Raw genomic sequence first — 99,451 nt, 5'->3', positions numbered from 1 at the left:
GCTTAATTATAAGCTATAAATCTCTACAGTTTTATTAGACCACTACAGCTACGGTGTATTTGCAACCTACCTTGATGCATACGATAGATAAAGAAATCAGAAGTCTCATCTTTTGCTTTTTCCCATTTGCCATCTAAATTGTAATCGTAAATAAGATGAATGCAGGAATGCTCTGCCTCCCCTTCTTTTTCACTAATTTTCAACGCCACTCCAACACAATCGCCAAAACAATAACCTGAACGTCGAGCATCCTTTCCCAACATTAATAAAAATTGTCTCGCCATCATATCAAGATGGTAAGTTTGATATAATCGATTAATTTGCTGCGTTAATAATGGGTATAGCGTTATAATAGCGAGAAAAACAATACTACTTATTATTAAGCTGATTAGGACTTCAATTAGTGAAAAACCTTGTTGCTTTAGACTAAAAGAAATTGGTTTATTTAGCACCTGGCTATTCCTCCCAGCCTTTGATGACTACATAAACGCACTCGTCCCAAACCAGAAATAATGATCAAAATATCTTCTGAGTGATTGCTAAAACGTAAAGTTGTCGGTAATGCTGTTCCTCTTTTCCCTAGCAACAAGGTCGATATTCGGCTGTAACTTTTTAACAGAATTTCATCATGCCTGTTAATCCATTTCATCTCTGCACTTTGCTGGCTATCCTTTTTACCCTTAATTGTCACTATTAACATCCAATTTGACGTTTTATCCGTTTTAATTATCAATTGCCTCTCCTGATTCAAATAAGCTGCCTGCATTTGGTGACGGGCAATAAAAGCAGCCACTTTTTGCGTAACAACAATTAAATGTATTTTATGTTGATAATTCCGCCATCCCTTAATACTAACAACAGCAATCAACGCGATTATTGCAATCGCAATGATCATTTCAAGCACTGTGAACCCTTGTTGGCGCATCTGTTTTTGCCATATATAGCCCAATTAACACAGACTATTGTTATGTATTTAGGATAAAAAAATAAATCGTCAAATGAGATAGAAGGGAAACAAATCTATTAAAAATTTTGTATTACAAAAAATTGGCAAAAAAAATAGAAACGCCTCCCAAATTTTAATGTTTTCAGAAGCGATTTATTTACTAATGCAACCATAATATTAATTAGAAATAGTCATGAGAGGATCGTTACTGATTTCCTATTGGATGATTACAGTAACCGATAAAAGTCGTCATACCGTAAATGGATATTTAATTGCATCATGATATTGATAACCAATGACCTGAAAATCATGGCTACTTACCCAGGTTTCAATATCTTTTAATGTCTTAATGTCAGGATTAATCTGCAGTTGCGGCAAAGAATAAGGAGCACGCTTTAACTGGATATCACGCATGATTGAAAGTTGATTTTCATAAATGTGAGCATTCACTATCTTATGATAAACCTTACCTGGTTTATGACCCGTGATCTGAGCAATGAGTGCCAATAATACAAAACATTGAATTTGATTAAAGTTCAACCCCAAAGGAACATCACAACTACGTTGGTATGAAGTTAAATAAAGTGTGCCAGCTAACAGAGAAAAAGTGTGAGTATGCATACAAGGGCGTAAACAACCTAATTCAAACTCACCCGGATTGTAAAAAGTGATTATTTCCGCCCGATCATCTATCCCAACCGAAAGGTTACTAATGACTTTTTGTAGCTGATCTAAATAAGTGCCATCAGGCCGTTGCCATGAGCGCCCCTGAACACCATAAACTCGCCCCATGTCATCTTCACCTTTACGGTTCGGATTATTAAGCCATGCCTGATTTTCATTCGCATTGGCATTCCATGTATTACAGCCAATATCTCGAAATTGCGCAGCGCTTGAATAACCTCGTAGGTAACCTAATAATTCAGCAATAGCCGCTTTATAAAAACTTTTACGAGTTGTAATTAAAGGAAACTGGTTATTTGCGACATCGTATTCAAGATCAGCATTAATAATTGTTAAACAACGAACACCTGTGCGTTTATTTTCTATCCACTGACCTTCATCAATAATACGCTGACATAAATCCAGATATTGTTTCATTATTATTACTCGCTAAAAATTTATTATTTAATACTATAAATAAAAAAAAATGTATTAACATCTTCTGCTACTTACTTTTTTCTACTTTGCTAGTAATAGAATAATTTGTACAATGGCTATCTTTCTTATATGCCCAGATCATCATAAAGATACCAATAATGATCATAGGAATAGATAGAATCTGTCCCATACTTATACCACCAAATAGCCCCAACTGCGCATCTGGTTGCCGGAAAAATTCAATAAAAATACGGAAAGCACCATAACCAATCAAAAACAATCCTGAAACACTCCCCATTGGACGGGGCTTACGAATAAACAGATTTAAAATAATAAATAAAACGATCCCTTCAAAAAACATCTCATAAAGTTGGGAAGGATGTCGTGGTAATACACCATACTGTTCTAAAATGGGTAATAAAGAAGGGTCCTGACTGACAATCTGAATGTCTTCTCCCCGTGAGCCAGGGAATAACATTGCCCATGGCGTGTCTAATGTTACACGTCCCCAAAGCTCACCATTAATAAAATTACCAATACGTCCCATGCCTAATCCAAAGGGAATTAATGGCGCAACAAAATCGGCAACTTGAAAAAAATGGCGGCGAGTCCTACGAGCATACCACCACATAGCGCATATCACACCAATTAACCCACCATGAAAAGACATCCCTCCGTCCCAGACTTTAAATAGATACAGAGGATTGCTCAGGAAAATAGGCAAATTATAAAATAAAACATAGCCAAGACGCCCGCCAATAAAGACACCTAAAAAACCAATATAGAGCAGATTTTCAACTTCATTTTTCGTCCAACCGCTATTCGCTTTGCCTGCCCTTCGCTTTGCCAACCATAGAGCAAAAACAAATCCCACCAAATACATCAAACCATACCAATGAAGGGTTACTGGACCAATCGAGAATATAACAGGATCAATATTAGGAAACACAATATAACTATTATTCATCTTCTCCACTCTTTAGTTTTATAGAGTTTGATAGAATTGCATGACTGCATGCTGTTTAAAAAAATCTAATGGCTTTTTATTGATTAAATTTATTAACCAATTTATTCAATGCCTATTTTGCCAAAAAATAAACCAGCGTAGCTTTTACTATTCTCACTTCGCTTTATAAACGACAAAAATCGGCTATTAAAATATTAACCTACTTTTATTAAATTTATTTAGCCACGTTTACGCCTATAGGTATGACTCTTATATGATGTCACTGCACTAGTTTGCAGTGACATAACGATCGGAGCAAATTCTTTCATAACACGTCGATAAACATCGCGTTTAAAAGAAACAACCTGACGAACAGGATACCAATAACTCACCCAACGCCAACTATCAAATTCAGGCGTTTTACTTGTTTGCACATTAATATTATGTTCATTACAAACCAATTGTAACAAAAACCAACGTTGCTTTTGCCCAATACAAACTGGCTTTGTGTCCCAGCGCACCAAACGTTTAGGTAATTTGTAACGTAACCAGTTCCGGGTAGATGCCAATATTTTAACATCTTTACGATCCAACCCAACCTCTTCGAATAATTCCCGATACATTGCCTGTTCTGGCGATTCGTCAGGATTAATGCCCCCTTGAGGGAACTGCCATGAATGTTGCCCATAGCGACGAGCCCATAATACCTGGCCTTGTCGATTACAAATTACAATTCCTACATTCGGGCGGTAGCCATCATTGTCAACCATCTGACTACCTCGTTAAAAATTTAAAAGATAGCTTATTGTTTCATACTACTCTATATGGTAAGCCTTTATCAAATATAGTATTTGCAATTATAAGATAACATCTTACAATAAGGCCATCTCAACGGGGTGCTAGCTCTGTTCAATGTTGTTATTCGCTGGCTGAGAAAAACCCGTCGAACCTGATCCGATCAACATCGGCGTAGGGATTTGAGCCACTCTAATGATTTATTCATCAATAAATAGCTTCATTACTGTCTATTCCTCAGATCCTATAGCATCACTGTTTTTTAATTATATAGGAGAACTGAGTATTGAAGAATGTACTGCTAAAAATAGTTAGTGCTAGCTTAATTTGCTGTTCAGCTTTCACGCTCCAAGCAAAACCGATATTAACCGTATACACTTATGATTCTTTTATCGCAGATTGGGGGCCAGGGCCTACAATCAAGCCTGCCTTCGAACAAATCTGTAACTGTGAGCTCAAACTAATAGGCCTAAATGATGGAGTAGCGTTATTAAATCGGCTTAGAATGGAAGGAAAAAATAGCCCTGCCGATATTGTCCTCGGACTTGATAATAACTTAATTGATCTGGCAAAAAAAACGGGCTTATTTACTGAGAGTCGAATAGACAGGAGTCAACTAAAATTACCCATAAAATGGGATAACAATATTTTTATCCCTTACGATTATGGTTATTTTGCTTTTATTTATGATAAAACGCGGGTCACTCATGTACCGAAAAGTCTTGATGAACTGATTAATAGTTCCCAACCATGGAAAATTATTTACCAAGATCCTCGTACCAGCACACCAGGCTTAGGGTTATTACTTTGGATACAAAAAATTTATGGAAAAAATAGTGCCCAAGCTTGGCAAAAAATGGCTGCAAAAACCGTAACCGTTACCAAAGGTTGGAGCGAATCATATGGGTTGTTCTTAAAAGGTGAAAGTGACTTTGTCCTCAGCTATAGCTCTTCACCCGGTTTTCATCTGTTAAATGATAAAAAAAATAATTATGCCGCAGCAATATTTAGTGAGGGACACTATCTGCAAATTGAAGTAGCTGCCCAATTAGCAACGAGCAAACAACCTAAACTCGCACAACAATTCATACAATTTATGCTATCGCCAACCGTGCAAAAAACGTTGCCGACAACCAATTGGATGTATCCAATCATTGATATCCCCTTACCTAAGGTTTATCAACAATTAGCCGTGCCAAAAAAATCATTACAATTTAATGCGGAAGACATTACTCAACATCGCAATCATTGGATCTATTTATGGCAAAATGCCGTCAGCCACCAATAGGCAGTTCACTTTGGCCTGGCATAGTCGTGTCCGGCCTATTAATTACTATTGCTGTAGTCACGTTCAGCACTTTATGGTTACATGCCCCTCAAATAAGTTGGCAAGGATTTATTGATGATAGCTATTTATGGCATGTCATTGGTTTTACATTTTGGCAAGCATTACTATCAACCTTATTGTCGGTTATCCCGGCGATATTTTTAGCCAAAGCCCTTTTTCGACGGCATTTTCCAGGTCGGATACTATTTTTACGCTTATGCTCGATGACACTGGTATTGCCAGTTCTCGTGGCTATTTTTGGTTTATTAACCGTTTACGGTCGGATGGGATGGATCGCTCAATTTTGTCAATGGTTAGGAATTAATTACCAATTTACGCCTTATGGTCTGAAAGGTATTTTATTAGCACATATCTTTTTTAATTTACCATTAGCTAGCCGAATGTTATTGCTCGCACTAGAAAGTATTGCTGTTGAGCAACGCCAGCTTGCCGCGCAACTAGGCATGAACCAATGGCAAAATTTTCGTATTGTTGAATGGCCTTACCTTAGACGACAAATTTTACCAACATCCAGCCTAATTTTTATGCTGTGCTTCGCTAGTTTTGCTACTGTACTGACGCTTGGTGGGGGACCTGCTGCAACCACTATTGAATTGGCTCTCTATCAATCGTTAAGTTATGATTTTGATCTAAATAAAGCCGCTTTGCTGGCTCTAATCCAACTTTTTTGTTGTTTAAGCTTAGTATTATTAAGCCAAAAATTAAATATTGTCTTTTCCGTCGGTGTTAGTCGACAATTACAGTGGAAAAACCCAGCGGATAATCGATGGCAAAAATGGTGGGACACGCTACTGATTAGTATTGCAATATTTTTCCTACTTCCACCTTTATTGGCAATTATCAATGATGGTTTAAATTTAACACTATTACACGTGTTACAACAACCAGGCTTATGGCAAGCATTTATTAATTCGGTTTTTATCGCGATTAGTGCTGGCCTACTTTGTATTATTTTTACTTTGATGCTGCTTTGGAGTAGTCGGGAATTACGTCGTCGCCGCTCGATACTATCCTATCGAACCCTGGAATTAAGTGGATTATTAATACTTGCAATGCCAGGCATCGTTTTAGCAACCGGCTTCTTTTTATTGCTCAATAATACCCTTAGTTTAACTTATTCACCTTATAGTTTAATCATTTTAACGAATGCTTTAATGGCTATTCCCTATGCCTTAAAAATATTAGAAAATCCTATGTATGACTTAGCTGAGCGCTATAATTTATTATGCCTTTCATTACAGATTAAAGGCATAAATCGACTAGTTTTAATTGAATTAAAAGCATTAAAACGTACAATAGGACAAGCCTTCGCTTTTGCCTGTATACTCTCAATAGGTGATTTCGGTATTATTGCACTGTTTGGTAATGAAAACTTTCGTACCCTACCTTATTATCTCTATCAACAATTAGGCTCTTACCATAATAGTGATGCGGCCGTTACCGCATTGTTAATGCTATTACTTTGTTTCAGCTTATTTAGTTTATTAGAATATTTATCAGGAAAAGAGCATGATTAAATTAGATCATCTTGTTTATTGTTATGAAAATCTAACCATGCAGTTTGATTTTCAAGTAAATAAAGCTGAAAGGGTAGCAATATTGGGCCCTAGCGGCGCAGGAAAAAGTACGCTACTGGATTTAATTGCCGGATTTCAATATCCAAAGCAGGGTGAAATCTGGCTAGATAGACAAAATCATACAGCTACCCCACCCGCCAAGCGGCCAGTTTCCATCCTTTTCCAAGAAAATAATCTCTTTTCTCATTTAACTGTTTGGCAAAATATTGCGTTAGGTATTTCAGCAAATTTACATTTGGATCAAGCTCAACATCGCGCAGTAAAGCAGATCATAGAACAAGTTTCACTTAATAATTGTATGACTCGTTTACCTGCTCAAATATCAGGTGGACAACGCCAACGTACTGCATTAGCGCGTTGTTTGATCCGCCAAAAACCGATTTTATTGTTAGATGAACCTTTTTCTGCTCTTGACCCGGCATTACGTAATGAAATGTTAAAATTACTTAAACAGGTGTGTGATGAACGCCAATTGACCTTGTTAATGGTTTCCCATAATTTGGAAGATACTAGCCAAATAGCCACACGCGCTATTGTCATTACAGAAGGGAAAATCGCCTATGATGGTCAACCTGACTATCTAATTAATGGGTTAACTCCAGCAAGTATACTGTTAGGTATATCTCATTCCTGACATTACTTATAAAATTAATTAATCATCAATTCACACTTTATCAAATAATTGGAGGATATTTTTTACATTTAGATGCGGTGCCTTATATTAACAAAAAGCAATATCATTTTTCGTTAAAATAAAGAGAGATGTTGCCACAATTTTGTTAGGGACATACCTGCTTATTTTTTATTTAAATAAAATCGGTTTTAAATATTAAAAAATATCAAGCACCAAAAAATTTTATTTTCCATAAATTAAAAAAAACAAATACATCATAAATTTCACCAATATTTAATAATTATCTTTTTTAATAAGATAGAATAATCAATCATTCTGTAAATAAAACTGACAGTAACTTATCGCATCATTTTCTTATCTTAATATTCATTATCCTATCCAGCTTTCAACAAAATAAACTTGAAAAAAGCGATTAAGCACAATATTTACTTAATGAAAAATCAAATCAAATGTTATATGGCGTTGATAAAAATAAATATTATGTTAAATAGAATATTTAAAATAGTGTGAAATTTTATGAAATATAACGGCCAAATACTATGAGGCATTTTATTACACATTACACTTTTGCCAAAAGGTAAGATTGTTACTCACCAATTACAATATTCAAGAAGTTAAATTATCATTTTTAGTGATGACTAAGATACAAATAATTAGTATGTGAAAGTAATTAAACAAGCTAATTTTGGCTTACTAAACAACTCAAATATTATCAATAAGTGATGATAAATACTTGGTTAAATTGATTATTAATTATATCAATACAATTTTCATATTTTTAAAAAAATAATAATTATAAATTTAAAATATTATAATAACTTCATTAATTGTATGATCATTTTAATTATGCTTTTATATCTCTATCTTTATTTTCACATGAATAAAATTTATTTTTATACGTTATATAAGAATCCATTTTTTCTATAAAAATAAAAAAAAACAATAACAAAATTTAATAATGAAAATGCTAAATTTTGAATTTGATTTTATATATCACTTAAAGCAATGTAGCTCATGTGTTATATGAAATATAAATACGCATTTTATTAGTCAAATTTTAATATACCAAACAATAAATGAGGTTATATATGTCAAATAATCAAGAATAATTAGCCATTCGTTTTTTAAACAAAACTGGTGATGGTTTTCCTTACCGTGCGTTTATCCGCGTACACGGAATTGATGAAGCAGCTTATATCGATTCAGACAAAGATTTTGTAACAGTAGGTAAAATTCTTGATGATAATATGCAACATGTTGCTCATCTCGTCATTTATGATAGATATAATTTAGTTAAATTTAATACTGCTACATACTTTGAATATAATGCTACTGAAAATCAAATTGAAGTCAATTCAGATACCCTGCCTCTTGAATTAGAATTTGAAAGAGTCGATGGTTTCCGCTTTAATTTACTTTTAAAGAATGACGATTAATTATATTTTTCCACCAATCATGGAAAAAAGCTAATTAACCACCCAACCTTAATCTAATATTGATGTATTATTTATACTAAGATTTATTAGATTAAGTTGGGTTTTAAGGCTCATGTCAATAATTTTATTAAATACGATAAAAATATTTTACCACAGCATAGACTTCCTCATAATATAGCATTTTTATTTTTTATACTATGTTTTATCAATATTTAATTAGCCATAACATCTATATAATTTGCTTTATATACCAGTTAATTATAAATTAATGGGCAAAACAGTAGGATGCAGAATAATAAAAATAGTGATTTGTTCTTTTTTTCATCTACTTAATACGTTAACATTCTCTGATACAGCACAAATAAATGATAATATCTTATCAAAAAGCATTTTTATAGGTGACTATTGGCACCGCATTTATTAATATACAGTCCTTTCAAAAAGAGAGTAAGATATTATTTTATGATTAATATAATTTACTCTCTTCAAAACGAACAACCCATAATTTTCTCAAACATACGGATAAACTGAGTTAAAATTTATGCCATTTATTCTTGGTCAACGCTGGATAAGCGATACAGAAAGTGAACTTGGATTAGGTACCGTGGTGGCTATTGATAACCGCATGGTTACATTACTTTTCCCCGCAAGCGGAGAAAATCGCCTTTATTCCATAAATGATGCACCAATTACACGCGTTATGTTTAATGAAGGCGATCTGATCACCAGCCATGAAGGCTGGCAGCTGAGAGTTGACAATGTACAACAAGACGAGGGAGTACTTGTCTATACAGGAACTCGTATTGATTCCGATGAAAAAAATGTCAGTCTGCGCGAAGTGTTTCTTGATAGCAAATTAACATTTAATAAACCACAAGATCGCTTGTTTGCCGGTCAACTTGATCGAATGGATCGTTTTGCCTTACGCTATCGCGCTTTGCGTTTCCAATACCAACAATTTGGTCACCAAACCGGTGGACTAAGAGGTATTCGTGCCAATTTGATCCCCCACCAACTTTATATTGCTCATGAAGTGGGTAAACGTCATCATCCGCGCGTTTTATTAGCGGACGAAGTTGGGTTAGGCAAAACCATTGAAGCAGGAATGATCATCCATCAACAATTACTTGCTGGACGTATTGAACGGGTCTTGATTATTGTACCTGAAAGTTTACAACACCAATGGTTAGTCGAAATGCTGCGCCGTTTTAATTTGCATTTTTCACTATTTGATGACAGCCGTTATACCGAATCATTACATGATAGTGAAAATCCTTTTGAAACAGAGCAGTTGGTTATTTGTTCTCTTGATTTCGTTCGCCGCAATAAAAAACGTTTTGATCATCTGCTTGAAGCCAGTTGGGATATGATGGTTGTTGATGAAGCCCATCATCTGGTATGGAGTGAAGAGTCGCCTAGCCGTGAGTACCAAGCTATCGATACACTCGCTCAACAAATTCCTTCAGTGCTGTTATTAACCGCAACTCCAGAACAACTGGGGCAAGAGAGCCATTTTGCTCGTCTGAGATTACTGGATCCTAATCGCTTTCATAGCTATCAACACTTTATTGAAGAACAACAAAATTATAGTCCTGTTGCCGAAGCCGTTAGTTTGTTGCTTTCTGGTGAAAAATTAAATAATAAGCAGCAAAATTTACTGACAGAATTAATTAAAGAGCAAGATATTGAGCCTCTGCTTAAAGTCTGTAACAGCGATAATGAAGAAAGTGAAAAGGCACGTCAGGAATTGATTAGCATGTTGATGGATCGTCATGGAACGAGTCGTTTACTATTTCGCAATACTCGTAATGGTGTTAAAGGCTTTCCGCGACGTGAATTACATGCGATTAAGTTACCGTTACCCCCACAGTACCAAACTGCAATTAAAGTTGCTGGTATAATGAATGCGAAGAAATCCGTTGATATCACTGCGCGGGAGATGCTCTACCCTGAACAAATTTACCAGACCTTAGAAGGTGAAAATGCAACTTGGTGGAATTTTGATCCCCGCGTTGAATGGCTTAAGCAGTTCTTAACAACTCATCGGCAAGAAAAAGTTTTAGTTATCTGCTCTCAAGCCACGACAGCCATACAATTGGAACAGGTATTAAGAGAAAAAGAAGCGATCAGAGCGGCTGTTTTTCATGAAAATCTGACATTATTGGAACGGGATCGGGCGGCAGCCTATTTTGCCTCCCAGGAACAAGGCGCTCAGGTATTACTCTGCTCTGAAATTGGTTCTGAAGGACGTAATTTCCAATTCGCCAACCAGTTAGTTATGTTTGACTTACCTTTTAATCCTGATTTGCTTGAGCAAAGAATTGGTCGTCTGGATCGTATCGGTCAAAATCGGGATATCCAAATTAGTGTAACTTACCTTGAAAATACGGCCCAAGCTATTTTGCTACGTTGGTATCATGAAGGGCTTGATGCCTTTGAGTATACTTGTCCAACCGGACGCGCTATTTATGATAAATATTATCCGCAACTGATTGAGTATTTGGCTAATCCTACTCTCCTTGATAACTTTGAGGATTTTATTAAGTCTTGCCGAGCAAAACATAACCAACTGAAAACCCAATTAGAGCAAGGACGTGATCGCTTATTAGAAATGAATTCTAATGGCGGCGAAGCTGGTCAAATTTTAGCTGATCAAATTGCAAAACAAGATAATAGTATCGATTTAATTAATTTTTCATTAAATTTGTTCGATATCATTGGTATTAACCAAGAAGATCGTAGCGATAATCTGATCATTCTTACGCCTGCTGAACACATGTTGATACCTGATTTTCCTGGCTTGCCTCAAGATGGCTGTACTATTACCTTCGATCGTACTCAAGCACTCTCGAGAGAAGATACCCAATTTATTAGCTGGGAACACCCTATTATTCGTAATGGGATGGATTTGATCCTTTCAGGCGAAATTGGCAGTTGTGCAGTGTCACTATTGAAAAATAAAACCTTACCGGTCGGAACACTGCTTACTGAATTAATTTATGTTGTTGAGGCACAAGCACCGAAAAATCTACAAGTCACTCGCTTTTTACCCCCAACACCAATTCGTATCCTAATGGATTTAAAAGGCAATGATCTGGCTAAACAAGTTGAATTTGAAAGTTTTAACCGTCAGCTAAATACCGTCAATCGCCATACGGGTAGTAAGTTAGTCAATGCCGTACAAAAAGAGGTGCATAATATACTCCAACTTTCTAAAACCATGATAGAAAAAGAAGCCAGTATATTGATTGCCGAAGCAAAAGCGCAAGCGGATAAAACATTATCAGTGGAGTATTCGCGATTAGAGGCGTTAAAATCCGTTAATCCAAATATTCGCCCTGATGAATTAAGCGCTATTGAAGATGAACGCCAACAACTATTGCTTAATATTGAGCAAGCTAATTGGCGATTAGATGCTATACGCCTGGTGATTATTACCCATCAGTAATTATTTATTGCCAAAAACAATAAAGTTTCTGGCCACGTTGGAGAAACTGATATGTTTTACAATCCGCCTACCGATCCCTGGCTGCATGTTCTTTATCAAGATCAGCATATTATTGTGGTTAACAAACCTAGTGGTTTGCTATCAGTACCAGGTAAAGCTGTCGAACATAAAGATAGTATAATGACGCGAGTTCAGGCGGATTTCCCAACCGCAGAATCTGTTCATCGCCTTGATATGGCAACCAGCGGAATTATGGTCGTCGCATTGAATAAAACCGCAGAAAAAGAGTTAAAACGTCAATTCCGCGAAAGAGAACCAGAAAAAATCTATCAGGCAAGGGTTTGGGGTCACATTACCAATAAAAAAGGACTTATCGATCTGCCACTGATCTGCGATTGGCCAAATCGACCGAAACAAAAAGTGTGCTTTACAACCGGTAAACCAGCACAAACTAAATACAAGGTGTTAGCTTATGAAGAACAAACAACGCTGGTTAAACTTATTCCGATTACAGGTCGTTCCCACCAATTACGTGTTCATTTACTTTCACTCGGCCATCCTATTATTGGCGATCAATTTTATGCCCATCAAGCGGCGCTAATACTCTCCTCACGTCTGCAATTACACGCAGAAGAGCTTTACATTACTCACCCCATTTATGGATCACCTATCCACTTCACTTGTAAAGCAGATTTTTAACAGCTGGAAAACTTATTCAACTCACGTTTAACACTATAAATTATTTGAAGTGACGTTCTTTCTTGATTAAATCATAAGCCGATTGAATTGATTGTGTTTTTTGTTTAGCAATTTCCATCATTTCCGGTGGTAAGCCTTTCGCAACTAATTTATCTGGATGATGTTCAGCCATTAATTTGCGATAGGCACGTTTGATTTTGGTTTGTTCATCATTAGGTTGCACACCTAAAACTTTACAAGCATCCGCTAATGTTGGTCCTTGAGCTGTATGTCGATAGCGATTGGAACCATAAGAAGAGTTACTACTATGCTCAAACCTTCGGCCGCCTTCCATCATATGTAAGAACTGTTCAAACTGATTATGTGAAATGCCTAACTCTTCGGCAATAATAAACAACACTTTTCGCTCATTAGGATGTAAAGCGCCATCAGCAAAAGCAGCTTGTATTTGAATTTCCAGAAACATCTGAATAAGATCAAATCGCCCAAAACAAGCTCGACGTAATTTCTTCAGTGTATCCCTTAGAGGAAAACTTTGCTCTTTACCTTCTCTAAAAGCATTTTGTGCTGAAATTCTGGCATCACCATGCAACTGCATTCTGTCCATCAGGTTTGTTGCTAGTTTAATATCAACTTCAGTAACTCGGCCTTTTGCTTTAGTCAAATGGCCTAAAATTTGAAATGTGCTGACGAAAAAAAGTGCCTGACGGTTCTGTTTAGCGCCTGTTTTCTCTAAATTTTGCTGTTCTGATGCTTTATCATAGGCATGACCGATAATGAAACCGATGATAACACCCCAAATATGAGTGCCAGACATGATCCCCAACATTACACCAATAATTTTTCCCCAATACCGCATAAACTTCTCAATTCCCCAATGCCCTGAGTATAATTTTGCATTATCATACTACTCATTCTACTCTGTGCCTAATAACCTGAATATATAGCTGATGGTTTTATACAGACAAGAACCGTTAAGTACGTTAATTGTTGAACTTTTGCCTACACGATAATATCGATGAAGGAACTACATACAGAATGATGAAAAAAAGTCACCCGACACTACTTGCTACCATGATTTGGATAGCTGTTCATAGCCAACAGGCCCATGCTGATCTAACAGAACAATGCATGCTAGGGGTACCGGTATATACTAAACCCATCGTGAAAGGTAATCCCAATGATCTACCAATCCATATCACCGCAAAAGATGTGGCTGGTGATTATCCTCATTTCATCGAGTATAAAGGTAATGTAGATATTCAACAAGGTAACCAGACCCTCACCGCCGATGAAGTTAAATTGACCCAAACAGAAACAACCAGCCAAAACCCATTGCGTACGGTAGTCGCAACCGGAAATGTCCATTATGATGATCCACAAATCATCCTGAAAGGGCCAAAAGCATGGTCAAATCTGAATAATAAAGATACCGATGTTGAAAAAGGTGACTATTTAATGGTAGGCCGTCAGGGTCGCGGCTACGCAAATAAAATGAAATTGCGAGGTGAAAATCGCTATACCATTTTAGAGAAAGGCATGTTTACTGCCTGCCTCCCCGGTAATGATAGCTGGAGTGTTGTTGGCTCAGAAGTTATTTTAGATCGCGAAGAACAGGTGGCCGAAATATGGAATGCTCGCTTTCGCATTGCTAATGTGCCGGTTTTTTATAGCCCTTATTTACAATTACCCATTGGCAATAAGCGCCGTTCCGGTTTTTTACTACCTAATGGTAGTTATTCTAAAGGTTCTGGCTTAGACTTCGCGCTACCCTTTTACTGGAATATTGCGCCTAATTATGATGCAACCATTACACCACAATTTATGACCTTTCGTGGCGTAAAACTGAATAATGAATTTCGTTATCTGACTATTGCTGGAGCAGGTACCCTTGCCGTTGATTGGCTAAAGCATGATCGCAGCTATATTAAAGATAAAAATAGTCGTAAATATCCCGCTCGTGATAATGATGATCGCTGGTTGTTATATTGGAACCATTCTGGCGTACTCGATCAGGTATGGCGTTTTAATATTGATTATACAAAAGTCAGTGATTCAAAATATTTTACTGATTTTACCTCTAAATATGGTAAGAGTACTGACGGTTATGCCACCCAAAAATTCAGTGTCGGTTACGCACAACCAAACTGGAATGCAACCTTAACCCATAAACAATTTCAGGTTTTTGTTGATTCCCCTAATAGTAAAGCCTATAAAACGGAACCTCAATTAGATCTTAATTATTATAAGAATGATCTGGGGCCATTTGATCTAAAAACTTATGCTCAGGCAGCACGTATTACCAGTGTTGGCGCCAATAATCCTGATGCTACACGGTTACATATTGAACCAGAACTGAATCTGCCATTATCAAATGATTGGGCAAGTATTAATAATACTGTGAAGGTGATGGCGACCTATTATGATCAAGATATCCCTGCCAACCTGGCTAATAGCACACTGAAAAAACAGGTTACTCGTATCTTACCCTCGCTCACTTCTGATGCAAAACTGGTTTTTGAACGCGACCTATTGATAAATAACAATTATGTACAAACGTTAGAACCTCGGGTTCAATATCTTTATGTGCCTTATCGCGATCAAAGTGATATTAATAACTATGATTCATCTTTACTACAGGCTGACTATAACGGTTTATTCCGTAACCGTATCTATAGTGGACTCGATCGTATTGCTTCAGCTAACCAATTGACAACCGGTATTACTACGCGTATTTATGATGAAGAATTAACTGAACGATTTAATTTTTCTGTCGGCCAAATATACTATTTTGAGCGTCCAAGAACTGAAGATTCCGATTTGCCTATTGAAGATAAAAGTAATACTGGCTCACTATTATGGGCAGGAGATGCTTATTTACGACTAACTGATAACTGGGGATTACGTGGCGGACTCCAGTATGATAGACGTCTCGGTGATATTACTATGGGTAATGTGATAACAGAATATCGTTTAGATTCAGATCGCTTAGTACAACTAAATTATCGTTTCGTCGATCGCGATTATATTCAAGCAACTGTCAAAAATGCACCAGCCTTTCAAAAAGGAATTTCTCAAATAGGAGCAGTAGTGAGTTGGCCTTTAGGCGATCAGTGGGGCTTTGTCGGCTCATACTATCATGATTTGAAAGAAAACCAACCTGCGAGTCGATTAATCGGTTTACAATATAGTACTTGCTGCTGGTCAATTAATATGGGCTATGAGCGTAAAATCGTCGGTTGGCAACAACAAAACTTCAGTAGTGACTATGATAATCGATGGTCAATCAATGTGGAACTAAAAGGCCTAAATAATAATCATAATTTGGGAAGTCAGGATATGCTTGCTAGTGGTATTTTACCTTATCAACGAGCCTTCTAAAAAAAATTGATATTTTCAGCTATTAAATAGAAGAAACCTGAAATAGGATTAAACCGTAATATAATCGAACAAAATGAGAATTTTATGAATTATTGGAGAAAACTGATTATTGGCTTGTTGTTCACAGTCAGTACCACCACACTAGCAGCGCCACAACAATTGGATAAAGTGACTGCTATCGTGAACGATGGCGTTGTGCTACAAAGTGACGTAGATGGTATGTTAGATATAGTAAGAATAAACGCCAGAAATGCAGGGCAACAAATTCCCGACGAAAATGCATTACGTCATCAGATATTAGAACGTTTGATCATAGACAAAATTATTATGCAAATAGCCGAAAAAATGCAGATTCAAATCCCTGATCAAGCCATAGATGCTACTATAGCCAATATTGCAGCACAAAATGGATTGACTATTGGCCAATTACAGCAACGATTGTCGATGGATGGCATCAATTTACAAAATTACCGTAGCGATGTTCGTAGAGAAATGATGATCGCAGAAGTACGTAATAATGAAGTTCGTCGGCGGATCACTATTCTGCCGCAAGAAGTTGATTCATTAGCGGCCCAATTGAATTCACAAGCTGGCCAGGATGCTAATGTAAACTTAAGCCATATTTTGATTCCATTACCAGAAAATCCAACCAATACACAAAGTCAATTAGCAATGGATACGGTAAATAAAATTATTGCCCAATTAAAACAAGGCGCTGATTTTGGTAAACTTGCCATTACTTACTCTGCCGACCCTAATGCCTTAAAAGGTGGACAAATGGGCTGGAGTAAGGTTGAAGAATTGCCAACTGTTTTTGCTCAACAAATTCAGCATGCGAAAAAAGGTGATATTATTGGGCCTATACGTTCTAGTGTCGGATTTCATATCTTAAAACTTAATGATATCCAACGTGGCAATATGCCCATTTCGGTCACCGAAGTAAAAGCTCGCCATATTCTTATTAAGCTCTCACCTATTATGAATAACGAACAAGCACACGCAAAAATACAACAAATTGCGCAGCAAATTAAAACGGGTCAAATAACTTTTGCTGAAGCAGCTAAAAAATACTCACAAGATCCTGGTTCTGCATTACGTGGTGGTGAACTTGGTTGGAATATGCCCAATATTTACGATCCCGCATTTCGTGATGGTTTAATGCGCTTAAGTAAAGGGGAAACAAGTCAACCAATCCACTCTTCTTTTGGTTGGCATCTTATTCAGTTAGAAGATACCCGCCAAGTTGATAAAACTGATGTCGCACAGAAAGATCATGCCTATCGTCTGTTATTCAATCGTAAATTTAACGAAGAAGCACAAATTTGGATGCAAGAGCTACGCGCATCTGCCTATGTAAAAATTCTTAATGATAGTGATGCACAGTAATCTTTATGGGAAAAACAACTAATACTATCGTTCTCACCCCCGGTGAACCAGCCGGGGTAGGTCCTGATCTTTTGATCCAACTCGCTCAACAAAATTGGCCGGTTAGATTAGTTGCTTGTGCTGATCCTGATCTGCTAATAACCCGAGCGAATCAACTGGGTTTAGAATTAGAATTAACTATCTATTCGCCTGCATCACCAAATAACGGCCAAGCTGCCAAGTCATTGACGGTTTTACCAATAAAATTATCCACACCGGTCAAAGCAGGCCAACTAAATAAACAAAATAGTACTTATGTTATAGAAACACTCAGCCGCGCATGTGATGGCTGTCTGACTGGCGAATTTTCAGCATTAGTTACCGGCCCTGTCCATAAAGGAATTATCAATGATGCAGGCATTTCTTTTACCGGTCATACCGAATTTTTTGCTGACAGAAGTAAAACCCCAAAAGTGGTCATGATGTTAGCGACAGAAACATTGCGTGTTGCGCTTGCAACAACCCATTTACCGCTTAAACAGGTTGCAAATGCCATTACTTACGAGAGCCTACAACAAGTTATTTATATTTTAAATAACGAGTTAAAATCTAAATTTGGCATTAAAACACCCGCTATTTATATCTGTGGATTAAATCCTCATGCCGGCGAAGGCGGACATATGGGACATGAGGAAATCGACACTATTATTCCAGTTATCAAGAAATTGCGCCATGAAGGATTGCCACTTTATGGTCCTTTCCCGGCGGATACCCTATTTCAACCAAAATATCTGAACCAAGCTGATGCAGTCTTAGCGATGTACCACGATCAAGGTCTACCTGTGCTAAAATATCAAGGTTTTGGTCAAGCAGTAAACATTACTTTAGGCCTACCCTTTATCCGTACATCGGTTGACCATGGTACAGCGATCGAGCTGGCAGGAAGTGGGCAAGCAAATGCAAACAGTTTTATAACTGCCTTAAAATTAGCTATTAGCATGATACAAAATAACAATGAATAAACGAATCCATCAAGGGCATTTTGCCCGTAAGCGCTTTGGGCAAAATTTTTTAACTGACCCATTTATTATTGACAATATGGTTACGGCTTTTAACCCAAAACCTGATCAAGCTATTGTTGAAATTGGTCCTGGTTTAGGCGCTCTGACATTACCTGTCAGTGAGCATATAGAGAATATGACCGTAGTAGAATTAGATCGTGATCTTGCTGCCCGTTTAGCCGCCCATCCTGCTCTTAGCGCTAAACTAACAATTATACAAAACGATGCAATGACGATCGATTTTGGCGCAATTGCGAAAGAAAAAGGTCAACCCCTTAGAGCGTTTGGTAACCTTCCTTACAATATTTCAACCCCTTTAATGTTCCATCTTTTTACTTATACTAATGCTATTGCTGACATGAACTTTATGCTACAGAAAGAGGTTGTCAATCGCTTAGTCGCAGGACCCAATACTAAAGCATATGGTCGTCTTAGCGTTATGGCGCAATATTATTGTCAGATAATACCTATTTTAGCCGTACCACCTTCGGCTTTTACACCAGCACCAAAAGTGGATTCGGCTGTTGTGCGTTTAATTCCTCATCAACGAAACCCTTACCCTATTTGTGATGTCAAATTATTAAGCCGTATTACTACCCAGGCATTTAATCAACGACGTAAGACTATTCGTAATAGTTTAAGTGATTTATTTAGCGTGCAGGATTTTGAACAATTAGGTATTGATCCAAACTGTCGCGCTGAAAATATCTCAGTAGAAAATTATTGTAAGTTAGCCTGCAGATTGGCTAAAACCACGATCTGATAGTGATAAACTTGGGGGCACTATGCTAAATGAACCAAACATCTGCATACAAGTTCAAAGTGTCTATATTGAAAATCAATCTTTACCAGAAGAAGCCCGGTTTGTTTTTGCCTATACAATTTCTATTAGCAATCTTGGCCGTACACCGGTACAACTAATAAGTCGCTATTGGTTAATTACCAATAGTGATGGTAAACGTACCGAAGTACAAGGCCAGGGTGTCGTAGGAGAACAACCTATCATTCAACCCGGCGCCGAATATCGTTATACCAGTGGCGCTATTATAGAAACGCCAATGGGAACTATGGAAGGCCATTATGTAATGTTAGATAATGATGGTAAAAATTTTTATGTTGATATCCCAGTTTTTCGTCTTGCTATTCCAACACTTATAAACTAATTATGGCTACTTATCTTATCGGAGATATTCACGGTTGTTATCGTGAGCTTAGAGCACTTCTTAAACAAGTAAAATTTGAGCCACAAAAAGATGTTTTATGGCTCACAGGTGATCTAGTTGCCCGCGGTCCGGATTCTCTCAAAGTTTTACGTTATATTAAAACATTAGGCGCATCCGTCAGAATGGTTCTAGGTAATCATGATCTGCACCTTATCGGTGTATACGCCAACATTAGCCATAATAAACCCAAAGATAAACTGAAAAAATTACTGACAGCCCCTGATGCTAATGAATTAGTTAATTGGTTACGACGTCAACCGTTATTACAAGTAGACAATAAGAAAAAAATCATCATGGCACATGCTGGGATAACACCGCAATGGGACTTAGCAACCGCTCAGATGTGCGCTAGAGAAGTAGAGGCTATTCTTAGTAGTGATACCTATCCTTTGTTTATCGACTCTATGTATGGCGATATGCCGAACAACTGGTCACCCAACCTTACAGGATTATCCCGTTTACGTTTTAGTACCAATGTCCTAACCCGCATGCGCTATTGTTTTCCTGACGGTCTGTTAAATATGTCCTGGAAAAATAAACCTGAAAACACGCCTCCACCTTTAAAGCCTTGGTTTGATCTGCCGCGAAAAATACCGCCAGAATATGCCATTATTTTTGGTCATTGGGCTTCCCTAGAAGGGAAAGGAACGCCTAAGGGAATTTATGGACTTGATACCGGTTGTTGCTGGGGAGGTAAACTGACTTTACTACGCTGGGAAGACAAAAAGTATTTTAGCCTGCCCGCATTTACAAAAAAATAACTAACACTATACTTGCTGCTAAACAGCAGAAAATAGAATAGTAAGTAATAAACTTAATTAATTTTGTTTTAATATTACTAAAATAATAGTTATAAACCTATTTAAATAAACCAGCATTTTAGATATTTGACTTAAATTATTTAATTAATAATATAAATCTAATTTTTATTTATATATTTAACATTACCTAATTCAAATTAATAATAAAAAACCGAAGTATTAGCCTTCGATTTTTTATTACCAATAGTAGTCTCACTTAGCTCTATGGGCGACGTTCTAATATCTCAAAACAATAATTATGAGAATTTTTTTCATCTGCTTCATGATATTCAGTAAATACAGAATCCCACTCATCAGGCTCATAAGCAGGAAAATAGGTATCACCAATCACTTCCGCATCTACATGCGTTAAATAAAGACGATTTGCCTGAGGTAAGAATAATTCATAAATTTTTCCCCCGCCTATAATCATTATTTCTTCTACTTCCCCAGCTGCGGCTAGTGCCTCATCAACTGAGTTAACCCAAACAACGCCTTTATCATTACTCGAATGTGTTTGGCTAAGAATAATATTCAAACGTTGAGGTAAAGGTTTACCTATCGCTTCGTAAGTTATACGCCCCATTATAACTGGCTTATTTAACGTATTACGCTTAAACCAGGCTAAATCACCAGATAACACCCATGGCATGTTATTTTCCAAACCAATCACCTGATCCGCAGCCATTGCTGCGATTAGACTAATATTCATTGGGTCACCATATTGGCATAATAGAAAATTGGATTTTACATTTAATAAATCCAATCACTCTTCGATAAATCTACATTTTTATAAAAATTATCAAATCATTAATTACTATTGTATAGATAATTTTAAATAATAAATAACAATCGAAATACTATAAACATAAAATAATACAATTACTTTTTTATTAATCAGCTACAAAAATATTCCATATTAAGGGAATAAATTAAGCTGATGGGTTGATCACCATCTGTGCAATTGAGCCTTTATCCGCTTTCTCAAAATTTTGACTAAAATACAAAAAAGGAAAATGATCATAAGACGGTTGTAGCATATTAACTAATAATTCACTGTAACCATTTATCCATACTGTATCTTTCCAGCCATAATCCTCTGGGCCTGGTACAACACCATTATGATTAATAACTTTGAAACGAACGCCTTCAATATGAAATGCTTGAGGCTCATGCGCTTTGACTATCCAGCGTTCCCATGCTCCCTGCTGAGTGATTAAGTCAATACGATTTACATCCCGCATCATACCATTAATGCCAAAAGGTTTGCTAAGGGTCACTTCACGATTACGGATAGTCGATGTTATTTGGCTAGTATCATTAACCAGTGTCTCTGGTAAATTATCGGTTACTAATGATAATAACCCTGAAGAACAGATGGTTAGAACTTTGGTCGAATTTAATAAATTTGACGGTTCAAATAGTCCTTTAATACGATCGATAATACCTGCCGCTCTTCCAGCCGTTATTGTTAATAACTCTGTTTTAGACATATCAATTAACACTTCTCTACGCTCGCCAGGCGCCATGGGTAATCTTTCGATACTCATAGGGGCAGGTAGTAGCCCTTGATCACTGCCTATTAGATAAAATGGTCTCTTATCACTGATTTCTAATATATAGCGCCTTGAATTTGATGCGTTAAGTAACCGTAAGCGGATCCAGCAGCGAGCAACTTTAATATACGGTTCCTGCACACCATTAACTAATAAGGTATCACCTAAAAAACCTTCCGCTGTCGCTTTATAGTGTGGCGTTCCAAAACTATCTAACCGTTTATCTTGTATAATAATAGGAAAATCATCAACGCCGTAATGATTAGGAATATTTAAATTCTTACTGGTTTTATCTGACACAATCCACATACCAACCAAGCCATCATGAATTTGTCTTGCCATCTTGCCAGGGGTATTAGCATGATACCAACAGGTCGCTGCCGGTTGACGGATTGGTAGTACCGGTGACCAATCAACATTGGGTGACATTAATCGGGCTGCTCCACCAATTTGAGTGCCTGGAACTTGTAACCCACTGACTGTCATAGCAACTTCTTCAGAAAGTCGATTACTATATACCAATTTCAAATCACTACCCGTTTCTACTCGAATGGTTGGCCCCAAATAATAACCATTGCAACCAATCGTCATAGTGCGATGGCTACCATCAAATGACCAATAAGATTTTTTCAACGTTAGAAACAGCGGTTGACCAAAATGAGATTCTAATAAAGGCGGGATTGGTAATAATGGGTATCCTGCATTTTTTTCTGCTCTAACCGCAGCAGGATGCATAGAAATACTCATCGCTATACTTGATAGCTTAAGAAATTGACGCCGACTTAGTGACATAGCCTCTCCACAAAATCATTAATAAGCTAGCGCCATTTATTGTTCATTAAGGAAAGATCCTTATTTTACTATCCGCTTGTAATTGTGTTATCACAATTATTTGATAACTATATTCAATTAAGACGATAGATTGCTACAACGCCAAATATTAATATATTGTTAAATATGACAATTTAGAAACTAATTTAATTGAAAAATGAACTTTAATTTTATTTCATTTTTTGCTCTATTTCTGTTACTTCTTGATTTAATTCTGCAATTTTAGCTTTGAATAAATTATGGCAATACTCTGCCAATTCACGCACGTTTTCCCGATTATACTTTGTTGTGTCAATAGGCGGTAGCATTTCGACGATCACGACGCCATTATTCCAACGATTGAGTTTAATACGCCCCTCTGTTTCAGATAAACAGACTGGTACTATCGGAACACCCGCTGCAATTGCAGCATAAAATGCACCGGTTTTAAATGGCAGTAACCCTCGACCACGACTACGCGTTCCTTCAGGAAACATCCAAACTGAAATTTTTCTTTTTTTGATCTGTTGAACAACCTGCGAAATAGTATTGTGCGCTTTAGTTCGGTTAGCCCTATCAATGAGAATATTACCAGCTAACCAATATAGCGGACCGAAAAAAGGGATTAATACTAAGCTCTTTTTTCCAATAGTAACGGTATTTGGTTGTACCGCATTTGACATAGTCACCATATCATAGTTATTTTGATGATTGCCGATATAAATACTTGGACCGTAATCTTTAGCTTTAGCTTTAGCTTTAGCTTTAGCTTTAGCTTTAGCTTTAGCTTTAGCTTTAGCAGGCACTCGACTAATAATAGTAATACCAAAAACATAGGATAATTTACCAAACAGCCGGCCAAAGCGCATAACATGGCTTGGATTTCTTGGAGTTAATAAGCAATAAAAACAACCTAACACACAAACCAATATCGTAAAAAGGATCACAATAATAATACGAACAATAGCTAACATATTTACCTCAAGTAATCAGTTACTTCACACACCTATAAAAACAATCGAAGATTAGCCATTACTAGGAGGAGTTACTTCTATACGCTCAATACTCTGTAATCCACGAGGTAATGAAGAACCTTTACGACCTCGTTCAGCACGATATTTTTGCAAATCTTCTGGATTTAATTTCAGTTTTCGTTTGCCAAAATAGAGCGTAATTGAAGACTGAGGCTGCAAAAACATTAACCAAACTAGCAAATCATCTCTACTGGCTGATTGAGCTGCTGAAATATTAATAATTTTATTGCCTTTTCCTTTAGAAAGCTGAGGGAGCTCACTCACAGGAAATATCAGCATTCTGCCTGCTTTAGTAATTGCCAATAATAAATCTTGCTGTTCATTATTGACTTCTAATGGTGCCAATACCTTAGCATTACTCGGCAAGGTAATTAATGCTTTACCTGCTTTATTTTTTGCCACTAAATCACTGAAGGTGCAGATAAATCCATAACCCGCATCCGATGCCAACAAATATTTCTGCTCTTCAGCGGCGGTCAATACATGTTCAATCGTTGCACCAGGCGGTAACGCCAATTTGCCTGTAAGCGGTTCTCCCTGCCCTCGCGCAGAAGGAAGATCAAGCGGATCGAGTGAATAACTACGCCCCGTGCTATCAAGAAAAACAACCGGTTGATTAGTTTTACCTCTTGCGGCACTACAGAAACCATCCCCCGCTTTATAATTAAGATTAGTCGGATCAATATCATGACCTTTTGCGCTTCTCACCCATCCCATAACAGAAAGGATAATCGTAACAGGCTCTGAAGGCAAAATGTCATGTTCATTCATGGCTTTTGCTTCAATACGCTCCTTAAGCGGTGAGCGCCTGTCATCACCATAAGTCTGTGCATCCGTTTCAATTTCTTTCTTGATTAAGGTATTTAGACGACGCTCAGAACCCAAAATAGCTTGTAGTTGATCACGTTCTTTCGCTAAATCATCTTGCTCGCCACGTAATTTAAACTCCTCTAGTTTAGCCAAATGACGCAATTTCAATTCCAGGATAGATTCCGCCTGAGTCTCTGAAAGAGCAAAACGGGCCACCAATACAGCTTTAGGCTCATCTTCATTACGGATAATATGAATAACCTCATCTATGTTCAGATAAGCTATTAATAAACCGTCAAGGATATGTAAGCGTTTTAATACTTTTTCTAAACGATGATTTAAGCGATTACGTACGGTTTCTCGTCGAAATAATAACCATTCATTTAAAATTTCAACCAGTCCTTTAACTGCTGGACGATTATCTAAGCCAATCATATTCAAATTGACCCGATAGCTTCTTTCTAGATCCGTCGTAGCAAATAGATGCGTCATCACTTGTTCTAAATCAATCCGATTACTTCTCGGTACAATCACTAAACGTGTCGGATTTTCATGATCTGACTCATCACGAAGATCTTCTACCATCGGTAATTTTTTGGCGCGCATTTGTGAGGCAATCTGCTCTAACACTTTAGCGCCTGAAACCTGATGAGGCAGGGCAGTAATAACAGCATGACCATCATCTATTTCCCAAACAGCGCGTAACCTAATAGACCCACGGCCGGTTTGGTAAATTTTTTGAATATCTTCTTTTGATGAGATAATTTCTGCTTCTGTTGGGTAATCAGGAGCAGGAATAAAATCCATCAACATGTTAAGATCGGCTTTTGGATTTTCCAGTAAAGCAACTAATGCGCTTGCTACCTCACGCGCATTATGCGGTGGAATATCGGTCGCCATACCAACCGCAATCCCTGTTGTACCATTCAACAGAATATTGGGTAATCTTGCCGGTAGTGTTTTGGGTTCAGTTAATGTTCCATCAAAGTTAGGCGTCCAGGCTACCGTTCCTAATCCTAATTCACTAAGTAACGTTTCAGCATATTTTGACAATCTTGATTCAGTGTAACGCATAGCAGCAAACGATTTAGGATCATCGGGAGCTCCCCAGTTACCCTGTCCATCAACTAATGGATAACGATAGGAAAACGGTTGTGCCATCAATACCATAGCTTCATAACAAGCGCTATCACCATGTGGATGATATTTCCCCAATACATCACCGACGGTACGTGCTGATTTTTTGTATTTAGCCGCATTGCTCAAACCAAGCTCAGACATGGCATAAACAATACGGCGTTGAACAGGTTTTAACCCATCACCAATAAATGGCAATGCTCTGTCCATGATGACGTACATGGAATAATTGAGATAGGCATTTTCGGTAAAGGTATAAAGTGGTTGCTGCTCTACACCATCGTGAGTTATCTCACTCATTCATTTGATTCCTTAGTCTTTGGTTAACTGTGTCGATTACACTTCAATTTCTATCGCATCGCCTTTATTTTGTAACCAATTTCGACGATCTTCTGCCCGTTTTTTCGCCAATAGCATATCCATCATCGCGAGTGTTTCTTGATAATTATCATCATTAATAATGAGTTGAACTAAGCGTCGTGTATTAGGATCTAATGTGGTTTCACGTAATTGAGTAGGATTCATTTCGCCTAACCCTTTAAAGCGCTGGACATTCGGTTTACCGCGCTTATAGCTGAGCCGATCGAGAACAGCAGCTTTTTCGCCTTCATCAAGGGCATAATAGACTTCTTTACCTAAATCAATACGGTATAAAGGTGGCATAGCAATATAAATATGGCCTGCTTTAACTAAAGTGGGAAAGTGACGAACAAAAAGTGCGCAGAGTAATGTTGCAATATGCAACCCATCGGAATCTGCATCGGCAAGAACACAAATTTTACCGTAACGTAGCTGGCTCAGATCATTGCTGTCTGGATCAATACCAATAGCCACTGAGATATCATGAACTTCCTGTGAAGCTAAAACCTCATCGGAAGAAACTTCCCAAGTATTCAGTATTTTCCCTCTTAACGGCATAATCGCCTGATATTCACGATCACGGGCTTGCTTAGCCGATCCACCGGCTGAATCACCCTCAACTAAAAATAGCTCAGTGAAATTAAGATCTTGAGAAGTACAATCTGCTAATTTACCGGGTAACGCAGGCCCACTGGTCAGTTTCTTGCGCACAACTTTTTTCGCTGCGCGTAGACGCCTTTGCGCACTAGAGATAGTAAGCTCCGCTAATTGCTCTGCTTCTTGAACATTTTGGTTTAACCACAAACTAAAAGCATCTTTTACTACGCCGGAAACAAAGGCAGCGCTCTGGCGAGAAGAAAGACGTTCTTTAGTCTGGCCGGCAAATTGTGGATCTTGCATTTTAACTGAAAGGACATAAGCACAGCGCTCCCAAATATCATCACCCGTCAATTTCACACCGCGAGGAAGTAAATTACGGTATTCACAAAACTCCCTCATCGCATCCAGTAAACCTTGACGTAATCCATTAACATGGGTACCACCCTGTGCAGTTGGAATAAGGTTAACATAACTCTCGGTTAGTAGTTCCCCACCTTCTGGTAACCAAAGCAAAGCCCAATCTACCATTTCTAATTGGCCAGCAAAATTACCAACAAACGCTTTTTCCGGTAAAGTCACTAAACCGTTCACTGCCTCCATTAGGTAGTCAGTTAAGCCATCGTTATAACGCCATGTCTGCTCAGTATTATTTATTTTATCCTTAAAGATGATTTCAACCCCAGGACATAGCACAGCTTTAGCTTTTAATACGTGCACTAAACGCGAAATAGAAAAACGTGGGTTGTCAAAAAAGTGGCTATCTGGCCAAAAACGCACTCCAGTACCGGTTGTCCGTTTAGCACAACTCCCAATTACCTCAAGTTCCTGGACTTTTTCACCATTTTCAAACGCAATTCGGTATATTTGGCTATCACGACTGACGGTTACTTCAATACGTTTTGATAAGGCATTCACTACGGAAATCCCAACACCATGTAGTCCGCCAGAAAATTGATAATTTTTATTAGAAAATTTTCCCCCGGCATGTAACTGCCCCAAAATCAGCTCTACCGCCGGTACTTTCTTTTCGGGATGAATATCAACAGGCATACCTCGGCCATCATCAATCACTTCCAGCGACTGATCTTCGTACAGGATGACATCGATACGTTTAGCATAACCGGCAAGCGCCTCATCGACACTATTATCAATGACTTCCTGAGCCAGGTGATTAGGTCGAGAGGTATCAGTGTACATTCCTGGGCGACGACGTACAGGTTCTAAACCACTGAGGACCTCGATTGCCTCTGCATTATAATTAGATTGAGTCATATTATTTTCTGCGGTAATTGACGATTAATTAGGCAAATAAATGCTGAGATACTGATGATAATAACAGTCATTCAGCTCTTTTGGATAATTTTTTACTTATTTTGTCTTTGCCAAAGCTAAAAAACGCATAATTTGTGGAAAATAGTAGTCAAATCCAACAAAAGCATGGTTACCTCCTGACTCTATTGTTTGCTTACACTCCATAAGATAGGTAACAGCTTGACGATAGTCCAATATTTCATCACCTGTTTGTTGTAATAACCAAATTAAATCAGGCGCCGCTAATGCCTTAATTTGTATCTTTTGTAGTTCATTTAAATGATGGGGTTGCAAGATGTAGCGTTCCTTTGTGTAAGGATTGACTTGCTCACCTAAATACTGTTGAAACAAATCAAAGGGACGTACTGCTGGATTGACAATAACAGCGGGTAAATTAAATTTCTGTGATAACCAAATAGCAAAATAACCACCTAACGAAGAACCTAACAACCCAATCGGCTCTCCCGCATGGGCTGTTACGAGATTATTTAAAAATTCAATCGCTTCAGCTGGATAACAAGGAAGCTGAGGTATCAGCATATTCACTTCTGAGTGTTGTCGCTGTAACCAAGTTTTTAAGCTATTTGCTTTCTCTGATAAAGGGGAACTATTGAAGCCATGAATATAAATTAATATTGACATTAATAACCGCCTGAATCCAAATCTGGGCAAAATTTATCACTATCCAATCTGCAAACTTGGGTATTCAACACATCTTCACCGGCATCATTGATAGAAAGATCAAGATAACGCCAACCCGGTGTCATGGTATCTAATGTAAAATTAGTACAATGAGGTTTAAATTGGATACAGGTTGATGGTGTTGCCATCATGCGAACTCCTTGCCAATATTCATCTATTTCCTGATGAATATGGCCACATAAGATCGCTTTAATTTTTTGATATTGCTTTAAATAGTCAGCCAAAATATGAGAATTACGCAAGCGATGTTGATCAAGCCAGGTACAACCCGATGGTAAAGGATGATGATGTAACATCAGTAAATGACTACGCTCCGTGTAGGCATCAAAACAGCTTTTCATCCATAACAGCTGTTGTTTGGATAATTTTCCATGTACAGCCCCCTGAATTTGGCTGTCCAACATAAGGATTTGCCAATTATCATTAATTAGCAGCTGTTTGGAGGGTAAAATTCCTGCTTTCGCTAAAGTAGCTACCATTGCCGGTTGATAATCATGATTGCCCGGTAACCAAACACAAGGAGCAGACAACCGTTTGATCCCTTCTGCAAAATGCTGATAGGCTTGTGCGGATTGATCTTGGGCCAAATCACCGGTAGCGACAACCAGGTCCACATTTTCATTGCGGACTAAAATTGCATCAATCACTGCATGAAAACTAGCAAAAGTATTGACGCCAAGTAGAGTATCATCAGCATTAGCAAAAAGATGAGTATCGGTAATTTGCAAGATCCTCACCAGACTTTTTTGCTTTGTTGTTAATTTGAACAGACTATCCAAGCAATTTCCTTAGTTTCTACCTACTTTATACATTATTTTAACATTAATACTTTATCAATAACTGTCGGCTGATACACACTTCTTTTTTATATTATGATTAAGTAGTTATTTTAAGTTATTCAACCAATTATTTTTCAACCTAAGGTAATTTAATTGTAACCACTGTATTGCAATTACAGTAGCCGCATTATCAATTACCCCTAATTCTACCCATTGATAAGCTTGTTCGCGACTAACAACATGAACACGAATATCTTCATTTTCACTGTTCAATCCATGTACACTTCCCGGTTTGATTGCAGATGCATTAATTTCACCGATATGAACATAAATGCGCTCAGTTGTGCCTCCTGGGCTGGTAAGATAACTTAGTGCATAGTGACAACGCAAAATGGTAATACCCGCTTCTTCTTTGGCTTCACGACGAACTAGCTGTTCTAAGCTTTCATTTTGTTCTACCATGCCAGCAATCGCTTCTAACAACCACGGTGTTTTGCTAGTTTCAATCGCCGGGAGTCGTATTTGTTCAACTAACACGACCTTATCAAGATAAGGATCATAAGGTAAAATAACGCCCGCATTACCCCGTTCCAAAACTTCACGTCGGATTTCCTTGCTCCAACCCCCGTTAAACAACCTATGCCGAAAACGGTATTCTACAAAACGAAAAAAACCATTATAAAGATCGAACTTAGCCGTAATTTCCACATCATTTTGGCTAAACTTGAAGGGTAAATTTTTTTTATCATTCATAGAAACTCTCTGAATTTATATGCATTAACTGACAAAAAAGTGAGACTTATATAACGTTTTTTAAGGAAATTAACTTATAAATAATGTAACATCGACCAGATTTAACATGCTAGATGGCACAAACAGCTACCATGGAATAATGACATATTCTGCTAAAATTAGCGGTATTGATGTTTTTCTGAGATAACTAAAGCAAAAAATTGCATAATAAATTGCATAATCAAGGAATAAGAATGAAAAAATTTATCTCTCTTTTTATCACCATTAGCCTAATGGGACTAAGTGCCACAGGGCAAGCTGAAAATTTATTGCAAGTCTATCAGAAAGCAAAAGAAAGTAATCCAGATTTACGTAAATCACTAGCAGAACGTGACCAAGCATTTGAAAAAATTAATGAAGCCCGCAGTCCTTTACTGCCGCAATTAGGGTTAGGTGCAAATTTCACCTATAACAGCGGTTATCGTGATAACCGTGACACGGAAAACAACCAACTTGGTGCCAATCTTAAACTCACCCAAACCATCTTTGATATGTCAAAATGGCAACAGTTAGACATACAAGAAAAAACCGCCGGTATTGCTGATGTTACTTATCAAACTAATCAACAAAAATTAATTCTTGATACCGCCACAGCTTATTTTGACGTGTTACGTGCGATTGACTTATTAGACTATATTGAAGCTCAGAAAAAAGCCGTTTATCGCCAGTTAGATCAAACAACACAACGCTTTAACGTAGGATTAGTCGCTATTACTGATGTACAAAATGCTCGTGCTAATTATGATAGCGTATTGGCACAAGAAGTATCGAGCCGTAATCAATTAGAAAATGCGCTGGAAAAGTTACGCCAGGTTAGCGGCATCTATTATAGCCAATTAGCCGTGTTAAATATTGATCGCTTCAGCACGCAAACACCTGCTCGAGTGGAAAAACTATTAAAAGATGCTGAAACGCGCAACTTGAGTTTACTTAGCGCACGTTTGTCACAAGATCTGGCGCGAGAAAATATTCGCTATGAACAGTCAGGACATTTACCTACCCTTGGTTTAGAAGCGTCAACAGGCGTTAATAATACCCATTATCACGGTAGTGCTAATCATATCTGGAACCGAAATGATACTAGCTATACTGGCCAAAATAGCGTCGGACTAACGTTAAGTGTGCCGTTATATACCGGTGGCAAAACTAACTCACGCGTTGAGCAAGCTCAGTATGGTTATATTAGTGCCAGCGAACAGCTTGAAAGTACTTATCGCAATGTTATTCAGATAGTACGCTCTTCCTATAATAATGTTATTTCTTCTATTAGTAGCATCAAAGCATACCAACAATTAGTTATTTCAGCCCAAAGTTCATTAGATGCGATGGAAGCAGGCTATCAAGTCGGCACGCGAACTATCGTGGACGTGTTGAACGCAACAACAACCCTTTTTCAGGCAAAACAGAATTTAGCTAATGCACGTTATGACTATCTGATTAATGATCTGAAAATCCAGTATGCCCGCGGCACGTTAAATGAAAGCGATCTGATCCGTTTAAATAATAGCTTAGGAAAAACATTATCAACCTCACCGGATACGATTATTAATCCGATGAACGTTCCACAAATACATTAAATAAATACTTGCCTATTTGTGATACCCACATATTGTGGGTATTTTTTATTGTAACGAAAATTAATTAGAAAAGTTGTATTTTTACCACTTAACATAAATAATCAGGTTGATAGCTATATTTCTGCCAGCTTTATGCTTTAATTTCCACTGTAATTACCCTATTCTATCCTAGTTTGACGATTTTTATTTCGACCTTCAGGATAGGTAAATGATGATGAAAATAAAGCGCACGAAGAATATTAATCAAGATGCTTTTCGTAAAAACTGGCGCGCCTACCGCCTAGCACCAGTTGCCTTAGCAATTAGTACGGTATTTATGTTGTCCGCTTGTGAACAAAGCGACGAAAGCGTCTCTTTATATACTAATGCGGAAGATTGTGCTCAGAAAAACCCCGCGCAAAGTGAACAATGTTCGCTTGCTTATAAAAATGCATTGCAGGAAGCAGCGAAAACTGCGCCTAAATATGCGACACGTGAAGATTGTGTGGCTGAATTTGGTGAAGAAAAATGTACTCAGGCTTCCAACCAGACCGCAACGCAAACGACAACTCAAAATCAAACTGCATCGCAAACTCCAACTGCAACGCAAACGCCAACTCAAGCTGGTTTAACAGAAAATCAAGCTAGTGGGCAAAGTAGTAGTTTCTGGATGCCATTAATGGCAGGTTATATGATGGGACGTCTAATGGGCGGTGGTGCAACTGCCCCAGCACCTGCAGCGCAGCCTCTGTTTAGCTCAAGCAATCCTGCTAGTCCTGCCAATGGAAAATTTGTTGATGCCAGCGGCAAAAACTATGGTCCGGCGGTAGCGGGAGGTCGAACAATGACTGTACCGCCATCAGCTCTTGCCCCCAAACCGGCAACGACGACCACTATCACTCGTGGTGGTTTCGGCGAATCAGTTGCTAAACAACAGGCTCACATGCAGCGTCAAAGTGCCACTTCATCTTCACAGCGTTCTATGGGAGGCTAATGGCGATGATAAGGATGCCCATCACTGAACGGCCTGATTGGAAAGAAAAGGCAACTGAATTTGGTTTTCATTTTCACACCTTATACGGTGAACCTTATTGGTGTGAAAATGCTTATTATCAATTTACTATGCAACAAGTTGAAGATCTTGAAGCAACCACCGCTGAATTACATCAAATGTGCCTGCAAGTGGTGGAAAAAGTAGTGAATAACGAGGAATTATTGTTAAAATTTCAGATCCCTAAACATTGTTGGGAATTTGTTAATCACTCATGGAAAACGAATCAACCTTCACTCTATTCCCGATTGGATTTAGCTTATGACGGTAAAAGACCAGCAAAATTATTAGAAAATAATGCAGATACACCGACATCTTTATATGAAAGCGCATTTTTTCAGTGGATCTGGTTAGAAGATCAGATCAATGCTGGCTATTTACCAGCCAATGCTGATCAATTTAATAGCATACAAGAGCAACTTATTGAACGCTTTGCGCAATTACGTGAATCATTTGACTTTAACTGGTTACATTTTGCCTGCTGCCAAGACAGTGACGAAGATCGCGGCACCATCCAATACCTACAAGACTGTGCTCACGAAGCCAATATTACAACCGAATTTCTCTATGTTGATCAAATTGGTTTAGGTGAAAAAGGACAATTTACCGATCCTAATAATCAAGTTATTAGCAATCTGTTTAAATTATATCCTTGGGAGTTTATGTTTAGAGAGATTTTTTCTACTAAGTTAGCCGATGCCGGAGTAAGGTGGTTAGAACCAGCCTGGAAAAGCATTATTTCTAACAAGGCATTATTACCTATGCTATGGGAAATGTTTCCTAATCATCCCAATCTGTTACCTGCTTATTTTGCAGAAGCTAATCCTCCAAAACTGGATCGCTATGTGATCAAACCTATTTTTTCGCGCGAAGGGGCAAATATTCGTATCATCGATAATGAACGTGAAATTGCCTCAGTAGATGGCCCATATGGCGAAGAAGGTATGATTATTCAACAATTTTATCCGCTGCCACAATTTGAAAATAACTATACCTTAATCGGTAGTTGGCTGGTAAATGATCAACCGGCAGGAATTGGTATTCGAGAAGACAACCAATTAATTACCCAAGATCTATCCCGTTTTTACCCGCATATTATTCTAAACTAACGCTTGCAATTCAGGCGCAAGATAATGATATGGTAATCATTATCTTGCTGTTGTTACTATTATGATTAACGGTTTGAAAAATAAAATTGTCACACGGGCAAATTAATTAGCAACTTTTTTATCTGAGCATTGCCCCTGAGTTCGGCGAAGCCAATTTATTCGTGTAAGCACTCGCCATATTTCCACTCTATGGCGCTAGATTTAAAATGTGATTGTTATTTGATTGAAGCATTTCAGTATGACACCACTGGTTTAACCATAAAACGCATATAGCATAAAATTTAATCCTGCAAAATAGCTTATGTAGTCTACTAACCCGCTTTTTTAGTAAATTGCTGACGATAGGTTACCAGATCCTCAATCGTAATTACCGGCATATCATGTTGCTTGGCAAAGATTAGCACTTCTGGCATACGAGCCATGGTACCATCGTCATTTGTCAACTCACACAAAACGCCTGCTGGTTTAAAACCGGCTAAAGTCACCAAATCAATGGTCGCTTCAGTATGACCACGGCGCTGCAATACCCCTCCTTCTTGGGCTTTGAGCGGAAAAACATGCCCTGGCCGATTAAGATCGGACGGTTTTGCATCATCGGCAATCGCTTTACGAATTGTCATTAAACGATCACTGGCCGAAACACCAGTTGTAACCCCTTCGGCGGCCTCAATAGTGATAGTAAATGCGGTTTGGAACTGACTAGAATTTTCTTCCACCATCATTGGTAATGCCAGTTGCATACGGCGTTCTTCGGTTATACAAAGACAAACAATTCCACTGCCATGGCGGATAGTTAATGCCATCCGTTCAACTGTCATCGTTTCAGCGGCAAAAATAATATCACCCTCGTTTTCACGGCCTTCGTCGTCAAGTACCATCACACCTTTACCTTGACGTAATGCCTTAAGAGCAAGCTCTATACGTTCAATTGGATTGCCATACGCGGAAAGTGACGTCTGATTCATGGTAAAACCTCATCAATAAATACTAAATTACCAGAACCAGGGCGAGCTTGGGAGTAAAAAAATCAAACTAGTATCTTAAAAAGCTGCGCACAGTTGGCAGAGCTCAAAACTACAGCTATCGTTATTCTCTCCCATCCGGACTATAACCGTCGGTTCCAGAATCTCACTGGATCTGCTGACTTCCATTGCACATTGCTATAATGGAACGCTCGCGGACTTGGTTATTCAATTAGCAGAATAAATATCACCGCCGGTGGGGAATTTCACCCCGCCCTGAGATAAACCGCTAAACTATATCGTGAATATAATTCTGTAGCAATCAACAATAACAAAATATATATCAGTCAGATAGCATTTTCATTTATATAATCAGCCAACTTGCTATTAAGTGGTTATTTCCGCTAATTCAGCGCCATTTTTAGCACCAAATTTATTAAAAATAATTTTGTCAAAGTAAGTTGATTATTTTAAGATCTGCTATTAAATAACCTATAAATTATAATTTGTGACCTGAAAGGATATAGTAATGCTTGACGCGAAAAAAATAGAACAAGTTGTTCGCCAGATCAAAGATACCTTACCGCAAGGGATACGTGACTTAGGTGAAGATCTTGACAAAAAGCTACGGGCAACATTACAGTCCCAATTAGGAAAACTCGATTTAGTTTCACGCGAAGAATTTGATATTCAAACACAAGTTTTACTGCGAACCCGTGAAAAAATGATCGAAATGGAAAAACGCATCGAACAATTAGAAAAAAACCGTTAGCTAACGAAAACAAATATGAATAACAAAATGCCACGATACTCCTATCGTGGCATTGCTATTTTTTACGCCAAAATATTAATCATTTTTCATAATGGTATTAATGATATTTGTTGTAGACAGCCCTTGTTCAAAATTAAGTACTTTAACTTCGCCACCTGCCGCCCAGACCTCTTGGCTACCGGCAATATCTTCCGGCTTATAATCACCACCTTTAACTAATACATCAGGTAAGATTTCACTGATCAGGCGTTGAGGCGTATCTTCTTCAAATGGGACCACCCAATCTACCGAACCTAGCGCTCCTAATACGGTCATACGTTGAGCTAATGGATTAATAGGACGCTCATCACCTTTTAGCCGTTTAGTTGAAGCATCACTATTGACAGCAACAATCAACCGATCGCCTAACTTGCGCGCATTGGCCAAATAAATAACATGCCCGGCATGTAAAATATCAAAGCAACCATTGGTCATCACGATCTTCTCGCCACGACTACGAGCGGCAGCAACCGCATGCTTTAATTGCTGCTCATTCATCACCCCAAAACCATCATCAGCGCGACCATGGATGGCATTTTCCAACTCGATAGGTGACACCGTTGAAGTACCCAGTTTTCCAACCACGACTCCAGCCGCCGCATTAGCTAATACACAAGCTTGATGGAAATCCTGTTGAGCCGCCAACGCCGTAGCCAACACAGCAATAACCGTATCGCCGGCGCCGGTAACATCATAAACTTCCTGCGCTTGAGTCGGTAAATGTAAAGGCGGCTTTTCACGTTGCAACAGTGTCATCCCTCGTTCTGAACGAGTGATCAGTAATCCTTTAAGATCAAGGGAATTAATTAACTTCATCCCTTTCTGCTCAATTTCAGCATTGCTAGCACATTTACCAACAATGGCTTCAAATTCAGACATGTTGGGGGTTAATAAAGTCGCGCCGCGATAACGTTCAAAATCATTGCCCTTCGGATCAATAAGTACGGGTACTTGAGCAACATTTGCTAATGCAATGATCTGCGAAATTTGCGCTAACGCACCTTTACCATAATCAGACAGTACTAGTGCCCCAACATGTGGCAAAGCTTGCCGAATACGCTCTAGCAGCGGATTTATATCGACACTAGCAAACCCTTCTTCAAAGTCAAGTCGAATAAGTTGTTGATTATGCGATAGAATTCTCAGCTTAGTAATAGTAGGATGCGTTGCTAACGTGACAAAATCACAACATACATTAGCTTGATTTAGTTTCTCGGTTAATACTTCGGCAGCATCATCAACGCCTGTCAGCCCTACCAGACGAACATTAGCGCCTAAAGCTGCAATATTCATAGCAACGTTAGCCGCACCACCAGGACGTTCTTCTTTCATTTCCACTTTAACGACCGGAACGGGCGCTTCTGGCGAAATTCGGTTAGTTGCTCCATACCAATAGCGATCTAACATAACATCGCCGATCACCAAAATACTAGCCTGTTTAAAATCAGGGAGAGTGATTTTCATCCATACTCCAATTACAAATAAATTACCGCGATCAAGATTGCTACCAATAGTAACATAGCCCAGCTCTATCAATCATACTAAAAAGTATGGCCAGTCAATTCTATTTCAATTTAACTAGCATAAAACCATTTTTGCCAACTAAGCAGAACTTTTTCACGTTGCTGTTCAAACTGAGAGGCTAACACTTTACTGGGCAGCGCCTGTAATGACAAATGATGCAATGTGTCTCGCATTTCAGTATAAATCTTAATTAGCTGTTCAGCTTCCTCGCTAGACATTACAGCATATTCAGCTAACAAGGTAAAAATACGCACATTATCTGACCAACGCAGTAATGCGACATTGTCTGCGCAGTAACGTAATACCAGATATTGAGCAATAAATTCAATATCAGTGATACCGCCAGGATCAGTTTTTAAATCAAAATATGCTTGCTGCCGGTTAGCCTGATGCTGATACATTTTTTTTCGCATCTCAACGACCTGCTGACGTAATGTCATTTCTTCTCTTGGTATCAGCAGAGCTTCTCGTCGAATTCGGTTAAACGCTTGTTCTAATTGCGGTTCAGCAAAAACTATTCGCGCTCGGATCAAAGCTTGATGCTCCCAAGTCCAGGCTTGCGTTTTCTGATAATCCTCGAATGATTGGAATGTACTCACCAACATGCCAGATTCACCTGATGGGCGCAAACGAGCATCTACCTGATAAAGGATACCTGAAGAAGTTCGGGTACTAAAGAGATGAAGAATTTGCTGGGCGAATAGTAAATAAAACTGGCGACCTTCAATGACGCGTTGCCCATCGGTGACAACACCTAATGGGCAATCAAATAAAAAAACTAAATCTAAATCAGAACCATACCCCAATTCAAAGCCACCCAGTTTACCATAACCTACAACGGCAAAACCGGTTACTCCAACTGGTTGTTGAGATAGATGAGCAGGTTTACCATAACGCTTAGTTAATTTATTCCACGCCAGTTGTACCACTACCTCAATAATAGCTTCGGCCAAATAGGTCAAATGATCACTCACTTTCATAACCGGAAGCACGCCAGCAATATCTTCAGCAGCAATGCGTAAAAGCTGAGCTTGTTTGAATTGCCGCAATGCTTCAAGCTGCTGTTCATCATCATTTTCATCAATACGCAATAAATATTGGCGTAATTCATCGCGATAAGCAGTAACGGGTAATGGCTGGTAAAGTGAGAAGGGATCGATTAATTCATCTAGTAATAATGGATGACGAGCTAATTGCTCAGCAATCATTGGTGATGCTGCACAAAGACGGATCACATGCGTTAATACCTGTTCAGATTCTAAGATTAATTCTAAATAAGTAGTCCTACTAACTATACTGATAAGCAAGAGAATAATTCGTTGCAAAATCCGATTAATATCATCTCTATGATAGATTTTAGCTATCAATTTTGGCATTAATTGATCAAGTACCTCGCGACCACGGGGACCAATGGTTCGCTTAGCTAAATCCTGGCGAAAAAGCCATAACTGCTTAATAATATTTTGTTTTTTTTCGTCATTAAGCTCAACTAATAGGGTTTTCAGTTCACTTTCACTCGCAATTTGTTGCCAGAAATGGACAAAAAATGTTAACGAACTATCATGGTTTTTCTCATCAGCTTGACCAATTGTTTGCACAAATATGGCGTGAACATTTTGCATTCTAGCGGTGATTTGCTGATATAATGCCGGCCAATCATCAAAGCCCATCGCCCATGCCAGGCGCGCTCGATGTAAAGCCTGTTCAGGTAACATTTGGCTTTGTTGATCATTAATAGATTGCAATATATTTTCTGTTCGTCGCAAAAACAGGTAATTATCCGTTAATTGCATTACCTGTTCTGTTGTCAGCAATGAAAGCTCATCAATTGCGATTAATGTAGGTAACAAAGCCGGCGAGCGCAAGCGAGGTTCACGCCCACCTCGAATTAACTGAAAAACTTGGCCAATAAACTCTATTTCACGGATACCACCGGCACCCAATTTAATATTATCTTGCCAACCCTGGCGACGGACTTCACGCTCAATCATGTTTTTCATATTACGCAACGATTGAATAACACCAAAATCGATATAGCGTCGAAAAACAAAGGGACGCAACATATTTTTTAACCCATCGCTATAAACTGAGTTATCATCACCTATAATGCGCATTTTGATCATCGCATAACGCTCCCAGTCTCGCCCCTGTTCCTGATAATAATCTTCCAAAGCAGCAAAACTAAAGACTAATGGCCCACTATCACCAAACGGACGAAGACGCATATCAACCCGATAGACAAAACCATCTATCGTTTTCTGCGCCAATAAGTTAATTAATTTTTGACCTAATCGGGTAAAAAAATGGCTATTTTCCATCTGACGGCGTCCCCCTTGAGTAACCCCATTTTCAGGAAAGGCAAAAATCAAATCGACATCGGACGAAAAATTTAACTCTCCACCGCCTAACTTGCCCATAGCAAGGATTAGCAGTGGTTGTGGCAGTCCCTCTGGATCACAAGGTGTTCCCCAATTTTGACAACACTCCTCATACAGCCAATCTCTCGCCGCGATGATTAACGTTTCGGCTAGCTCACTCAGATGCTGCAATATCTGCAGCTTATTATTGCTATCATCATGGAATAGTTGTAACCAGGCGATCCTAATTAGCATTTGATGACGAAATTGCCTTAGGATCCGCTGCAACTCCTCCTCACCAGTAATATTAGCCAGCTGTTTGGTTAACCATTGATGATAATGTTGCCATTCGCCTATTTGCGGTGGCTGTTGACGTATGGCCACCCACCAGGCAGGATGGTTTTTGATCTGCTGATAAGCAAAATCGCTTAAAGCAAAAAAGGTTTTTTCTTGGGGCAATAACGGTAAAAGTTCCGGCACGTGACGCTGAAAATCATCTACCACCCATTGCGCCTGCTGAACCAATATTGATGGCAGCGATTTCATAAAATGCCTTTCATTAGGGTAGTGTCAAAGCCGTAAGCCATTGGGTAAAAGCCAGTTTGCAACGCAACCAATCCGCACTATAACAGACTACTTCCGGTTGAATATCTGTAGCCGTTAATAATACCGTTATTTCTTTTAATGGTAGTACTCGAATAAAATGGGGGACGGAATGCGCATAATGAACTAAAAATTTCTGTATTAAAACCAACAAATGACTTAAATTTTGTCTCGCTTGCGTTTGATCTTCTAACCAACACTCCTCATAGTGTTGCCAATACACTAATAACTGACGTAATCCCAGTTCAATTGGCATAGTAAACCAATTATAGTGTGACAAAGAGAGTTTAGTATCAACATGATCGCTAATTTGAACCAGTGAATAACCTCGTTCAGCCTTACTTTTATTAGCCAAACGCAATCCTTCAATATTAACAAACTCTTTTGCTAACGCTAAAAGCTCGATTAATGTGCCCTTTTTCAGTTCCAGTTCAATTTCCATAATAGGTTTTTTTAGCACCAGCATAAATACTACCTTGATCCAATACAATTTCAATTTCACTACCATGATAAGTTACCATCCATTTTTCACGAGAAAAATCGGTATAAAACAAGGTTGTTAATTGAGACTGTAAACGATCAACATTGGTATCTTTAGGCCATATTTCGGCCGGGAATGCTAAAAGATTTATCTCAGGTTTATGAATTTCCACATTGTATTCAGGCCGTTGATGTAAACCACCGATAACCTTGCCCGCGGTTTTTATCGTCATTTCGAAACGACCATCACAACCGCGGATCCTTAATCCCATATCCCAGCGACGTAATTGATGATCCACGGTTTCAAAATAGATGTTTGACAACTGATGTAAGGAGAAATGCGTATAGTGAAAGGATATGATTTTTTCACGGATCCGCTCAATAGCTTCTGGGAGAACCGACAACTTTAATTCAATTTCTAGATGACTCATATTTAGTCCAGATTTTCTGACATCTTCTGTCCCTAAGAATATACGTTTCAATTTTTATTTATACTGTTTAGGCTCATACTAAAAGTAGATTATTATTTTCTATTTATTCTGTAGTTGATAAACATGGACAGTCTTATGACTAACGATTGAAAAGATCTATAAGTTTAATAGAAATAAGCCCAAAAACGGCAACCAATGCGGATTCATTTCCCTTACCGCCAGCAATATATATTTTCTAAACAAATAATTCTAATATTGATTTAAGCTATATCAATAACTAAATACTAGCAAAATAACTGATAGAGAATTTTATTCTATGTTTTTGCCTGAAAATAATAAAAAATGAAATATTATTAATAATGGCAAATCAATTAAAAGAATCATTATTTTACTTTTTTAGATTTGCATCAATACATTTAACGCATTAGTATCAGCTAATAGCACTTTTTTTCACAGTTTGAAGATAGTTGAATACAATGAGAAAATTTCCTTTATTTATCCTAGCATTGATAGGATTTAACCTCTCAATGACGACGCAAGCAGAAGAAACGCTTTATGTTTCTGATGAACTCCCGACTTTTATCCACCGAGGACCCGGAACCGATTATCGTATTATTGGTAGCCTAAAAAGCGGTGATCAAGTTCAATTATTAAGCACAGATCAAGAAACCGGCTACGCTCAAATTCGTGATTATAAAGGACGAGTCGCCTGGTTACCCAAAAATCAACTTAGCCAAACACCCAGTGTAAAAGCACGTATTCCCTTGCTCGAAAAGGAAAATCAAGAGTTACGTGAAAAATTAACTAACATTGATAGTAACTGGAATAATCAAACCAGCGAAAAGCAAAGCAAAGTTGCCGCCAGCGATCAAATTATTGCTAACCTTACTGCGGAAAATGAAAAATTAAAAAATGAATTAATTCGCTCAGGAAAAAAATTAGAAATTGCGCAAATTAATCTTGATGATAATCGCCGTGAGCTTATTTTGCAGTGGTTTATGTATGGTGGTGGTGTTGCCGGTGCAGGTTTAATTTTTGGTTTGTTATTACCTCATATTATCCCACGACGTAAAAAACGTAATGATCGCTGGATGAATTGAAGAAAATAGCATGCAGATTTATCTTGTTGGTGGCGCGGTAAGAGATCAGCTATTAGGATTGCCAGTCTCTGATCGTGACTGGGTCGTGGTCGGCGCTACCCCAGAAGATTTAATCAAATTAGGTTTCCAGCAAGTAGGTAAGGATTTTCCCGTTTTTCTCCATCCCAAAACACGTGAAGAATATGCCCTTGCCCGTACAGAACGCAAAACGGGCGTAGGCTATACCGGTTTTTCTTGCTATGCCGCACCTGATGTCACAATAGAAGAGGATTTGTTACGTCGAGATCTGACTATCAACGCCATCGCCCAAACCGAAGATGGCCAATTGATTGATCCCTTTCATGGTGAACAAGACATAAAAAACCGCTTATTACGCCATGTTTCCGCAGCTTTTGCCGAAGATCCTTTACGGATACTTAGAGTGGCGCGTTTTGCTGCTCGACTGGCTAAGCAAAAATTTACTATTGCCAATGAGACACAATCATTGATGGAAAAAATGATTTTTAATCAAGAGCTTAGTACAATTAGTGCAGAAAGAGTATGGAGCGAAACAGAAAAAGCATTACAATCATCCGCGCCGGAAACTTATTTTCATGTCTTACATGATTGTGGCGCACTAGCTATTCTTTTTCCTGAAATTAATCAATTGTTTGGCATCCCCAGCGCAGCAGAATCACATGCCGCAATGGACACCGGAATACACACGCTGTTAACCTTAAAAATGGCGGCATTATTAACTGACAATATCGAAACTCGCTTCGCTGCACTCTGCCATGACTTTGGTAAGGCATTGACCCCGCCAGAACAATGGCCTGATCATCGGGATCATGCAATCAAAGCTATTCCCTTGATTGAGGCTATGTGTAACCGGTTACGTATTCCTAATAGAATGAAAGAGTTAGCTAAATTAGTTGCCCGTTTTCATCAGCAAATCCACCAAATTAACCAGTTACAACCTGAAAGTGTGATTAACCTCTTCAATCAATTAGATAGTTGGCGGAAACCAGAGCGCATCAATCAACTGGCTATTGCCTGTGAAGCCGATGCCCGCAGCTGGATGGGGCAAGAACATATCACTTACCCACAAGCTAAGTTTGTTATTGAAGCGTTTAAAATAGTACAACAAGTATCCAGTAAAAATCTGATTGAACAGGGAATTAAAGGTATCGCGATCAGAGATGCGCTTACCCAGCAGCGTATTCAGGCATTAACTGATTGGCGGCTGCAACAAGCCATTTTACCTATTTAAGTTAGCCTAAGCCGATTTTGTTCGCTCAATAATCACACCAACCTGTTTAGCCCGAGCCACGGCACCAGGTTTACAGACTTTAACTCGTACCCAACAGCTATTGAACTGATGTAAAATAATATCAGCAACCTCCTGTGCAACCCGTTCTATCAAGGCAAATTTTTGTGTTTCTATATGGTTTATTACCACATGGCTAACCTGAGCATAATCTAAACAATATTCGACTTGATCACTTTTAGCTGCACGCTGATTATCCCATCCCATTTCGATATCGAGTAACAGTTTTTGTTGGATAGTTTGTTCCCAATCATAAGCACCAATGGTTGTGAATACTGATAATTGCTCAATAAATATAATATCCATTTACCCTTCTCTCATGTTTTAATTTATCCCAATGAATACTATCCAGAGACTTATCTTTTATCATTGTGAAAATGACCCTATCATCACACATTTTAGTAAAATTTGCGGTAATAATAGAGAATAAAAAATTATTATGCTGCTAAATATTGCCAAAAAACCAAAAGGTTGAAAAAATAATTCACCACAACTTAAAAATAAACCTAGGATAGATATTTGTTAGTTTTACTAACAACTATACTGTATATTTTATTAATGTTCTGATATTACCATGATCTTCAAAACGCGGTATGCAAATAATATTTCGATAAAATACAAGTATTATTAATACCTTAAGTTAAAAAAGATCTTGATTATTTGGAGTAATGATATGAGTGCAATCGCACTTGGCATGATTATCTTCGCCTACCTCTGTGGTTCAATCTCAAGCGCCGTCTTGATCTGCCGATTGATAGGTCTTCCTGATCCTCGACATCATGGTTCCGAGAATCCTGGAGCAACCAACGTGTTACGTATCGGTGGTAAAGCCGCTGCTGTAGCTGTGCTTATTTGCGACATTCTAAAAGGAATGATCCCAGTTTGGCTAGCCTATTATTTAAATGTCCCTCCCTTTTATCTTGGAATTATCGCTATTGCCGCTTGTTTAGGCCATATTTACCCTATTTTTTTTCATTTTAAAGGCGGGAAAGGCGTTGCTACTGCTTTTGGTTCTATTGTCGCCATTGGCTGGGGCTTATCTGGCGTTATCGCGGGTACCTGGCTGCTCACTGTTCTACTCAGCGGATATTCATCATTAGGCGCTATTGTCACTGCTCTATTAGCTCCCTTCTATGTTTGGTGGTTCAAACCGGAATTCACCTTCCCGGTGGCGATGCTTTCATGTTTAATACTCTTTCGTCATCATGATAACATTCAGCGTCTATGGCGAGGACAAGAGAGCCGTATATGGCAAAAAATAAAGAAAAAAAGCGAAAAAACTGATAAAGAAATTATTCAATCCTCTAAAAAACAAGAAAAAAATGATTGATCATTTTATTAATTTTTATGCTTTAAGTTGATTTATGTAGCGATGTGAATGTTAACGGTGACAAATCTGCCAGCGGCCAACGCGCTTTAACAGTGATATCCAGACTGTCACTGACGCCATTTTTTAAACGGATCATGCCAGCTAGCGCTATCATCGCGCCATTATCGGTACAAAATTCGGGTCGAGCATAAAAAACCTGTCCGCCAATTTTTGTTATCGATTCTGCCATTTTCGCTCGTAAGGTGCGATTTGCACTTACACCACCGGCCATAACTAACCGCTTAATCCCAGTTTGCTCTAAAGCGCGTTTACATTTGATCACTAATGTATCCACAACGGCATCCTCAAATGCCCGAGCAATATCCGAAGCGGTTTGTTGATCCATATTATTATTACGAATGGTATTGGCCGCAAACGTTTTTAAACCTGAAAAACTAAAATCCAGTCCAGGGCGATCTATCATCGGACGAGGAAATACAAAACGACCAACCTGCCCTCGTTGGGCCATCAATGACAATGCCGGCCCACCCGGATAATCCAAACCTAATAATTTTGCTGTTTTATCAAAAGCTTCACCCACAGCATCATCAATTGACTCGCCTAATAGCTGATATTGACCAATCGCCATGACATTAATTAATTGAGTATGCCCACCGGAAACCAATAATGCCACAAAAGGAAATTCAGGACGATTTTCTTCCAGCATGGGTGCCAGTAAATGCCCTTCCATGTGATGAATTGCGATAGCCGGTACTCGCCAGGCAAACGCTAATGAACGCCCAATTGTTGCTCCCACCAATAAAGCACCGATCAAACCTGGACCTGCGGTATAAGCAACGGCATCAATATCACTGCCGGTTAAACCCGCTTGTTGTAGTGCCACTTTAATTAAAGGAATTGTTTTACGAATATGATCGCGAGAAGCTAATTCAGGCACCACGCCGCCATAATCGGCATGCAATTTTACCTGGCTATATAATTGATTGGCTAACAAACCTACTTGATCATCATAAATCGCGATACCCGTTTCATCGCAAGATGTCTCTATACCTAAAACACGCATATATTACTCACCACCTTCGCTAATAATGCAAGTTTATCACTATTTAGGTAAAAAAGGTGCAACTTCTCAGCAAATAAATAACTGTCTATCTGGATTAAATCAGTTATAATTAACATAAATAATTTGTATGGCTTATCCATTATCAGCTAGACTATGCCAACTATTTTTTCATTAAAAATAATTAATTGGCTGATTTTGTGCGTTTCGTTTTTATACAGCACTTTACAAAGCCCTACACATTGAAGTAAAATTCCGCACCATTTTGAAGAGAGCTGGCTATGATATTGCTAGCAAAAACCGATTTTTTTGAGGTGAAAGGCACATGCCGGTAATTAAAGTACGTGAAAACGAGCCATTTGACGTAGCGCTGCGTCGTTTTAAGCGTTCTTGCGAAAAAGCAGGGATATTAGCTGAAGTGCGCCGTCGTGAGTTCTATGAAAAACCAACGACTGTACGTAAACGTGAAAAAGCATCAGCAGTAAAGCGGCACGCTAAAAAATTGGCTCGCGAGAACGCACGTCGTACTCGTTTGTACTAATTGCTGCGGTTCAGCAACCGTAACAATTCGACAGCAGTGATTAAGTGATTACAAAAAGGCCGTGCTTCCTAATAAGAAGCACGGCTTGTTATCTTTCATCAATGAAGAGTTTATGGCTGGAAGAATTCCGCGTACATTTATCAATGACTTATTGGCTAGAACCGATATCGTTGATCTTATTGATACTAAAGTGCCGCTAAAAAAGCAAGGCAAAAACCATCACGCATGTTGTCCATTTCATAATGAAAAAACGCCTTCATTTACTGTTAATGGCGATAAACAATTTTATCACTGTTTTGGCTGTGGTGCCCATGGTAATGCCATTGATTTTCTGATGAATTATGACAAGCTTGATTTTGTCGAAACAATTGAAGAACTTGCTACCCTGCATGGGCTGGAAATTCCTTATGAAACCGGTAACAGTTCAAATCAAATAGAGCGACATCAGCGGCAAAATCTTTATCAATTAATGAATGAAGTTAATCAATTTTATCAACGTTCATTAAATAAATTAGACTCACAGAAGGCAAAACAATATTTAATACAACGTGGCTTAAGTGATGAAGTTATTCATCGTTTTTCTATCGGTTTTGCACCAACCGGCTGGGACAACCTACTCAAGCATTTTGCTAAACATGCTGAGAGTCATAAACAGCTAGATGCTGCCGGTATGTTAGTTACCAATAATAATGGTCGTACCTACGATCGCTTTCGTGAACGCATCATGTTTCCGATCCGAGATCGTAGAGGACGTGTTGTAGCTTTTGGTGGTCGTGTTTTAGATGATACATTACCAAAATATCTCAATTCACCAGAAACTGAGATTTTTCACAAAGGCCGCCAATTATATGGTCTATATGAAGCAACCCAAAATAATCCGGCACTTTCTAAACTATTAGTTGTCGAAGGTTATATGGATGTTGTGGCTCTGGCGCAGTTTGGTATTAATTATGCCGTAGCATCATTAGGTACATCAACAACGGCAGAGCATATCCAGTTACTTTTCCGAACAACAGATACGGTTATTTGTTGTTATGATGGGGATAAAGCAGGTCGCGAAGCCGCATGGCGAACGCTTGAAACAGCGCTTCCCTATTTGAGTGATGGCCGGCAGCTACAATTTATGTTTTTACCTGATGGTGAGGATCCTGATTCACTAATACGTAAAGAAGGTAAAGCAAATTTTGAACAACGAATGGATAAGTCACACTCTTTGTCTACATTTTTGTTTGATACATTGGTTGCACAAGTTGATTTAGCTAGTCATGAAGGTAAAGCAAAATTTAATCGTCTTGCTATTCCTTTAATCAAAAAAGTGCCTGGTGATACTTTACAGTTATATTTAGCACAAGAATTAGGTAGTTTTATTGGTATTCCTGATACTTCGCGTATTCTGGCTATGATTGAAAAAGGATTGGCTGAAAAAACAAATTATCAAGCACCAAAAATTAAAACAACAACCATGCGAATATTGATCGCATTATTGGTTCAAAATCCAAATTTTGTGAGCCTAATTCCTACTCTTGATGGCATTAAGCACTCACAATTACCAGGATTAATGCTGTTTTTAGAGTTAGTTGAGCTTTGTCAATCTCATCCTGGCATAACTACTGGTCAATTACTGGAATGCTATCGTAATAATAAATTTGTTAAACAACTTGAAAAACTGGCAACTTGGAACGATATAGAGATAGAAGAGATAGCGGAAAAAATGTTCAAGGATGCCTTGGAACATTTATTTATTACCGCACTTGATGAAAGGTTCGAATCTCTAATAGCAAAAGAGCGAACAGAAGGTTTAACCAGTGAAGAACGTGAAGAAGTTCGTTTAATTACTATTGCAAGAGTAAAATAGTAATCTTGAAAAGTAAAAAAACATCCGGCTTAAGTGCCGCACAAAGTAGGGCAAACGCCTGTAAGTTGCCATGATGTAAAGGGCATGGCACATAAAATAATTAAGTTCCCTTTAATTTTATTGTTGGCTGACTTGTTTTCGCCGACCAACACCAACCCAAATTATGAAGTGTGGATACCGTCTTATGGAGCATAACCCGCAGTCACAGCTGAAGCTACTAGTTACCAAAGGTAAAGAGCAAGGCTACCTGACCTATGCTGAGGTCAACGACCATCTGCCGGAAGATATCGTCGATTCAGATCAGATCGAAGATATCATCCAAATGATTAATGATATGGGCATTCAAGTGATGGAAGAAGCGCCTGATGCCGACGATCTTATTCTGGCAGAAACCGCCACTGATACTGACGATGATGCTGTTGAGGCTGCTGCCCAGGTATTATCCAGTGTTGAAAGTGAAATAGGCCGCACAACCGATCCTGTGCGAATGTACATGCGTGAAATGGGTACCGTAGAACTACTGACCCGTGAAGGCGAAATTGATATCGCTAAACGCATCGAAGATGGCATTAATCAGGTTCAGTGCTCTGTCGCTGAATACCCTGAGGCTATCGCGTATCTATTAGACCAATACCAACGTGTTGAAAAAGGTGAAACCCGCCTATCTGATATTATTATCGGCTTTGTTGATCCTAACGCTGAAGAAGATTTAGCACCGACAGCAACCCATATCGGTTCAGTGTTACCGGAAGAAGCCCTAAATGATGACGAAGATGAAGATAAAGACGAAGATGAGGATAGTGACGACAGTGATGAAAACAATGTCGATCCAGAACTCGCTCGGCAAAAATTTTCAGAGCTTCGTGAACAATATGAACGCACGTCCCTTGAAATTCAAAAAAGTGGCCGTAACCATGCTAATTCAATCGCAGAAATTGAGCAGTTGTCTGAGATTTTCAAACAGTTCCGTTTAATACCAAAACAGTTTGATTATTTAGTAAACAATATGCGTGATATGATGGAGCGTGTCCGCTCTCAAGAGCGCCTCATCATGAAACTCTGTATTGAACAATGCAAAATGCCGAAGAAAAACTTCATTACCTTATTCTCAGGTAATGAGACCAATGTTAATTGGTTAGCTGCGGCAAAAGCAATGAATAAACCCTGGTCTGAAAAATTAGTTGAAGTCGAAGAAGAGATACAACGCTCTTTGCAAAAACTACAACAGATTGAAGAAGAGACCGGTTTAACCATTGAACAGGTAAAAGATATTAACCGCCGGATGTCTATTGGTGAAGCGAAAGCGCGTCGCGCGAAAAAAGAGATGGTTGAAGCTAACTTACGTTTAGTTATCTCTATTGCTAAAAAATACACCAATCGAGGCTTGCAATTCCTTGATCTGATTCAGGAAGGCAACATTGGTCTAATGAAAGCGGTCGATAAATTTGAATACCGTCGTGGATATAAGTTTTCAACTTATGCAACCTGGTGGATCCGACAGGCGATCACCCGTTCAATTGCTGATCAGGCACGCACTATCCGTATTCCAGTGCACATGATTGAAACGATCAACAAACTGAACCGCATTTCTCGCCAAATGTTACAGGAAATGGGACGTGAACCCTCACCTGAAGAATTGGCAGAACGCATGTTAATGCCTGAGGATAAAATCCGTAAAGTACTAAAAATTGCCAAAGAGCCTATTTCGATGGAAACGCCAATTGGCGATGATGAAGATTCACATCTTGGTGATTTCATTGAAGATACGACCTTAGAGCTCCCCTTAGACTCTGCTACCTCAGAAAGTCTGCGTTCAGCCACCCACGAAGTTCTGGCTGGCTTGACGACCCGTGAAGCAAAAGTTCTACGTATGCGCTTTGGTATTGATATGAATACGGATCACACCTTAGAGGAAGTGGGTAAACAGTTTGATGTTACCCGCGAGCGGATCCGCCAAATTGAAGCAAAAGCGTTACGTAAACTACGCCATCCAAGCCGTTCAGAAGTACTGCGTAGTTTCTTGGATGAATGAAACGATTATTTATTTTTAGAATAGTAAAAAGCACCTATCTCGATAGGTGCTTTTTTATTGATAGCGATAATTAAGCAAACCGATCATTAGTAAAAGTTTTAGCCAGTGTAAATGCCCTATTAATATCAATAACAAAACGTTTCTTAAACACCATCGATCAAACTTTGCTGTCTGATATTTAATTATCCACCAACATAAACTCATTGCTAGTTTTATTACAGGAATGGCTGGTTTAATTGCACTAAAAACATCAATAATTATTACCCCAGTAGCTCCTACCTTGCAGTAATAAACCCGCTCCACGCAAAAAACACACTAAAATCTTTGGCTACAATAACAAAACACCACTCATTAGAGTGGTGTTGATTGGCTACTATCGCAGCTTAAATTTGGTGGCCCCTGCTGGATTTGAACCAGCGACCAAGCGATTATGAGTAATGTGATAGCGTCAATAAAAACAATAACTTATAATAAAATCAAAAGGTTAAATGACAGATAGCACCAAATAACATTAACGATTTATAACTTGAGGGGGCACAAAGGGGACAATTATTCACCTTTGCTCTCACTTAATGCCAACGGATTTAATCTAACAGCTTCATCTAAGTGGTCGGGTGCAAAGTGTGCATAGCGCATTGTCATTTTAATATCAGTATGGCCTAGTATTCTTTGCAGCACTAATATGTTACCACCGTTCATCATAAAATGTGATGCGAATGTATGGCGCAATACATGTGACATTTGACCGTCTGGCAATACTATTTTGGTTCTTTTTAATGCGGTGCGAAACGCTGAATAACAAGATGAGAATAAAGCCCCTATTGTCTTTTTTTCTGCAATTAAGTTATAGAGTTCTTCGCTTATTGGAACTGTTCTATTTCTATTACCCTTTGTATTTGTATAAGTGATTCGAAACTTACTAACGTTGCAACCTCTTAAAGACTCAGCTTCCGACCATCTCGCCCCTGTAGACAGACAAATTTTAACGACGGTTAATAAATGCTTGTTTGAGCTATTCACGCATTCTTTAAGTAACAAGTTAATTTCATCATGATCCAAAAAAGACATTTCAGCTTCTTCGGTTTTGAAAGGTCGGATGGATTCAACTGGGTTTTCGTGTTTCCATTCCCCTAGTCGCTTTAGCTCATTAAACATAGCCCTGAAATAAGCTAACTCTAAATTCATTGTACGTGGTGAAACTTTATCTAGACGTTCTGTCCGTCTAAGTTTTCCAGATATCCTTTTTTCACGATACGACGAAAACAATTTAGCGGTAAACTCAGTTGCTAAAGGCAAGCCCATACAATCAGACGCATAAATCATTGCTGATTTTCTCGTGTCACCATCATCAATAGTTACACCGTGTGAATTGTACCAAGTATCAATCAATTCAATTAACTTGCGCCTATCTTCCTTTTCACCTAACCACGGCTGGTTGTCAACATTATCCAAGATGTAACGTTCATAGGCTATCGCTTCACCTTTAGTGGTGAATGTTTTTCTAATTCGCTTACCCTTACCGTCCTTTTTACCTTCTGGGTAAAAGTCTAAACGCCAGCGTCCATCGGATTGTTTAGTTATTGACATTTATACCAGCAACGTTTGTTAACCAATCATTAAAATAATATTTTTTATGCCCTTCACTAGCCATCATTGTTTGGATTTTTCTGGCAGCAAAAGTTCGGAATTCATTTCTTGTGTGACAATAACCAGCAAAATATTCATCACCATAGCCATTCTTTTTATATTGAGTGATATCAACCGTTCTTTTTGTTTTGCCTGAATTTGATAAGTAAGTAAATGTTGTTGGTATAGCGGGGAATTCTGCAATTAAATTAATTTCTTTTGCTGCATACCGGACATCTTTTGCATATTCAAAAAGTTCGTGTAAATCTAATTTAAAATTCTTTTTGCAAAGGTCTTTAAAATCATATCGCGAAGCTCCAACGGTTATCGCTGTGATAATTTCTTTTTCAGCTATAAGGGATACTTCACCCGTTGTAGGGTCAGTTAACTCTAAATAAAATTCACCATTTTCATAGATATATAATCGTGTAAAGATCCCATATAACTTATTGGTTTCCCCTCTAACTCTAAATGATGCTGGCTTTGTTGTTCCCTGCCAGATGAGAGAGTTACCATTCTCCATGACATATGTCTTTATTAACTCCTCATATACCTCATCAACTGTGACAATTCTAGCTGGAGGTGCTACATCATTTGATTGAGTGATTATAGGTCTCTGAGAAAACTCTTTTACCGCCTCTTCTTCTATATCGCTTTTTATTCGAATTTGCTGTTCCTGTTTTTTTTCTTTCTTTTTTTTAGAAAAAAACCACCAACGTGATAAGCAAATAATTAAAGAGCCTGTCACAATCAACATGAATATTGAAACACCTTTATCTTTCTCATTTGGTGTTAAAGTAAGATTTAGTCCTGCTGCAAAAAACAAAACTAAAAATAATACTACTAGTATTTTTAGCGCAAATAAAATCTTACTCATATCAATAATCCTTTATCTTTTTGATAACTCGACCAAGAATTGTTAGAGCTATTAAGTCGCAATCAAAAGCCATGCCAACACCAGAGACGCGAACACGTTGCATAGGCATTCTAGTCAATTCTCTTATGCTAATTTTATCATCTATACGGACTAACCATTTACCGTCATATACCTCACCAAATTTACGGTCAACAATAAAATAATTTTGTCCATCTTGAACCATAATTGGCTCACTTGGAAATGGCACCCCCTGTTTAAAAAATGCTTTGTCAAATATGCCTATACCTGAGTCAAACTCTTCGCCATCAATTATTTTATATTTCTTTAAACGAAGTATATCCAATTCTTCATCATCAAACTTTTTACCATGACCAGTGGCGAGCCATTGCAAGCTAACGCCAGTTTCAGCCATGCATTGCACTACAAGATCAGCTGGAAATCCACCTCTACGATAACGTGAAGATAAAGAACTTGCTGCCATATTGAAATGTTGAGCTAGAGTAATTTTTGAGCTGAATCCATAAGCTTCAATAATTCTGTCTAGGACAGGCGTGCTGTCTGAATCCATCTGTAATTCAAAGGTAGCCATATTTAAATCCAATTCTCAAAATGCGCATTTATTTTGCAATAACGATTGACTATGTGCATATTGCACATTATTATTGTGCTAATTGAGAAATAAGCACAAATAGAATCAAATATACTGAATAGGAGATTTTGCCTTATGCGCCCAAACATTACAATAACCATTCCAGACCCATACGTTACAGTTAGCGAGTATTGCAAGCGTACTGGACTATCAGAAAGTTCAGTTCGTAATATGATTGCTGATGGACGTTTACCTGTTCGAAAAAAACACAAAGATTTAAAGCAAGGAACAGTGTTTATTAATCTTGCTGCAATCACTGTTGAATCATTGTCAGAGTGCAATATTTCGCTTCATGCCTAGTCATTATTCGCTTTAGGAGAATGAAAGCTATGTTTGATTATCAAGCATCCAAACAAGCAAAATTTGACGACGCTTGCCGTATGTTTGCGATTTCTCATAAAGGTGAATTAGCTCATATAGCAAAATCTATTGGTTTTAATTCACAAATGCTGCGCAATAAGTTGAATCCCGAGCAACCACACCGATTGACCTGTTCTGATTTAATCAAACTCACTGATATCACCGAAGATGCCTCTTTACTTGATGGTTTATTGGAACAACTACGGTGCCAACCCGCAATTCCCATCAATCAAGTCAATGAAATCAATATACCTACTTGTGTGCTATGTGCGACAGCAGAAGTGGGAAAATTAGCCAATGAAACAGTAACCGGCGGCCATTTTAATCATTTGCGGATAGCCAATTTTAAAAAATCGGTTAATACGGCTATTAAATGTTTAACGTTAGCCAGTGTCACTATTTCAACACGTTTACATATTCATCCTGTAATGGGGTCAACCGTTGATGTTTTGACCGGCGTGAGTGCGTCATTAATATGAAATGAGTACAACGGATAAATTAAGGAATATTATGAACAGATTACGACATCAAGAAAACCAATATCGTTTAACGGGAGAGTCTGTTAAATGTTATCGTTCTAATAATAAAAAAAAGAAATTAGGGTTAATAGATAAATTAATTCTTTTATTTGGCGTTTTATTTGTTTTTTATTTTATCACGATTGTTATCAAATCATGATAATGAGAAATAAAGAGTAATGAACTTCACCTTTAATTCATTCTATTAAAGCAATAAAAAATAATATGAGTGATATCAATAAAAAAGAAATGAGCACTTATTGGAATACGGGTTTATCAATAAACCAAAGGTTTGATGGTTTAATAAGATGCGCTCAATTAAGAACGGTTTATTTTAATAACGACCCTAATAATAAATGTCTTTCAGACTTTATTGAATATTTACGAAAACATAATAAACGCTTCGTTAATTTGATTTTTTATTTAGCTAATATTGATAATAAAAAACATCATTTAAAATTTGATAATCAAGAGAAACAGGCAATTATTTATGCGATATTTCAATTACAGGCATTGGTTGGATTAATACCCAAAAATATCGTCATCCCCCTTTAAATATAATTGATTGATTTAATGACGCCAACGTCAGGGAATTCTTTTACCTAAAAAATCACCTAAAAAATGCACGATAAAAGTGCATTTTGGGAGTTAACTCGATGATAAATGCTATGCGATTGAATTTAATTATCTCAAAATTAATTCAGGAATTCCAATTTAAAGAACAAAATGGGTATTTACGGCAAGGTATCTGCCCAGATTGCAAAAAAAAGGAATTATTTACCGCCATTGAAAAACCTTTTGTACTCAAATGTGGTCGTGAAAATAAATGTGGTGCCGAAATTATTGTTAAAGAAATCTATCCGGATATTTTCGATAACTGGTCAGCGTACCATCCTAAAACACAACAAGCCCCAAATGCCGCGGCGGATGCCTATTTGCAACAGGCTAGAGGATTGGATATCGCGCCATTAAAAGGGTTATATATTGAATCCAGTTATCACGCTAAAGGGTTGGGTTCGGCAACCGTAAAATTCGCCCTACCTAATGGCGCTTACTGGGAACGTATTATCGATAACCCACAACGATTTGACCGCAAAGCCAATTTCTTTGGGGCTTATAAAGGGCAGTGGTGGAGTTTACCACAACAGGATTTAACAAAAGCAACCGAAATTTGGCTAACAGAAGGGATTTTTGATGCGATTAGTCTTGCTCAAAATGGGTTATATGCGGTTTCTCTGATGAGTTGTCATAATTACCCAGAACATGCCTTAGCCCAGCTTAAAATTGCGCTGGGTGAAAATAAAAAACCGGTATTAATCTGGGCACTTGATAATGGAAAGGCGGGTGAAAAGGCAATAAAAAAATTTGTCTCACGTAGTCGCGACGAAGGATGGTTAGCAACGGCGGCACGACCAGGGGATGTGGATGACCAGCATGATTGGAATGATTTGCATATTAAAGGGCGATTGACAAAAGACAATATCGCGCGTTATCGCTATTACGGTAAGTTATTATTAACGCATACGGCTTTTGATCGTGCCAGATTGATGTTTCAGTGGACGGAGCGAACAGAGTTTGATTTCCGGCATGACAATCGTCTGTACTGGTTTAAGCTCGATATTGACAAAATGATGAAAGCCGTTGAACGTATAAAGGAAGCTGAACCAACATTGCATGACGATGAGAGTCGGGAAAAAGCCGTTAAAGAATCAGGCATTGTTATTGAAATTGCTAATTGTTATCCAACACCGCTTTATTTTCAAAAGTCGGTTGAAACCGATGAATCCTGGTATTACATCGACGTAGCGTTTCCACACCAGCAGCACAACGTAAAAGCGACATTTACCGCAACACAATTAACTAGCAGCAGTGAATTCAAAAAACGCTTATTGCATATTGCTAAAGGGGCTATGTACACCGGCAGTACACAACAGCTTGATAAAATCCTAAAACGCACTTTACCAACAATTAAAGAGGTCAAGACTCAAAACTATGTCGGTTATAACAAACGCTATGATGCCTATATTTTTAATCAGGTTGCGATCCAAAACGGTAAAGTGTACTCCCTTAATCAAGAAGATTATTTTTCACTAGAAAAATTAGATATCAAAACTCTAGCTTCACAACCTGCTTTACAGTTTAATCTTAATTTCAATGAATTTACCACAGATTGGATTGATGATTTGTGGCTGGCATTTGGTGTCAAAGGTTATACAGTGCTAGCCTTCTGGCTGGGTGCCTTATTTGCTGAACAAATCCGTGACCACTTACAGACCTATCCCTTCTTGGAAATTTTCGGGGAACCGGGTAGTGGAAAAAGTACTTTACTGGAATTTATGTGGCGCCTTTTTGGCCGTGAAAATTATGAAGGGTTTGATCCCTCGAAATCAACCGCAGCCGGACGCGCTCGTAGCTTTGCACAAGTCAGCAATCTTCCCGTTTGTTTGATTGAAAGTGATCGTAACCAAAATAATGCTAAATTACGTGCCTTTGACTGGAATGAATTAAAAAATATCTATGATAGTGGACTATTGCGTAGCGTAGGGCGAAAAGGCGGAAGTAACGATACCGAAGAACTGATATTTAGAGGCGCTATCGTTATTGGTCAAAATGCACCTATTATGACTGAGGATACGGCCATTCCAGAACGGTTGATCCATTTATCAACGGATAAGCGTCACCATTCTCAAGTGACTAAAGAAGCAGCAACAAGACTTGAGCGCTATCCAATTAATACGGTATCCGGTTTTGTACCTAAAGTGTTAATGCAAGGCGATAAAATATTCCAGACAGCTTGTGAACGTTACGAAGAGATTGAGAAAATTTTGTATGCGGATCCCGCAATTCATCACACTCGCATTGCCCGTAACCACGCCCAGATGATTGCTTTTTTAGAAATGTTGCCACAGGTGATTTCTGTTTCATCGCAGCGCATTGAAGAAACGAGGGCTTTTATTGTTAATTTAGCCAAAGAGCGTGTCAAAGCGGTACACGATGATCCGGATGATATTAACGAATTTTGGGCGATGTTTGATTATTTGGATACTGAAGATATTTACGGGGTAAACCATAGCGCAAAAGAGAATGAATTTGCCATCAATTTTAACCAGCTCATCCAGATTGCCAGTGAAAAACGTCAGCCTTTTGGTGATATCGTTAACATTAAACGGCGGTTAAAGTTAGGGAAAAAACGGCACTTTATTCGAACTAAAAGTATACGCAGTCGTGTTAATGCTGCCTACAATGCCGCTTTACCCAAGGCGAGCACACTAAAAAAACCGGACGTGTTAGAATGCTGGATATTTGAAAAAAAATAATTCAATCTCGGTTTGCTATGTTATGCCTTAACAAACGTTAAGGTTTTTTTGTTTTTATCACATCATCTTGAGTGCCATCACCCAAACTAAAAATAGACACAAAGGCAGAGATAGAACACAAGTTATCTCGGATACATAAATAACCTGAGTTCGGGATAAGAAATATAAAATTTTTTATTGTATATTCAATTACTTAAATTAAAATTATTACATAAAACAGTGCTGAATTTTGGCTTTTTTCATGATTTTAGCAAAGAAAATAGCTTATTTTTTAACCTACAACCAACTAAAAATATTTCCTTTTTTTATCATTTTATTGATTTTAAAAGGTTTTTATTGATAAATGAGCTATTTTTGTTTTCTCATAACTACCGCTTATCCCGAACTCAGGTTAAATAATACATAAATATAATAATAAACTAATATTTATGGTTATTATTTGATCAATATAAATATCTTCCACAATTTTTGGGTATACCTCGGAAAACCCTTACATTCCTTATAAATTAAAAATTATGATATTAGTTTATGATTTTAAAGGAAAATAATTAAAGTGGAAAGTCTTACAAAACCCTTACAAAATCCTTACATGTAAGACTTACAACTCCTTACAACTTTAAAAGCTATCTTATTGATTTTATTATATGTAAGGATGATGTAAGATTTTGTAAGGGTTTTTTCCTTACATAAGAATCCATTATTTTCAAGGGCTTATAGGCTGTTTTTTGCTGTGTAAGGCATGTAAGGATTTTCCGAAACATACCCCCATCCCTAAAGAATTTTCTTTTTTTAAACTCACAAAAATTTAACAATAGGACAAGGATAGTATTTTTTATCTCAGTAAAATTTTATTGATGAGAAAATAGTCATTAATTCATTGATTTTATGTATATTTTATTATTAATCGCTCAGAATAGGGTGTTTTCGGGGTGCTCCAGTTAAAGGAAAATGTAAACTATGAACGATTTATTCAATATCGTTGTGACTTTGGAGCGCATCAATACACTATCTAAACTGGCAACAGACCCAAAAATAGACAATCAACATGAGCGAGAAATTATTCTCGATATGATTATGGAATTATCTGAGGAGGTTAAACAATCGTTAATAACGCTTTCTGAAAAAAGCTAAATCAACTGTTAGTAGTTATTAAGTTCGAATAATATTGTAAGGAGTACCTCGGAAAAATTTATTTTCCAGATTGAAAGGAAATATTGACGAGGTGTTTAACAGGGTTAAAATTTCAAGCGGCTCTCGTTTTAATAATTTAACGGCTGGAGTAACGCACAGTTTGTTTTGGCACTGGGGCTTAAAGTATGGCTAAAGATTAAATTCAGAACAAAGGTATGACCGCATTCCACATCAGTACAGGCACAATACAGGTCGGAAATTTCATGATGTTTTCTATTTGATTTACGAATGATCGCTTTTTGGCTACAAATTGGACAGAATATGGTTAATACTCGCACGTGCAAGCCCTCCGATTGATGTAACGCTTTAATTTTACACCATTTTTAACTATTCATCATTTTTATTGTCAGATTTTTGATTAAAAATCAGCTTTAGCCCTTCATTTTTGCCGATTTCAGGATTAATCGCATGCATAAACAGGTTTTGAACCGGGATGACTTCATCTTTTCGGTAGGCTTCACGCGCTTTGATGGGGTCACCCAGTCCCCCCACATTACCGGGGATAATGCCCGCTAAACCTGCGGGGAAACGATGGGCGGTTAACACATCCTGGGCACTAATGCTTTTCACGTTACTAAATTCATCCTGCGCCGAAATATCCCCTACGGGAATAAACTTGATGCCATCGGGGTCACCGTTAGGCACGCTGACAAACATGGTTGAAAAATTTCCAATTCCTTTGCTGTGTTCGAGGTTGCTAATGATTTCCGCTTCCACTTCATCCGTCATGTTCGGGTCATTACAGTAAATCATCCCGCCCGTGTGGGCGCCGTTATGGTAATAGCGCCGGCGAAATATAGTCGCTTCGCTATTGAGTAACGCTGCATGGATCCCCCCGATATAATCCGGAATACCGTAAACCTGCTGTTGTGGGTCGTATTGTTTGAGATAAATAATGTCTTCAGGGGAATAAACCAGAGGCTCACCGTCCTGTAAAATCACAAAATCGCCGTCTTTTCGGCGCCGCAAGTAAAGCGAGGGCAAGACTTCTAGCGCTAAAACATCCCCCCAACCGTTACGCACTTTTAATAGCGCCACATCCCCAAACAGGAAATAGCTAAATACCGCCGCTTTAAGCTGTTCATGGGTTAAACCGCCCCCCATATAATCACTGACTACCATATTATGGCGGGCATAGAGTACGCCGCCATGCTGACCATTCAAATTCACCAGTTCGGCAAGGGCTTGTCGGTCAATGGGCAACGTCCAGTGATCGAACGCATTGTCATACCCAACATTTTGATAATCGGTATGCGTGGTTAAAATGGGTTCTGGCTTACCCAACGTGATACTAAACCCTTTTTTGGCTGCTTTTGCTGTTTGCAGCCTGTTTTTGCGTGAATTCCATTGCTTTTTCATTATGACGCCTTGGCAAAGTGATAGGTTGATTTGCGTTTTTTATCGGTATTCAAGGGCTCTTTAATCACCGCATGGGAGGTTGCCCAAAAAACGTCTGCATGACCGGTTTCCTGGGTTCTATCCGCCACAAACGTCATGGCGCTGCCTTTACCCGTTGTGGTGTGTCGAATACATAAAAAAGAGGCGGGTATTTCTTTTTGTTCCACATCCCACTCAATCCGTTCTTCATCAACGATATCGATCATTTTCATCACTAACTGGGTTTTCATTGATAAGCTGTAAAGGATAGGTTGTGTGATGCGAGGAGCAAAATCCTGCACCATTTCATAGACGGATTGACCAATCCCGGTGGTATCAATACCAATATGGGTGAAACGATATTTTTTCGTTAAATCTTCAATCAGTTTGGCTTGATGACGCCAGCTAAACCCCTGCCAATAAAAAGTGGCTAATATTCGAAACACTTCAGGTGCCATCATGGGTGGTGCAACAATGACAAAGGTGGAGGTATCACCAGAGCGCGCAGGATCATAACCGCCCCAGACTTCACGCTCGCCAAAGGGTCTTGGGGCTTTCGGGTTATGGTCTTCCCATAAGTTCACATCAACCCCACATTTTTGCAGTGTGTCATATTTAAAAACAGAAGCGCCATGCTCAATAAAAATACACATATATAGCATCTTAAAGGTGTCAGGGTTATATCGTTGCCGTAGCTTATCGATTGACGCCAGATTAAAGCCGCCTTTTATCGCATCTTCAAGCGTAATAACATAACGCCATTGACCATCTGGACACACGCGCCCCCCGTCGCGCATGTCATCAACGGAAGGAAACGTTATATTTTTACGCTTTGGATCCTGACCGCGCCATTCGTCACCTGTCCAGAATGGATAACCCCCATGTGTTTTTGAACTGGGGGTTGATAAATAGGTTGTGCGCCATTTGTCATGGGTTGCCATGGCGGAGGCGACATCATTCAACCGTTTGAAATCCGGTACCCAGAGGTATTCATCACAATACAAATGACCACTATAGGATTGTGCGGTGTTTTTGTTTGTGGAGAGAAACCGTAATTCAGCGCCATTGCTTAACCGGATCGGATTACCGGTTAGGGTTACCCCAAAAAACTTTTCGGCAATATTCACGATATAAGCGCGAAAAACTTCCGCCTGTGGGCGTGATGCGGATAAAAATATTTGTGGATCGGCTGTCAAACAGGCATTTTCAAACGCTTCATAAGCAAAATACCAGGTTGCGCCAATTTGGCGACTTTTTAAAATATTACGAACCGCCTGGGTCATGTTGATGCGCAGGTGTTTTTGATACGCAAATAGCCTTTCATCCGCAAATTGCTGGAAGTCTTCAGCAGTAATGCGGGAAATGTCATTTTTACGATAACGCTTTTTCTTTTTTGGTTTTTCTTCATCTTCAACCATCTCATCGCCATAACCTTGCCTGTCATTTGACTGGGGTTTGAGCGCCACCATTTTTTCAGTATGTTTGTTGGCTTGTGCCATCAACTTAACATGATGTGCAATGAGGCGATCGAGTTCGTCCTGTTCGAGTTCAGTTTTCTTATCACGACCGGTTAAAAGTACAATTCGACGATTGATTGCCTCAATAACGGTTTCATGGCTGAGCATCTCGGCCCAGTGCCATTTTTGCGCCCAATAATAAACGATCCGCCGATTGGGTAGCGCTAATTCCGCGGCGATTTCCGCCGGCGTGTAGTGTCGCAAATAAAGGGATTTGGCGACTTCAATTTTTGCATCGTGATATTTAGCCATAGCAGGCATTGTGCCTCGATGCGTTGCTGCTGGCATTAAGTCGCTTTCGGCAACGCCGTGATAGCCGAATTGAACTTCTCGCCAGTGAAAAAAATGTGGGCAATACTGAGTAGACCGAAACGAACGGAAGCAAATTAACCCAAGGATGGGAACAACATATCAATGTCGCAATTAAGAACTACATGGCTATGTATCGCGACAGAGGGTGACACCATTGATGGTCGGGTTATTGAAAGACAAGACCTGTTAGATGTCGCCGAATTATATGATCACCAATTATATGCGGCGATGATTTGGCCTGAACATAACCACGATGCGGAGCCCATGGGCGAAGTCCTTGAAGTCATGCTGGAAGAAAATGCGCGTGGTGAATTACAGCTACTCGCAATACTGCGGCCCTTTGTCAATTTATTAATGGCCAATGCAGCGGATAACTATTTATTCACTTCGATTGAATTAACCCCTGATGGCAATTTTAGAGGGACAGGTAAGTCTTATCTGCAAGGACTGGGCGTAACGAATGAGCCGGCCAGTGTCGGCACTACCCGGCTCCATTTCAGCCGGAAAAAACCAAAGGACAAGGACATGTCAACAAAGTCTAAAAAATCAAACTGGCGTAAGCTTTTTAATATTGCCGAGCCCGAATCCCCTATCGAAAAAGAAGTCGACGGTGACAAATTGCAGCAGCTAGCTCAGGCACTCGCCGAGGCTGAAGAGGAAATTCAGCGTTTAAAATCGCAGCTGGCATCAACACAGCAAGATGTTGAAGACGTACAAGAAGAGGTCGACACGGTAAAAGAAGTGGTTGACACCGAAGAGTTTGCCCGTTTACGCGATAACCTACCGCAAATCGTTAAAAACTTTGGAAAGTTGGACGAAAAAATTACGCGTTTACCTAAACTCAATCCGGCGAACAATACAAAAGAAAAGGGTTTTAAATTTCTTTAATCGGCTCGTCATCTAGGAGAGGGATTTCCATGTTTTTAAACCAAAGAGCCGAGGAATGGCTCAATCATTACGAAAGTGGTTTGGCGAAAGCGTATAACGTCACTAACCCATCGCGTTATTTTAAATTATCGGATCCAAAAGAAACGGCTTTGCGTTCAGCATTGCTTGAATCGGTTGAATTATTGAGCATGATCACCTGTGCTGACGTTGACCAGTTGCAGGGGCAAGTGGTTGCGGTCGGTAATCCCGGTTTATTCACCGGTCGCAATAAAGACGGTCGTTTTATTCGTAAAACATTGGTGGACGGCAACGAGTACAAACTGGCTGAAACAGACTCCGGCGCCGCATTACCCTGGAGCCTGTTATCCGTATGGGCGAATGCGGGGACGGAAAATGAGTTTTTCCAGCGTATGCAAGCCTTTACCAATGAATCATTTGCGCTTGATATGCTGCGCATTGGTTTTAATGGTAAAAAAGTTGCCGATACCACTAAACCCGAAGAGAATCCAAACGGTGAAGACGTCAATATCGGTTGGCATCAAATCGCTAAAGATTGGAATCGCGGTAAGCAGGTTATCACTAAACCGGTCATATTAGATGATAAAGGGGATTTCCGATCGTTAGACGCCATGGCATCCGATTTGATTAATACTTCTATTCCTCAGCAGTTCCGTACGGATCCGCGCTTGGTCGTGCTGGTTGGGGCGGATTTGGTTGCCGCCGAACAATATCGCTTATATCAGGCCGCTGACCGACCGACAGAGAAAATCGCCGCGCAAATGCTGGCGGATACCATCGCTGGCCGTAAAGCCCTTGTGCCCCCTTTTATGCCGGGAAAAAGGATGGTGGTAACCATGCTGTCAAATCTGCATATCTACACCCAACGCAATACGCGCCAGCGTAAAGCCGAATTTGTCGAAGACCGTAAGCAGTATGAGAATAAATATCTGCGCAATGAAGGCTACGCGCTGGAATTTCCTGAGTTATATGCTGCTTATGATGAAGGCGCGGTTACCATCGGTAAAATTACCGAGCCCGCCGAAAAAGTCGGGGGATAAGCCATGCTATCCCCTGCTCAGCGCCATCGTGCCGAAGTTGAACTGCGCCAAAAGCTAGAACGGCAACAAGCTGTCTCTATCGCTGATGGTGCCAGTATGCACTTACAAGCGCGAGCGATTGAGCGGGATGTCAAACGATTACGAGCCCAACCGACAACCGCCGACAGAGTGGAAATGAAAAGGCGAGAATTACTGCCCACTTACCTTCCCACCGCTGAACGTTATTTGTCAGAGGGGGAAGTCTATCGAAACCCCATTTTTGCTTATTGCGTCATTTGGCTCTTTGATGTGGGGGATTTCGATAAAGGATTGGATTGGGCAGAGATTGCCATTGAGCAAGGACAGCTCACCCCCGATAACTTCCGTAGTCATTTCGCCGCGTTTGTGGCGGATACGATATTAGCCTGGGCGTATACGGAACAGGAAGCGGGAAACGGCATCGAGCCTTATTTTTCACGCACCTTTAAAAATGTCACTGAAAAATGGCGGGTACACGAAAAAATCCGAGCAAAATACTACAAATTTGCCGCATTGAACTTGCTAAGTCATGATCGCAATGTGGAAGCCAAAGCCAGTGCGATGGATTGTGTTGAAACGCTTGAAAAAGCCGCCGACTATCTGGCGCGCGCCAGAGCGCTTAATCCTAAAGTGGGGGTTGATACGCAGCTAAAACGCATCGCCATGCGCCTTCGTGCGCTAAAAACAGCATAAAAAGACTACCGCCAGCCAAACGGGCGCGGTGGAGGCAATGCCATTGATTGCAATTGGCCAGGGAAGCCGGACAGCCCGTTTTTTTTACAAGGAGCGTTATGTTTAACGGCAACGAGTTAAATTACCAGCATAATCCGATTATTAATGAGGGTTTTTGGCCGGATTTGAATTTGGAAGACTTTCAAAAACAACGGCAGGTACCGGTGGATTTAGACAACGATTTGCTTACGGATGCGCTATTAGCCAGTGTTGCCGAAATTAATTTGTCGCTCGCTTCACTGAAACGCCAGTTATTGGCGAAAGGCTATAAAACGTCATATGAAGTGACAGGTGCGAGCGCCAACGGTCAAAATGCGCTCAGCGCACAGTATAAAAAAGCCGTCTATGCCCGAGCCAAAGCGGATTTAATCGGCGAATACACCGCAATGGTCAGCCGTGCGCCTCATCCACAACAGGAAAGCCCCGAAGTTCGACGTCGATTACTCGCTGAGGCGGCTGTGGTGATCCGCAACATGAAAGGTTTAAAACGTGTCACGGTGGCAATGCTATGAGCAAATTACAATGCCTGACCCAATTTTTAAAAGCAAATTTGCCCGAGCGGGTTTGGAAAACCGAATTTACCAGCGAAATGGACGAAATACAGTTTATTCCGGCGCAAAAAGAGGTCGGCTTAGATCAGTATCAAATGCTGATACAGAAATTTGAAGCCGTAATTGCCTGGGGGCGTTTCCCTTACCGTGAGCTTGACCCACGTTATATCCCTTTATTGATTAATGCCTGGTTAGCTGAACAGGATAATGTGTTAGGGGAGAGTAATCTTGAGCAGGAGCCGCCCTCAATGACGGTTGATGTGGATGGAGAAACCGCCGTTGTCGTTGTGACACTTTCACTGGCTGAGCCCATCGTCATGAAAGAAGATACCTTGGGCATTATCCCTTTTGAGGGTAAAAAATGGTCGATTGTTGATCCGCAGATAGGATTTGCTGAACACGCTGACATTTATCGTGATGTGAAAGATGATAATTAATGGGCAACTGAATAAAAAACAGTTTAAAGACATGCAGCAAGCCTTAAACGGTTTGGCATTACCGCCTAAAAAACGCCAACGTTTTTTATGGCGAATGGCAAAATATGGGGTGATTGCGGCCGCAAAGCGCAACGTTAGAAACCAGCAACGCCCGAATGGCACCGCCTGGCCAGCACGCCAAAGTCAGTATAAAAAAAAGATGCTGCGAAACCTGCCAAAACTGTTGCATATCAAAGAAATGCCACAGATTGATGCGGTGAGAATTTATTTACAAGGCGGTCAATACCGTAACGGAACAAAACCCGTTCCCGCCGGTGTGGTCGGATTTGCGCAACAGCATGGGATGCACGTCACGGTTCGGCGACAACAGCTAGACAGTCAACAACGCCGTGATCCGAGCCGTTTAGCAACCCATAAACAGGCCAAAAAATTACGGGAATTTGGCTATCAGGTCAAACGCGGCAAACGGTGGCGGAAACCGACAGTAAAACAGATAACGGAAACCCTGTCTTTTTATCAGGCTGGCTTACTTATTAAAAAGTTAAGCGGTAAAACGGCAAAAAAGAGTTGGACTATCGATGTTCCTGCCCGTGCTTTTTTAGGGATGAGTGATCGTGATTTTAAAAAGGCACTCGCCAGGCAGTTACAAGGGATTGGATTTGGCGCGGATGTCAACGCACAGGATATTAAATAAAAGGATTTAACCATGTGGCCACACGTTCAAGTTAATCAGGTTGACCAGCGTCAAGGCGAAAGCAAAGAAATTGAGCGCGTCTTGCTGTTCGTGGGTAAAGGGAAAAACGCGATGGGTGAAACGCGACCTATCAATACCCAAACGGATTTAGACGCCTTATTGGGAGCAGAAGCGAACCCGTTAAAATCGAATATCAAAGCCGCCATGGCGAATGCTGGCCAGAACTGGTTTGCTTACGTTCATGTCTTACCCGAAAATGCAGCGGATACCGCTTTTGTTGATGCGGTTTTAACCGCACAATCCGTTGCCAGTGTTGAGGGTTATGTCTATATCGGTGAAACCAGCAAGGCGACTATCAAAGCGGCACAAACCCTCCGCGCCACTTTACTTGCCAAGTTTGGCCGTTGGACGTGGGGCATGCTTTCGGTTGTGGGACTGCAAGAGGCGGAAACCTGGCAAAAGGCCTTAACCCGCTTAAGTGTTTTGCAAAAAGGCGAAACCGAAGCGTCAATTCAATTGGTCCCGGTGTTATGGGGTAACGAAGCCGGCGTATTAGCGGGGCGTTTATGTCATCAATCCGTCACCATTGCCGATAGTCCTGCCCGTGTGCAAACAGGGGCATTGATTGACCTTGGTCGCAGTGATTTCCCTAAGGACAGTGAAGGCGTGAACATTGATTTGGCCACGCTTCAGGCACTGGAAAAAATGCGTTTTAGTGTTCCCATGTGGTATCCCGACTATGACGGACTTTATTGGTCGGAGGGGCGAACGCTCAGTGTTGAAGGCGGTGATTTTCAAGCTATCGAAAATCTGCGTATTGTCGATAAGGTGGCGCGGCGGGTGCGATTACAGGCTATCGCAAAAATCGGTGATAGGAGCCTAAATAGCACACCAAACAGTATCGAAAGTCATAAATCTTATTTTTCACGCACGATGCGCGAAATGGCACGTAGCACTGAAATTAACGGCGTGACATTCCCCGGTGAATGTCAACCACCGCAAGAAGGGGATGTTGCGATTGTTTGGAAAACAAAAAACACGGTGGACATTTATATCACCGTACGCACCTATGCGTGCCCGAAAGGCATTACGGTCAGTATTTTACTGGATGCCAAGCTGGAGGCTAACCAATGAGTCAACGTTTATCCGGTCAAAGTTTTGACGTCAATATTGACGGCGATTTAATTCACGTCGAAAAAGTGAACTTATCGATTACCGATAACACCGCCGCCGCGCAAACACGCGGCATGCCTGACGGTTTTGTTTCCGGTGATGTGAGCGCCGAAGGGGAATTGGAAATTACCGCCAAGTACTTTACCATCATGACCGCGAAAGCGCGCGCGGCAGGATCATGGCGAGGGATCAAACCGCAGGATTTTCTTTGGTATGCCAAGGCGGGTAATGAAGAAATGAAAGTGGAGGCGTTTGGCTGCAAATTGATTGTCAGCGATATTTTAGATATTGACCCCAAAGGCGGTACCGTCACGACCCACAAAATCAAGTTTTTGGTCACCAGCCCGGATTTTGTGCGGATTAATGGCATCCCCTATTTAGAATCAGCATTAACAAAAACCCTGATTGGATAAGGCATATTGTTCATGGAAGAGCAAGAAAAGACATTTATCACCCTGGTTCTTATCGGCGCGTTAATTGGTATCGGACAAATGTTAACAAACGCCGAGCCGGTCACGATTAAGTTATTTATGGGTCGGGTGATTTTAGGCTCGGCAACCTCGGTGGCGGCAGGCGCCATGTTAATCTGGATCCCTGACCTTTCACCCCTGGCGCTGACCGGATTGGCTTCGGCTCTCGGCATCGCTGGCTATCAAACGATTGAATTATCGCTTAAAAAACGCACCAGCAGATGGTTAAAAGGGAAGTTTAAGCCATGAAAGGGATAAGAGGCATTCGAAACAATAACCCCGGCAATATTGATTACCACCCAAAGAATCAATGGCTAGGCCAATTGCCTTTTGATAGTCGCATCGAACCGCGTTTTTGCCGTTTCATTCTGCCTGAATATGGTGTGAGAGCGTTAATGAAGTTACTGCAAAATTATCATCTTTCTGGGTTTAATACGATCGAAAAAATAATCCATCGTTGGGCACCTTCCGTCGAGAATGAAACCGCGATTTATATTCATCGGGTCGCTGACGCGCTAAAGGTAAAACCCACCGAGACGATCGATCCCTTTGATAAAAACACGGTCATCGAACTGGCTAAAGCGATCATTTTTCATGAAAACGGGCAACAGCCCTACGAACAAACGCTATTTGAAAAGGCGTTTGCAACGCTATGACAAAACCCCTCGCGCTGATTATCACATTATTAGCCTGTGCCTTCTGGGCGGGTTGGAAAGTCAACGGGTTTTATCACGATAGCCTGGCGCTCACCGCCAAGAAAACCGCGGATAAAACCCGGGTTGAGTTAGAAACGATATCGCGCCAAGCCGCGGCAAAGTTAGAAGAAAAATTGGAGGGGATCACCCATGCTGCCCCCAGAGAAATACGCACTGAAATTATTAAGCCTGTCTTTACTCACGGTTGTGTTAGTGATGATTTTGTCAGGATGTATAACGAAACCGCCCGCAATATCGAACGCGAGCTATCAGGAAAATCTGCTAAAAAAATGCGCATCGGTGTTGCCACCCCTGACAGGAAAAACCGGTCGTGATTTATCCATCACATTAACCGATTTAGCCATGATGTACGGCCAATGTGCCGCCCGACATAACCAATTATCGGACGAAATTAATCAAAGAAGGGATTTATCGCATGAGCAAAAAAATAATTACGTTAACTATCAATGAAAAAGACATCCGCTTTGAGCCCAATATCACGGCTTACAATAGCATGATCAATGATATGTCGATGGATAACAAAATCGCCCCTATCACCACCTATCTAAAACGGATAGTTTGTGCAGAGAGCAAAGAATATCTTGATGAATTACTCACGCTACCGGGTACCGCCGCGCAAATTGTTGATAATGTCAATAAAGCGTATGCGCCCAGGCTGGAAATTAGCATAAAAAACTGACTCACCGTGTTCGTGCGATTGAAAAGAATCCGCTGCAACAGTTCCGCATACTGCGGCAGCGGTATTTGCCACATGAAGCGGACACGGAGGAAAATCTCGCGGCGGCAATCTGGTTAGACAATCGCTATTCAGAAAACATGCGGATTGCCATTGCAAATGGCATTGCACTTGCCTTTAAAGGTGGCTCATGAGCGAACTTGATTTTACCCTCAGCCTTATTGACAACATCACTAAACCCATTCGGAAGCTGCAATCTGTCGTCGCTAACTTTGCTCATGATAGTCAAGTCGCTTTTGGAAAAATGGCGATTGGCGGTGCGGGACTGGTGGGGGCTTTTTGGTCGGTAAAAAGCATTCTTGACCCCGCTATCGAAATGAATCAGGCCATGATGTCTGCGAGTTTACAAGGTATCGATAGCGGCGTGATGGATAAAATCGCCAAAGATGCCCTTAAATTTGCGGCGCAATACGGTAAATCATCTATCGATTTTGTGAATTCCACCACCGCAATCAGCAAAGCCATTAATCATGTGAACCAACAGGATTTACCGCAATTAACCCGTATTACCAACACCACCGCCGCGGCACTGAAAAGCACGCCAGAGGAAGCCACCCAGTATATGGGGCAAATGTTTAACCAGTTCGAATCCTATGCCAATCAGGTGGGTCAGGTGCAGTTTGCAGAATTACTGGCGGGTAAAGCCGTGACGATGTCAAAAACCTTCGGTATCTCTATGGCCGAAATGGCCAGTCTGATGGAAGGCGCAAGAAATGCGGGGACACAATTCGGTGTGGGGATTGACGAACAATTAGCGGTATTGGGCGAATTACAACGAACATTAGGCGGTGAATCCGCGGGGGCTTATGAGTCATTTATGAAGACCGCGGCGGCGGGCGCTAAAAAGTTAGGGCTCTCTTTCGTCAATGCCACGGGCCAAATGCGCTCAATGCCTGAAATGTTGGATAAGCTTCAAGCCAAATATGGCAGCAGTATTGAAGGGAACGTAAAAGCCCAACAAGAAATTGAAGCCGCTTTCGGTGATGCTGCCGTGGTCGTCAAACAGCTTTATGGCAATGTCGATATATTGCGTAAAAATATCGGGTTTTTAGGTGCCAGTGATGGCCTAAAACGTACCGCTGAGCAAGCGGCGAAACAAACCCTCCCTTGGGAACGATTACGGGCAATCTGGAAATCTATCCGAATTGCCGTCGGCATGACCTTGTTACCGGTTATTAACCCATTCATTGATAAATTGGCCGAAGGGGGGCAAACCCTTGTGCGCTGGTTTACCTTGTTTCCTAATATCGCACGGTGGGTGGGTTATCTCACCCTGGGTACACTCGGGTTCGCTACCGCGGGGGCGGCAGCAAATATCGTGATGGGAATAGCGCGTCTTATGATGACGGGCTTAACAGTCACCATGAGCCTGTTTACCGGGGTATTAAAAATAGGGACGGCGTTTGTCTGGCTTTACCGAGGAGCGATTTTAGCATGGAATAGTGCGCTAAAACTGATCAGGGGAACACTGCTGGCAGTACGCATTGCGGCCATGGTCGCGGGGATTAGTTTTTCATTTATGAGCTGGCCAGTATTGTTAGTGGTTGGGGCAATTGCGTTGCTTGCCTACGGTATCACTAAATTGATTGAACATTGGGATGCCATTAAAGCCGCGGTCATGAATACCACCGCCTTTAACGTGGTCTCAATGGCTATTCGTGCTGTCGGCGAAGCCTTTGACCAAGCATTGGAATTCATCCTTGAAGGATGGAAAAAGTTAACCACCTGGTTTGATAATTTTTCTTTTATTGATTCATTCGCTGCCATGGCAAACGGGATCACCGATATTTTTACGGGCGTGTGGACATGGCTAAAAGCATCATTCATCGATGTTTACAACGGGATCGTTGACGTGCTTAATATCCTGCCCGGGGTCAACATTGAAACCAACGCGACCGGAACAGCGGTTGGCTCTTCTACCCCTGCTGATGCAGGAAGTTTATTAATGGGTAGCCAATTAAACGATGTCGAAAAAGGCGGCATTAGTCGGCAAATCAGCCATAACCGAACGCAAAGCGTTGATAACAGCAAGCGTTTTGATAACGTCAATATCCATGTGACAAACGGAATGTCACCAACGGATTTAGCGGAATGGACGCGGCTAGAAAATGGATGATTTACGCTATATTGATTTATTAATTACCGACCGAAATTTTACTTTGAATGCCGGTGATGAACCGGCGTTGTGTCATAACCGGGTGTCAATCACGCAAGATGTGGCACACCGCATCATTGAAAGTGGACTCGCGACACAATTAGTGGCCGAGCGAAGTCCGACAATCCGCGCTGATATTCATACTCAAATGGAAATTCTGGTCGAAAGTGACGAGCGGCTCATTCCGGGTAGCGTGGTGATTGACGAAGAAAGCCCAAAACGATTGTGGGTGACGGCCGATACGGTCGATTTTGGCCGTATCAATTTGAGCGTGAATGATGGACAGTAGAAACAGACCCACAATCGATTATGAGCAAGTATTACGGGAGAGCGGGATGCCGGTTTCTGAAGCGGAAATTAGCGACCAGTTCGCCACCCTTGTTCACGATGAAGGACTCATTACGAATACATCCACGATGTCGCCATTTTGGCGCTTGATTAATACCCTCGTCACACGCCCTGTTCGATGGCTCAATGAAGCATTAATTCATGTTACCTTGAAAAACATGTATCTGGCGACCGCATCCGGTCACTTGCTCGATATGTTTGCATGGGGTGTCAATTTAGCCAGAAAACCGGCTACCGAGGCTAAAGGGCTGATCCGTTTTTATCGTTCGGCAGAGGCAGGCGCTGTCACTGTGGCAGCGGGTACCCTCATTCAGACTGAACGCATTAACGGCACCATTTACCGGGTGAAAACAGTAGAAACAAAAACCATTGATACCGCCAGCGTGTTAGTGCCGGTTATCGCAGAAAGTGCGGGCGGGGCTTATAACCTTGCCCCTGGCTATTTCCGTATTTTGCCCGTCGCCATTACGGGCATTGATCGCGTTCAAAATGAAGACAATTGGCTATTAATACCGGGTGCCAATGCAGAGAATGACCAGGAATTACGTGATCGTTGCCGAAACCAATATAACCTGGTCGGTAATTATCACACCGATGCGGTTTATCGCGGCATGATTGCAAACGTTGTCGGCTTAAGTATTGAACGCATTTTCTTCTTGCATGATGCACCAAGAGGTGCAGGGACGGCCAATGCGTATTTGTTGTTAGACAGTGGGGTGACCAGTCTGCCGTTTATCGACAAAGTGAATGACTATATCAATGCGCAAGGTCATCACGGACACGGTGATGATATGCAGTGTTTCGCTATGCCAGAAACTCAGCACACATTGAAAATAACGCTGTTTGTGCAAAACCTAGAGAACTTCACCGCGGAAGCATTACAAAAGCTAAAGCACGACACCGGCAATTTAGTGCGGTGCGCATTTAGAGAAAACACCCAATACGCGGTTAAAAAGACCTGGCCCTATTCGCGTTTTTCGTTTTCAAACTTAGGTCGAGAGTTACACAAACACTTTAAGGTCATTGATTCTATTGAATTTAGCCTTACCGATATCGTGAGTACACTGAATGTACCACGCTTAACGTCACTGACGGTTGAGGTACGTAATGACCGAGTTTAACGAAAAACTCAAACGGCTAGAGCTGCCTTCGTGGATGAACAACGGTGAACCCGCCGCATTATTGCGCGCGACAAAGCGCTTTTGGCAATGGATTTACGATCGGATCACCTGGCCATTAACGCAATTAGATCCGGAAACCTGCACCGAGCCATTATTAAACTTGCTGGCTTATCAACGCGATATCCATCGATTTAACGGTGAACCGTTGAATTTATACCGAAAGCGGGTGAAGTATGCGTTTATTAATGCCAGGGATGCGGGAAGCGTGGCAGGGTTTATTGCTATATTTCAGCGCCTTGGCGTCGGTTATGTCGAAATAAACGAGCGTCAGCCCGATATTGATTGGGATGTGATTATCTTACGGGTCAGTGATGTGCAAATCGCCAATCATCCCGATTTGCTGTTAAACATCATTCGCCAATATGGGCGGACTTGTCGCCGCTATCGGTTTGAAGTGATGGCTGCGCATAAATTGAGGATGCCAGTCAGCTTTGTTGAAGCGGATTATGTGTGTTATCACGCGCCATTACCTCATCATTCAGCGTCAAGTCAAACCGTTGGCGCCTCATTAATGTAAAGGAACACCTTCATGGCCTCAGTCATTACGACGGCGTTTGAACATTGGAAAGCGGAAGAAGCGGCAAGTGGAAAACCGGTCTTGCTTGATGAATTTGTGTTTGCAAACATCCCAAACCTCGATCCCAATAACCCCATTGATCGAAACGAAACGTTACCGCCTATCCATCAGATTGTGCACCGTCAGGTCGTCAATAAAGCGGGTTTAGCGAGTGAAAATGCGGTCGCTTATAGCGTCACATTAGGGGCTGAGATCGGTGATTTTGATTTTAACTGGATTGGGTTACTGAATAAAACGTCTGGCACCGTCGCCATGATCACCCATGCGCCGCCACAGAAAAAATTAAAAACCCAAAACGGCCAGCAGGGCAATGTCTTGATCCGCTCGTTTTTGTTGGAATTCAAGGGCGCAGCCGAAGAAACCCAAATCAAAACACGGGCGGAGACATGGCAAATTGACTTTACCGCCCGTTTAGCGGGTATTGATGAAATGCAGCGTTTAATTAACATCGATAGCTACGGTGAAGCCGCTTTCTTTGATGAAGGCTTTGAAGTCATCCGAAACAGTGAACAATTTATCGTTAAAGAAGGTCTTGGCTATGTAGGTGGTTTACGGGGACAACTGGAAAAAAAATCGGTTTTAAATGAATTACGAAACACAAAAATTTATGCCGACTTTAGCTATCAAGGCAATATTGTCAGCCAGTGGCGTACCGTCATTAACATTACCGCTGCCCCCACCCTGAATAATTATGTGGATAATAGCGGCTTTGCCCATCATGTGTTTGCGATAGCCAGTATTGATGCCAACGGAAACGTGAAAGATTTACGGCCCAAAGGGGCACTGAGTCATCAATCGATGATAGCGTTTGAAACGCAATTCAAATTGGATTTAACCAAAAAGGTCGATAAGGTGAACATTTCAGGTGTCAAGGGCAATAATAATGACAAAGTGCCCAGCTTGAATTTATTCACAACAGAAGTGGACAAACTGCAATCTAAAGGCGACTACGCCACCAAAACAGAACTGCTACAAGGTCTTAATACCAAACTTAACAGTGCCGTTATTAAACAAGCGACGGGTCACTCAACAACCGATGTCATCAGCCAAAAAGTTTGTGACGAGCTCTTTGCCAAGAAAAATTCTTGGGAAAAATTCACCGCAGGTCAAATAGATATAAGGAGTAACGGTAATTATACCAGCTTGACCCTTATCAAAGGCGATGGTCAGAAACTTGGCTTTGAAACTGCCCCGGGCGATGCCTATTTCGTGTATAGAGATGCTAAAAACAACAATAAAGCTGTTGTCACTATTCCATCAAAGAAAGATGGAACTCTAGCATTAACTTCTGATGTTGAAGCAATCAACAATTATCCGGTCGGCGCGCCCATTCCCTGGCCACAAGCGACGCCCCCTAACGGTTATTTTGTCTGTGATGGCAATTACTTCGATAAAGCCAAGTATCCCCAATTAGCGTTAGCTTATCCTTCGGGGAAATTGCCCCTTTTGTACGGTGAATTTATTCGCGGGCTGGATTTAGGCAGAAAAGTTGACCCAGGCAGAACAGTATTAAGTAATCAAGGTGATGCTATTCGAAATATCACCGGACGCATTGGGTATGCCAGACACGGTGGGACAGAACCGCCAGTAGTTAATGGTGAAGGGGTATTTCGAAGAGACAGCAACCATAATGTGAACATTGCCAATGGACGCGGTGACGATTGGGGCAGCGTCATGTCTTTTAATGCTTCGCGGGTCGTTCCTACCGCAAACGAAAACCGACCGCGAAATGTCGCATTTTTATATATCGTAAGGGCTGCATAATGAAATACAGTGTAGACATAAAAACCACCGAAATTGGTGAAAACGGTTTTGCGAAAAACCGAGGCTGGATAAAAACGTTTATTTGCATGAAGGACGCACCCCATGAATATATCGGTGCGACAATGGAATTTTTGCATGATGGTCTCAGCGTGGGAGAATGTTCTTATACGGATGCGCCAGAAATACCGAATAGTGACGAAATCGCCATTATTCGGAGTCTTGATGGCAAACAGTGGCTATATGTTCCTGACCACCGAGGCAAAACGGTATTTGATACCACCACTCAATATGCCTATACCGTTGATTATCTCGGCGAAATAAAAACCGGCTTCACCTTGTTAGTGCCTAAGACGCAGTTTGATAAATGGGATGGCAAAAAATGGGTCACGGATAATCAGGCAGTGAAAGCCGCCCAAATCAATACAGCGAATGAGAAAAAGTTACAATTGATTAATGAAGCGGAACAAATCATCAATCCATTAGAGCGAAAAGTCAGGCTGGGGATGGGTAATGATATCGATGCGTCAACATTGCGCGAGTGGGAAATTTATAGTGTTAAACTCAATGATATCGACACCTCAATCGCACCGGATATTGATTGGCCAGAGAAACCGCAATGACAGAGCATCGTTGTTATTGGCGTAAACAAATCCTGAAAATGTCGCCGACCCTGTCGGAATTAACCTGCTCGATGGTGTCCGCTCACCCGTTTGTGTATGGATTAGGGCAAAAAACGGCAACAGGCAGTTATTTAAGCCCGCCCAATGCGATTCTACACCTGGCTAAGAAATTAAGGGGGGCTGAGGAAATCAACGTTGTTGTGATGATGGTCTGCGCTAAAACCCAAACTGAATTTATGGGGCTGTTGCAGGCGTTTTCGACCGTTTTCCCTTTGCCCGTTTTTTCACAGGTTGAACGCATGGCCAAAACCGCCCAATCACTGCAAATTACTAAAATGCAGTTACCGGCTTTACCTTTTGGCGGTTTACCAAAACCGCAAACATTATCAACATCCAGTAGCCGCGCCACAATAAACGCGCAATTGATAGCGCAGTCTAAAAATAACGCAGGGAGCACAAGCGGTATTGATACCATAAAATCGGCGTTGACCCGATTTAAAATCAACCGCGAAAGTGTTTTAAACGCGATTGATGGCAAAATCACCGAGCTACTTGGCCAATCGATGGTAATCTGGCGTTTTATCGGCACAGGGACGGGGGATTATTTAGCAGAACAACTGCAAAAAGACATCCCTGAACCGGATGCCATTTTTACATTAGCAACGCTATTCGCAGGGAGTGAACTGGCACCATTAAAGGAAATGCTACATGACCTCATCACACGACCCGAAACCGACAACCATTACTCTGGCGCTTGATGGCGAAGCCATCCCGTTAAAGAACATCAAAGTTAATCCGTCGGTACAATTTCAGGATAAAGACCAATCCGGTCAAACATCCAGTACGGCAGTGGCCGAGCAAGGTATCAAACCGAAAGAGCTGCGCGTTACGGGCGTGATTAACTTTACTGACCCGAAAGTGCTCACAAGGCTATTTGCTTTAGCGGAAGCCAAAGAAGAGGGTAAACTTAAACGCTACAGGGTGGCTAACCATACCGCCAAAGCGATTAATTTTCGTATCGCCACCTTTACCGGAAATATTGACGCATCGGAAATCGACGGGCAAATGGCCTGGCAAATCACCTTTACATTAAGAGAGCATTTATCGGTTTCTGAGAAAAAAGACGCTATCGCGGCAGGAAAAGTACAGGCCAAAAAGCAAACAGGCAACCCCAAAGCCCCTACCACCCCGTCAAAAGAAGAAAAAGATGAACTGAACTGGTTTGAACGAACGGTGTTAAAACCCATTGATGATTGGGGGAATCCATGAAACCGATTAGTCGTTGCTATTTATCGCATGATGAAGTGCACCTTGTTGATGCCAAAATCATGCTGGAGTTATCCGCTTGCGGACGGGGTTTTTTGACGGTAGAAACTAACACCGATTACACCGGTAAATTAGTACGATTTGACACCGGTTACACCAATTCGCTCTATCGCTATTTCATGGGCTATGTCGAACGCACTCAACCCACCGATAACGGTTTTCAAAAACTGTTCGTCCGTGAATTGGTGGGGCTATTTGATAAAATGTGGCCGTGTTCATTTCAGCACCCCACATTAAAAACAATTATCGATTATTTACAGGAAAATAGCGGACTGACGTTCATTCTACCCGAGGCAAAATATAGTCATACGCCAATCCCCCACTTCACACATAATGGGACTGGCTTTCAGTTACTCACTCATCTTGGGGCAGTGTTTAGCATTGATGATTATGTCTGGTATCAAATGCCCGACGGTAAAGTCTTTGTCGGCAGTTGGGCGGACTCCATGTTTAAAAATGACAATCATGAAGTCCCAGCGCCATTTTCAAAAAAACAGTCCGCAGGAAATAGCGCGACATTTCCATTAATCCCTGCTTTACGGGCTGGAACCGTGGTAAACGGTAAACGTGTTAACAAAATTCAGCTTGAAAATGAAGATATTACCCTGTACTGGACGACAATCAATCCGCTGACAGGTAAAGCAGAAGACAAAAGCCCAATACACAACCAGATTGATAAAGCGTACCCTGAATTATCAGCGGGTCTACATTTACCCCAATTCGCCCGAATTGAGTCACCGAGTGAATCCGTCAGCGCAGGGGATATATCCGACCCGTTCAGACCTAAATATGCGGTTGATGTGCAACTGCTCGATAGTGATGGTAACGGATCCGCCGCACCAACATACAAAGCCGTACCGTTACCTTTGCCCATGGCAGGTAGTGAAAGTGGTCTGTTCCAGTTCCCCCCCGAAGGAACCATAGTCGAAATTGCGTTTGAAGGGGGTAGGCCGGATAAGCCCTTTATTCGTCAAACCCTCAGCCAACATAATACCCTGCCGGATATACAACCTGGGGAGCAATTACAGCAGCAACGCCAAGAAGTTTTTCAGCGCGTGACGGTCGATGGTAGCTGGCATCGTGAAACAGACCAAAGCATTAATGAATGCTCTATGTTACGCACCATCAACGCGGATAAAGAACAGCGGACATTAGTTTCAAGGGAAACGACGGTACAAGCGACGGATACCTTGACCGTATTCGGTATGAGAAAACTATTAGCGGGTGCAATCCAACATTTGTCTGAGGGTGATTACGCAATAGCAACATCAAAAAACTATGTCGCCAGCATTGAAAAAGATATGACGGTTAATGTTGGACAAAACTCAACAATAGAAATTGGTCAAAAGCTCATAGAGAAAGTCGGACAGATTAAGCAAAGTATTGCCGGTGCACAACAACACATTATCGCGCCTGTGGTTTGGATAGGTAGTCAACAAATCAACGTTGCCCAATTGATGTTAGAGACATTAGCAGTCGTTAAAGAGCTTGCCGAGCTAACAGCCGCACACACTCATAACAACACGGGCGCACCCCTTAACGCATCATCAATCAAAAGCGCTGGCAGTAAGTCAGACAATTTAAAAGAGAAGTACTCGCCCGTTATTAGTCAGTAACGTTATCGTTCAGCTTTTGCCCACCCAGTGTGGGCTTTTTTATACTATCACCGATCATGCAAAACTGATCCACTCTACCAATTTAAGCGACACCACCCTCATAAAATGCCATAAAGGGAATGATGCATATTACCATGCATGGAGATCACCGAATAACATCCATCGAGATCAGTTAATAACATCGATGGAGATCAATTTTACTCCAGCAATATGGGTCACATTTACTTTGGTACTGACACCCCACGAAATAAAAGTTACTACCACGTAAAATCCGCTACACCGCACCCGCCTGCACAATTTGGATCTAAAAATTATTTCAGTTTTTAAGTGGGACAAAACCTATCGCCTGAACCCACCACGCCTAGAGTCTTTGATAAAACTTCAAACTGAAATGTGTGAAAAGATTTTCAGTAAATTACAGTTTTTAGATTACGAGTTGGATCGCATTAGAAAATCAATGCACTGAAATATAAAGAAAATTTCTATTTTACGTGGGTTTGATTGGATCGCAGAATTAGCTGTATAATTTTACAAAACCAGTAGTCAAGCTGATTGAGATAAAATAAAAAACTGAAATGAATTACAAAAATATTTGGAAAAATTAGAGTGACATATTTTTAAAAAAATATAATTAACTGTGACATGTCACTAAATAATTAGCGGTCAGTAAAAAACTCAGGGGACAAAAAGGGGGCAATGGCATCTAGAAACAAAAAAGCCACTTGCTAAAAAATGGCTTAATGTATTGATTTAACAGGTAAAATTTGGTGGCCCCTGCTGGATTTGAACCAGCGACCAAGCGATTATGAGTCGCCTGCTCTAACCACTGAGCCAAGGGGCCTAAGTGGGATGCATTATACGAGCTGTTTTTGCGCCGGTCTAGTCTTTATAAATCATATGCTTGTTTTATAAACAAAATCAACCAATTTAATGGTTTTCCGTGAGTAATTTGTTAATTAATTATTTCAGTTTAAATCGAAGGATAATAACTGAACAATAATAATTTATTGATAAATTTATATTCAAAAGTTAACAGCAAGTTATGAATAAAATATAAACTAACATATTATAATATTAGGAAATCTACAAAAACCTACTTATGAAATTTAACTATGGATAATAGATTATTATAATTAATATTAGATAATATCAAGAAAACAAACATGAATAATATAAAATTTCCGCTTCTTACTTTGATAACAAATAACCATCTTAATAAAGAACATAACTTAATTTATTTAACTAAATTAATATAAATTATTTTTTAAAATCATCATGTTGAATTTAAAGAAAACATTAGAAAAATTATATAGTATAAATTCAATATATCTGGTTATATATCAATACTAATAACATATTCAGTAATATTAAATATATTTATTGTGTTAACACTGTTAATCAAAATACGCCAATCGCGTTTATTTTAAATTCGACACTATTAGGGAAATAGAAAATATGGCATATATAAATATGGATACCAATCGTTGTTCAATGTTTGCTAATTACGCAATAAATAGCAATAGCATAGAAGGAAAAGTATTAGCGACATCTCCAAAAGGATTACTTGAACATATCATAAACTTTTTTACTTTAGGCGGCGTAGAAAGAAAATTATCTAAGCAATATGATAATTTAATGCAAACAATGACCAACGCGCTGGAAAAAAAAATTGCTAATTCAAATTGCTATCATATTCCTGAAGAAATCAAATTCAATTTTAACGGTTGTATGGTAACCACTAAACCCTCAGAATATCATTCAGATAAGCTATCTGTTTGCGTTGAAGGACCAACAGGAGAACATTTTACTTCAGAAATCGATAAGCATGCATTTAAAACGACCGCTACCGTAATGTTATTAAATAACCGGATTGATCCAAATATATACATCAAGAAAGGAAGGATTTATTTATTAAATACCGATCTATCCGCCAGAATTTTAGACGGAATTAATTTAGCGGGTGCTTATTTGTCGAATGTAAATTTCAATGGAACAGACTTATCCGCAGCTAATTTGCAAAACACAGATATTATCAATACAACATTTGATCATGCAAAATTAATAGAAGCAAATTTAAACGGCGCAAAAATTGAAAAAACAACATTCAATTATGCAAAATTAGATTCAGTATCGTTAGAAAGAGCCTCGATAGCTGGCGCTAATTTTGATCACGCAACACTTAATTGCGCAAAGCTGACTGACACAAAAATTATTAACTTACAACTATCTGACGGCGAAATTAAAACGAATACATTCAATCATGCAACATTAAATTCAGCATTGTTAGAAAGAGTCACCCTATTTGGCGCTAATTTTGATCATGCAACGCTTACTAACGCTAATCTAATCGATGCAACAATTCAAAACACAACATTTAATTATGCAAAATTAGATTCAGCATTGTTAGTAAGAGCCACCATAGCGGGTGCTAATTTTGATCACGCAACACTTATTAAAGCAAATTTAACTGAAGCTAAATTAGCTAAATTAAAAATGCCCAACGAAGAAATTAAAGTGACGACATTAAAGTTTGCCCGTTTAGATTCTGCATTGTTAAATAAGGCGAATCTATCCTCTATTCAGATGCAAGGAGCAACACTTATTAAAGCCGATTTACGTCAAGCAAATATTTTCAAATCTGACTGTGACAGTGTCAATTTCAGTAACGCTTTATTAAGCAAAGCAAACATAAAAGGGTCTTTTTTTCAAAAATCAATATTTACTAAAGCTGATTTAAGTCACACAAAAATAATTACCTCTGATTTATCTGATGCAAAACTGCAAAATACAAAATTAAATAACGCTGATTTTTCCAGTTCCTATTTCATATTATCAGATTTGACGGATGCCGATTTAAGCGGAGCAAAATTATTTTCAACAAATATGCAAGGCGTAAAATTGACAAATGCAAACCTTCACCAGGCAAATCTGAAATATGCAAATTTAAAAAATGCAGATCTAAGTAAAACCATTCTAATTGAAGCAAAGCTTAATAATGCCGAGCTAGTAGGCGCAGTCCTGGAAAAAGCAAACCTATCAGAAGCAGTACTTGACAATGCCAATTTAAGTTTTGCTAATTTATATCAAGCTAGCTTAAAAAATGCTCAATTAGCAAATACATGTTTAACTGGTGCTATCTTACAAGAGACAAATATCACTGATGCTAATTTAACAGAAGCAGATTTGACAGCGGGTATGTATTTACAAGGAATAGTTATTCCTAAAGAAAAATTATCTGAAGCAAGGCTAGCAGCGGCTATTTCATTACAAAAAATAAATATTGACGAACTCAAGATCACTAAAGAGAACATCACAGCAAACTTATCCCAAAAAACAGATGCGATTGAAGTATATTTAGCCGCAGCTATCTTATTACACAAAAGAGATAACCTTGATTTAAAAAACATAACGCTTACTAATGCCAATCTGATAAGAGCAAAATCAGCAGCCACTACTTTATTACAAAAAACAAATCCTACCGATATAAATTCAGCAGTAAGCTTATTACAACAAACAAATATCACTAAAACCGATTTAGCAAAAGCGATCTCATTACAAAAAACAAATCTCATAGATGCAATTTTAATAAACTCCAACTTACAAAAGGCAGATATTACCGATGCGGATTTAACCAACGCTAACTGTCAAAAAGCCAAATTCATTAATGCAACTTTAATAAACGCTATCTTAAAAAATGCCGATCTAACTGATGCAGATTTAACCAAGGCTAACTGTCAAAAAGCCAAGTTCAGTAAAGCAAATTTAACAAGAACAGATTTTACTGAGTCGAACCTACAGGATGTAAAGTTCTCTAAACATCATATAAAAAGAGAATTTCTGCAAGAAATAAATGTAGCAGTAGACAAGCTTGAAGCAAAAACAAACAAATTAAAAAACAAAATGAATAAAGTATTCCATTTAAACTAGGTAAATCATATGGTTATAAAACTCAATATATTGGCAATTATTAAATAAAATTTTGCTAGCTTATTGATTGTCACTGACGGTTTGTATGCAAACAGCAAAACTTATTATTCCGCTAGTGCGATTGCTTAAAAACAAAAAGCCCACACAAGCTGGGCTAAATAATCAACAGAGAGGATTTTATTGATCATAGATAGACTTTGCTGTTGTTAATTGTTTATTTAACTAAAAATAAATATTCCTCAATATCCTTTATTTAAATGTTAAAAATATTCAGCATTAACATTTAATTAAAAAATTTATCTTTTTAATCAAAATAACACATTGAGTTTTACATATACTTAATAAATAATTAAATTTTATATAAATTATTTTGCTATTTTATCTTTTACAAAAATTAATTAAATGACTAAATAACTTGATATGACAAACAAAAATATTGCTCTTTCTGTAAACCAAAATAAACACCAACAAATAATTAACGTTAATTAACAAAAAATAATAATATCCATCAAGATTGAGACATTAATCGTTAAAATTTAATTTTTTTATTTTAATCTACTATTAAGATCACATTTTTATATCAATTAACTTACTTTCATTTTTTTATTTTGCCAACCTAGGCTTATATTTTTTCATTAAATAAATTAAAAAGCATTTTATTCGTGAACAATCTCATAAAAATACAAATTACCATTAGATAAATATATCTGTTTTTATCTAAAGTTATATGCAGATTGAAACGATTCATCTTGTGTAAAATAAAACCTAAAAATAGCTTTGTTTTTTATTGTATAAAAACTGCAATCTTTCACTCATTTATGTGAATAGGAGAAAACATGTTTGATGTGTCTAAAAAAGATATTCATTTAGCACAATTTGCCGACCATAAACAGCAGGCCATCGCACAAGTTGCTCAAGCATTAATCAATGCTGGGTACGTTACGCCAGATTACCTTACCGGTATGCAAAAAAGGGAAAATCAAGCTTCAACTTATTTAGGCAATGGCATTGCCATTCCTCATGGCACGGTAGAAACGCGCCATAATGTATTACAGACAGGCGTTCAAGTATTTCAGTTTCCCCAAGGTGTAGATTGGGATGATGGCCAAAAAGCTTATATTGTCATCGGCATTGCCGCTAAATCCGAGGAACATTTAAGCTTATTACGACAACTGACACATATTCTAAGCGATGAGAATATTGCCAAGGAAATGGCAACCACCAAATCAATAGATTCAATATATAATATATTGCTAGCTAAAGAGTCGCTTGATGACTTTATTTTCAAAGCTTCTATGATTACGTTAGATGTTGATACCAACCATATTATGACACTCCAGGCACTAAATATTAATCACTTACAGGATGCAAATGCCATTAATAATGATTTCATCGTCGATGTGATTACAAATCCACCGCTCTATTTAGGTCAAGGGATCTGGCTTAGTGATAGTAAGAAAGGTAACCTAAAAACAGCCATGGCAATTGCGCGTCCTAAACAGCCTTTATCTTATCAAGATCATCAACTTTGCCTACTTATCACACTATCATGCAAAGATAATCGGGCTAATAATACCTTAAATCACTTAGCTAATTTATTGATCGATAAAAAAACAGCAAAATTGCTTCAAGCACCCGATCCGGTACAGATGGTTACTTTACTAACGACTAGCACAAACGAAGAAAAAGGGACGTTATCAGCAGAATTTACTTTAAATAATAAACATGGTTTACATGCACGCCCAAGTTCACAATTAGTTAATACAATAAAAAAATTTAACAGCAAAGTCACTATTACTAATTTGGATGGCAACGGAATTCCTGCCAATGGCCATAATATAATGAGTGTCATTGGATTAGTTGCTCGTCAAAATGATCGTATCCAATTTAAGATCAGTGGCCCTGACGCACAAGCAACCTTACATGCCATTGAGCAAGTGATTAACGCTAATATGGATGAAAAAATTGCATGAAAGGTAAAGTTGCAACCATTACATTAAATCCGGCATATGATTTAGTCGGCATGTTAGACAGTATTGAAAAAGGTGCTGTCAACTTAGTTAAAACCCATGGATTGTATCCGGCAGGTAAAGGCATTAATGTTGCTAATACATTAAAAAATCTAAATGTTAATGTCACTGTCGGTGGTTTTTTAGGTAAAGAAAATCTAAACGGTTTTCTTCACGACTTCAAAGAGCGCGGGATCACAAATCGTTTTCATGCCATCGAAGGTAGAACTCGAATTAACGTCAAATTGACTGAAAAAAATAGGGTGGTTAGTGATTTTAATTTTTCCGGCTTTGAAGTAAATAAACAGGATTGGCAACATTTTGCCAGAGATTCCCTTAGCTGGTTAAGTCAATTTGATATGGTATGTGTTAGTGGTAGTTTACCCAAGGGTATCGATTTAGATGATTTTACTAACTGGATGAAACGGCTACGTAATCAATGTATGTGCGTCATATTTGATAGTAGCCGAGATGCATTGATTGCCGGTTTAAAAGCCAACCCTTGGTTGGTGAAACCAAATCGACATGAATTAGAAAGCTGGATTGGCCACCCTTTACCTACCTATCAAGAAATCGCCAAAGCGGCTCAGCAATTACGTTCTCAAGGCATTGCTCACGTTGTCATTTCCTTAGGCGAAGAAGGTGCCATGTGGGTCAACGCATCCGGTGTTTGGTTAGCAACTCCACCAAAATGTCAGGTTGTAAGTACTGTTGGTGCCGGAGATGCCATGGTCGGAGGTTTAATCTATGGCTTATTGATGCGGCAAACCAGTGAACATACATTGCGCTTAGCAACAGCAATCAGTGCCATAACAGTCAGCCAAGGTAATGTTAGGAGCATGGATCGGCAACAACTGACAAAAATGATGAACCAAGTTGCTCTGATCCCATATCAAATATAAGGAATCTCTTGATGAAAACAATTGCTATTATTCATTCACCCCAAATGCCACCAAGAACCTATCTTGCTAAGCAAATATTATGTCAACAGATACAGCATCAATCTTTAAAATTAACGGATAATATTGCGGCAGCTGAATTGATTATTGTTATTGGTGAAAATATAGCAGATGAACACCAATTGACCGGTAAAAAAGTTTTCTTTACCGATGAAACACAGATAATACCTGCGCCAGAAAAAACTCTCTCTATGGCCGAAAATAAAGCGATTATTGTGGACAACGCTAATTTTATTAAGCCGAAGATCGCCAAAAAACAGCGTGTTTTAGCCGTGACCGCTTGTCCTACTGGTGTGGCACATACTTTTATGGCAGCAGAAGCTTTAGAAATTGAAGCTAAAAAACGAAGCTGGCAAATCAAAGTAGAAACGCGTGGTTCGGTGGGAACAGGCAATGAAATTACCTTAGAAGAGATCAATGATGCCGATTTTATTATTGCTGCCACTGATATAGAAGTTGATTTAGCGAAATTTGCCGGTAAACGGATTTACCACACCTCAACAAGCGCCGCCTTAAAAAGAACCGCGCAAGAGATGGATAATGCATTAGCTAAAGCTGAATATTATCAACCTAACAAAATAAAAAATAGCTCAGACAACTTAACTAAGAAAACAACAACTCAGGGCCTCTATCGTCATCTACTTACTGGTGTTTCTTACATGTTACCGATGGTAGTAGCCGGCGGCCTTTGTATCGCCCTCTCTTTTATGTTTGGTTTAGATGCAGCCGAGCAACCAGGCACATTAGCTGCAGCATTAATGCAAATTGGTAAACACTCTGCTTTAGCGCTCATGGTACCCATTTTATCTGGTTATATAGCTTACTCAATTGCTGACAGAACCGGCTTAACACCTGGATTAGTTGGTGGCATGCTAGCGGTTAGCACCAATGCCGGTTTTCTTGGTGGTATTATTGCTGGTTTTATGGCTGGCTATGTCGCCAAATTGCTCAATCAATACTTTCCATTACCTAAAAGTATGGAGTCCCTAAAACCTATCTTAATAGTGCCATTATGCGCCACATTAATTACTGGCTTAGTTATGATCTATATTATCGGTAATCCTGTTTCCTGGATAATGACCTCCCTTACAGAATGGCTAACCAATATTGGCACAACTAATGCCGTTATCTTAGGTATTATTTTAGGTGCAATGATGTGTACAGATATGGGAGGACCCGTTAACAAAGCCTCTTATGCGTTTGGTGTTGCTTTATTAAGTGCCCAAACTTATGGTCCTATGGCAGCCATTATGGCAGCGGGCATGGTACCCCCTTTAGCCATGGGACTTGCGACATTGTTTGCTCGTAACAAGTTTTCAACTAATGAACGTGAAGGCGGTAAAGCAGCGTTCATATTAGGTCTATGTTTTATTTCTGAAGGCGCCATTCCCTTTGCTGCCCGTGATCCGATGCGGGTATTACCCATCTGTATGCTTGGCGGAGCCATTACTGGTGCATTATCGATGTATTTTCATGTCACACTAATGGCACCTCATGGTGGACTATTTGTTATGTTGATTCCTGGAGCGGTACAACCGATTATTGCTTATCTGCTAGCGATTATGTGTGGAACTTTAATTAGTGCAATATTATATGCCTATTTAAAAAGAGCCGAAGTAGAAACTTCATTGAATAAAAAAATACTTAACTAATTATTTTGTCATTAACAAAAATGTATTGTTAATGACAAAAATAATCAGTAATCGATTTACAAACCTAAGCAGAGAGTATGGTAAAATCGAACTGATACACTAAGATTTGATGCCAATTAAAATTCACGCTTGCTTAAATAACTGTTCTGCTTGCTAGCTAAATAAAGATATTATTTATTTAATATATCGTTAACTAAAGCAATTGACCATTTCCCCAGCCATTAACTAACATATGCCTATCTTGGGCAAAATTTTTATTTACTCATAAACTACTGAATTTAAATTTAGTAAAGTTAATCCTGTTATAACAACAATTGAATAACTTTAATTTACGCTAATATAGATAGATTATATTATTATAATATTTTTTATTTTGTCAGAAATAACTCACTAAAGAGAAAATAACACAATGAAAACAGAAGAATTTATGACATATCTAAATGCATTTTGGTCAGAGATTAATTTACATCCAATATGGTTATTTACCATATTATTTAGCATCGCAATTAGCAAATCTACGGTTGTTTTATCTTCTTTTCTACCACCTGCATCCGTTATGTTATTAACGGGTATTACTGCCAGTTTGCCAAAACTAAATATTAGTTTAGTTTGGTTGGCGATTACTTTAGGTGCAACCATTGGTTCAATAATTTCCTACTATTTGGGTAATCAAATAACCCGTAGAAAATTATTTAGTCGTTTTTTTAGTCGTTATCAATCAACTATTGATAATGCCCATAACAAATTACAAAACCAAGGGATAACTGTGTTATTTACCTCTCGTTTTATTGCGGTATTAAGATACATGATCCCATTAGTTGCCGGCATGTTATTAATGAACCGAACTAAGGTCTATAGCGTCTGCTTATTATCAGCTGCTATTTGGGCAGCTGTATTTATTTTAATTGTTAAAGGCGCATTTTCAATTATCGCACCAGAAGCATTTATGTAATATAAATGGCGTTATTTAAAATAGTAAAAACAAAAAGTTAAGAACTTTTAAAATATTTCGATTAAAACCATCTAATTTTTATCTATTCATATTTCAAACAAGCATTTCTTTTACTTTATAATAAAATAAAGACAATATTTTCTTATTTTTGACTGTTAAAATTTGACTTTCTTAAATCTTAACTAAACAACTTCAAGAAAAAATTGTAATCAAAATAAGTAAATTTATAATCGCTGGCGTTCAACACTGTTGACGTGAAATACAATAAACGATCTCGTTATGGCGAGGCTACCTAACAAACAAAAGTTACTGCCGTACTTGCATGGAGACAGGCTTGTATTGGTAAAACAGGTATGATCGAATCAAGGTCTTACAAAAGTAACTTTCCGCTTGGAATACGTTGTTAGAAGCTAAAACCTAAACGTTGGGATCTACTTCCCACGTTAGTTCGCCCCGGTGAGAGATTTTAACACCTATAGGGGACTTTTATATGGCTTTACCTATCCAACAAAATACATTTAAACCTCGCTATCATGTTGACCAGGCAAACCCAACTGCCGCTTCATATATGACACAGAATTATATGACTTTACCAGAACATATTTCTGTTGCTGAAGCAAAAAAAGTTTTTCTGGAAAAACTTGAAGAAAATAGTATCACTAATCAAATTTTCATTACGACGAATGAAATATTAATCGGTATTTTATCAGTAAAATCGCTATTAAAGCACTCTACTGATAGTGATAGCATCAACCAACTGATGAAACCCAATTTTTTCTTTGTTGCCCCAGATGTTAAACGCACTGAATTAGCAAAATCATTGCATGACTGTGGTTTTGATCTGGTGCCAGTATTAGATAAAGGGGTATTAGTTGGTGCCCTTAGCGAACGAGAAATTGATCGTATATTGGAAGATGATGCAACCGAAGATGCTCAACTACAAGGTGGTAGTTTACCGTTAGATAAACCTTATCTTCAAACGAGTCCTTTTGCCCTGTGGAAAAAACGCAGTGTATGGTTACTTTTACTGTTTATTGCGGAAGCCTATACCAGCACGGTCATTAAATCATTTGAAGAGCAATTAGAGGCGGTCATTGCTTTAGCCTTCTTTATTCCACTTTTAGTGGGAACAGGCGGTAACAGTGGTACTCAGATTACGTCAACGATTGTGCGCTCAATGGCGATTGGAGAACTTTCCATCAGTCATTTATGGCTGATCTTGCGTAAAGAGATGTCAACTGCAGTGTTAATCGCCATCACTTTAGGGGCAGCGGGGATATTACGTGCCAGCTTTATGAATATTGGTTGGGATATTTGTATCGTTGTCAGTCTGTCACTGATCTGTATTACTCTATGGTCAGCCATTGTCTCCTCGGTCATTCCTCTACTACTTAAAAGGTATGGCATTGATCCGGCGGTAGTTTCAGCGCCATTTATCACAACGCTAGTTGATGGTACGGGTCTGATTATTTATTTCGAAATTGCCAAAGTTATTCTTAATATATAACAAACCACAGGCTCGGTCAGTTACCGAGCCTTTACGATTATTAAAGTCTGCCGATTAAAATTACCCTAAAAAATAAAGTCCAGTTATTCGCTAGCTTATTCCCGCATTGTGATTGCTTTTTTAAGCTATCGCTTTCTATTCATCAATATGCCACTAATTTAAAACGCTCATGCTGTAACGTAGATGCATTTTAATTTACTAGATTTGTATGATTTTAATCAAATACGATTTAAAAACCAACAAACCGGATAAAACTAAATTAAAGCTCAACAAAAAATAGAAAAGTTTGCTAGTTAGCAGCAACTCCGTTTGAATATCGATCCTGAAATTTTCCTGCATGCTTGAAATAAAATTTTCTATTAAGGGAAATATTTATGAAAAAAATTAACAGACAAACGCTGTCTTTCTTTACTTTTGGCTTAGCATTACTCACTATGATGGGTATTTTAGGGGTTGATACTTATTTGCCCTCGATTCCTGATATCGCAAAAGAATTTAATAAAAGTCTCTCATCAACCCAGCTTTCAATTATGGTTTATACCTTGGCAATCGGCTTAGGGCAATTAATCTTTGGTCCGCTTTCCGATGCCATCGGTCGCCGCAAAATTATGCTAACAGGTGCAACTATCTATGCAGCAGCAACATTCATGTTAACACAAACTGAAAGTTTACCAGCTTTCCTTGTTATTCGTGTTATTCAAGGATTAAGCATTTCAATCACCCTAGTCACCTCAGTCAGCGCGGTACGTGACGTTTCGCGAGGAACTATTGCCGCTTTACTCTATAGCATCATCATTACGATTGAAGGCTTTGTCCCGATTGCGTCACCATTAATTGGCGGTTTTATCAATGATTTATGGGGATGGCGCAGTATATTCGGTTTAATTTTTATCTACGTCTTGATTACCATTGTCTATGTCTTTTTTTCTTTTCCTGAAACGTTAACCGTAAAAAAACGGACAACTTTTTCTTGGCGCAAAACCAGCAATATATATCAACATATTGCCTGCCAACCTAAATTCTATTTCCCCTGTTTATCACTTGGTTTATCTTTTTCATTAATTTATTGTTATGTAACCGCGGCGCCATTTATTTTTATGATCAAATTTGGTGCTAGCGCCTCAATATTCGGTATCTACTCGGCTATTATCGGGCTTTTTTTATTGGCAGGCGCATTTTTATCCAGCAAATTGCTACGGAAATTTAGTGCCACAAAAATTTTATCCATTTGGCTAAGATCACTGCAAATATTAATAATTTTATTTATTCCTATATTTATCTACCAAAATAATACCATCACTTTCTTTGCATTCTTTGCCATCATTATGTTTACTGGTGGATTATTCGAATCTCTATATACCTATCTAACAATGAGTAGCCAAAAAAATAACCTGGGAGCAACCTCAGCGTTAATGGGTTCAGCTTCCTTAGTCATTCCTTCTATCATCGGTGGGATAGGTAGTTTCTTTATTGAAATGAATTTATATCTATGGATGGTTTATATTTTAATTTTAGTTACTAGCATGGCGTTAATGCTAACTAAATTTCAAAAATTATAAATTCGTTGATCAGTTGAGATAAACTCAACTGATCAATTCTGCATTCAACAATCAATGACAATATAAAGAAATAACCAGATCATATTTAACCAATCATACACTTACACTATCTGAGCCGATTGACGTATTTAAAATAGGCATTATAAAAATAATAGCCATCCTTAGCCAACATTCACCTTGCTCTCTTCATCAACCCGTCTGTTATTTATTAGATCCTATAAATAAATAGCAAAAGTTTTTTTATGAAAGTATTTAATCGTTATTTCCTATATTTTCATGTTTTAATTACATAAAGGATCGTGATAATGCCACCTATCGATTCAACGCCTTCACTATCTCCCAGGCTTTTGTCTATATTCGATCCTACTTGGCACCAAAAAACAGAGAACAAAAAGAGCGCCAGTGAAAAACAGGTGACGAGCAGCGAAACAACGCTAACCAATCCGATACAACAGAGCCCAGAAACAGCGCAAACTCCATTGTCAAATAGCGCCGCCAGAGATAACGATGGTATGGTAGCGGTTATTAATCAATCGTTTTATCAGCCTAAACCTATATTATCGCTCAACACTCATGATTTTAATAAACTCGTCTATGATGAACAGAATCAACGCTTACGTTCCTTATTAATTAAAGAGGGCTATCCACTCGACCAACATGATAACGCAACACAAACCCTTTCACTGGTAAACCCTGTCATTGATTATCTGACCCGCTATCAAGATGATAAAGAGAAGATAACTGCTCTTGTCAGGTTATTGTTACAGCCGTTAGGTGAATATGGTGCTAAGCAAGGAGAAAAAATCTCTTCTGCTCGGCAACAAGCCATCATTGCCAATTGGTTACAATACGCCCTATTCGGTATGTCAACGGAAGCCTGGCTGCTAAAACAGATCAGTGATATCCAATTACGGGAACATTCCCTTTTCCATCATGCTAATCTGCAACGTCGGTTATTCAATCAACTAAATAATCATCACACACCTAATAAATTGTCATCACAAGCCCGTATTTATTATCAACAACAGGTTATCAATCGCATTATACCAACCTTTATGCTGCAAACTGACGACGAGCAGCAACAAAAATTACTGTCCAAAATGATGATAAATCATCCAGAATGGGGCTATCTGCATGCCGGTTTAACATTACTCAATGAAAGCGGCGCTGAAATTAATACCATGAGCCTGGAAGACATTAGCAATAACGGTATGCTGCTGGCCGCACTTTTACAGGAACAACTTCTCCCGGCTAAGTATAATCAATACTTCAAATTACCCGCTCTAATCCATGACCAGTTAAATCGCGAAAATAGCGCGCTAGCGATACCGTTAGCCAAGGCATCCATTTATGACAGTTATTTTGATTATTTAAAGCAATCTGACCAAAATAACCCTTTTATCAAACTGCTTACTTTGTTACCGAATTGGCAATCGCGGCCAGAGCTTGCCCGCCAACAATTAAAAGAACATGATATTGATGAAGGTTGGTTAAATGACTATTTGTATAAAAATCGAGAGGTTGAATACAAAAACAGGCAAGGTGAGAAGCCATTATTACCCAATATTGATAAGGTGTTTGAATATCAAAACCAACAAATTGCTGAGCTTACCGCACAGATAGAAAAGCTCCTGCTCCCCCAGACCTTTAATTCTCTTAGCGAAGAAGAACAAATTTTTATGCAACAAGCTGACATTCAATTGGTGGCGGTTGAATTTAATGCCATTGATAGTTTGCGAGGTGTCCCGTTACTACCAGCGGCAAGACAAGGAATAAAGGATTCAGGTGGATTTGTGACTCGCGTGCCGGAATCGATTGATATGCTGAAGTGTACCTTTAACGGCAAAGAACGGGTGTATGCATTGACCACAGACCATGGCATAGGTAGTTATAAATTACATCGGGTTGACGACAATAAAGATGCTATTCTGGATCTGTTTTATCATGATAATCAAGTTCGCTATGATGATGACTATAAATTAAAAACCTCTTCCATTTTGACCCTAAAAACCGCTTCTGAAGAACCAAACATGCTGATCGACAAGCTTGTTAAGCGACGTGCGGAAAAATTATGCGAAAAACTGCATCAGGAAGGTTATAAAGAAACTACCCGGCAAAAAGTGGATGCTTTTTTCTTAAGCCTTATTCCGTTTTATTCGATGATCACAGAGGCGCAAAAGGGTAATAAAGAGAAGGCGCTACAAGCGGGTGCATTTGATCTACTCAGTTTTTTTCCGTTTTTTGGCAAAGGTGTGCAAGTAAGTAATCGGTTCAGTGTCGCACTGGGAGAAGCTGTTATTAATGGGGTAAGAACGGGACTAAAACAGGTGACTTTTCGGCAAGCATTACGTGAAAGTGGTAAACAGTTTGTCAAATTTGGTATTCCACACATCACAAATCGTTTACCTGCTAAAACTTACCTGGACTTAGGCGTGACTTTTTTACATGGTGTAGATCCAGGTTTTGAATTATTAACCTCAGGAGGAATAAAAGGGATTAATGCCTTAAAAAATGCCGCACAGCAGCTTCAACAGAAAGTTCACGGATTAACCCCATTAATTAAAGCACTGAAAAAAAAAGCGCAAGACTGGCCGGTTGAGTTGGCTAGCCCGTACAAAGTGGAGACAGCTTATCGTCCGGATTTGGGAAAAGAAGTTCAGGTAGTGCAGATCGGTAAACAGCGAGGTAAAGACATTTGGGTACAAATCAATCTGCAAACGAATACCCTTTATGGCCGCAAATATCTGCGCAATTCGGCCGGTGAGCTGGAATTAGCGCCAGTGTCAATACGTGAGCGGCTTTATCAATTAAAAACCCAAGGCATGGGTGGCAAAAGGGCTAATGAAGCCGCTAAAAACTGGTTATCTGAATCTAATACTTCTAGTTTCTATCAATCACAACAGCAAAAGCTGCAAGCATTAAGCAGACAACTGGCCAAAAGGCGGCCTGACATCAACCTTAATTTATCCGGTGAAGATTTAAGTTATCTGAATCTTACTCAAGTTTTTGGTGGCTACCATAACCTTGCTCAGGCTAATTTACAAGGTACCAATCTAAGTAATGCTAACCTGACAGATATCATCATGGTGGAGGCGAATCTAGCAAAAGCAATCATGAACCAGACTCAATTATTTAATGCAAATCTATTGATGGCTAACTTAAATGAAGCACTATTGATAGGCGCTAACTTAGCCAAGGCTAATTTATGCGACACCAATTTAGTCGATTCTGCCATGAATAACGCCAGGTTGGAAGGCGCTTATTTAAACAACAGTAACTTGACAAATAGTAATTTGACGGGTGCTAATTTAACGCAAGCATCGATATCAGGTGCAAATTTGACTAACGCCAATCTGAGCATGGTTGACTTAAGTGATGCAACTTTGGCGCATGCTAACCTGCAAGGTACAAATTTCACCAAAGCCAAGTTAATAAAAGCCTATTTGAATGATCTTACCCTGCGTGAGGCTATTTTCGATCAAGCCGATCTAACCGGAGCTAACCTAAAGGACACTGATGTTAGCAATGCCGATCTGAGTAACACTATCCTAAAAGAGCTAACAATCTATAACACTAATTTTGCGGGTGCTTCTTTAAATGATAGTTTCACTCTTCGCCTTCCTAATGAATGGGATGAGGATCAACTAGATCGGGTACTTAATCATTTTAATAACCAAAGCAGTCTGCTAATCAGTCTTAATAGCATTGATGACAGGTATCAGGAATTAAAAAATAAGTTGGCTTTACAGCTAATTCATTCTCTTGACCAGCCTGACATTAATCTCAACCATGTAACTTTACCGCTATTAGACATTCTTGGAAAACCATCTTTTACAACCAATAAAGAAATTAGCAATTTTGTCAATAAACTGATGGATAACTACCTGGCAAATCCCTCAACCCAATTAATTAATACGCTGAAAACACACCCGGCTCTCATCAATATTTTTCTCAATCATTTTAGCCATCACCCAGATCTGATGGCGTCAGCAAAATTTAATAGTAGTTTTATTCAAACGATCTTGGCCGCAAAAACTCAAACAGGTATTGATAATGTCACTACCACCATGGCTAACAAGCTTTATGAAAAATATTTACAACTACCAGAAATAAAGCAACAACTAGAATATGAACAAATTGAGGGAATATTTGGCGATTTTGCCGGTAAGGTAGATTGGTCAGATAGTAACGCACAAAACTATCTATTACTTTCTCCGACCAAGGCAGGTAGAACATTAGTGGTTGCTGAACATAATCTGTCAAAAATGCTAGATCCTGATCTGGAAACCAAGTGGAATAACATTTTTGTTTTTCAGCATGGCGAAAATTTAAGTTCTCAGCAATTCAGTCTAGATGAATGCTTCAACCAAGATTTCCCTCTATTTTCTAGTCATTTTACTTATAGTCAACACCAAGCAACCTTCAATAAGCTGCTTGAGACATTAAATTTAGACCAACAACTTAATGCGCTATTTTTTCAGGCACAAAAATCCAATACTTTTGCCACAAAGTTAATTGATGAGACTTCACAACAGAGATTAAAGGAGATATTTGCTCATGTGCTTGATCTTGAACACAGCTATAGCTTAAAAAATGACAATTATAACCAAATCATAAAACTATATGATTTGACAACCAGTAGCGAGCGCAATAAAGCTGAACACCTACTCTCTTTATCCGCCGTTTTTACCCGCTATTCATCCAGTGCTATTTTTGGTACCGAATTGGATTCGCCACTCATGCTCAGATATTATGCTTACGCTTTAATGGAAAAAGCCCACAAACTTGATCCCACTCTGATTACAGAAAATACCTTTAATGATTGGAAAGATCGATTACTTGGCTGCAACAATGCCTTTACTTGTACGGCCGCCTTATATAACCAGATGATTGATTACGCGACCGAACACTGCCATGATGTTTTGAAAAAAATTCAACCATCCGCTTGGCGCTAAATCATAAAAAACTTGATAATAGCCTAAAAAGAGCATTGCTAACGGTAACAAAAAAGATTAAATATTATGAAAAATTTAAATTTTTTATACGATCCGTTAATAATCATCTATAGTTAGGATCATATCAATGAAAGATAGATGTAAATAATATTGTCATCTAATCTAATAGGAGGTTATATGAAAAAATGCCTATCGCTGATTGTGTCATACTTATTGATGATAATCGCTTTCCTGTTAATATCATCAATCTCATTCTACTGCATGTTTTTATTCGACTGGCATGATAAAGCCACGGGTTATTTATACCTTATTGGCGCGGTAGTCGTATCGTTAATTCTGCTGTATTTGTCTGATAAAATTAAATGCATTACCCTTGCATGTCATCATAAGCATGAGCACATATAGCTTGTTGACACGCACTGTTTTTTCTATCTCTTTTATCTAGGCTAAATATTTTCAATATTATTGCATTAGAAAAAGAGGCAAGAAAAAACAGCAAAACTATTTTTCCAGTTCCAGGCAGTGAAATGCCGTTCCAGTTCGAGCGATTAATAACTCTCCCCAAGCAACGGGTTGTTCATCATGCAATAATCGAACCCGTGTTTCTAACGTCACCTTACCGGTCAAATTTTCAGCGGCGATCAGGGTATAAAGTTGTGCTAGTGGCAAATCAATGGTGGCCACCTGAGCTAAATAGGGTATTTGGTTAAACGTCACCGCTGATCGAATCTCTTTTATCCATAGTTGATTAACATCGGTTAATGTAACGATAGCTAATGGTTCATGCCACCATAATAATGCTTCGTTTTGCCGAATATCCACATCCCCCGCTAACCAATAACCATACTTGTGACGAATATTTTCGCAATCAGCAATAAAGCCGGCTAACAATTTAACCGTCACTTGCACAGATGGAGCGTCAAATGGTGACCAATTGGCGAAAGCCGCCTGCCATTTTTCCAACCCAATATTAACGACAACAAATTGACATTCGTCTACTGTAATCACAGGATAAATGCCCTTAGGCAAACGGTAATCAATCGGCTGTTGGCTCAATCTTGCATTAACTGTTTCACCAAGTAATGCAAACCAGGCGGCGCTAATACAAGGAAATAAATCTTCAGTAACCAGGCTTGGATCAGCGCTACCACTATAAGTTTGTAGCGCCTGCTGCCAATTAGGATTATCACACCAAATACCGACCGAATCCTCGGATAGCCACGACCACCACTGGCCATCTCCTTCAACATACGCAAGCTGAATGCGACAATTATCGTTTGCTAAACCGGTGCTTAACCATTGGTAAAGCATTCGCTGTTCATTGTGCGCCATCTTCTATCTCCAAAGATGCTAAAATATTTTTTTATTATATATCAATAAATTATATTTATTTTGTCACTATAATTCACTGTTCATTCACTATGAATTATACTTCAATCCATCCATTATTTCTATCATCCTGATATTTTGCTGTCATTTTCGCTGATTTATGGCCTAGTAATTTTTGAGCAAAATCACTGCCATTTTTCTCTGTATACAATCTTGCAGATAAACTTCTTATTTCATGAAATGATGGAGGTGTACCTTCCCATGTTAAATTTGTTTTGTCCCTTAATTTTGCAAATCCTTTTGATATTTTTTCTATTGAAACTTTCTTGCCAGCATCATTAATAATATATTCTGAATCGTTTTCGTTAATTTTTATTATGGCTGATAGCTTAATACCTATTATTTCAACGGTTAAAGGAATAGCTATTTTACTTCCTGTTTTTTGTTGAATAATCCATAACTTGTCATCATGAAGATCTTCGTACTTCATTTTTGATATATCAGACACTCTCTGACCTGTAACTAAAGCTAGCTTCATTGCTATTGTTAACCAATGTGCTTCATCATCTATTGATTCTAGAATTAAATTAAAATCATCTAAAGATAACCTTGTTCTTTGTACTTTAACTTTTGGTGACTTTGTAGGTAAAACAGGATTATTATTTATAATTCCTAAGCAATATGCTTCATTGAATATATCTTTTAATGTTATTCTGAAAATGCTTGCTGAGGAAGTTTTCCCGTCAATTATGTATGTATGAATAAAATCGGTGATCACTTTAGTAGAAATATTTTCTATTGGTGCGTCAAGAATTCCTTTTCTTATCGCTAATACTTTACTTTTATAATCTTTTAATGTTTTTTCTCTTAATCCCCTTGTTTTCAATATTTCTTCATATCTCTCTAAAAACTCATGGAAATAGACACTTCCTTGTCCATCTATCCTTTCTGTCAGTGGCTTAACTTTCTCTGCATTGAGCAATAACTGATTTGCACTAATAGCCTCGTTAATTGCATAGGCTTTGTTTCTACCCAAACC

The 99,451-nt window shown here is 39.2% G+C and carries 87 protein-coding genes, 1 tRNA gene and 3 riboswitches; of the genes, 58 read left to right on the top strand and 30 right to left on the bottom strand.

Annotation, left to right across the window (positions count from 1 at the left end; all coding sequences use genetic code 11):
* Window positions 1-23 precede the first annotated feature (23 nt).
* From G468_RS19405 to rppH, 5 genes are all read right to left on the bottom strand, one after another.
* On the bottom strand, window positions 24-452 hold the full coding sequence (locus G468_RS19405) for a prepilin-type N-terminal cleavage/methylation domain-containing protein (RefSeq protein ID WP_051296902.1): 429 nt from the start codon (window positions 450-452) through the stop codon (window positions 24-26).
* Entirely contained in the window at window positions 446-925 is a 480-nt protein-coding gene (locus tag G468_RS0101445; protein ID WP_026821583.1) for a prepilin-type N-terminal cleavage/methylation domain-containing protein, read from the bottom strand. Before G468_RS0101445 ends, G468_RS19405 begins: the two co-directional genes overlap by 7 nt.
* Window positions 926-1,195: 270 nt before the next feature.
* A complete protein-coding gene (locus tag G468_RS0101440; RefSeq protein ID WP_026821582.1) occupies window positions 1,196-2,047 on the bottom strand; it encodes a thymidylate synthase in 852 nt (283 codons plus the stop codon).
* 67 nt (window positions 2,048-2,114) lie between these two features.
* The gene (lgt, locus tag G468_RS0101435) at window positions 2,115-3,014 is read right to left on the bottom strand and encodes a prolipoprotein diacylglyceryl transferase (protein WP_026821581.1); all 900 of its coding nucleotides are present in this window, start codon (window positions 3,012-3,014) and stop codon (window positions 2,115-2,117) included.
* A 218-nt stretch (window positions 3,015-3,232) separates the two neighbouring features.
* Window positions 3,233-3,763 (bottom strand): RNA pyrophosphohydrolase, encoded by a 531-nt coding sequence (rppH, locus tag G468_RS0101430; RefSeq protein WP_026821580.1) that lies wholly within the window; start codon window positions 3,761-3,763, stop codon window positions 3,233-3,235.
* 112 nt (window positions 3,764-3,875) lie between these two features.
* A riboswitch (TPP riboswitch) is annotated at window positions 3,876-3,987 on the top strand.
* Between the two features lie 99 nt (window positions 3,988-4,086).
* Between rppH and thiB the strand changes: the two genes are divergently transcribed.
* The 6 genes from thiB (at window position 4,087) to rluA (ending at window position 12,930) form a co-directional block, all read left to right on the top strand.
* Entirely contained in the window at window positions 4,087-5,076 is a 990-nt protein-coding gene (thiB, locus tag G468_RS0101425; RefSeq protein WP_026821579.1) for a thiamine ABC transporter substrate binding subunit, read from the top strand.
* A complete protein-coding gene (gene thiP / locus G468_RS0101420) occupies window positions 5,049-6,653 on the top strand; it encodes a thiamine/thiamine pyrophosphate ABC transporter permease ThiP (RefSeq protein ID WP_026821578.1) in 1,605 nt (534 codons plus the stop codon). The genes thiB and thiP overlap by 28 nt, the downstream gene beginning before the upstream one ends.
* Entirely contained in the window at window positions 6,646-7,347 is a 702-nt protein-coding gene (gene thiQ, locus G468_RS0101415; protein ID WP_026821577.1) for a thiamine ABC transporter ATP-binding protein ThiQ, read from the top strand. Before thiP ends, thiQ begins: the two co-directional genes overlap by 8 nt.
* Before the next feature lie 1,115 nt (window positions 7,348-8,462).
* Window positions 8,463-8,783 carry a hypothetical protein gene (locus tag G468_RS23595; RefSeq protein WP_135678151.1) on the top strand — a complete coding sequence of 107 codons (321 nt, stop codon included), beginning with the start codon at window positions 8,463-8,465 and terminating at the stop codon, window positions 8,781-8,783.
* Window positions 8,784-9,324: 541 nt separating this feature from the next.
* Complete coding sequence (rapA, locus tag G468_RS0101405; RefSeq protein WP_026821575.1) at window positions 9,325-12,231, top strand: RNA polymerase-associated protein RapA; 2,907 nt, start codon at window positions 9,325-9,327, stop codon at window positions 12,229-12,231.
* A 51-nt stretch (window positions 12,232-12,282) separates the two neighbouring features.
* Window positions 12,283-12,930 carry a bifunctional tRNA pseudouridine(32) synthase/23S rRNA pseudouridine(746) synthase RluA gene (gene rluA, locus G468_RS0101400; RefSeq protein ID WP_026821574.1) on the top strand — a complete coding sequence of 216 codons (648 nt, stop codon included), beginning with the start codon at window positions 12,283-12,285 and terminating at the stop codon, window positions 12,928-12,930.
* Window positions 12,931-12,970: 40 nt separating this feature from the next.
* Here the strand turns inward: rluA and djlA are convergent, their stop codons facing one another.
* Window positions 12,971-13,789: a co-chaperone DjlA gene (gene djlA / locus G468_RS0101395; RefSeq protein WP_026821573.1), complete on the bottom strand. Its 819-nt coding sequence runs from the start codon at window positions 13,787-13,789 to the stop codon at window positions 12,971-12,973.
* Window positions 13,790-13,971: 182 nt separating this feature from the next.
* Between djlA and lptD the strand changes: the two genes are divergently transcribed.
* The 6 genes from lptD to apaH all read left to right on the top strand — a co-directional run bounded on the left by lptD (window position 13,972) and on the right by apaH (window position 20,721).
* The gene (gene lptD, locus G468_RS0101390) at window positions 13,972-16,311 is read left to right on the top strand and encodes an LPS assembly protein LptD (RefSeq protein WP_026821572.1); all 2,340 of its coding nucleotides are present in this window, start codon (window positions 13,972-13,974) and stop codon (window positions 16,309-16,311) included.
* A gap of 84 nt (window positions 16,312-16,395) precedes the next feature.
* Window positions 16,396-17,697: a peptidylprolyl isomerase SurA gene (gene surA, locus G468_RS0101385; protein ID WP_026821571.1), complete on the top strand. Its 1,302-nt coding sequence runs from the start codon at window positions 16,396-16,398 to the stop codon at window positions 17,695-17,697.
* A 5-nt stretch (window positions 17,698-17,702) separates the two neighbouring features.
* On the top strand, window positions 17,703-18,698 hold the full coding sequence (pdxA, locus tag G468_RS0101380; protein WP_026821570.1) for a 4-hydroxythreonine-4-phosphate dehydrogenase PdxA: 996 nt from the start codon (window positions 17,703-17,705) through the stop codon (window positions 18,696-18,698).
* Window positions 18,691-19,500: a 16S rRNA (adenine(1518)-N(6)/adenine(1519)-N(6))-dimethyltransferase RsmA gene (rsmA, locus tag G468_RS0101375; RefSeq protein WP_026821569.1), complete on the top strand. Its 810-nt coding sequence runs from the start codon at window positions 18,691-18,693 to the stop codon at window positions 19,498-19,500. Before pdxA ends, rsmA begins: the two co-directional genes overlap by 8 nt.
* A gap of 22 nt (window positions 19,501-19,522) precedes the next feature.
* On the top strand, window positions 19,523-19,900 hold the full coding sequence (gene apaG / locus G468_RS0101370) for a Co2+/Mg2+ efflux protein ApaG (RefSeq protein ID WP_026821568.1): 378 nt from the start codon (window positions 19,523-19,525) through the stop codon (window positions 19,898-19,900).
* Between the two features lie 2 nt (window positions 19,901-19,902).
* Entirely contained in the window at window positions 19,903-20,721 is an 819-nt protein-coding gene (apaH, locus tag G468_RS0101365) for a bis(5'-nucleosyl)-tetraphosphatase (symmetrical) ApaH (RefSeq protein ID WP_026821567.1), read from the top strand.
* A gap of 262 nt (window positions 20,722-20,983) precedes the next feature.
* On the opposite strand, the gene folA is transcribed toward apaH, so the two are convergent.
* The 8 genes from folA to nudF all read right to left on the bottom strand — a co-directional run bounded on the left by folA (window position 20,984) and on the right by nudF (window position 30,612).
* On the bottom strand, window positions 20,984-21,472 hold the full coding sequence (gene folA / locus G468_RS0101360; protein ID WP_026821566.1) for a type 3 dihydrofolate reductase: 489 nt from the start codon (window positions 21,470-21,472) through the stop codon (window positions 20,984-20,986).
* A 220-nt stretch (window positions 21,473-21,692) separates the two neighbouring features.
* Window positions 21,693-23,108: a cell division protein FtsP gene (ftsP, locus tag G468_RS0101355; protein ID WP_026821565.1), complete on the bottom strand. Its 1,416-nt coding sequence runs from the start codon at window positions 23,106-23,108 to the stop codon at window positions 21,693-21,695.
* 209 nt (window positions 23,109-23,317) lie between these two features.
* Entirely contained in the window at window positions 23,318-24,100 is a 783-nt protein-coding gene (locus tag G468_RS0101350) for a 1-acylglycerol-3-phosphate O-acyltransferase (protein ID WP_026821564.1), read from the bottom strand.
* A gap of 51 nt (window positions 24,101-24,151) precedes the next feature.
* Entirely contained in the window at window positions 24,152-26,407 is a 2,256-nt protein-coding gene (gene parC, locus G468_RS0101345; RefSeq protein WP_026821563.1) for a DNA topoisomerase IV subunit A, read from the bottom strand.
* A gap of 36 nt (window positions 26,408-26,443) precedes the next feature.
* Window positions 26,444-28,339 (bottom strand): DNA topoisomerase IV subunit B, encoded by a 1,896-nt coding sequence (gene parE / locus G468_RS0101340; RefSeq protein WP_026821562.1) that lies wholly within the window; start codon window positions 28,337-28,339, stop codon window positions 26,444-26,446.
* Between the two features lie 96 nt (window positions 28,340-28,435).
* Complete coding sequence (yqiA, locus tag G468_RS0101335) at window positions 28,436-29,020, bottom strand: esterase YqiA (RefSeq protein WP_026821561.1); 585 nt, start codon at window positions 29,018-29,020, stop codon at window positions 28,436-28,438.
* On the bottom strand, window positions 29,020-29,859 hold the full coding sequence (cpdA, locus tag G468_RS0101330; RefSeq protein WP_026821560.1) for a 3',5'-cyclic-AMP phosphodiesterase: 840 nt from the start codon (window positions 29,857-29,859) through the stop codon (window positions 29,020-29,022). The genes yqiA and cpdA overlap by 1 nt, the downstream gene beginning before the upstream one ends.
* Window positions 29,860-29,964: 105 nt before the next feature.
* Window positions 29,965-30,612: an ADP-ribose diphosphatase gene (gene nudF, locus G468_RS0101325; RefSeq protein WP_026821559.1), complete on the bottom strand. Its 648-nt coding sequence runs from the start codon at window positions 30,610-30,612 to the stop codon at window positions 29,965-29,967.
* A gap of 233 nt (window positions 30,613-30,845) precedes the next feature.
* Between nudF and tolC the strand changes: the two genes are divergently transcribed.
* The 3 genes from tolC to G468_RS0101310 all read left to right on the top strand — a co-directional run bounded on the left by tolC (window position 30,846) and on the right by G468_RS0101310 (window position 34,367).
* Complete coding sequence (gene tolC, locus G468_RS0101320) at window positions 30,846-32,228, top strand: outer membrane channel protein TolC (protein ID WP_026821558.1); 1,383 nt, start codon at window positions 30,846-30,848, stop codon at window positions 32,226-32,228.
* Between the two features lie 214 nt (window positions 32,229-32,442).
* The gene (locus G468_RS0101315; RefSeq protein WP_026821557.1) at window positions 32,443-33,201 is read left to right on the top strand and encodes a DUF1190 domain-containing protein; all 759 of its coding nucleotides are present in this window, start codon (window positions 32,443-32,445) and stop codon (window positions 33,199-33,201) included.
* Window positions 33,202-33,206: 5 nt separating this feature from the next.
* Window positions 33,207-34,367: a glutathionylspermidine synthase family protein gene (locus G468_RS0101310; protein ID WP_026821556.1), complete on the top strand. Its 1,161-nt coding sequence runs from the start codon at window positions 33,207-33,209 to the stop codon at window positions 34,365-34,367.
* Between the two features lie 311 nt (window positions 34,368-34,678).
* Here the strand turns inward: G468_RS0101310 and ribB are convergent, their stop codons facing one another.
* Window positions 34,679-35,332 (bottom strand): 3,4-dihydroxy-2-butanone-4-phosphate synthase, encoded by a 654-nt coding sequence (gene ribB / locus G468_RS0101305; RefSeq protein WP_026821555.1) that lies wholly within the window; start codon window positions 35,330-35,332, stop codon window positions 34,679-34,681.
* A gap of 119 nt (window positions 35,333-35,451) precedes the next feature.
* Window positions 35,452-35,617: riboswitch (FMN riboswitch) on the bottom strand.
* Window positions 35,618-35,858: 241 nt separating this feature from the next.
* On the opposite strand from ribB, the gene ubiK reads away from it, so the two are divergent.
* Window positions 35,859-36,101, top strand: coding sequence for a ubiquinone biosynthesis accessory factor UbiK (ubiK, locus tag G468_RS0101300; protein WP_026821554.1), 243 nt, complete (start codon window positions 35,859-35,861; stop codon window positions 36,099-36,101).
* A 75-nt stretch (window positions 36,102-36,176) separates the two neighbouring features.
* On the opposite strand, the gene hldE is transcribed toward ubiK, so the two are convergent.
* The 4 genes from hldE to G468_RS25185 all read right to left on the bottom strand — a co-directional run bounded on the left by hldE (window position 36,177) and on the right by G468_RS25185 (window position 41,535).
* Window positions 36,177-37,604 carry a bifunctional D-glycero-beta-D-manno-heptose-7-phosphate kinase/D-glycero-beta-D-manno-heptose 1-phosphate adenylyltransferase HldE gene (hldE, locus tag G468_RS0101295; RefSeq protein ID WP_026821553.1) on the bottom strand — a complete coding sequence of 476 codons (1,428 nt, stop codon included), beginning with the start codon at window positions 37,602-37,604 and terminating at the stop codon, window positions 36,177-36,179.
* 110 nt (window positions 37,605-37,714) lie between these two features.
* Window positions 37,715-40,567, bottom strand: a complete 2,853-nt coding sequence (gene glnE, locus G468_RS0101290; RefSeq protein WP_026821552.1) for a bifunctional [glutamate--ammonia ligase]-adenylyl-L-tyrosine phosphorylase/[glutamate--ammonia-ligase] adenylyltransferase — start codon at window positions 40,565-40,567, stop codon at window positions 37,715-37,717.
* 13 nt (window positions 40,568-40,580) lie between these two features.
* Entirely contained in the window at window positions 40,581-41,090 is a 510-nt protein-coding gene (locus tag G468_RS25190; protein ID WP_338023319.1) for a CYTH domain-containing protein, read from the bottom strand.
* Window positions 41,056-41,535, bottom strand: a complete 480-nt coding sequence (locus tag G468_RS25185; protein ID WP_338023318.1) for a CYTH domain-containing protein — start codon at window positions 41,533-41,535, stop codon at window positions 41,056-41,058. The genes G468_RS25190 and G468_RS25185 overlap by 35 nt, the downstream gene beginning before the upstream one ends.
* 476 nt (window positions 41,536-42,011) lie before the next feature.
* On the opposite strand from G468_RS25185, the gene G468_RS0101280 reads away from it, so the two are divergent.
* Window positions 42,012-42,635 carry a TIGR04211 family SH3 domain-containing protein gene (locus G468_RS0101280; RefSeq protein ID WP_026821551.1) on the top strand — a complete coding sequence of 208 codons (624 nt, stop codon included), beginning with the start codon at window positions 42,012-42,014 and terminating at the stop codon, window positions 42,633-42,635.
* A gap of 10 nt (window positions 42,636-42,645) precedes the next feature.
* Complete coding sequence (locus tag G468_RS0101275; protein ID WP_026821550.1) at window positions 42,646-43,884, top strand: multifunctional CCA addition/repair protein; 1,239 nt, start codon at window positions 42,646-42,648, stop codon at window positions 43,882-43,884.
* A gap of 6 nt (window positions 43,885-43,890) precedes the next feature.
* Here G468_RS0101275 and folB read toward each other — a convergent pair whose 3' ends face one another.
* The gene (gene folB / locus G468_RS0101270) at window positions 43,891-44,247 is read right to left on the bottom strand and encodes a bifunctional dihydroneopterin aldolase/7,8-dihydroneopterin epimerase (protein WP_026821549.1); all 357 of its coding nucleotides are present in this window, start codon (window positions 44,245-44,247) and stop codon (window positions 43,891-43,893) included.
* Between the two features lie 367 nt (window positions 44,248-44,614).
* Between folB and plsY the strand changes: the two genes are divergently transcribed.
* Complete coding sequence (gene plsY / locus G468_RS0101265) at window positions 44,615-45,271, top strand: glycerol-3-phosphate 1-O-acyltransferase PlsY (protein WP_026821548.1); 657 nt, start codon at window positions 44,615-44,617, stop codon at window positions 45,269-45,271.
* A 22-nt stretch (window positions 45,272-45,293) separates the two neighbouring features.
* Here plsY and tsaD read toward each other — a convergent pair whose 3' ends face one another.
* Entirely contained in the window at window positions 45,294-46,334 is a 1,041-nt protein-coding gene (gene tsaD / locus G468_RS0101260) for a tRNA (adenosine(37)-N6)-threonylcarbamoyltransferase complex transferase subunit TsaD (RefSeq protein ID WP_026821547.1), read from the bottom strand.
* Window positions 46,335-46,656: 322 nt separating this feature from the next.
* On the opposite strand from tsaD, the gene rpsU reads away from it, so the two are divergent.
* From rpsU to rpoD, 3 genes are all read left to right on the top strand, one after another.
* Window positions 46,657-46,872, top strand: a complete 216-nt coding sequence (rpsU, locus tag G468_RS0101255) for a 30S ribosomal protein S21 (protein ID WP_026821546.1) — start codon at window positions 46,657-46,659, stop codon at window positions 46,870-46,872.
* A 112-nt stretch (window positions 46,873-46,984) separates the two neighbouring features.
* Window positions 46,985-48,727, top strand: coding sequence for a DNA primase (dnaG, locus tag G468_RS0101250; protein ID WP_026821545.1), 1,743 nt, complete (start codon window positions 46,985-46,987; stop codon window positions 48,725-48,727).
* Between the two features lie 184 nt (window positions 48,728-48,911).
* A complete protein-coding gene (gene rpoD, locus G468_RS0101245) occupies window positions 48,912-50,759 on the top strand; it encodes an RNA polymerase sigma factor RpoD (protein ID WP_026821544.1) in 1,848 nt (615 codons plus the stop codon).
* A gap of 549 nt (window positions 50,760-51,308) precedes the next feature.
* Here the strand turns inward: rpoD and G468_RS0101240 are convergent.
* Genes G468_RS0101240 through G468_RS0101230 form a run of 3 tightly spaced genes read right to left on the bottom strand, consistent with a single transcriptional unit; the run spans window position 51,309 to window position 53,851 of the window.
* Window positions 51,309-52,346, bottom strand: a complete 1,038-nt coding sequence (locus tag G468_RS0101240) for a phage integrase (protein WP_026821543.1) — start codon at window positions 52,344-52,346, stop codon at window positions 51,309-51,311.
* Window positions 52,333-53,262, bottom strand: coding sequence for a hypothetical protein (locus G468_RS0101235; RefSeq protein ID WP_026821542.1), 930 nt, complete (start codon window positions 53,260-53,262; stop codon window positions 52,333-52,335). Before G468_RS0101235 ends, G468_RS0101240 begins: the two co-directional genes overlap by 14 nt.
* A gap of 1 nt (window position 53,263) precedes the next feature.
* Complete coding sequence (locus G468_RS0101230) at window positions 53,264-53,851, bottom strand: phage repressor protein CI (protein ID WP_026821541.1); 588 nt, start codon at window positions 53,849-53,851, stop codon at window positions 53,264-53,266.
* Between the two features lie 135 nt (window positions 53,852-53,986).
* Between G468_RS0101230 and G468_RS0101225 the strand changes: the two genes are divergently transcribed.
* The 6 genes from G468_RS0101225 to G468_RS23590 all read left to right on the top strand — a co-directional run bounded on the left by G468_RS0101225 (window position 53,987) and on the right by G468_RS23590 (window position 59,237).
* Window positions 53,987-54,211, top strand: a complete 225-nt coding sequence (locus tag G468_RS0101225; RefSeq protein WP_026821540.1) for a helix-turn-helix transcriptional regulator — start codon at window positions 53,987-53,989, stop codon at window positions 54,209-54,211.
* A 29-nt stretch (window positions 54,212-54,240) separates the two neighbouring features.
* Window positions 54,241-54,750: a phage regulatory CII family protein gene (locus tag G468_RS0101220; RefSeq protein WP_026821539.1), complete on the top strand. Its 510-nt coding sequence runs from the start codon at window positions 54,241-54,243 to the stop codon at window positions 54,748-54,750.
* Window positions 54,751-54,781: 31 nt separating this feature from the next.
* Window positions 54,782-54,949, top strand: a complete 168-nt coding sequence (locus G468_RS24430) for a TetR family transcriptional regulator (RefSeq protein ID WP_211229655.1) — start codon at window positions 54,782-54,784, stop codon at window positions 54,947-54,949.
* Between the two features lie 65 nt (window positions 54,950-55,014).
* Window positions 55,015-55,344 (top strand): DUF5347 family protein, encoded by a 330-nt coding sequence (locus G468_RS0101210; RefSeq protein WP_026821538.1) that lies wholly within the window; start codon window positions 55,015-55,017, stop codon window positions 55,342-55,344.
* A 101-nt stretch (window positions 55,345-55,445) separates the two neighbouring features.
* Window positions 55,446-58,106: a toprim domain-containing protein gene (locus tag G468_RS0101205; protein WP_246067320.1), complete on the top strand. Its 2,661-nt coding sequence runs from the start codon at window positions 55,446-55,448 to the stop codon at window positions 58,104-58,106.
* Between the two features lie 957 nt (window positions 58,107-59,063).
* Complete coding sequence (locus G468_RS23590; RefSeq protein WP_155846964.1) at window positions 59,064-59,237, top strand: hypothetical protein; 174 nt, start codon at window positions 59,064-59,066, stop codon at window positions 59,235-59,237.
* A gap of 128 nt (window positions 59,238-59,365) precedes the next feature.
* Here the strand turns inward: G468_RS23590 and G468_RS22770 are convergent, their stop codons facing one another.
* From G468_RS22770 to G468_RS0101190, 3 genes are read right to left on the bottom strand one after another with little or no spacing between them, the layout of a single operon-like run.
* A complete protein-coding gene (locus G468_RS22770; RefSeq protein WP_071846838.1) occupies window positions 59,366-59,575 on the bottom strand; it encodes an ogr/Delta-like zinc finger family protein in 210 nt (69 codons plus the stop codon).
* A 49-nt stretch (window positions 59,576-59,624) separates the two neighbouring features.
* On the bottom strand, window positions 59,625-60,656 hold the full coding sequence (locus G468_RS19395) for a phage portal protein (RefSeq protein ID WP_034249150.1): 1,032 nt from the start codon (window positions 60,654-60,656) through the stop codon (window positions 59,625-59,627).
* Entirely contained in the window at window positions 60,656-62,443 is a 1,788-nt protein-coding gene (locus G468_RS0101190) for a terminase large subunit domain-containing protein (RefSeq protein ID WP_026821536.1), read from the bottom strand. Before G468_RS0101190 ends, G468_RS19395 begins: the two co-directional genes overlap by 1 nt.
* 162 nt (window positions 62,444-62,605) lie before the next feature.
* Between G468_RS0101190 and G468_RS0101185 the strand changes: the two genes are divergently transcribed.
* The 22 genes from G468_RS0101185 (at window position 62,606) to G468_RS0101075 (ending at window position 79,563) form a co-directional block, all read left to right on the top strand.
* Window positions 62,606-63,391, top strand: coding sequence for a GPO family capsid scaffolding protein (locus G468_RS0101185; protein ID WP_034249149.1), 786 nt, complete (start codon window positions 62,606-62,608; stop codon window positions 63,389-63,391).
* A 29-nt stretch (window positions 63,392-63,420) separates the two neighbouring features.
* Window positions 63,421-64,449 carry a phage major capsid protein, P2 family gene (locus tag G468_RS0101180; protein ID WP_026821534.1) on the top strand — a complete coding sequence of 343 codons (1,029 nt, stop codon included), beginning with the start codon at window positions 63,421-63,423 and terminating at the stop codon, window positions 64,447-64,449.
* Window positions 64,450-64,452: 3 nt separating this feature from the next.
* Window positions 64,453-65,160: a phage terminase small subunit gene (gene gpM, locus G468_RS0101175; RefSeq protein WP_026821533.1), complete on the top strand. Its 708-nt coding sequence runs from the start codon at window positions 64,453-64,455 to the stop codon at window positions 65,158-65,160.
* A gap of 98 nt (window positions 65,161-65,258) precedes the next feature.
* Window positions 65,259-65,711, top strand: a complete 453-nt coding sequence (locus G468_RS0101170; RefSeq protein WP_026821532.1) for a head completion/stabilization protein — start codon at window positions 65,259-65,261, stop codon at window positions 65,709-65,711.
* Entirely contained in the window at window positions 65,708-66,187 is a 480-nt protein-coding gene (locus G468_RS0101165) for a phage tail protein (RefSeq protein WP_026821531.1), read from the top strand. The genes G468_RS0101170 and G468_RS0101165 overlap by 4 nt, the downstream gene beginning before the upstream one ends.
* The gene (locus G468_RS0101160) at window positions 66,177-66,881 is read left to right on the top strand and encodes a hypothetical protein (protein WP_026821530.1); all 705 of its coding nucleotides are present in this window, start codon (window positions 66,177-66,179) and stop codon (window positions 66,879-66,881) included. Before G468_RS0101165 ends, G468_RS0101160 begins: the two co-directional genes overlap by 11 nt.
* A gap of 12 nt (window positions 66,882-66,893) precedes the next feature.
* Complete coding sequence (locus tag G468_RS0101155; protein WP_026821529.1) at window positions 66,894-68,015, top strand: DUF2586 domain-containing protein; 1,122 nt, start codon at window positions 66,894-66,896, stop codon at window positions 68,013-68,015.
* Window positions 68,012-68,467 (top strand): DUF2597 family protein, encoded by a 456-nt coding sequence (locus tag G468_RS0101150; protein ID WP_026821528.1) that lies wholly within the window; start codon window positions 68,012-68,014, stop codon window positions 68,465-68,467. The genes G468_RS0101155 and G468_RS0101150 overlap by 4 nt, the downstream gene beginning before the upstream one ends.
* A 12-nt stretch (window positions 68,468-68,479) precedes the next feature.
* The gene (locus G468_RS0101145; RefSeq protein ID WP_026821527.1) at window positions 68,480-68,773 is read left to right on the top strand and encodes a phage holin family protein; all 294 of its coding nucleotides are present in this window, start codon (window positions 68,480-68,482) and stop codon (window positions 68,771-68,773) included.
* Window positions 68,770-69,180, top strand: coding sequence for a structural protein (locus tag G468_RS0101140; protein WP_026821526.1), 411 nt, complete (start codon window positions 68,770-68,772; stop codon window positions 69,178-69,180). Before G468_RS0101145 ends, G468_RS0101140 begins: the two co-directional genes overlap by 4 nt.
* Complete coding sequence (locus G468_RS23585; RefSeq protein ID WP_026821525.1) at window positions 69,177-69,554, top strand: hypothetical protein; 378 nt, start codon at window positions 69,177-69,179, stop codon at window positions 69,552-69,554. The genes G468_RS0101140 and G468_RS23585 overlap by 4 nt, the downstream gene beginning before the upstream one ends.
* A 101-nt stretch (window positions 69,555-69,655) precedes the next feature.
* Complete coding sequence (locus G468_RS0101130; RefSeq protein WP_026821524.1) at window positions 69,656-69,919, top strand: putative phage tail assembly chaperone; 264 nt, start codon at window positions 69,656-69,658, stop codon at window positions 69,917-69,919.
* Between the two features lie 17 nt (window positions 69,920-69,936).
* Window positions 69,937-70,110 carry a DUF6890 family protein gene (locus G468_RS25030; RefSeq protein WP_420885097.1) on the top strand — a complete coding sequence of 58 codons (174 nt, stop codon included), beginning with the start codon at window positions 69,937-69,939 and terminating at the stop codon, window positions 70,108-70,110.
* Complete coding sequence (locus G468_RS0101120; RefSeq protein WP_026821523.1) at window positions 70,107-72,092, top strand: phage tail tape measure protein; 1,986 nt, start codon at window positions 70,107-70,109, stop codon at window positions 72,090-72,092. Before G468_RS25030 ends, G468_RS0101120 begins: the two co-directional genes overlap by 4 nt.
* The gene (locus G468_RS0101115; RefSeq protein ID WP_026821522.1) at window positions 72,085-72,420 is read left to right on the top strand and encodes a DUF2590 family protein; all 336 of its coding nucleotides are present in this window, start codon (window positions 72,085-72,087) and stop codon (window positions 72,418-72,420) included. The genes G468_RS0101120 and G468_RS0101115 overlap by 8 nt, the downstream gene beginning before the upstream one ends.
* Window positions 72,410-73,600 carry a baseplate J/gp47 family protein gene (locus G468_RS0101110; protein ID WP_026821521.1) on the top strand — a complete coding sequence of 397 codons (1,191 nt, stop codon included), beginning with the start codon at window positions 72,410-72,412 and terminating at the stop codon, window positions 73,598-73,600. The genes G468_RS0101115 and G468_RS0101110 overlap by 11 nt, the downstream gene beginning before the upstream one ends.
* Window positions 73,587-74,177: a phage tail protein gene (locus G468_RS0101105; protein ID WP_026821520.1), complete on the top strand. Its 591-nt coding sequence runs from the start codon at window positions 73,587-73,589 to the stop codon at window positions 74,175-74,177. The genes G468_RS0101110 and G468_RS0101105 overlap by 14 nt, the downstream gene beginning before the upstream one ends.
* Before the next feature lie 12 nt (window positions 74,178-74,189).
* Window positions 74,190-76,001, top strand: coding sequence for a phage tail-collar fiber domain-containing protein (locus G468_RS22220; protein ID WP_051296900.1), 1,812 nt, complete (start codon window positions 74,190-74,192; stop codon window positions 75,999-76,001).
* The gene (locus tag G468_RS0101090) at window positions 76,001-76,621 is read left to right on the top strand and encodes a tail fiber assembly protein (protein WP_034249146.1); all 621 of its coding nucleotides are present in this window, start codon (window positions 76,001-76,003) and stop codon (window positions 76,619-76,621) included. Before G468_RS22220 ends, G468_RS0101090 begins: the two co-directional genes overlap by 1 nt.
* Window positions 76,618-77,379, top strand: a complete 762-nt coding sequence (locus G468_RS0101085) for a hypothetical protein (protein WP_071846836.1) — start codon at window positions 76,618-76,620, stop codon at window positions 77,377-77,379. The genes G468_RS0101090 and G468_RS0101085 overlap by 4 nt, the downstream gene beginning before the upstream one ends.
* Window positions 77,330-77,890 (top strand): baseplate complex protein, encoded by a 561-nt coding sequence (locus G468_RS0101080; RefSeq protein WP_026821516.1) that lies wholly within the window; start codon window positions 77,330-77,332, stop codon window positions 77,888-77,890. The genes G468_RS0101085 and G468_RS0101080 overlap by 50 nt, the downstream gene beginning before the upstream one ends.
* Window positions 77,887-79,563 carry a hypothetical protein gene (locus G468_RS0101075; protein ID WP_026821515.1) on the top strand — a complete coding sequence of 559 codons (1,677 nt, stop codon included), beginning with the start codon at window positions 77,887-77,889 and terminating at the stop codon, window positions 79,561-79,563. Before G468_RS0101080 ends, G468_RS0101075 begins: the two co-directional genes overlap by 4 nt.
* Before the next feature lie 765 nt (window positions 79,564-80,328).
* Here the strand turns inward: G468_RS0101075 and G468_RS0101070 are convergent.
* Window positions 80,329-80,404 (bottom strand) — tRNA-Ile (locus G468_RS0101070).
* Window positions 80,405-81,033: 629 nt separating this feature from the next.
* On the opposite strand from G468_RS0101070, the gene G468_RS0101065 reads away from it, so the two are divergent.
* From G468_RS0101065 to G468_RS0101030, 8 genes are all read left to right on the top strand, one after another.
* Window positions 81,034-83,490, top strand: coding sequence for a pentapeptide repeat-containing protein (locus G468_RS0101065; protein WP_162143400.1), 2,457 nt, complete (start codon window positions 81,034-81,036; stop codon window positions 83,488-83,490).
* A gap of 836 nt (window positions 83,491-84,326) precedes the next feature.
* Window positions 84,327-85,463, top strand: coding sequence for a fused PTS fructose transporter subunit IIA/HPr protein (gene fruB / locus G468_RS0101060; protein WP_026821513.1), 1,137 nt, complete (start codon window positions 84,327-84,329; stop codon window positions 85,461-85,463).
* Entirely contained in the window at window positions 85,460-86,401 is a 942-nt protein-coding gene (gene fruK / locus G468_RS0101055; RefSeq protein WP_026821512.1) for a 1-phosphofructokinase, read from the top strand. Before fruB ends, fruK begins: the two co-directional genes overlap by 4 nt.
* A gap of 11 nt (window positions 86,402-86,412) precedes the next feature.
* Window positions 86,413-88,110, top strand: coding sequence for a PTS fructose transporter subunit IIBC (fruA, locus tag G468_RS0101050; RefSeq protein WP_026821511.1), 1,698 nt, complete (start codon window positions 86,413-86,415; stop codon window positions 88,108-88,110).
* A 427-nt stretch (window positions 88,111-88,537) separates the two neighbouring features.
* Window positions 88,538-89,062, top strand: a complete 525-nt coding sequence (locus G468_RS0101045; protein ID WP_026821510.1) for a DedA family protein — start codon at window positions 88,538-88,540, stop codon at window positions 89,060-89,062.
* Between the two features lie 266 nt (window positions 89,063-89,328).
* A riboswitch (M-box (ykoK) riboswitch) is annotated at window positions 89,329-89,498 on the top strand.
* A gap of 132 nt (window positions 89,499-89,630) precedes the next feature.
* Window positions 89,631-90,569, top strand: a complete 939-nt coding sequence (locus G468_RS0101040; RefSeq protein ID WP_338023349.1) for a magnesium transporter — start codon at window positions 89,631-89,633, stop codon at window positions 90,567-90,569.
* A 374-nt stretch (window positions 90,570-90,943) separates the two neighbouring features.
* Window positions 90,944-92,128: an MFS transporter gene (locus tag G468_RS0101035; RefSeq protein ID WP_026821508.1), complete on the top strand. Its 1,185-nt coding sequence runs from the start codon at window positions 90,944-90,946 to the stop codon at window positions 92,126-92,128.
* 305 nt (window positions 92,129-92,433) lie between these two features.
* The gene (locus tag G468_RS0101030; RefSeq protein WP_026821507.1) at window positions 92,434-97,083 is read left to right on the top strand and encodes a pentapeptide repeat-containing protein; all 4,650 of its coding nucleotides are present in this window, start codon (window positions 92,434-92,436) and stop codon (window positions 97,081-97,083) included.
* A gap of 501 nt (window positions 97,084-97,584) precedes the next feature.
* Here G468_RS0101030 and G468_RS0101025 read toward each other — a convergent pair.
* Both G468_RS0101025 and G468_RS0101020 read right to left on the bottom strand, forming a co-directional pair.
* Complete coding sequence (locus G468_RS0101025; protein ID WP_026821506.1) at window positions 97,585-98,415, bottom strand: hypothetical protein; 831 nt, start codon at window positions 98,413-98,415, stop codon at window positions 97,585-97,587.
* A 94-nt stretch (window positions 98,416-98,509) separates the two neighbouring features.
* Window positions 98,510-99,451: tyrosine-type recombinase/integrase (locus G468_RS0101020; RefSeq protein WP_026821505.1), on the bottom strand; the 942-nt coding region annotated here is incomplete at its 5' end.

This window comes from Arsenophonus nasoniae DSM 15247 (assembly GCF_000429565.1).
Lineage (GTDB): Bacteria > Pseudomonadota > Gammaproteobacteria > Enterobacterales > Enterobacteriaceae > Arsenophonus > Arsenophonus nasoniae.
This window is presented reverse-complemented; position numbering and strand designations above follow the sequence as displayed.

What these genes read in the sequence shown, in the direction of transcription:
- G468_RS0101445 (WP_026821583.1), bottom strand. Translation starts at nt 925, where the DNA reads ATGCGCCAACAAGGGTTCACAGTGCTTGAAATGATCATTGCGATTGCA.
- G468_RS0101440 (WP_026821582.1), bottom strand. Translation starts at nt 2,047, where the DNA reads ATGAAACAATATCTGGATTTATGTCAGCGTATTATTGATGAAGGTCAG.
- lgt (WP_026821581.1), bottom strand. Translation starts at nt 3,014, where the DNA reads ATGAATAATAGTTATATTGTGTTTCCTAATATTGATCCTGTTATATTC.
- rppH (WP_026821580.1), bottom strand. Translation starts at nt 3,763, where the DNA reads ATGGTTGACAATGATGGCTACCGCCCGAATGTAGGAATTGTAATTTGT.
- thiP (WP_026821578.1), top strand. Translation starts at nt 5,049, where the DNA reads ATGGCAAAATGCCGTCAGCCACCAATAGGCAGTTCACTTTGGCCTGGC.
- thiQ (WP_026821577.1), top strand. Translation starts at nt 6,646, where the DNA reads ATGATTAAATTAGATCATCTTGTTTATTGTTATGAAAATCTAACCATG.
- rapA (WP_026821575.1), top strand. Translation starts at nt 9,325, where the DNA reads ATGCCATTTATTCTTGGTCAACGCTGGATAAGCGATACAGAAAGTGAA.
- rluA (WP_026821574.1), top strand. Translation starts at nt 12,283, where the DNA reads ATGTTTTACAATCCGCCTACCGATCCCTGGCTGCATGTTCTTTATCAA.
- djlA (WP_026821573.1), bottom strand. Translation starts at nt 13,789, where the DNA reads ATGCGGTATTGGGGAAAAATTATTGGTGTAATGTTGGGGATCATGTCT.
- lptD (WP_026821572.1), top strand. Translation starts at nt 13,972, where the DNA reads ATGAAAAAAAGTCACCCGACACTACTTGCTACCATGATTTGGATAGCT.
- surA (WP_026821571.1), top strand. Translation starts at nt 16,396, where the DNA reads ATGAATTATTGGAGAAAACTGATTATTGGCTTGTTGTTCACAGTCAGT.
- pdxA (WP_026821570.1), top strand. Translation starts at nt 17,703, where the DNA reads ATGGGAAAAACAACTAATACTATCGTTCTCACCCCCGGTGAACCAGCC.
- rsmA (WP_026821569.1), top strand. Translation starts at nt 18,691, where the DNA reads ATGAATAAACGAATCCATCAAGGGCATTTTGCCCGTAAGCGCTTTGGG.
- apaG (WP_026821568.1), top strand. Translation starts at nt 19,523, where the DNA reads ATGCTAAATGAACCAAACATCTGCATACAAGTTCAAAGTGTCTATATT.
- apaH (WP_026821567.1), top strand. Translation starts at nt 19,903, where the DNA reads ATGGCTACTTATCTTATCGGAGATATTCACGGTTGTTATCGTGAGCTT.
- folA (WP_026821566.1), bottom strand. Translation starts at nt 21,472, where the DNA reads ATGAATATTAGTCTAATCGCAGCAATGGCTGCGGATCAGGTGATTGGT.
- ftsP (WP_026821565.1), bottom strand. Translation starts at nt 23,108, where the DNA reads ATGTCACTAAGTCGGCGTCAATTTCTTAAGCTATCAAGTATAGCGATG.
- G468_RS0101350 (WP_026821564.1), bottom strand. Translation starts at nt 24,100, where the DNA reads ATGTTAGCTATTGTTCGTATTATTATTGTGATCCTTTTTACGATATTG.
- parC (WP_026821563.1), bottom strand. Translation starts at nt 26,407, where the DNA reads ATGAGTGAGATAACTCACGATGGTGTAGAGCAGCAACCACTTTATACC.
- parE (WP_026821562.1), bottom strand. Translation starts at nt 28,339, where the DNA reads ATGACTCAATCTAATTATAATGCAGAGGCAATCGAGGTCCTCAGTGGT.
- yqiA (WP_026821561.1), bottom strand. Translation starts at nt 29,020, where the DNA reads ATGTCAATATTAATTTATATTCATGGCTTCAATAGTTCCCCTTTATCA.
- nudF (WP_026821559.1), bottom strand. Translation starts at nt 30,612, where the DNA reads ATGAATGATAAAAAAAATTTACCCTTCAAGTTTAGCCAAAATGATGTG.
- tolC (WP_026821558.1), top strand. Translation starts at nt 30,846, where the DNA reads ATGAAAAAATTTATCTCTCTTTTTATCACCATTAGCCTAATGGGACTA.
- G468_RS0101315 (WP_026821557.1), top strand. Translation starts at nt 32,443, where the DNA reads ATGAAAATAAAGCGCACGAAGAATATTAATCAAGATGCTTTTCGTAAA.
- G468_RS0101310 (WP_026821556.1), top strand. Translation starts at nt 33,207, where the DNA reads ATGATAAGGATGCCCATCACTGAACGGCCTGATTGGAAAGAAAAGGCA.
- ribB (WP_026821555.1), bottom strand. Translation starts at nt 35,332, where the DNA reads ATGAATCAGACGTCACTTTCCGCGTATGGCAATCCAATTGAACGTATA.
- ubiK (WP_026821554.1), top strand. Translation starts at nt 35,859, where the DNA reads ATGCTTGACGCGAAAAAAATAGAACAAGTTGTTCGCCAGATCAAAGAT.
- hldE (WP_026821553.1), bottom strand. Translation starts at nt 37,604, where the DNA reads ATGAAAATCACTCTCCCTGATTTTAAACAGGCTAGTATTTTGGTGATC.
- glnE (WP_026821552.1), bottom strand. Translation starts at nt 40,567, where the DNA reads ATGAAATCGCTGCCATCAATATTGGTTCAGCAGGCGCAATGGGTGGTA.
- G468_RS25190 (WP_338023319.1), bottom strand. Translation starts at nt 41,090, where the DNA reads ATGCTGGTGCTAAAAAAACCTATTATGGAAATTGAACTGGAACTGAAA.
- G468_RS25185 (WP_338023318.1), bottom strand. Translation starts at nt 41,535, where the DNA reads ATGAGTCATCTAGAAATTGAATTAAAGTTGTCGGTTCTCCCAGAAGCT.
- G468_RS0101280 (WP_026821551.1), top strand. Translation starts at nt 42,012, where the DNA reads ATGAGAAAATTTCCTTTATTTATCCTAGCATTGATAGGATTTAACCTC.
- G468_RS0101275 (WP_026821550.1), top strand. Translation starts at nt 42,646, where the DNA reads ATGCAGATTTATCTTGTTGGTGGCGCGGTAAGAGATCAGCTATTAGGA.
- folB (WP_026821549.1), bottom strand. Translation starts at nt 44,247, where the DNA reads ATGGATATTATATTTATTGAGCAATTATCAGTATTCACAACCATTGGT.
- plsY (WP_026821548.1), top strand. Translation starts at nt 44,615, where the DNA reads ATGAGTGCAATCGCACTTGGCATGATTATCTTCGCCTACCTCTGTGGT.
- tsaD (WP_026821547.1), bottom strand. Translation starts at nt 46,334, where the DNA reads ATGCGTGTTTTAGGTATAGAGACATCTTGCGATGAAACGGGTATCGCG.
- rpsU (WP_026821546.1), top strand. Translation starts at nt 46,657, where the DNA reads ATGCCGGTAATTAAAGTACGTGAAAACGAGCCATTTGACGTAGCGCTG.
- dnaG (WP_026821545.1), top strand. Translation starts at nt 46,985, where the DNA reads ATGGCTGGAAGAATTCCGCGTACATTTATCAATGACTTATTGGCTAGA.
- rpoD (WP_026821544.1), top strand. Translation starts at nt 48,912, where the DNA reads ATGGAGCATAACCCGCAGTCACAGCTGAAGCTACTAGTTACCAAAGGT.
- G468_RS0101240 (WP_026821543.1), bottom strand. Translation starts at nt 52,346, where the DNA reads ATGTCAATAACTAAACAATCCGATGGACGCTGGCGTTTAGACTTTTAC.
- G468_RS0101235 (WP_026821542.1), bottom strand. Translation starts at nt 53,262, where the DNA reads ATGAGTAAGATTTTATTTGCGCTAAAAATACTAGTAGTATTATTTTTA.
- G468_RS0101230 (WP_026821541.1), bottom strand. Translation starts at nt 53,851, where the DNA reads ATGGCTACCTTTGAATTACAGATGGATTCAGACAGCACGCCTGTCCTA.
- G468_RS0101225 (WP_026821540.1), top strand. Translation starts at nt 53,987, where the DNA reads ATGCGCCCAAACATTACAATAACCATTCCAGACCCATACGTTACAGTT.
- G468_RS0101220 (WP_026821539.1), top strand. Translation starts at nt 54,241, where the DNA reads ATGTTTGATTATCAAGCATCCAAACAAGCAAAATTTGACGACGCTTGC.
- G468_RS24430 (WP_211229655.1), top strand. Translation starts at nt 54,782, where the DNA reads ATGAACAGATTACGACATCAAGAAAACCAATATCGTTTAACGGGAGAG.
- G468_RS0101210 (WP_026821538.1), top strand. Translation starts at nt 55,015, where the DNA reads ATGAGTGATATCAATAAAAAAGAAATGAGCACTTATTGGAATACGGGT.
- G468_RS0101205 (WP_246067320.1), top strand. Translation starts at nt 55,446, where the DNA reads ATGATAAATGCTATGCGATTGAATTTAATTATCTCAAAATTAATTCAG.
- G468_RS23590 (WP_155846964.1), top strand. Translation starts at nt 59,064, where the DNA reads ATGAACGATTTATTCAATATCGTTGTGACTTTGGAGCGCATCAATACA.
- G468_RS19395 (WP_034249150.1), bottom strand. Translation starts at nt 60,656, where the DNA reads ATGAAAAAGCAATGGAATTCACGCAAAAACAGGCTGCAAACAGCAAAA.
- G468_RS0101190 (WP_026821536.1), bottom strand. Translation starts at nt 62,443, where the DNA reads ATGGCTAAATATCACGATGCAAAAATTGAAGTCGCCAAATCCCTTTAT.
- G468_RS0101185 (WP_034249149.1), top strand. Translation starts at nt 62,606, where the DNA reads ATGTCGCAATTAAGAACTACATGGCTATGTATCGCGACAGAGGGTGAC.
- G468_RS0101180 (WP_026821534.1), top strand. Translation starts at nt 63,421, where the DNA reads ATGTTTTTAAACCAAAGAGCCGAGGAATGGCTCAATCATTACGAAAGT.
- gpM (WP_026821533.1), top strand. Translation starts at nt 64,453, where the DNA reads ATGCTATCCCCTGCTCAGCGCCATCGTGCCGAAGTTGAACTGCGCCAA.
- G468_RS0101170 (WP_026821532.1), top strand. Translation starts at nt 65,259, where the DNA reads ATGTTTAACGGCAACGAGTTAAATTACCAGCATAATCCGATTATTAAT.
- G468_RS0101165 (WP_026821531.1), top strand. Translation starts at nt 65,708, where the DNA reads ATGAGCAAATTACAATGCCTGACCCAATTTTTAAAAGCAAATTTGCCC.
- G468_RS0101160 (WP_026821530.1), top strand. Translation starts at nt 66,177, where the DNA reads ATGATAATTAATGGGCAACTGAATAAAAAACAGTTTAAAGACATGCAG.
- G468_RS0101155 (WP_026821529.1), top strand. Translation starts at nt 66,894, where the DNA reads ATGTGGCCACACGTTCAAGTTAATCAGGTTGACCAGCGTCAAGGCGAA.
- G468_RS0101150 (WP_026821528.1), top strand. Translation starts at nt 68,012, where the DNA reads ATGAGTCAACGTTTATCCGGTCAAAGTTTTGACGTCAATATTGACGGC.
- G468_RS0101145 (WP_026821527.1), top strand. Translation starts at nt 68,480, where the DNA reads ATGGAAGAGCAAGAAAAGACATTTATCACCCTGGTTCTTATCGGCGCG.
- G468_RS0101140 (WP_026821526.1), top strand. Translation starts at nt 68,770, where the DNA reads ATGAAAGGGATAAGAGGCATTCGAAACAATAACCCCGGCAATATTGAT.
- G468_RS23585 (WP_026821525.1), top strand. Translation starts at nt 69,177, where the DNA reads ATGACAAAACCCCTCGCGCTGATTATCACATTATTAGCCTGTGCCTTC.
- G468_RS0101130 (WP_026821524.1), top strand. Translation starts at nt 69,656, where the DNA reads ATGAGCAAAAAAATAATTACGTTAACTATCAATGAAAAAGACATCCGC.
- G468_RS0101120 (WP_026821523.1), top strand. Translation starts at nt 70,107, where the DNA reads ATGAGCGAACTTGATTTTACCCTCAGCCTTATTGACAACATCACTAAA.
- G468_RS0101115 (WP_026821522.1), top strand. Translation starts at nt 72,085, where the DNA reads ATGGATGATTTACGCTATATTGATTTATTAATTACCGACCGAAATTTT.
- G468_RS0101110 (WP_026821521.1), top strand. Translation starts at nt 72,410, where the DNA reads ATGGACAGTAGAAACAGACCCACAATCGATTATGAGCAAGTATTACGG.
- G468_RS0101105 (WP_026821520.1), top strand. Translation starts at nt 73,587, where the DNA reads ATGACCGAGTTTAACGAAAAACTCAAACGGCTAGAGCTGCCTTCGTGG.
- G468_RS22220 (WP_051296900.1), top strand. Translation starts at nt 74,190, where the DNA reads ATGGCCTCAGTCATTACGACGGCGTTTGAACATTGGAAAGCGGAAGAA.
- G468_RS0101090 (WP_034249146.1), top strand. Translation starts at nt 76,001, where the DNA reads ATGAAATACAGTGTAGACATAAAAACCACCGAAATTGGTGAAAACGGT.
- G468_RS0101085 (WP_071846836.1), top strand. Translation starts at nt 76,618, where the DNA reads ATGACAGAGCATCGTTGTTATTGGCGTAAACAAATCCTGAAAATGTCG.
- G468_RS0101080 (WP_026821516.1), top strand. Translation starts at nt 77,330, where the DNA reads ATGACCTCATCACACGACCCGAAACCGACAACCATTACTCTGGCGCTT.
- G468_RS0101075 (WP_026821515.1), top strand. Translation starts at nt 77,887, where the DNA reads ATGAAACCGATTAGTCGTTGCTATTTATCGCATGATGAAGTGCACCTT.
- G468_RS0101065 (WP_162143400.1), top strand. Translation starts at nt 81,034, where the DNA reads ATGGATACCAATCGTTGTTCAATGTTTGCTAATTACGCAATAAATAGC.
- fruB (WP_026821513.1), top strand. Translation starts at nt 84,327, where the DNA reads ATGTTTGATGTGTCTAAAAAAGATATTCATTTAGCACAATTTGCCGAC.
- fruK (WP_026821512.1), top strand. Translation starts at nt 85,460, where the DNA reads ATGAAAGGTAAAGTTGCAACCATTACATTAAATCCGGCATATGATTTA.
- fruA (WP_026821511.1), top strand. Translation starts at nt 86,413, where the DNA reads ATGAAAACAATTGCTATTATTCATTCACCCCAAATGCCACCAAGAACC.
- G468_RS0101045 (WP_026821510.1), top strand. Translation starts at nt 88,538, where the DNA reads ATGACATATCTAAATGCATTTTGGTCAGAGATTAATTTACATCCAATA.
- G468_RS0101040 (WP_338023349.1), top strand. Translation starts at nt 89,631, where the DNA reads ATGACACAGAATTATATGACTTTACCAGAACATATTTCTGTTGCTGAA.
- G468_RS0101035 (WP_026821508.1), top strand. Translation starts at nt 90,944, where the DNA reads ATGAAAAAAATTAACAGACAAACGCTGTCTTTCTTTACTTTTGGCTTA.
- G468_RS0101030 (WP_026821507.1), top strand. Translation starts at nt 92,434, where the DNA reads ATGCCACCTATCGATTCAACGCCTTCACTATCTCCCAGGCTTTTGTCT.
- G468_RS0101025 (WP_026821506.1), bottom strand. Translation starts at nt 98,415, where the DNA reads ATGGCGCACAATGAACAGCGAATGCTTTACCAATGGTTAAGCACCGGT.